Source organism: Blautia sp. HCN-20427, from assembly GCF_037890365.1.
Lineage (GTDB): Bacteria > Bacillota > Clostridia > Lachnospirales > Lachnospiraceae > Blautia.
Genome location: NZ_JBBKBX010000004.1, coordinates 1 through 115,343 on the forward strand (window position 1 = coordinate 1; position 115,343 = coordinate 115,343).

Sequence of the window (115,343 nt, forward strand, 5' to 3'; positions counted from 1 at the left end):
TTCATGAAACAGCACAATCACAGAAAATACCAACAGTGCAATTAAAATTTTCAATCTACCACCTGCTTTCAATTCTATTGTATATTTCTTGTTCGATATTTAAAATCTCTTCTACGGTAGGTGCCGGGATTACTTTATGACTCTCCATAGCATCCTCAATAATCCGGTAAATATCCAGAAAAGCAATTTTTTTCTGAAGGAACAGAGCCACTGCCTTTTCATTTGCAGCGTTAAATACCGTTGGCATAGAACCACCTGTTCGTGATGCCTTCATGGCAAGAGGCAGGCCTTTGAAGGTTTCCATATCTGGATTCTCGAAGGTAATAGAACCAAGTTTTGCAAAATCCAGACGTTCCCCATCCAGATATCTCCTGGTTCCACCATAAAGAGCATATTGAATCGGCAGCCGCATATCCGGTGTTCCAAGCTGTGCCATCACACTGCCATCTGTAAACCGAATCATAGAATGAATCACACTCTGGGGCTGCACCACTACCTGAATCTGATCCAGATCAACACCGAACAGCCATTTCGCTTCCATGACTTCTAAGCCCTTGTTCACCAGGGTCGCTGAGTCAATGGTAATCTTCTGCCCCATAGCCCAATTTGGATGCTTCAGGGCATCTTCCACCTGAATGTCTCTCAGGTCTTCTGTTTTTCTTCCTCTGAAAGGACCTCCGGATGCAGTGATGAGCAATTTGTCAATGGTCTTATGTTCTTCTCCGTTTAATGCCTGGAAAATAGCACTGTGTTCACTGTCCACCGGCAGAATCCGTACCCCATATTGCTCTGCCAGCGGCATGATGATATGTCCCGCTGTGACCAAGGTCTCTTTATTAGCAAGTGCAATATCTTTGCCTGCTTTGATTCCTTCAATAGTAGGACGGATTCCGATCATTCCCACAATAGCTGTGACAAGAATCTGTGTGCCTTCCATAGCCGCCAGTTCCAGAAGTCCATCCATACCTCCCACTACCTTGCAGTCTGTGTCTTTGACCCGTTCTCTGAGTTCTGCCGCTTTTTCTTCATCTCCTACTGCTGCCAGTCTTGGAGAAAATTCCCGGATTTGTTCCTCCAGCATGGAAATATTTCTTCCTGCTGCCAGGCCAAGAACCTGTAAATCTTTATTTTTTCTCACAATATCCAGGGTCTGGGTTCCAATGGAACCTGTAGAACCTAAAATCGCAATTTTTATCATACTTACCTTCTCCTTAAATCAACACGTTTGCCAGAAAATAGATAAACGGTGCTGTAAAAATCACGCTGTCAAACCGATCCAGAATCCCTCCATGTCCCGGTATCAGTTTTCCGTAATCTTTAATCTCTTTGTTTCTCTTAATCGCAGAAGCAGCCAAATCCCCTACCATGGAAATCAATGCTCCTACGGCACAGATGATACCATACACGCATTTTATCATTTCAACAACAAGTCATCGTCTTGACACGTCACCTTTCATTGGTTCCGTATTTAAAGATTTCCTCAGACAAATATACGCATTAGCATCTAATATGGATATTAACTTAATGGGGGTAAAGTAACATGCTTGAAGCTTATGATGATATTTTAACCATTCCAGAGGTTGCGGATATTCTTAAAATAGGCACCTCTCAAACATATAAAATTGTTCGTACTGGGCAATTGAAAGGATTTAAAGAAGGGAAAGACTGGAAAATCCCCAAAAAATGTTTAATCGAATACATCATTAGCAAAGTATCCTACAAATATTAATGATGGTAAAAATGTAGTAGAGGATGCGGTCCACGCATCCTCTACATACTTAGCAATTTTCTCACACCGTTTTCAACAGAAGTTTCATGCAACGGATAGTATTGCTTATATAATTTCTCCGGCGTTAGCTTCTCTACAATTTCCGATGATGAAAGGTCATATTCCCACTGCATATACACATAAATATCTGCCATCCACTCTAATATAAACTCGTCATATTTCTCATCTGTCTCATGGCCGCTTTGAATGCTGACACCCAATTCTTCCATAATTTGCTTCGGAGTCTTATTTAAGTACATCGGATTCCCCATGTCCATATATTTCCTATAATCACATTTCATATACTTCGAAATCATCAAAAAAGGATCCGAACAATTTCTGCCAATCAATTTAAACAGATACCTTGTCTTCGTAATCATACTATCCAAATAACATTCATCATACGCTGGCATTTTCATATCCTCCAATTTCATGATTATAAACTAATGGATTCTGAATTGCATATCTTGCAGTAATTCCTGGCACTGTATATCCATCAATCAAAATTGCTTTCATACGTTCCTTTAAAAATCGATTCACTTCTCTTCTTGCATACATATCTGAGTTTTTATATTCTTCTAGCATGACTACTTCATACGATTCCAACCACTTAATATGTTCAAACGCTTTTTTTGACTTCAAAAAAATCTGATTTCCTAACGATCCCTTATAAAACAGATGCTCTACTTCAAAAATATTAATCTGGTTTAACAAAAATGCTTCCACAACCTGTGTATAACTATCATCTGCACGATATCCTTTTATAATATCGTACCCATCGTGATTCGGTGCGTATAATTCAACAAGCCTTTCTCCAACAATACTTGCAGCTTCTTGATTCGTTCCTCTATTCGATACCACTTCAGCAATCCAAGCTAAAACCCCACGTTCATTCAAATCCAATATGTTTAATCCATCTAAATCAAGCTGATACATATTTACAATTGATTTTTGCGGATTACCGTTGAGTGTTGCCCAACTTCTGGCACGTTCTTCATATTCTGTTGTATAAAATCCATTTCCATAATCATTATCAGTTTTACCGCCCATATAACGGGGTATTTTTATAATATGATCAGAACCGTGAAAAACTTTTATCATATTTACGACAACCTTTCCGTGTATCTTTTACCTATTGTAATTATAAATGGATATTCGAAATTAAACAAGTCTATCTTTCCCCCTTGTTTAACGACTTCTTTACTCTTGTTTCTTCTTTTTTAATCACCAATTCATTGATAATGAGGTTTCTGTAACCCCGAATATGTATTGATTTCGGTGTACCGGAACAAAGGCTACGATTTCACCATCACTTCTTCCACTGCCTTTGACCACAAATGGATGTACGGGCGCAATATTTTTGAAAGCATTTCCCAAATCGTAGACGAACTTTTCGACAACTATCTGTCTCGCCCTGGCGTACGGCAGCCCATTCTCACCCAATACTGTGACGGAGAACGGGTCCAGTGTCCAAATTGGATGGCCTCTCCGTAAATTCCGTCAGCTGTCACGGAAGGAAGGGCAGGGTAAGCTTTGCTGATGGCATTTAGCTGTTCCTGTATCTGGCGTACTTTGCTGCCGGAGGAGCCAATGTCCAGCGGCTGTCCAGGCCAGGAAGCAGGAATACCGGAAATTTCTTCTGCGGTATTGATGTACATGTTGTCACCGTAGAAATTCCGCAGAATTTCAATAGCAGAGTAGCCCTGGTCACCCAAATACTTCGACCCCCACTGTGTCACCCAGAATGCAGTTCGGGAATTTCAGAGAATCTTCGGTCTTCCCGCAACTGGCGTGGTGGATTATCCCACCTGGTACGAAATTCAGGACATTTATGTAGGTGTCACCAGAATTGCTGAACTGGTTTAAAATTCACCTTAAAGACCCAAAACAGGCATACAGAAACTTACTCCCTAAAAAAGTCTGTAACTCTTTCTGTATGCCTGTTTAACCTTTCTTTCCTGCCTTTTACCGCCGTTTTCTTTCCAACAGCAAAACGGCCGCCACTGCCGTCGCAGCACCTACTATTTTCGCTGCCAGCATAGCCCCAACCATGTCCGGTTCCACACTTAAGGTAAATCCGGCATGAGCTGCCAGGGCAGAGGCCGCGCTGACGGCAAAAGCTGTATTTGCCACTTTTCCCAGCGAATCCATGTCCTTCATGGAAGTAAGCTGGGGAATGGGGCTGACCATACCAATCATCAGTCCGGACACACTGGTCTCATTGAGCCCAAAATGGTGTCCCAGCTTTCGGAACGGCTTCCGCATCAGCCGTCTTAAAAATTCGGCCAGAGGAAGACTTCCCAGCATAGTAATACCAATAGAGGCTACCACGGCCAGCGCATCTTCTATGGGGGCCAGCCCCGGTATCAAGTCCCGTTTCAGGAAATACGACAACGCTCCTAAAATCAGCCCCAGAGTAATCAGAAGCTTCATACCTCTGGCAAACACCCGAAACCCTTTCATCATGACTCTTGGCGCGCATTTCAGTCCCAGCCCCAGAAGCAGGGACAGAACAAACACAGGCATGCTCTGCCAGATAACTTCCCCAAAGGAAAGCCCGCACAGCAGTCCTCCTGCCAAAAGCCCGGCAGGAAGCGCTGCCAGTCCGGTCAGAATTCCTTTTGCAAAGGCGCCTCTGTCCTCTTCCTCCACGATTTCCATGCCTACTGGAATGGTAAACACCAACGTACACCCAAAGGTGGAAGCAATCAGAACTCCTGCATAACTTCCCACCTGGGGATTATTTGCCAGTTCCTTTGCCAGCTGATAACCGCCCATATCAATAGCCAGAATACCGCCCAGCACCGAAGGGTCCGCGCCTGTAAGGGTAAAAATGGGAACCACAAAAGTGCGGAATGCCTGAGAAATAAGAGGTATCAGACATAACATGCCTACCATGGAAAGAGCTGTGGGCCCCATAAGCATAAAGCCCTCCTCCAGACATTTTCCATATCCTCTCTTATTTCCCAAAAGCTGGTCAATCCCACCCAGAAGCACACCTGCTGCCAATACATACATCAAAATCTCATTCATAGCTGCTTACAATCTCCTGAAATCATTAAACATCACAAAAACCATAAGCAACATAAGCAATACAAATCCTGCAAAATGCACCATGCCTTCCACATTAGGATTCAGTCTCTTTCTCCGCACAGCCTCAACAAGCAGAAAAACCAGTCTTCCGCCGTCCAGGGCCGGAATAGGCAGCAGGTTCATCACTCCCAGGTTTGCGGACAACAAAATAGCCCAGTACAACATCTGCATGGATACCATAACAGCGCCTTCCGTCTTCGCCGCTTCATAGGAATCACCCATAACATCAATGATACCCACAGGACCGGAAAGGTCATTGACCGAAAACTGTCCTTTAACCAGCATAGCCAGACTCTCTATGGTAGTGGAAATCCAGTACCGCACTTCTGTAGCGCTGTAACGGATAACTCCCAGAAAATTCGTCTTTTCCCGGTAAACATTGTAAACAAATCCGGAATCTATCTGTTTTGTCATCTGAGGCTTTGCGGAAATGGTTTCCAGCTTTCCATTTCTCTCAATTCCCAGCTTTACTTCCGAACCATCCAGAGGGTGCTCCTTTAAATAGTCCTGCAGCTGGGCGCTGTCCTTGACTTCCACGCCGTTAATTTCCCGGATAATATCTCCGGCCTGTACACCTGCTTTCTGCATGGAACTGTTCAACATCACCTGCAGAATCTCCGGTTCCCCTTCTGACGCATAATGAAATCCCAGCATATACTTACTTTCACTATTGGCCCGGAATGTAATATCCTGCTTCTTCCCGTCCCGTTTATAGGTCAGAGAAATCGTTTCATCCTGCAGTCCGTGAAGCGTCATATAAGAATCCAAATCTCTGCCGATAACAATATTCTTTCCCTGAAACTCGGTAATCACATCACCTTCCCTTAAACCTGCTTCCCAGGCCGGAGAACCCTCCGTTACCTGCAGCACCTTCGGAGGGTCATAGCCCATAACACTGGTAATAATCATGGCAAAAACAAAGGCCAGAATAAAGTTAAATACCGGCCCTGCTGCCACTACGGAAATTCTTGCCCACACGGAGGCATTGTTAAAAGAACCCTCACTGGTATCGTCATCATCTTCCCCTGCCATCATACAGGAGCCGCCAATAGGAAACAGCTTAAGAGAATATCGGGTACCGCCCCGCTCTGTTGACAAAAGCCGGGGACCCATACCCAGAGAGAATTCAATCACCGTAATACCATTCTTCTTCGCCAGAAGAAAATGTCCCAGTTCATGAAAAAGGACAATCACGGAAAATACAATCGCTGCAATTAAAATTTTCAACCTACCACCTGCTTTCAATTCTGTCGTATACGTCTTGTTCGATATTCAGTATGTCTTCTACGGCAGGATTGGATATGACCTCATGCCTTTCCATAGCTTCCTCAATAATCGTATAAATATCCAGAAAACGAATTTTTCTCTGTAAAAACAAGGCAACCGCCTTTTCATTTGCCGCATTGAATACCGTAGGCATAGACCCGCCTCTTCCGGAAGCCTCCATAGCCAGAGGCAAACCTTTAAACGTCTCCATGTCCGGGTTTTCAAAAGTTATAGAGCCCAACGCGGCGAAATCCAGCCGTTCTCCGTCCAGATACCTGCGTTCTCCCCCGTACAGGGCATACTGTATGGGCAGGCGCATATCAGGAGTTCCAAGCTGAGCCATAATACTGCCGTCTGTAAACTGTATCATAGAGTGAATCACACTCTGGGGCTGCACCACCACCTGAATCCGGTCTAAATCCACGTCAAAGAGCCATTTCGCCTCCATAACCTCCAAACCTTTATTCACTAAAGTGGCGGAATCAATGGTAATCTTCTGTCCCATAGCCCAGTTGGGGTGTTTCAAAGCGTCTTCCACTCGTATCTGCTCCAGTTCTTCTCTCTTCCTTCCCCGGAAGGGACCGCCGGACGCAGTAATAAGCAGCCTGTCAATGGTTCTTTCCCGTTCTCCGTTCAGACACTGGAAAATAGCGCTGTGCTCACTGTCCACAGGAAGAATTTTCACCCCGCACTGCCGGGCCAGAGGCATAATAAGGTGTCCTGCCGTTACCAGCGTCTCTTTATTGGCCAGGGCAATGTCCTTTCCGGCTTTAATGGCTTCCATAGTTGGCCGGATACCAATCATCCCTACAATAGCTGTAACCAGAATCTCCGATTCCTCCATAGCCGCCAGTTCCAGCAGGCCGTCCATGCCTCCCGCTATTTTGCAGTCCGTATCCTTTACCTTTTCCCGCAGTTCTTTTGCTTTTTCTTCATTTCCCACAGCCGCCAGTTTCGGATGAAATCTGCGAATCTGTTCTTCCAGCATGGAAATATTACTGCCTGCCGCAAGTCCAACCACCTGCAAATCTTCATTTTTATTCACAATATCCAGCGTCTGTGTTCCAATAGAACCCGTAGAGCCTAAAATTGCAATTTTTTTCATACCACTTTCCTCTTTAAATCAGCACACTCGCCAGAAAATAAATAAACGGGGCAGTGAAAATCACACTGTCGAAGCGGTCCAAAATCCCGCCGTGTCCCGGAATGAGTGTTCCGTAATCCTTGATTTCCTTGTTTCTCTTAATAGCCGATGCCGCCAAATCTCCCACCATGGAAATCAGCGCTCCCACAGCACAGATAAGGGCATACATAAGCGGTGTGTGACCTTCTGCCGGATTCAGTCCTGCAATGGCCAAAGCATACAAAGCACCCAGAAGCGCCGCTCCTGCTACACCCCCGATACCGCCTTCCACGGATTTCTTTGGACTTAACACCGGCGCCATTTTGTGTTTGCCAATGAGCATGCCCACACAGTAAGCGCAGGTATCGCTCCCCCAGGAACTTAAGAAAATCAGACCCACAAGCCAGGCGCCGCCTTCCAGATTCCTGGTTTTATAAATGTAGGACAGCATAACTGCCACATAAACCATGCCGAAAAGAGCTGCCATAATCTGTTCTGCCCTGTATCTGGGATAATAAAACACATAGACACACATAATCAGCACCAGAGTAAACAGTATCACCATGGTAGAAAAACTCTCTGATTTTGTCCATAAAAGAGTCAGATAATACAGCACTGTACCGCTATATCCGGCTATTTCCAGAGGTCCAAAGCCCTTCTGGTGTACCCCCATAGCCCGATACAATTCAAAAACCCCAATCAGGGAAATGCCAAGAAGCACCGCAAAAAGCACTGGCCCACCTGCTGCAATAGACAAAACGGCAATGAGAACCAGGATAATACCGCTTAAAAGTCTTGTCTTAAACATCTTACTCCTCCTTTACGCCGCCATATCTGCGTTCTCTGTGATTGTACTTGTCAATGGCTCTTTCAAATTCCTGTTTATTGAAATCCGGCCACGGCACATCGGTAAAATAAAACTCCGTATAAGCCAGCTGCCACATCAGGAAGTTAGAAAGCCGTTCCTCTCCGCTGGTGCGGATTAAAAGGTCCGGATCCGGCAGTCCCCTGGTATCCAGATAGGAAGAAATGGTTTCCTCTGTAATCTCTTCCGGCTGCAGATTTCCTTTCTGCACTTCTTCTGCCATGTGCTGCATGGCTCTTTTCATTTCATCCCGGCTTCCGTAGTTTAAGGCAATCTGAAAGTGAAGTTCATCATACTGGCTGGAATATTCTTCTAATTCCTGTATTTTCTTCTGCAAATCTTCATCAAAGGCCCTGGGGTCTCCGATAACCCTTACCCGCATTTTATTTTCCGCAGAAATCTTAATACATTTCTTCATATAATTGCGGAACAGCTTCATCAGTCCGTCTACCTCTTCCCTGGAGCGTTTCCAGTTTTCCGTGGAAAAGGCATACACAGTGAGATACTTTACTCCCAGTTCCTTGGCTATGCTGCAGATTTTTTCCAGATTTTCACAACCCTTAATATGCCCGTATGTTCTCGGCATTCCTTTTGCTTTTGCCCAGCGTCCGTTGCCGTCTAAAATGATGGCTACATGATTGGGAACTTTCATATTTTTTCCTCCTACGCATAAAAGAGGCACAATACCGCAAGCTGTATGTGCCCCTTCCCACTGTTTTATACAGTCAAAATTTCTTTGGATTTTTCATCTACTGCTTTATCAATTTCTTTTACAAACTTATCTGTAACCTTCTGAATTTTTTCTTCCAGTTCTTTGATTTCATCTTCAGATATGTCCTGCTTTGCCAATTTCTTAAATGCGTCATTGGCGTCTCTGCGGACATTGCGGACAGCTACTTTTGCAGCTTCGCCTTTTTTCTTGACATCTTTTACCAGTTCTTTTCTTCTCTCTTCTGTCAGTTCCGGCAATACCAGACGAATAATTTTACCATCGCTGTTTGGATTTAATCCCAAATCAGATGCCATAATGGCTTTGCTAATTTCTTTAATCAGAGACGCTTCCCATGGCTGAATCTGAATCATGCGAGCTTCCGGAACCGTAATGTTTGCCACCTGCTGAAGCGGTGTAGGTGTTCCGTAATAATCTACGGTCAGCTTATCCAGAATATGCGGATTTGCACGTCCCGCACGGATCGTTGCCAGTTCCTTTGTCAGACCGTCTAAAGTCTTTGTCATCTTGCTTTCATATACCTGTATTCTCTCATCTGCCATTTTAAAATCCTCCTAATCTTTTCTGTCTGCCTGTGCAGCCTTTATACCAGAACCTTCGTTCCTGTAAATTTGCCGTGTGCGGTATTGACAATGCTGTTTTCTTCATTTAAGCCAAATACCAGCATAGGCATTTTGTTTTCCATACATAAAATGGATGCTGTCATATCCACAACTGCCAGTTTTTTGTCAATGACTTCCTGAATACTGACTTCATCGTATTTCTTTGCGTCCGGATTTGTCTTGGGGTCGCTGTCGTATACCCCGTCTACTGCCTTTGCCAGGAAGATAGTCTCTGCCTCAATCTCAATGGCACGAAGTACAGTAGCTGTATCTGTGGAAAAATAAGGATGACCGGTTCCGCCTGCCATGAAAACAACCATGCCTCTTTCAAAATATTTATTTGCGCGGTCTTTGGAAAACAGTTTTGTGAAAGAACCGCACTCAAAAGGTGTCAGCACACTGGTCTTCATGCCTGCCGCTCTGAAAATTTCTGAAACATAAATGCAGTTCATCACAGTAGCCAGCATACCAATCTGGTCTGCTTTTGTCCGGTCCATGTTTTCACTGGTACGTCCTCTCCAGAAGTTTCCTCCTCCGATGACAATACCTACCTGAATCCCTTCTTCTACCAGTACCTTTACCTGCTTTGCAACTTCCATAACCGTTGCTTCGTCAAATCCGGTTTTCTTCGGGCCGGCCAGCGCTTCACCGCTTAATTTCAGTAATATTCTCTTCATTCTTTAAGCTCCTTTATCTCTTGATTCTCCCGTCACGGCACAAAGCGCCGCTTTGCTTTAAGTATACCCATAAAGTCTCATGATTTCAAGAAATTTTTCCAAAACTGCGAAAAAAGAATACTGCAGGAAACAGCTGTCCGAAACATTCATACATTTTCATCCATGTATCTCTATTTCGCAGCCGGGTTTCCCACAGCATTTTTAAGCAAAAACTCTCTTTACAAACTCTTGAACAAACTCCAGTATCCCTGGATAAAGATATAAAATACCACCAGAGGAAGTACAAAAGTCAGATACACTCTCAGTTTTTTAGGGAAAGATATCCCCTCACCTGTATTGGCCTCCTTCAGGAAGTTATCCCAGCCCCAGCCATAGCGGCTGACACAGAACAGCAGATAGACCAAAGAGCCCAGAGGCAGCATATTGTTGCTGACTAAGAAGTCCTCAAAATCCATAATCTGCTTGCCCAGAATCGTAAAATCACTCCAGACAGTCATGCCGAAAATACAAGGCAGAGACAATACGAACACAGCCACCCCATTTACCACCACGGCCTTTTTCAAACTCCAGTTCCACAAATCCTGTGCAAAGGAAATCAGGTTCTGGAACACTGCAATAATGGTAGACAGCGCCGCAAAAGTCATAAACAGGAAAAACAACGCACCCCAGAGTCTTCCGCCGGGCATCTCATTAAACACATTGGGCAGTGTAACAAAGACCAGCCCCGGTCCTTCTCCCGGATTGATGCCGAAAGCAAAACATGCGGGGAAAATAATCATGCCTGCAATCAGGGCCACAGTAGTGTCCAGAATCAGAATGTTGACAGCCTCTCCTGTCAGCTTTCTTTCCTTCCCTATGTAACTTCCAAAAATTCCCAGTGCACCAATGCCCAGACTGAGGGTAAAAAACGCCTGCCCCATAGCAGCAAAGACAGCTTCTGAAATCCCGTTTTCCATCAATTTGCCAAAATCCGGCACCAGATAGAATTTCAATCCTTCTGCCGCCCCCGGCAAAAGACAGGAATTCACTGCCAAAACTCCCATTAAAAGCAGCAGTACAACCATCATAATCTTATTGATTCTCTCCACACCGCTCTGCAGTCCCATAGAACAAACCAGAAAACTAAGGATCACAACCAGGAACATCCAGAAAATCATGGTCGGCGCATCTGCCCGCAGAGAATCAAAGGCCTGGCTGACCCCTTTCGTGTCCAGTCCCTGAAATTCACCTTTTGCCATTTTAAAGAAATAAGCCAGCATCCAGCCGCCGATGGTGGTATAAAACATCATCAGCAAATAATTTCCCGCCATACCGAAATAGCGGTAAATATGCCATTTGCTTCCCTTCTTCTCCAATACGTTAAAGGAGGTGGCAATGCTTCTCTGACTTGCACGTCCCACGGCAAACTCCATAACCATAATGGGCAGACCCAGCACCAGCAGGAAAAACAGATAAATCAGCACAAAGGCCGCGCCGCCGTACTTTCCCGTGATATACGGAAACCGCCATACATTCCCCAGTCCAATGGCACATCCTGCAGAAATCAGGATAAAACCAAGACGGGAGGAAAATTTTTCTCTTTCTTTTTCCATTTTCATTACCTTTCATTACCTCTTCTTTGTTTCTTGCTCCCGTTAAAGCGTTGATGTTAAACGACTTTAAAGAGACAATTCCGGGTAATTATATCATGTTCCTGAAAGAATCTCAACTTCTATTTGCTTTCAATGCTGCCTACATTTTTAATGAGGACAGAAATGGTACCGTCTGCATTGGTGATAAATTCAATCCGGTCTTTGTTGTTATACTCCTCCATGGGAATTTTTAACTCAATTCCCGTATCCGTCATCAAATGCTGCTTGGTAAACTTTTTAGTGGTGGCGGGATTTTGAGGTTCCACAGTAGCCTCTGTGAGATTATATTTCTCCAGCTTTTCCTGCACCTCTTCTTTCATCTGGGGATGCTCCTTGAAAATTTTGTCAATAACCACCGGAACTTCAAAACCGCCCTGCTGCGCAAATTCTTCATTTAAAATGCTTTTGGTTTCCATCTGCACCTCAAACTGCTCAGACTCATTAAAATATTTTTTCTGAACCTGTGTCACCGCTTTGCTGACAATGGCCAACTTACTTTTTGAAGACAGGGAACCTTTGCATTTCAAAAACATTTTAGAAAAATAATTGGTTTTCACTCCGTTTACATCGTATTTCTTTTCCACCAGCCGCACATACCGGGGTGCCATCAAATCAATCAGTGCAGCCTCCGAAAGCTTCTGGGTTTCTCCTGGCAAAATGGCTTTCTGCATAATAATGTCATTGTTATTTCCCCAGGGGTCTGCATTGGTCAGATGGGTATACGAAGTTTTGTAATTCATCTTTAAAAGCGCCAGATACCGGTGTTTCTCCACACTGTACTCCACCACCAGCAAATCCGCTGCCGGAATGTCGATATTCTGGTTCATCAGCGTGTATAACTCCCCTGCTATTTTCTGGGAAATCTCCAAAAATTTCTCCGGGTTCCATTCCTCTAACAATTGAAACACCGATGCCTCTTCCTCAAAGGTACCGTTTTTCACATCATCACTGGTATCAATTCTGAAAATATGGGCTTTCAAAAAATCTGCAAAATCCGAACTACAGTCCAGAAGCGTATCGGACAATACCGGAACTCCCAACGCGGAATCCATAATATGTACCACGGCCTGTTCAATTCGAATCTCTTCTTTCGCTGCTAACATGTTTTCTCTCCTTACTGCTGTTTTTCTGTCGGTTCTTTACAGTTCTCTTCCATTCATCATGCCCTGGCAGGCCACAATCACAAGTGCCGATATCACAAAATTCATTGCCAGAGTTATAACAGAAACCACAATCATAGCGGTCTGTAAATCCTGGAAAAAGAAATAGCACAACACGCCAATCACAGTAGCCGGTACTGCGCAGGCCACAATCAGCAGCATACGCAGAAGATTTTCCAGCATTACGTTGCTCCTGGCCTTTAACATACGCACAGACAGCACGGTTCCCGCTATAAAAATCATGCCGTATCCCAAAAGCATAATCAGATACTGCAAAATGGAAAGAAAATCCATACGGTTAAAGATTCCTGCAAATATCACCGAAACACTGACAATCACCGCCACCTTAATGTAAGCAGGCAAAATGGCATATACCAGTTTTGACAAAGGTTTTTCCGGAATCAGATAAATCTGATAATTTTTCAAATCTCCCAGAAGTTCTGCGTCATTGAGCAGATTAAACAGCCACAAAAGCATCATATAGCAAAACATATAAAAACGCCCCTGAGGCATTACGACATAGCTGATAGCAAAGTAAATCACCAATATGAGCATATCCTGTTTTCGCAGGAAATTTCCCGTTTTCCGCATAATCAGCAGGTTTTTAAAGAATACCGCCCTGGCACCCTCCGGGAAGTCTCCCTTCACTCGTTTGATTTTCCGGTCTGAACTTTGGGCCATGCCGCCGTTTGCCTTGACTCTCCGGACATACTCACTGACTGCTTCGGCATCTGCCACGGCCTGCTCGGCAATGTCTTTTTGAAACCTTAAAAAGAATACCACCATGAGGACATCCGCTGCAAGCAAAAGCCCTGTTCCCAACAGCACCGGCAAATACTCTCTCTCCAAAAAAGCATTCAAAGCCCATTTGGCCCAGCCAAAAAAGGGCACATAACAAAATTCCCGGCTCAGTACAAAATCCAGAAGTCCTGCTTTCATATCATAACCGGTCCGATGGGCAGAAACCCAAAAGACAGCTGCGGTCAAAACGCAGAATACAGCTGCCACAATATAATTCCATTTTCTGTGCTTTCTGTCCACCAAAGACCACATATAAATGTAATCCGCTAAAAGCAGAAAGAAAAACAGCACCAGCCACAAAACTAACAGGGTAATCAGAAAGTACGGAACCGAAAAATACCCGTCTATGGAAAACATAGCCATGACAAAGCAGCCTAAAAGCCCATACAAAAGCCCCTGAAGCATGCTCTGACCCATAATGTAAAAATTTATCTGCGCCCTGGTGTAAGGACCTGCAAAAAGGTAATGCGCATCGGTATCATATACTAAGGCCTTTCTGCTGTTTAACATCACAGTCAGCATGAAAAGCGCTGCCATTCCAATTCCTGACATCAAGGCCAGATTGGCGTTCATGCCCATACTTTCCGGTTTATAGGTACTGGAACTGACAAATACCATAACCACCATAGCGCCGTAAAGAAGCACCATAAAAATCGTCACCAGACCGGAGGTGATACTGCGGAACTGATTTCTCACTGTGCCTTTTAACTTAGAAAATGTCAAATAGAATAAAGAACTCATGCTTTTTCCTCCGCGGTTGTCTCAAAGAATATCTGCTTCAGAGTTTCACTGCCTTCCTCTCCTCTGTGGATTTCCCGGACGATTTCCCCCTGCTGCATAATGTAGGCGCAGTCCCAGATTTCGTTCACCACATCAATAATATGAGTACTGATGAGAATAGACGTTCCCGCCTCTTTCAGTCTCACAAAAAGCTGCAGAACAGCTTCAATACTTGCCGGATCCAGTCCCACCATGGGTTCGTCCACCAGCAGAGCTTTGGGCTGTATAAGAAGCGCCAGAAGCATGCTCAGCTTCTGCCTCATACCCTTACTCAGTTCTTTTGCCAGCTTCTTTCTCTGTTTTGTCAAATCAAAAAGTTCCAGATACTCTTCTGCTGTTTTCCCGTAATTCTGCAAACGGTAAGATTTTCCAATAAAGTGAATGGTTTCATCCACTGTCAGCAAGTCGTAAAGCACAGGCACCTCCGGTACATAGCCAAAACTTTTTTTTGCCTCCAGACTGCTGTTCGGATAGCCGCAGATATTAATCTCCCCCTGATAATTCAGCAGATTTACGATACTTTTAATCGTAGTGGATTTCCCCGCTCCGTTTGGCCCCAGCAAAATGGTAATTTTCCCCTCTTTTGCGCAGAAACTTACGTCCTTTACTGCGGGACTTTCCAAAAGACTGTAGTGTTTTGTCAGATTTTTCACTTCTATCATAAAGTGCCTCCTCCTTCTCCTGTTTTTTCGCAATTTTCCTGAAAATTCTCAGTATTTTCTTAATTTTGATAAATTATAGCATAAAAGTGTAGGGAGGTAAAGAAAATCACTGTCTGTTTTCGCCGGAATCCGGTATTTCATCTTGATAACTAAACTTTCCTTATGTTATACTGTCTCTGGATTAACATTCCCGTTATATGAAAACATATATAAATGGAGGTTCTTTATGCCAAAGAGAAACGATATACACAAAATTCTTATTATTGGTTCCGGTCCTATTATCATCGGACAGGCCTGTGAATTTGACTATTCCGGCACCCAGGCCTGTAAAGCATTAAAAAGCCTGGGTTACGAAATTGTTCTGGTGAATTCCAACCCTGCTACCATTATGACAGACCCTTCCACAGCAGATGTCACTTACATCGAACCTTTAAATGTAGACCGTCTAACAGAAATCATTGAAAAAGAACGACCAGACGCCCTTCTTCCGAACCTGGGCGGACAGTCCGGTCTGAATCTCTGCGAAGAACTTTACCACGCAGGTGTTCTGACCAAGTATAACGTAGAAGTTATCGGTGTTCAGGTGGACGCTATCAGCCGCGGAGAAGACCGTATTGAATTCAAGAAAGCCATGGACGAACTGGGTGTTGAAATGGCCAGAAGCGCTCCTGCTTATTCTGTAGAAGAAGCCGTAAAAATTGCGAAAGATTTGGGCTATCCCTGTGTTATCCGTCCTGCTTATACCATGGGCGGTACCGGCGGCGGTCTTGTTTACAATGAAGAAGAATTAAAGAAAGTTGCCGCAAGAGGCATTGCTGCTTCCATGATTAACCAGGTTCTCGTAGAGGAATCCATCTTAGGCTGGGAAGAACTGGAAGTGGAAGTTGTGCGTGATGCCAAAGGAAATAAGGTATCCGTATGCTTTATCGAAAACATTGACCCGGTAGGCGTTCACACAGGTGACTCCTTCTGTTCCGCACCGATGCTGACCATTTCTCAGGACTTGCAGGATCGTCTGGAAAAACAGGCACATGCCATCGTAGAATCCGTAGGCGTTATCGGCGGTACAAACGTACAGTTCGCCCATGACCCGGTATCAGACCGTGTGGTAATTATTGAAATTAACCCAAGAACTTCCCGTTCTTCCGCACTTGCAAGTAAGGCAACCGGATTCCCGATTGCGTATGTATCCGCCCTTCTTGCTGCCGGACTGACACTGGATGAAATTCCTTACTGGAAAGAGGGAACTCTGGACAAATACAAACCAACCGGTGACTATGTGGTTATAAAATTTGCTCGTTGGGCTTTTGAGAAATTCAAAGGTTCTCAGGACAAATTAGGTACACAGATGAAAGCCGTAGGCGAAGTTATGTCTATCGGTAAAAACTATAAAGAAGCTCTTCAGAAAGCTATCCGCTCTCTGGAAAGAGGCTGCTACGGTATGGGTTTTGTGAAAAATCTGCATGAACTGACTTTAGATGAATTATATCTGAAACTCACTGAGGCAACCAGCGAAAGACAGTTCATTTTATATGAAGCAATTCGCAAAGGAGCATCTTTGGAAAAACTTCATGAAATGACTTATATTAAAATGTGGTTCTTAGAGCAAATGAAAGAACTGGTTGATGAAGAAGAAAAGATTCTCTCTTACAAAGGCCAGGAACTTCCTGACGAATTGCTGATTCAGGCAAAGAAAGACGGATTCTCTGATAAATATCTGGCACAGCTTCTGGAAACAGATGAATGGGAATTATGCAAACGCAGAGAAGCCCTTGGTATGGAAGAACGCTGGGACGCAGTACCGGTAAGCGGTGTAAAAGATCCTACTGCTTATTACTACTCTACCTACAACGGAGAAGACAAAGCGCCTGTTTCTAACGGAAGAAAAATCATGGTATTAGGCGGCGGTCCTAACCGTATCGGACAGGGTATCGAATTCGACTACTGCTGTGTACACGCTGCCTTCACACTGAGAGAGCTGGGCTTTGAAACCATCATGGTAAACTGTAACCCGGAAACGGTTTCCACAGACTATGATACTTCTGATAAACTGTATTTCGAGCCTCTGACTGTAGAAGACGTTATGTCTATTTACAACAAAGAAAAACCTCTTGGTATTATCGTACAGTTCGGCGGCCAGACACCTCTGAACATTGCAGCAGAACTGGAAAAACGCGGTGCACACATTCTGGGTACTTCTCCTGCTGTCATTGATATGGCAGAAGACCGTGACCTCTTTAATGAAATGATGCACAAGTTAGAGATTCCTATGCCGGAATCCGGTATGGCTGTAAACGTAGAGGAAGCCCTGGAAATCGCACACCGCATTGGTTATCCGATGATGGTTCGTCCTTCGTATGTGTTAGGCGGACGTGGTATGGAAGTCGTATACGATGACAACATGTTAAGAAACTACATGGCTGCTGCCATTGACGTCACACCGGAACGCCCGATTCTCATGGATAAATTCCTTCAGAATGCCCTGGAGTGTGAAACGGATGCCATTTCTGACGGAACACATGCCTTCGTTCCTACGGTTATGCAGCACATTGAGCAGGCCGGTATTCACTCCGGAGACTCTGCCTGTGTGATTCCTTCTGTAGAAATTTCAGAAGAAAACAAGGCTTTAATCCGCAAATATACCACTGCCATTGCATGCGAAATGGGAGTGGTAGGTCTGATGAACATGCAGTATGCCATCTGTGAAGGCAAGGTATACGTTCTGGAAGCCAACCCAAGAGCTTCCCGTACCGTTCCGCTGGTATCCAAAGTTTGCAACGTCAACATGGCAAACATTGCCACAAAGCTGATGACCTACGAGCTGACCGGAGAACGTCCTGACGTTACTGCTTTCACAGAAAAAGCACATCCGTACTACGGAGTAAAAGAAGCGGTATTCCCGTTTAATATGTTCCCGGAAGTTGACCCTCTTCTGGGACCGGAAATGCGTTCTACAGGTGAAGTGCTTGGGCTGAGCGAATCCTTTGGCATGGCTTACTATAAAGCACAGGAAGCTGCCGGAGCAAAACTGCCTCTGGGCGGAACAGCTTTAGTCAGCGTAAACAAAAATGACCGTGCAGGCGCTTTAGAAGTAGCAAAACAGTTCCGCGAACTGGGCTTCCATATTGTTTCCACAGAAGGCTGTGCAAAATACTTTATGGAAAATGGTCTGGAATGTGAAATGCTGAAAAAACTTCAGGAAGGACGTCCAAACATCTATGACGCTATGGTAAACGGTAAAATTGACTTAATTGTCAACACACCAGCCGGAAAACAGAGCAAGTATGATGACTCTTACCTGCGTAAAACCGCTATTAACAAAAAGATTCCTTACATCACTACGATTTCCGCTGCTCTTGCAAGCGCAAAAGGAATCAAAGCAGTGCTTACCAAAGAAACTGCTACCTTGAAATCTCTGCAGGAATACCACAAATCACTGGATTAATTTCTGTAAGAATATCAGATTTAAGCAAAAGGGGAGCTGCCGTATTCTTTACGGCAGCCCCTCTATTTTTAAGGAGTAACTCATGTCAGCAAAATATTCAAAAAACTTTATTCTTCTTTTTATCACTGCTGTTATCTGGGGCGTGGCTTTTGTGGCCCAGAGCGCAGGAATGGACTATGTAGGGCCATACACGTTCAACGCGGTCCGCTGTCTTTTAGGTGGAATTGTACTGATTCCCTGTGTCTTTTTTCTGACCCGATCTGCAAAAAAAGAGCAGAAAAAAGACGGTACAGCCTCAAAAATGCCGGTTATGGACCGTCCGAAAGATTTGCTCATCGGAGGACTTATCTGCGGCTTTATGATGTTTGTATCCACCACCTTACAGCAGGTGGGAATTGCCTACACAACTGTGGCAAAAGCAGGTTTCATCACTGCTCTTTACATTATTATTGTACCCATTCTGGGGATTTTTCTGAAAAGAAAAGCAGGTCTGAAAATCTGGATAAGCGTTGTCATTGCTCTGGTTGGTCTGTATCTGCTCTGTATGAAAGGCAGTCTTTCTCTGAGTAAGGGAGATTTCCTGATTCTCATCTGTTCCATCTGCTTTGCCATTCACATTATGGTGGTGGATCATTTTACAGAGAAGGTCAGCGGAACCAAGCTGTCCTGCATCCAGTTCCTGTTTGCAGGCGCTCTGTCCTCGGTTCTTATGTTTCTCTTTGAGGAGCCGCACTGGGCTGATATCGGGGCAGCCTGGCTGCCCATCTGCTATGCGGGTATTCTCTCCTGCGGTGTGGCCTACACCTTTCAGATTATCGGTCAGCGCGGTACAGACCCGACCATTGCCTCTCTGATACTCAGCCTGGAATCGGTAGTTTCCGTTCTGGCGGGATGGATATTGCTTGGAGAGACACTAAGCCCAAGAGAAATCCTGGGATGTGTACTGATGTTTGGAGCCATTATACTGGCACAGATTAATCCGAAAAAACAAGGATAAGTACAGAGAAGACTGCCGTATTTCAACACATACGGCAGCCTTCTATTCTCTGGTTTCCATTCACTGTTTTCTATTTTCCTGCTACAATCAGATAACGGTGAATCGTTCCTTCTATCTCCCCTTTTTCCTCAATAATATTCTGCATTTTCCATAATGCTTTGAAGCATTTATCCACGGAAAAACCGGGAAATTCCCATTCAATAATGCGGGCAAACCACACAAATGCACCCACATCGTAAAACTTGATTGGACGATACGCTTCTTCTGCACGAAGAATATGAAATCCGGCCTCTTCAAACACTTTTCTCTGCTCTTTCAGATTCAAATGAGGAAAAGGAGGTTCGCTTCCGGGAAGAACCATCTCCACTAAATCTCTGTCATTTTCCCCTCCAACCTGTTGGGTAATAAAGATTCCGTCCTGCTTCAAAAGACGATATAATTCCTTTGCATTAAAATCCCCATGTCGATTCAAAATAATGTCAAAAGTTTCACTGTCATAGGGAATCGCAGAAGGATTGGCACACTCTTTGATTAGCAAATTAAGGGAAAATCGTATGGAAGATTACTCCATGGAAAGCAGCACGGGCCTCACCGGAGAACCGTCTATCCCTTCCCATTTCAGAGGCTGTGCTGCAAGAAAATAGTTTCCCGGCAATACTTCGCGCAGCACAAGCCCTTCCAGTATAACAACCTCTGCCGAAAGCAGAATTTTGTGTACTACAGGCTGAGTATCTCCTTTCCCCACAGTCTGGCTTTCCACACCAATCAGATCCGTTTTTGCCTCTGCCAATACGCTGGCTGCCTCAGGGGTCAGCAGAATATCCCCTTTTAAAAGCAACTTTCCCGTCCCGTCTTCCAATAGCTTTTTCATACATTCTTCCGTGATTTCTCCGGAGACTTCAGCTACCTTACAAGCTCCCATACACTTGGCAAGAGGAATGGTATCCACCCCGCCTTTGTCCGGGCAAAAATGCTTCGGCGCGTCCAAATGTGTGCCGTTATGACTGCCCATAGTAATCACGGTAAGATTGCAGACATCTCCTTTTTTGATTTCCAGAAAAGGAGTTTTACAAGGCACCGGGTCACCGGGATAAGCCGGTGTAGAAAACAATTCTTTTCCTATATCATATATCTGAAACGCATCTTTCATGCTCTTTAAACCTCCAATATCCGTCCTAGTTCCTCTACTGTTTCTGCAATTTCCAGGGCGCCTTCCTGCTGCAATTCCTTCCGGTTTCCATATCCGTAAGTGACACCAATACAGGAAAGCCCGGCCTCTCTTGCCCCGCAGACATCATAGAACCGATCCCCAATCATCACAGCTTCTTCTCTTGTGTTTTCCAGTCCCAATTCCCCTAAAACCGCTTCAATTACCTGTGCTTTTGTCATCTTCGGACGTGCAATATCACTGCCTTGCATAACCTGAAAATATCCGTCCAGATGAAAATGTTCCAGTACAATTTTCACCATGGAATCCGGTTTTGAAGACGCCACGGCCAGCAGATATCCCTTCGCCTGCAGCTTTCCCAATAATTCTGCAATTCCTTCATACGGCCTGTTTTCAAAGATTCCGGTCACCGTATACCGTTCCCGGTAATACTTCACCGCCTCTTTGGCCTCTTCCTCTGAAAACCCTGCATAGACCATAAACTGGCTCAAAAGCGGCGGTCCTACAAAGACCTCCAGCGCTTCCAAATGCTCTCCCAGTGCTCCTTTTCCCATTTTCTGCAGGGCATATTGTACGGATTTTGTAATTCCTTCTCCTGAAGCTGTCAGGGTTCCATCTAAATCAAATAATAACGCCTTGTATCTCATCATGTTTTCCTTTTCCTATTTTAATGTTCTTATCAGTCCCAAAACCTTTTCTTCTGTCAGTCCTGTATACAGTTTCCCATCTATTTTCATATTAGGAGAAGTTCGGCATTGTTTCATACAGTTCTGAGTTGTCAGGTGCACTTTTTTATCTGCTGAAAGTCCATCTTTGGCAATTTTTAATTCCTTTTTCACGGTTTCTAAAAGCACCATACTGTTTTTATTTTGGCAGCGTTCTCCCGTGCAGAGAACCAGTTCATGGCTGTAATTTGCTTCTTTCAAATCAGGAATCCTTTTCATAATACAGCTAAATATTACACGCTTTACTCCCAGTTTTTCAGCCGCCATTTCCTGTGCATCTACCGGAATATATCCCTCCACTTCCTGTATTTCCCGCAGCATGGACACAATATTTTCCTGTTCTGCCGCATTACGCTGTGATGCATAATACTCTATAATTTCTCGGATTTCATTTTCATTCTTCACTTCTGCAAACCCTCCTTTTCTTTGATAAATACCATTTCCGAGGCAGTGGAATGAACCGGTTCATATCGGTATCCCAACCCTTGGAATTCTTTGACTTTTTCTACTTCTTCTATCTGGTTTTCCGACAGCCAGCGCACCATTTCGCCTCTGGCTATCTTCGCCTGTGTTCCTTTTACTTTTACTCTTCCTTCTGCCCATTCTCCGAAAATACAGGTAATATACCGGACGTCTTCTCTCACATAAGGTGCTACTGTTTTGCTGTATTCCTTGGATGCCAGATTTAAAATTATCCGTTCTTCCTTTACCAGTTCCCGGTAAATATCTTCTTCCCAAAAATCATACAAATCCCGCTTTTTCCGTGAATTTGAAACCGTTTCCAGTCTTGTCTGCATTTCCAACCGATAGGGAATCACTCCGTCCATAGGTCTTAAAATCCCGTAAAGCCCAGATAAAATCCGCAGGTTCTTTTGTGCATATTCCCACTGGTTTTCTGTAAATACAGAAGGTGCCATATACTGATATTGAATCCCTTCATAAGCCAGTACCGCAGGAGTCAGTCTGGAAGAAAAATTTTGATTTTGCAGTCTGTACCAATTCTGCCGGGCAATTTTCTCATTACATTTCCACAGTTTCTGCAGCGTTTGAAAATCCTTTTCTTTCAGAGTATTCCATAAACATTCTGCCTTTTTTAGATACACCGGCTCTGTAAACTCTACGGGTTCATCTGTCCGAATATTCATCTTCTTTGCCGGAGAAATGATAATCTTCATCTTTTGCAAAACCTCCTGTATATTTGTAAACTGCACATCGTACCATCATTATACCACGTCCCATTTTCAAATCCAACGCTTTTCTGCCCTTGCACCTATTCCTGGATTCTGCTATTCTGAAAGAGAAATAAAATATACCAAAATACCGTTTTTAGAAAGGGGGATTTTTATGATACAGGCTGTCATTTTTGACATGGACGGTGTTTTATTTGACACGGAACAGGTTATGAAAGAAGGATGGCTAAAAGCCGGAAAGGAACTGAATTTTCAACTTACGGAAAAACATCTTGGACAAATGCGGGGCGGTTCCAGCGAACAAAATGCAGCGCTTTTTCAGAAATGGTTTGAAGGAAAAATTGATTACCACCGGGCCAGGAGTATACGTTCCCAATACTTATCCGATTACATAGAAAAGCATTCTGTCCCCGAAAAGAAGGGACTACAGGAAATTGTGACTTATCTGACACAGGAACAGATTCCGTGGGCAGTAGCCACCTCCACCCCCAGAAAGCGTGCCTCTCACTACTGGGAGCTGGCCGATATTGCAAAATTTATGACCGCCTCCGTCTGCGGTGATGAGGTACAGCACAGCAAGCCCAACCCGGAAATTTTTCTGGAAGCTGCCCAAAAACTGCGTATACCGCCTCAAAACTGCCTTATTGTAGAGGACAGCATAAACGGATTGAAAGCGGGCAAAGCTGCAAATGGAGTGACCTGCATGGTGCCTGATTTGACTCCTTACACAGCTGCTTTAGAACCTTTCTGCGATTATGTATGCAAAGATTTGACACAGGTTATTGCTCTAATCTCCTCTCAGAAATTTATAAAATTTTGACAACTACCTCTCTTGCGAATCCGGCAGACTCTAATATGTTAGCCAAACGCCCTTTTATCCGGCAAATGTAAGCGTGCCGGACAAAAGGACGTTTCCCTGTCTGTTATTTATTTTTTTTCGCCAGTTCCATAATCTCGTTATATTTGCTCATAATATACCCGTAATTTTTCCTCTTATGAGGCAGAAGACAGGCGCTGCAATCCTTTATGCCATTGTCCGTATATTTGAAGTTTCCGCCGCATTTACTGCCAAGGGCGTACAGCGGGCAATAGCAGAACAGACAGTTAAAATTTTCCAAATCTTTTGTTTCATGGCAAGGAAAATACTCACAGTTTTTGTGAGCAAAAAAAGAATATTCCTTTCCCTCCCAGTATGGTTTTTCCTGTTTTTTTTCTTCACTCATGGTCTGATACTCCTCTCTTTTTATTTTTTTCTATGCGATATCCGCCATATGCCTGGGACTGTACTGCCCGTTTTCATGGAAAATTTCTTCCAGAAGATTCAAATTTTCATCGGAGTGTTCAATTTCTCTTGCATATTCATAAGCTGTCTGAACAATTTCAGAAAAGGTCAGTCGTTCCTGATTCTGCAGCCATTTTGCGAAACAAAGTTCATCTATCCAGAAGACGCTGAACACAGCCAGAACCATTTTGGTATACACCATATCGTCATAAACAGCGCCGCAGAAATAAGTATAGACAAAAAATATAAGAATCTGTTCCTGATAAATTTCCCAGTTTTCCCTTTCCTTTTCTTCTATGTACTGCAGAAATTTTCCACGCTTTTTCTCATAAGAAGACCTTCCTTCTCCGTATAATTCAGCTTCCAGACAGGACAGGTTTCCCTCCCATTCCGTGCGCAGCACTTCCAGTCTGCGCAAGTCTTTCAGCATAAACTGCATACTCTCAAAACGAATTTCTGAACGTTTTTCAGGTTTTCTATCTTTTATTTTCTTATCTGCTTTCTGCAGTTCTTCCGCAAAATCCACTTCAAAAAGTATGCCTTCTTCCAAAGCATTCTGGAAGAGCTGTGTTATGTGCAGACATAGGAAAACTCGCTTTCTGATACTGTATTTCCGATTTTGAAGGATTTGAAAAAGATACGTTCGCACCTCTTCCAGCTTTCCGAAAAGCAGAAAATCAAAGTCTTCATAATCTTCCTCTATTTCTTCCAAATCGTCCTCTTCTTCCAGAAATTCCACTCTGGATTTGCAGCCCAGAATCATTTCTGCTGCCACAGGACAGGAAAGAGACAGGGACAGCTCCCGCAGGTTTTCAAATTCCTCTGTGTGCCTTGGATACTGCCTGCAGGTTTCGCACAGTGAGGAGGGGCCCAGTTTCCTATAGATATCGCACAAATTCTTTTCATTTAAAAAGCTGCAGCGCTTTTCATACTGCTCAAAGGCTCCCACAGACCAATCAATAGAGTTCAGAAGACGGATACCGAAATCTCCCTTCACCCGACTGTAGGTTTCCAGAGATTCCTCATCTATGAATATCTGCCAGCCTGCACAGCAGGTATCCGGACATTTGTCAGCCGTGCAGACAAAATCCTGATAATAGTGGGGTTTTCTGTAATACATAGTGAAAATGTTCCTTTCTGCTTTTCTCGTAGTATTCTCAAAAAAGAATACCACTGCCCCACCCCTTTTTCAAGTTTCCTTCATGTATTTCTCAAAAATATTTTCCACATTTTCTTTTCTCAACGCATACATATGATTCAGCGGCCCGCTGCCGTTTCCCAGGTTCAACTGTGCCCGCAAGGCTCCGGTAATGTATGCTTTTGCCCTTCTGACGCTCTCCGGCACATCATAACCTTTTGCCAGATTACAGGCTATGGCAGAAGACAGCGTGCAGCCAGTGCCGTGTGTATTGGGATTTTCCACTTTTTCTCCTGGATACCAGATAAATTTTCCTTCAAAATACAACAAATCATCTGCCGTCTCCTTTAAATGTCCGCCCTTTAAGAGCACAGCTCCCTCCATGCCCTCTCCAATGATTTGCGCCGCTTTTTCCATATCTTTTCCTGTATGAATGTTCATTCCTGTCAGAATTTCCGCCTCTAAGAGATTGGGGGTCACCACATCAGCCAGCGGAAACAGTTCTGCCTTTATTGCCTTCTCTGCCTCTTTCTGCATAAGAGTTCCCCCACTGGTAGCTGACATGACCGGATCCGCCACAATATTTTCGGCTTCATATTCCCGCAGTTTTTCTGCAATGGCATGGATAATCTGGCTGTCTGAAACCATACCGATTTTCACAGCATCCGGACAGATATCCTGGAAAATACAGTCCAGCTGCTTTGCCACAAATTCCGGCGGTACGTTCTGAACCCCGTAAACTCCGGTAGTGTTTTGTGCAGTCAGGGCAGTAATGGCTGTCATGGCATACAGACCGTGTGCAGTAATGGTTTTTATATCGGCCTGGATACCTGCTCCGCCGCTGGAATCTGAACCTGCAATGCTCAGAACTTTTTTCATACTCCTTGCCGTCATTTCTTCTGAAAGTTCCCGCAGCCGCCTGCAGGCCTCTTTTATATTTTTCTGTCCGTAAATCCCGGAAACCACAGCAACACCGGAAACGCCGCTGCCTTTTAATTCCATCAGATTACTTTCTTTCACGCCTCCGATAGCTACCACCGGAATGGAAACGGCCCGGCAAATGGCCTGCAGCTCTTCTCTTGCAACAGGCTTTGCGTCCTTCTTGGTAGAAGTTCCAAATACAGCTCCCACGCCCAGATAGTCTGCACCCAGAGCTTCTGCTTTTCTGGCATCCTCCACAGTCCGGCAGGACACACCAATGAGTTTATCCGGCCCCAGTATTTCTCTGGCTTCCAAAAGCCCCATGTCCTTCTGCCCCAGATGAACACCGTCCGCCTGCACCTTCCTGGCAATTTCCACGTTATCATTAATCACAAAGGGAACTTTGTATTTTGCTGCTAACTGCCGGATTTTTACGGCTTCTTTGAAAAATTCTTCTTCTGCTAAATGTTTTTCCCTCAGCTGCAAAAAGGTAACTCCTCCTTCCAGAGATTCTTCCACCTGTTCTTCAAAAGACTTTTCTCCCACCCAGGTTCTGTCTGTCACTGCATAAAGCTGCATATCTTCTTTTTTACATTTCATGTCTTTTCCTTTCTTTCGGAGACGTAAAAACCGGGAAACGTCAGCACGTCTCCCGGTTTTCACATCTCCCTACGCTGGCATTACCCATATCAGGTTAAAGGGTCGAAGTTTGAGCACTTCCTCTCAGCCCGCCTACGGGCTCCCCTGACTGCATATGAAATTGTTTTTATGCATTTTCCAGCTTTTCTGTCCATTCTTTCTCCTTAAAGCCGGGAAGTGCAAAATCTTCGCCCACCAGAATCGGACGCTTCACCAGCATCCCATCTGTGGACAGAAGTTCCAACTGCTCTTCTTCTGTCATGGAAGGCAGTTTGTCTTTTAAATGAAGTTCTTTGTACTTATTCCCGCTGGTATTAAAAAATCTCTTTAAAGGAAGTCCGCTTTTTTCATACCATTCTCTTAATTCTTCCTTGGAAGGTCTGTCCTCCACAATATGGCGCTCTGAAAATTCCGGATTTCTCTCTTTCAGCCATTTTTTTGCTTTCTGGCAGGTGGTACATTTTGGATATTCCACAAATAATAACATAATTTTGATCCTTATAATCTCTCTGCATTCGATGCCATGAATTTGTACTCCGCTACAGAACGGTCAAAGCCTTTGATGTGGTCAAAGAGCCAGTCCACAACATTTTTCTGTACCTGTGCAACAAAAGCTTCTGTAGGACCTTCTTCCTCTTCCAGCATTTCCTGTAATTCTTTTACTGCTTTTTTGAATTCCGCATGTTTTTCCTTATGTTCTTTGATACCCGGATATTCCATTTCTTCCTGCAGTTTCTCCTCTGCACTAAAGTGAAATTCTGTATAGTCCAACAGGTAATCCAGCATTTTTACTGCTTTAATTTTACCCTGTCCGTCTTCACAGCTTTCCAGAAGCTGGTTAATTCTGCCAATCAGTTCTTTATGCTGAGAATCTATCATCTCATTTCCTGTTACTAATGTTTCATCAAATTCTGCTCTCATAGTCTTAAACCTCCTCTGTGATTAGCTATAGTGTACCACATTTTTTCCGGTTTTCCAATCTAAATTTCCTTTTCCAGAATCACTTTCTGACACCGAAGTCCATAATTTCTGTAAAATTCCAATACCGATTGATTGAAATTCCACGCTGTCAGTTCCAGTTTAAAAATATTCCTGCGTCTGGCTTCCGCTTCTGCCTCTATAAGCAGCAGTTTTCCGATACCCCGGTTTCTATATTTTTCGTCCACGCAAATTGCCTCCACATAGGCTCTCTGCCTTTTTCTGGTAATACTGCCTCCTCCGGCTGTATGATACTTTATCTCACACATGCCCACCATTTTTCCGCTTACGCTGGCTGCCAAAAACAGGATTTCCGGGTTAGCCATGTCTTCTGCAAACTGCTCCAATGTATAAAAATGCTGCACATCTTTATAAATATCCGGTCTGGCCTGGCTGTGCAAATCATGCACCTGCTACATAAATCCCGCGATTTCTCTGTAGTCCTCTTTCTCCGCCTTACGAATCTTTGGCTGTTCCTTCGTATCCTCCATATCTCTCCTGCTCCTTCCTCCTGCAAATTTCACCCCACTGGCAATGCCCACAGATTCCCTCCCGTCTGCCTGGCTTCAGAATACTCTTCTCCACCAAATGAAAAAACTCTTCCCAGGAAATGACACAATTTTCTTCCAGTCCACATGCAAGCAGCACCTTTCGGTCATATTCTTCCACTTTATCCTGGCTAATGCAGATATCTTCCCTTAAATTTGGACATTTCTTACATAGAATATCCCCTGTTGTCACAATTTGCAAGATTGGATTCTGCTCCATGCCTGCCAGAACGTTTTCCATATGCGCTGTAAATCCGTCACTATACCCTTTTCCCTCAAAAAAAGCAAGGCACATACCATGATGTGCCCGCAATCTGAGAAGCCTTTCTTCTCTCATCTTCTGATAACGCCTCCCAGTCTCTTTGTCAAAACCATTGCCAACAAAATTTTCAGCAAATCCGGAATAATAAAAGGAATGACACACCAGCCTAATACTGCGCCGATTCCCACTGGACCTGTCTGGCTGGTATACACGACCAGAAACCACAGAGTTCCTACGGTATAGCAGGCCAACAGTCCTGCAAGCATGGAAAAGAACAGCGCTGCCTTTCCTCTTCCGAAGAATTTTTCCATCCCCCACATCACCAGTGCAGAAACCAGAAATCCCACAATATATCCTCCGGTAGTTCCTGCCAGAACTCCAATTCCTCCTGTAAATCCTGCAAACACCGGAATTCCTATGATGCCAAGCAATATGTAAATCAAAACCGCCATGCTGCCTCTTCTTCCGCCTAAAATTCCCACAGCAGTAAAAACTCCCATAGTCTGCAGTGTAAATGGCACCGCCGCCGGAATGGAAATCCAGGAGCATACTGCAATTAATACTGCAAAAATACTCACATAAACCAAATCTTGTGTCTTATTTCGTTCCCCTGCTATTGTTGTCATATTCTTTTTCCTTTCCTGTTGCTGTTTTTCAATTTTTCTTCCTACACTTTACCATAGGGTAGCAATAATTGTCAACCTTATTATACTTTTAAGTTTACAATATACTTTTTGTTTACAATAAATGTGGCACAAAACAGCTATGGAAAAGAAAATAGGAAAAGCATTTTCATTCTCCATATGGTTTCGTGCCACATCTTCCTCTTGTATTTCTTAGTAGTTCTCTTCGCTCCACTTCAGGAAGGAACCTGTATTCGCGTCAATTTCAAACTCATACTCTGTCTGCTGGTAAACAATATCTCCCTCGTAGATATATTGCCCGTCATCCAAATCCAGTTCCATGCGCAAATCTTTTTCCTCTGCTCCGGGAACACGTTCTAAAGCCGCTTTTTTCGCGTCTTCCTGGCTGACAGCTACCTGAACGTTCTGTGCATCTCCCTGGGAACTGCTTTCTGCTGTGTTCTGCTGGTTTGCTGTATCCTGTCCCTCTGTTGTCTGTGTACCGGAGGGTGTCTGTGTCTCATAAGAATCACGGACGTCTGTTTCCTCACTTAAAACGGCTCCGTCACTGGCCCCGATGTCATAACTGTACTCCTTCTCTCCTGCATCAAACTCCACTTCGTAAATACTTCTTCCGTCATCTCTGTCCTTGCTGACTTTTAATCTGGAAACCTCATCTTCCGTAACCCCTGCCTTCTCAAATGCAATACTTTTGGCAGATTCCTGTCCAATATCCTTTCCTTCTGCTGCTCCGCATCCTGCCAGCAAACCTCCTAAAACCAAAACAGCTGTTATCCTTGTATATTTCTTCATAAATAAAATCTCCTCTCTGTATTTGATGAAGTCAGTATACCCAGGAAAGATTAAAGAAACATTAAAACCAGAAAATATTTTACTTTTTTTCTCCACTTTCTTCTGTGGGCAGCCAAAAGGTAAACACACTGCCCTTGCCAAGAGTACTTTCCACCTGGATTTCTCCCTGGTGGGCCTGCACAATCCATTTCACCATAGGCAGCCCCAGCCCGGAATGACTGTCCTGTATTCTGGCCTTATCGACCCGGTAAAACCGCTCCCAGATATGAGGAAGGTCTTCCGGGGAAATTCCCTTTCCATCATCCTCTATACTTCCCCAAATTTGATTTTCCATACCCTGCAGACGGATTTTCACATAGCCCGGTCCTCCGTGATAAGCAATGGCATTGGAAACCAGGTTCACCACCATACGGAGGTAAAGACTCTCGTCCACTTCCGCAAAAAGATTTTCCTCTATCTGCATTTCCAGCCGGATATTTTCTTTCTCTGCCAACAGTTCCATCTCCAAAGCAGCCATTTCCGTCAATTCACTGAGGTTTACCCGCTCTTTTTGAATTTCCTGCCGTCCCTGGTCTGCCCTGGACAAAAACAGGAGGCGCGAAATCATGTCTGACATTTCAAAAGCTTTTTTCTGAATCCTTTGCAGCTGCGTTTTCTGCTCCCTCGTCAGATTTTCGTCTTCCAGCAACTCCTCACACTGCGCCAGAATCACTGCCGCCGGCATACGAAGTTCATGAGAGACATCCGAGGTAAACTGCTTTTCCCTCTGAAATCCCTCCTCTATCTGCGCCAACATTTTATCAAATGTTTCTGCCATCACATAGACTTCATCTGTGCCGCGGCCAAGACCTACTCTTCTGGACAAATCCCTGTCTTTCTGTATCTCCTGTACGGTTTCTGTAATCTGCCTTACCGGGCGCAGCGTCCTTCTAATGAAAAAATACCCCGCTGTTCCTGTAAGCGCTACCAGCAGAGGCAACAAAATCAGAGCCAGACGCTGAACGGTTTTCATACTGTTTTCTGCACGATTAATGGAACAGACACCCCGGATATACACGTCCTGAAATTCTCCCGGCCGATACTTGATATCAAAAACATACCACCGCGCGGCGCCTGTTCCCACAGTCTGCATACTCCCATCTGCAAACACCGTCTTTTCCTGAAAACCATAAGGCACTCTCCCAAAGAGAAAGGTTCCCGTTTCATCATATAAAGCCAGGTAAATGCCATCCTCCAAATCATAAAAATCCTGTTCCATATCCAGTTTACCATTTTGCACACTTACTTCATCCATACTTTCATATACCCGCTTTTCCAGTTGAGCCTGTACAGAACCTAAAATTTCCTGGCTACTGAGGGAAAACAACAGCCCCAGGGAAATGCAGGTTAAAAGCGTCATGAAAAAAGTAAACATAAGCGTCACTTTTATTTTCAAAGATATTTTTTTCATGCTTTCTCCTTCAGCACATATCCGGCGCCCCGTACAGTGTGAATCAGCTTAGAAGTAAAGCCCTCATCAATCTTTTTCCGCAGGTAGCGGATGTACACGTCAATCACATTCGAGCCTCCTGTATAGTCATAATTCCAGATATGCTGCTCCAGCTTTTCTCTGGACAGCACGATTCCCTGGTTCTGTATCATATAGCGAAGGAGGGAAAATTCCTTTCCGGAAAGTGTAATCTCCTTCCCGCCCCGCAGAACTTCATGGGTATCCAGGTGTACTTCCAAATCCGCCACACGGCACACGTTTTCCTTCTCTCCTGTTCCCCGGCGCAAAAGCACCCGGATACGCGCCAGCAGCTCTTCCAAAGCAAAAGGCTTCACCAGATAATCATTGGCCCCCGAATCCAGTCCCTTCACCCGGTCTTCAATGCTGTCTCTGGCTGTCAGAAGCAACACCGGAACCTGATTTCCCTCTTTTCTGATTTTTGTCAGCACGCTCAGACCGTCCAGCACCGGCATCATAATATCCAGAATCACTACATCATATTCTGCACCGGCCAGATAGTCCAGCGCCTCTTCTCCCTGAAAACAGGTATCTACACTGTAATGCTCTTTTTTTAGCCTGGATACTAAAATCGCATTCATATCTCTGTCATCTTCGGCTACCAGAATTCTCATAAAATCACGTCCTCCCTGTACTTTCTAAATGCCTTTTTTCATCTAAATGCACATTTTTCATAGCAACAATGAGCCATACAACAAACATATTTCTCTGCTCTTTACTCATTTTTTCTGTATCATAAAATTGTCTTTCGCGAAACAGTTCAGATTCATTTTCAATTAAATCTTCTGCAAGATAGTTTTATCAATGGATTATCTCCCCTTCCATATCATATAGTTCTGTTCTTCACTTTGATTATATCAAATATTTTTATTTCGTACATAAATTTCCGTTCAAATTTATCGATAAAAAATATGTTCTGAATACTATTGAATGGCAATCTAAAAATTTATTGGAAATAACTTATAGGGAGGGATAAGTTAATGAAGTACGCAAAAGGTATAAAATATTCTTTGTCATTTGTAGCACTTTTGTATATTTTAGGTATTTGCTTTGTTCCTTTTGTGAAGCCACTAAAATATAATTGGACTGCATGGTTAGTTTTTGGAATATATTTATTAAATCTTGTTTTTTTGTGGGCTATTGATGGAAAGAAAACAACTATAATGGATGACAAGGAAGAAGCAACAAAAGAGGCGAAAATATCTCAAGAATTATTAAGAGACAGAAATAAATGGATTGTATAATGTTACGTCTTGATAGTTCTATACTAAAAGTAAAGTGGAAACGGGGCGTTGCAAAATAGGTGAGTGAGTATCTATGGAGCAACCCCCTTTTTTTGATAAAGCATCAACCAGTTCCATTCAAAAATTCTCGAAATTTCTCGCTATGTTCAAAAACGGCATTATAACTGCCTGCCATTTCAATTCCACCATCTACAAGAAAGATAATTTCATCATATTCTTTTAAAAGCGGAGAATGAATATCATGCGTAATCGACAGTAATGTCACATTCTTCCTACTAAGAAGCCGTTTCTCTATATCATAAGCACTTTTCTTATCAATCGCCGACATTCCCTCATCAAGAATCAATATCGGCTTTTCATGATAAACAGCCCGTGCCAATGCTATTTTTTGCTTTTGCCCTCCTGACAAGTTTGCTCCATTCTCTTGTATTACCTGCTCCAGCCTACATTTCTGATCTTGTATCAATTCCAAGACTCCACTGATTGTGCAGGCATCCACCAAACGTTTTGCATCTTCCTTTTCCGTAAGTGTAATATTCTCTTGTACGGTTGAATGAAACAAAAAAGTATTTTGACCAACTGTTGCAAACAAATTGATATATTGACGATATTTGTTTTCAATACCGCATCCGTCTACCAGAATATTTCCTGCGTTCTGCTTATAAATACCGTTAATAAGATTGATTAATGTTGTCTTTCCTGCACCGCTGCCTCCTACTACTGCATATTTCTTACCTTTTCGTATTTTCAAATAAATTTCATGTAATATTTCCTTCTGCCCTTCATAAGAAAAACTGATATTACACAGTTCAATGTCTTTTTCAAAAAGAAGTAATGCAGATTCTTCTTTTTGGTTTCCCCTATCATTTTCATCTACAGTCAATATGCTTAAAAATCGTTCCTCTATTGCCCGGCCACCAGAAATCTTTGGCAAATTTGTCATAATGAGTATCAACGGCTGAACAAATGCACCTGTCAGCTGCATCACCGCAACCATTTCCCCGACATTTAATATATTCATAAACACAAATTGAGCCGACACAAACAGTACCAGCAATTCTGTCGCAACGGACAGAACGGAGGAAAATGTCTCACTTTTGGATAGATTTTTATCCAGTGAATTCTTTTTTTCATAATATTTTTCATTCGCAGAATCAAATTTTTCTCCTGCTTTTTCCTGATAATTGTATGTACTAATCACATAAAATCCTTCCAAATAATCTGACGCAGTCCCAGTTATAAGAGCAAGTCGTTTTGAAACCTTTTCCTGTGCCAGAGAAATCTTCTTATTAAAAAGACGTGGCAAAAAATAAATAATTACTGTACATGTAATAATCAGAAAAGTGATACTTATGTTTGTGCCCAATAGAGCCAGCAGTACAATTGTTGCTGATATGACATTTTGTACTACACAGAGTTTACTTCTCACTATTCCTTCCTGATAAATCTGAATATCATTTGTGAGAAGTGACAAATAATCTGATGTTGAAGATTTCCGAAAACCAACAAACGAATATGACATTATTTTTCGAAACAAAAGACTACGTAATTGTCCTATATAACGATTAATCATTCTCTGCATGTAAAAATTCCTTAGATAGTTAAATCCAAAATATAGCACTATAAAAATCAACGCACCAAAAACAATCCTCCTAAAGTCATCCATCTGCTCAGTACTTACTATATTAATTGTCAGTTCAATAATCAGTGCGATTGCCACGGATAAAACAGCTGTTATAATATTTAATACCATGTAAATAAACAAGGAGTTTTTAGAATGTCTGCAGTATTTATTCATCTAACTCCTCCTTCTCTTTCTCATTAACAGGAGCGGAAATGATTGAAATATTTCTGAGTTTTGCTCCCGGACTGTTTTTCCTATAATATTTCTGGCATAATTTTTCATGCTCTTGGATGAACTGCTGATATTCAGCATCCGTAAGCAATAAGTAATCTCTCCCTGCAAACAACATATCTTTTGTGGGATCAGGTTCCTTTTCGTAATACTTCTGGAAATCTGAAAGCAAAGATAATAAGAAAGTCAATATTGCATTAAAGTCATTGTTTTTAGCCACTTTTTTCAGCGAATATATCTTTTCTATGGTCCCTCGGATTCTATTTTCCTGCACCACTTCTATAATCTGATTCTGCTCAAGTAATCTAATATGATTATAAATGGATGCCTTTGAAACGGCTGGTAATGAAGATATAATCTCACTTGTGGTAGCTTTTTTGTGTATGCACAAATACTGCAAAATGCTTAATCTTACCGGATGTATTAATACTTCTGTTTTATTCATCCCTTCCCCTCCAGTCTACTTATTTTTTTTATTATATTTATTTTTATTATTCTATTTATTTATAATATTACACTTGATTTATTCGTTTGTCAATAGATTTATGAAATCAGGAAATACAAACGGAAAAAGGAGACTGCCGCCAATACAGTCTCCTCTCACAAAAGGGCCTCTTCTGTTAGTTTCTTCTAGATTCCCAGTGCTGCTCTCTTCTCTTCAATCCGGGCAATCATGGCATCTCCCAGTTTTTCAATATCCTTTTCCACCGTGTAGGAAGCCTCTACCCAGTCCCGTACGCCTTCCGTCAGCCAGTAAACCATTTCCGAAGAACCGCTGACCTGAGGGTCTACGCCCAGAAAGGTATCAATACCGGTTGCCACAACATAGTTGCCAATGGACACTGCCTTTTCAGACATCCATTCCGGCGCGCAGCCTACCAGAGGCAGCTTGGAAACAGGAAGTCCGGAGTCTATGGACAGCTTAGAAGCCAGTACCATCATACGGCTGATATCCACACAGGAACCCATGTGCAGCACCGGCGGAATATCTGCCAGTTCACAGACTCTCTTCAACCCGTCTCCGCATAAGTCCTTGGCTCTTTTATCCATCAGGCCTGCTCTGGCTGCTGCCTGAGCAGAACAACCGGAAAGAATAACGAGAATATCGTTTTTAATCAGTTTTTTCATTAATTTTATATGCGCAGAATCCGGACGTACTCTGGGGTTATTACAGCCTACCATAGCTACTGCGCCTCTCAATACACCTGAGGTAATGCAATCCAGCAAAGGTTTGGTAGTGCCCAGCGCTTCTCCCTGTCCTGCTGCCACACCATCCAGTGCATGGATAATAGCCTCTACAGAATAACCGACTGTGGCTTTCTGCTTCATCTGGGGAATATGTACCAAATCCTGCTTTCTGTTGACAAAGTTTTCTACTGCCATGCGTACAATCTGCTTTGCATTTTCCCCTGCTGTCTTGGCATTAAAACGGATAAAATCAGAATCCGGCATCTGTGCGATGGGAGAAGTGGTGATAAATTTCGTATGGAAACATTTGCTCAATGGACCCAGGGCCGGAAAAATACACTGCACATCTACCACAATGGCTTCGCAGGCCCCCGTCAGTACCACGTTCTCCTGCTGCAGGAAATTTCCTGCCATAGGAACACCTCTTCGCATAGCGACTTCATTGGATGTACAACAGACACCTGCCACTTGAATACCCGTCGCTCCCAAAGATTTTGCAAGGGCAATCATTTCCGGGTCTTCTGCATATTCGCAAATCATTTCTGACAGACTTGGATCATGTCCATGAATAATGATATTGACCTGGTCTTCTTTCATAACCCCAAGATTTGCTTCCGTGTCCACTGCTTTTGGCGTGCCGAACAGCACATCGGAAAATTCCGTCCCGCACATAGAACCACCCCAGCCATCCGACATACCTGCACGCAGAGCCTGTCTTACCAGTGCTTCCGGTTTGGAGGAACAGCCCATATGGGTCATGTGCATAGCGGTAGAAACTTCCCGGTCAATGGCTCTCGGCTCCAGCTCTGCGGCCTGCCACAGTTTCCGGGTGTGTTCCGGCGCTCTGCTTAACCAGCGCTGTACGCCAAATGGCTTTCCGTACTCCAAAAGAGCCAGTTCGGACATCTCATGTGCCAAATCATAAATGTCTTTTCCCTCTGTTTCCACGCCCCATTCTTTTGCAATGCGCATAAGTTTTTCCGGATCTTTTACCTGGTAATTGCCATCCGGGGAAGCTGCGTGAAGGGTATGGCAGATTTCTCTTCCGTGATCTGAATGAGTTGCTGCGCCTCCGGCTGTAAAACGCAGAAAATTTCGTCCTGCAATACCGTGGGCATCACAGCCGCAGATACCTCTCGGTGCCTTTTTGGTAATACGGCATGGGCCCATGGTGCAGATACGGCAGCAGATACCCTCTTCTCCAAACTTACAGTGGGGCGTCTGGTTCTTCACTCTGGCCTGCCAGGAATCCGCCCCTACCTTCTGTCCTGTTTCCAGAAGTCTTTCCGTGGCCTGTTCAAATTCTTCAATGGTTGTCAATCTGAATATACTCATCTCTACCTCCAACTATTTTTGTTTGTCTATATTATAACAATCTCCGTCAAAGTTTCCTATCAACGGTTTATTGAAGGTATCAACCAATGATTGATACAAAAGTATTTGACTTTTTTCCGCTATACAGCCAACTGTCCCTTATGGTACAATAAGATATAAAAAGTTCAGGAAAAATAACTGCTTCGAGGAGGATTCAAAAACTATGCGATTGACCAATTATGTTGCGGCCATGGACTGCTGGAAAGGCCGGGTGGACAGCACCACAGATTACGATGCTTTCCGCTGGCATCAGTGGGTACAGCCATTAGATTTAAACGAAGTTACAGAAATAGAAAACGGGAAACTTGGATTTGCGTTTATAGGCTTTTGCAGTGAGCAGGGGGTAAAACGAAATAAAGGCCGTATAGGAACCGCTCTTGCACCGGATTTTATCCGGACACAAATGTCAAATTTCCCTTGTACATTTTCCCAGGAAGTAAAGTTCTACGATGCCGGAAACATTCTCTGTGAGGAGATTTGCATGGAGGAGGGACAGCGTCTTTTGGGACTTGCTGTGGAGAAAATTCTGGATATGAACCTGTTTCCCATTGTTCTGGGCGGCGGCCACGAAACCACTTTCGGGCACTTTCAGGGACAGTTCGCCGATTTGAAGAAAAAAAAGGAATCCCTGGATATGGGCATTATCAATTTTGACGCGCATTTTGATTTAAGACCTTATGAGCATGGCCCGTCTTCAGGCTCCATGTTCCGTCAGATTGCAGATATTTATAAAAAAGAACAAGCTGCTTATCACTATCTGCCTCTGGGAATCCAGGAACACAGCAACACGGTCAGCCTGTTCAAATACGCGAAGGAAATCGGAGCGGATTATATTCTGGCAAAGGAAATTCAAACCTCCAATTATTCGGTCGTTTTGGAGAAAATCGACACTTTCCTGTATGAATGTGATTCTGCTTATATTACCATCTGCACGGATGTATTTTCTTCTGCATTTGCGCCAGGCGTAAGTGCCACACAGACCCTGGGACTGGATCCGGAAGCGGTGCTTCCTCTGCTGAAACATATCCTGAGAACCCGCCAGGTCAGAGGCTTTGACATCTGCGAAATTTCCCCTCGGTTTGACCAGGATAATACTACGGCCAAGCTGGGGGCTGTGCTGATTTTTGCCGTGGTAAACACGCTGTGCAAGCTGAATAATCTGGCAATTGATGTACTTACCCATTAAGTATTTGTCCATACAGACACGGCAGGTTCTTAGAGGACTTATACAAAAAAGGAGAAGCTATTTCACTATAACAGTTTCTCCTTTTTCTTCATAATTTCAAGTGTACTACTATATTTTATTGTTTCACAATAAACCAGGCAAAGTCTGCATAATCCTGGCTTTCTTTTCCATAAGCGGAAGCATACATTCCCATTGTACACCCCACAAAACCGCCTGCGTATTCAGTACTATAAGGCCGTAAGTCCACTGCTTCCGCAACAGGCCGTGTCTCCCCGTTTTGTACTATGTAAATCCTTCCCACTTGTTCCTCTGCCTGAAACAGGATTTCTATCAGTCCTTCACAGATAGATGCAGTACCCAATACCCGTTCCTGCCCATCTATAGTTTCTATTACACTGATGGTACGCTCTTCATTCTCATTCCGTATTTCTGCCCTCAAAAAGTTCCGATGATTTTGGAACAATAAAACTCCGGCTCCACTATGGCTGTCCTTGGGTATAAATTCCAATCCTGCAGATACTGTGAAGGTATAGCCCATTTGCCGCACACCCAGATAAGTGCTTCTGGCTTTTTCCCCTACGTGATGTCTTCCTGCCTGTAAGCGCAGAAAACCTGGCCTTGCATGTAATGAATACATATGAGAATCTCTTCCGTAAATACTCACCAGTTCTTTCGGCAGTTGGTTTCCGTAAAATTGAAAAAACAGATTCTCTCCCGCCTCTCTTGGGAAACGCACAGGTTCTTGTGGCAGTTCCAACCACTCTTCCAATTTTCCAATACCTGGATTGATTACCGGCCAGCCATCTTCCCACTGGACTTTCGCCAGAAAAGTTTCCCTGCCCATGCTGCTGCATCCCTTGCATCTTCTGCAGGCCAGCATTACTATATACCAATTGCCCTTTCCATCATCTACTAAATCCCCATGTCCCGCACATGTTACAGGATAATTCCGTCCTAAATGCCGGTGGGTAAACACTGGGTTGCGGGGACATCCTTCAAAGGGCTTCTCAAGACTTTTAGTTCGTGCAACGCAAATACAGTGCTCCTCTGCTGTTCCTCCCTCAGCATGGAACAAATAATAATATTCCCCCATTTTATACAAATGAGGACCTTCTGGCCAAATAGCATTTTGCATGGCACCCTTCCAAATAGTTCTGCTTTCCCCTATAAGGCGCATATTTTCCAAATCTAATTCCTGAAGCCAGATTTCCCAGTCTCCGTTATATTGAACCCCATTGCTGTTTGGTCGTGTTCCCACATAATAACAGGTTCCATCTTCGTCAAAAAACAAACTGGGATCAATTCCTTTGGCGTTCTCTCCCAAATAAAAAGGATCAGACCATGGACCCTGTGGTGTCTTAGATGTAACCACAAAAGTTCCCCCCTGATCCACATTTGTAGTAATCATATAAAAAGTTCCATTATTCCAACGAATTACCGGGGCAAAAATGCCTCTGGAAATTTCTCCCCCGTCTAAGGATAATTGCTCCGGTCTGTCCAGAATATTTCCTATTTGTTCCCAGTGAGCCAAATCTCGGCTGTGAAATAAAGGAACTCCAGGAAAATAAGAAAAGCTGGAGTTTACTAAATAATAATCTTTCCCTACCCTACATATGGATGGGTCGGGATAAAAACCTTTTAAAATGGGATTATTGGTTTTCAGCATATGTACCTCCTAAATATTGACGCTTTATTTTACATAGCCGAACCCAAGAATGGTAAAATTCTTTCTTTCCTCTCCCTGTGCCGGCCGTATAGTTATGTTATGTGTTTTTGTCTCTTTCCCTTTAAAAAGAATGACTGCATTACAATGTGTCCAACCATTTTCGAGGGGATTTGCTGTGAGAATCTGTTTGTGATCCACATAAACCTCTGCCTTACCTGCATTGGTTTCCCCAGAATCTTTAAACACCAGAAGAAGGCTTTTACAGGTAATCTCCATGGTAAATGGAATCATCTCCCGTATAAGTTCTTCTCCTCTGTACTGCCAGTTATAGGGAAACTGGGGTGTGGGTGTAAGATCCAAATCCATTTCTACACACTGCAAATCACAGTCTGTACCATCAAAACTGCCACAGCAGATAACAGCATCCTGGCATAAGCTTTTCCGGTCTAAAAGTTGTACATCCTGAAAGTCGCAGCCTAAAACAGGAGTACATTTTTCCTGTAAGATACTGCTGTCTTCGCTTCCAGCCAAACTGTTATCTGCTGCTTCAAACAGATAATCCAGGCATTTTGCCATAATTAGGTGTCCCAGATTCGATGGATGAAACATATCATAGAAAAATTGATTTCTGGAAATCACCCCACCCTGCTCCTTTGGCAATCCAAATTGGGGAGATACTGCATCCCGGACACTGACCATAGGCAAATGATAATAATATCCCACCGGACTTAACCGCTCCTGCAGGTTCCAGTCATTTGCAAATACGGAAAACAACAAGATAACTGCCGGATTCCAGGGAAGCTGCAAAACCTTTCGTACCAGACTTTCATAGCATACACCCTTTGTCTCATCCCCTTCATCGTTCACGGCAAACTCTATGACAATCAAATCCGGCTTCTCCTGTTTCCTTAGCACATCTCTTTCAAACCGTATCATTCCCAGTTCCGAAGGAGTCCCCCCTACTCCTGCTTTCAGATAATGTACATTTTCCCCGACGCCAAATCTATCTTTGAAAGCACAGCAGGTCTTCCATGCATAGCATTCCCGGTGAATAGGCACCGCACCGGCCCCCTGAGTAATCGAGCCTCCTATAAAAGCCAGGGTGACATCCTCTCCCTGTTTTGCTTTTTCTATGACTTTTTTCATACGAAAAGGATTTCCCAGTGACAAAAGAGATCTGGCAATCATAGATTCTGCTGCTTCTCCTGTCAGATTCGGTGTAACTTCCTCACCTTGTTCTGGAACCTGGAATCCATTCTGTACATAAAGCATCACACTTACTTTCGCCTTTTGGCCTGGTTTTGGGAATCGAAACCGAATCTGCCCAGGTTCCTTGTCATCCTCAGACCATTTAATTTGCTCCAGTAAAATCTTCTGCTCTATGCCATTTCCCTTTAAAGATAGTTTTATAGCAGTCCCGCCGCCGTAAAGATTCTGTTTTCCATACATTTGAAATACAAATTCAATATCCTCTTCCGGTGTTTCGGCGTCTATGCTTACCCCAATACTATGCACCAGACTCCGAAATCCTTCTACACTTTTTAAACAGCTCAGCATTTCTTCGTCCTGTATATTTCCCACAATCCTGGCACTGTTTACTAATCTCCCATCTGATTCATATAAAAACTGGACGCCGCTTCCGTCTTCCTGAGGTGCGCCGAAAACTTCTTTTTCTCTCATAATATAAAAACCCGCCCGCTTTTTTTCCGGATTTTTTGGTGCCACAGGTCCTCTCATATTCCCATTCCTCATTTCCAAATACGATAATTTCCACTTAGTGCCATTAGTGCGAACAGATACAGGAAATTGTCATAATATCTCCTGTCTCCTGTTCGAAGGGGTGTGTTCCAGAATTTTTCCACACATTCCCTGGAATATGCCCCATCTGCTGCAAGAGATGCCTGAGCATTTACTGCAACTACAGCTACCGGATGCAGAGCTTTTTCTTCTAATCTTGTTCCATCGATAAGAAACACACCATCCCAGTGGCCTTTTTGCTTGACACAGTAAAATTCCTGGAAAGTCTGAGCAATTTCCTTCTGCCATGGGTCTTTCCCAAACCATAAGGTATCTAAACCAATGTTTGCTATCGTACGATAAGCATCACTATAGTACCAGTCGTGGCGCCCAAACTGTTCTACATGTCCGGTATGAGGTTCTCCATTGTATTCACCATATTCTGGTGACAATCCTGTATCCGGATGACAGGCACAATGAAGATATGTTCTGCTGGCCTGTGCTGCCTGTCTCCAAAACTCCCTGTCTTCTTTGTTTGCCCATAATGCAAATAATTCATAAAAATGTGGAAGATGGTAAGAGGGGTCTGTAAAGTCTACCCCTGGAATAAATTTAATCAATTTGTTTTCTCTATCCCACATAGGTTCTCCCAAATTTCCATTTTCTCCTTTGTGTACACATTCTTTTAAAATGTTTTTCGCTTCCTGGCTATAGTTAAAAATTCCTGTACCGTCACCCCAGCGGTGAGAAGCAAAAAATAATGACATAGCAAAGAATTCTTCTCCATCCGGAGCCGGGCCATCAGAATTCGGACTTCCCTCTGTGCTGCAGGACCAGCGGAAATAATAGCGTCCTGCGCCTTCGCTCATCCACATATAAGTTTTTACCCATTTCCAGATACGGTCAAATTCCTCTTTTTTATTTAACTGAACACAAACCATCATTCCATAAGACATTCCCTCTGTGCGGACATCATGATTTCCTGTATCTTCCAGATAGCCCATATCCTCCCCGACCTCATGATAAAACCGCTCTGCCTCCGTTCCATAAAAAACAGTTTCAAAAGCATCCTTCAATTTTTTCTCAATTTTTTCTTCCGGATAGCCATACTCTTTGAATAAATTTCTATAATTTTCTGTTTCAAACGCTCCTGACATCTTCCTGATTCCTTCCTACTCTGTAATCTGATGTTTATGTATAGATAAAATTGGTAAATCCAGCACTTCCCCCAGTAACACGTGTAGAATACATGAAAAGTGCAAACCGGCATCCGCAGAAGTGGTCCATTTTAAAATACAGCTTCTGTGTTCTTCCAATTTTCTTCCATCCTTTTGCTGTCTCATAAAAAAATTCTGCTTCATCTTTCTTATATTCAAAATCAATTGCTACCTTTAATCTCACATAATCTGACGGTATTCGTATTTTTTCATACTCTGTGCCTGCATCCCAGTTTTTCTTTCCATTCAGGGATTCATCCTCTTCCTGCTTTCCTACCATAACCAGAGACATATGATCTTCTTCTTTTTTCAATGCCACAAATCCGAAACATCCTAAAAATGCACTAATTCCGGCATAATCTCCCACATTCATGTCGCTTCCATTTATCGTCACTTCTGCTTCACACTTAGGATATCGTGTTCTCTGAGTAAGTGTGTTGACTGCCTCTTCCAGTTTTGTACAGAGTTTATCAGACTGGATTCGAAATTCCCCATCTGCAATTGACCAGTGCAAGGAGTCCGGCTGATGGTTAAATTCCCACACTTCCTTTAATGAAATTTTTCCATTTTTGTCTGGAAGATACTGAAAATCATCACTGGAAAATAAAGGAGTATATTGATATTCGGGCCTGCTACTTTTTGTTTCAATTCGTTCCGGTACTCTGCCATGTTTACCAAACACAGGAAAGTCATTTTCCCATTTCACAGGAACCAGTACCGGAATTCTTCCCACTGCACCTCTGTCCTGAAACAGAACCCCATACCATTCTCCATCCGGCGTATCCACAATTCCTCCTTGTGCAATACCCTGATGGCAATAGTTTAAATCATCTGCCAGAACATCTCCTCCGGTAAAGGTTCCTTCGATACTGTCCGATACAAAACAGGCCTCCCGTCTGAACCATTCTTCACCAGATGAATGTATGAGGAACACATAATATTTTCCATGAATCTTATAAAAATGCGCTCCTTCATACCCTAATCTATAGGTTCCCTGTTCTTTCACAATGATTCTGTCTATCCCATTCTCTTTCGGCCCTTTTAGATTTCTATCCAGTTCTGTTAAATGAATCTCTGTATTGCCGTATACAAGATACACTCTGTCATCATCATCAAACAACAGAGAACAGTCATGATAAAAACCTTCTATTTCTTGTTTTTTCCAATTACCGGAAATGGTGTGCGAGTGGTACAGATAGGTTTTCCCTGTGTCATTTGCCGCAAAACATACATAAAATTTATTTTTATGATACCGTATAGAAGCAGCCCACATACCTTTCCCATAAATACCTCTCTTATCTTGCAGACGCTGTCCTTTCGTACCATCCAGACTGTCATAAATATGGCCGGCAATCTCCCAGTTTCTTAAATCATAAGACCTGAGAATCACACATCCTGGCATAAAATGCATGGTGGTACTTACCATATAATAGGTATCCTCTACCCGAATCACATCCGGGTCTGGAAAATCCATGTTCAAAATAGGATTTATACTCATTATTTACTCCTTTACCCCGCCAATGGTAAGTCCTGTTACAAAATATCTCTGCAAAAACGGATACAGACAGATAATCGGTAGCATGGTTAAAATAGTAGCTGCCGCACGGACGGAAGTAGGAGTTACGGTTCCAATAGCATTTTTCATGGCTTCTGCTGAACTTCCTTGATTGGTTACAGAAGACAGCAGTTTCATTAACTCATACTGAAGTGTAGTAAATTCCGGACTCATTCTGTTATAGAGCATGGCATCAAACCAGGAATTCCATTGGCCTACTGCTACAAACAATGCCACGGTTGCATAAACCGGTTTGCATAATGGTGATATAATCTTCAGAAAAATAGTAGTATATCCTGCTCCGTCAAGTTGTGCCGATTCTTCCAGACTATCCGGTATGCCATTCATATATGTACGGATTACCAGCATATTAAATGCACTGAGCATTCCCGGGATTACATAAACCATAAAGCTGTTGGTCAAACCTAAATTCTTATACAGCAAGAAAACAGGAATCATTCCTCCATTAACATACATGGTAATAACCCAAAATAAAGAAAGGGAACGCTTAAACAAAAAGCGCTTTCTGCTAACAATAAAGGCCAGAATTGCATTACTAAACAGCGCCAGCATAGTACCAATAATAGTTCGCAGCACTGTAATATAAGCTCCTGTAATCAGATTATCTTTCTGCAAAATCGTAATGTAGTTTTTCAGCGTCCATTTTCTTGGCAATAAGTAGATACCTCCCCTAAGGGCGTCTGTTCCGTCATTGAGTGAAATTGCCAGTGTATTTAATACCGGATATAATGTTATGGTTACAAAGACAATCATAAAAATCGTATTCAAGACAACAAATACCTTATCCGCTGTCGATTTTTTCTTCATTTATTTATCCACCTCTTTCTGTCAGAATAATCGTTCTTCCCCGTGCCTTTTAGCAATTTGGTTGGCGATAACAATAAGAACAATACTTACAAGGCTCTTGAAAATACCTGCTGCCGTACCAAGTGCATAATTTCCCTGGCTGATACCCCATTTCAATACATAGATATCAATGGTCTGAGATACACTTTGTACTAATCCGTTTCCTAACAGATACTGGATTTCAAAACCTGCATTTAAAACATTTCCAACGTTCATGAGAAGCAAAATCATAATCGTTGGCTTAATGCCAGGCAGTGTTACATGCTTGATTTTTGCCCAACGTCCTGCACCATCCATACTGGCAGCTTCATACAAAGATGGATCAATGGCGGTAATAGCAGACAAGTAAATAATGGCGTTCCACCCTGTCTCTTTCCAGACATTTGCAAATGCTACAATAGGCCAGAAAAATTTAGGATGAGCGAAAAAGTTTAAAGGCTGATCCAAAATATTCAATCTCATAAGGATTTCATTTACAATTCCAGTCCCTGATAACACATCATGAAGGATACCAGTTACTACAATCCATGACAAAAAGTGAGGCAGGTAGGAAATGGTCTGCACTACTTTTTTGCCACCTTTTGCCTTTACCTCATTTAGCAAAATAGCAAATACAATCGCCATCACAAAGGTAGATGCCAAGTTAATGACTCCCATGGCCAGTGTATTCCGGATAACTCTCAAAAACGTTGCATCTGAAAACAAAAATTTAAAATTTTCCAGTCCTATAAACGCAGAATGAAACAGCCCGTCTTTTGGTTTATAATCCTGAAAAGCCATAATCCATCCGCCTAAAGGCAGATAGCAGAAAATAATTCCATATATTACAATCACCACTGACCATAAAAGCAGCACTTTTTGTCTCTTTATTTCTTTCCACGTAATCTTCGGAACCGGATCCATCACGTTTTCTTTTTTTCTACGTTTTGCCGCCGATGTCATAATGTCACTCCTTTTCTTTAAAGGTAAGGCTGTCACATTAAAGCGACAGCCTCTATGTTCTGTTTTCTATTTTTTATTCGTATTTTTCATGTTCTTCTATTCTACGTTCCAGTTCCGCCTGCATTTCATCTAAAAATGCCTGTGGATTGCAGTCTTCATAAACCTTCATATAATCATCCCATGCCTGATCGAAGTCTTCTGCCATCACAACTTTAGGTAAATACTCATGTTTGACCTCTCCCATCTTGGTCCATGCTATACCTCCCGGTGTGCTGGTTGTCAATGTACCACTAAAGGAATACAATGGATACCATGGTCCGGGAGCTTCGCTTGTTCCCAACATATCTACATAAGTTTCCGCTCCATATGCTTCAAAGCATTTTTTAACGTCATCATTTAATCCGTCAAAAAATTCTCTTGGCTGATTCTGTGGTGACATGGCATTGATGCCATCTCTGCTGGTTCCTGAATATTGTGGAAAATATGAATACGTGCACAAATGAGAGGCTTTATAAGCCGTATCAGAGGCCTGAGTCCTCATTTCTTCTGTGCGATAATATTCTCCATTCTCGTCTACATCATAATCTACACCTTCAACGCCCCAGTAACGTAAATCATGAACTTCCTGTCCTAAAAGGTCGTTAATAAACTGAAGCGCGCCTTCTACATCGTCACAGTCTGTTGTAATAGCCAGTCCGCTTGCCACATTGAGAACGCCTCCTGAGTTGTGCCACTGGTTTTTCATTCCTTCTTCAATGGTAATTGGAAGCGGTATGTAATCACAGCCCTGATCATTTAATCCCTGCTGCTTCAAAGAATCATTTACAGAGTATGCAAAATCCCACCACTGATCAATCATTCCCAGAACACGTCCCGTAGATAATTTTGCAATATATTCATCATAAGTCTGTGTAAAGGATTCCGGGTCTATAATTCCTTTTTTGTACTCTTCATTTAATTTCTGGAAATATTTTACAGCTGTGGGAGACGTATTATAATCCATAACCTGAAGTTTGTCTGTATCTACCATAACGCATCCATCATTTGGATAACCATCCAGGAACATTGGTGCATTTTCCAGGCAGAAATATCTCCAATCATCACAAAGAATGGTATATGGAATATTCTCCGTTCCATCTTCCATAGTAGGATTTGCTTCCTGGTATGCCTCAATTAAGTCAAAATACTGATCCATAGTTTTTACTTCTGGGTATCCTGCCCATTCCAGCACACGAGCCTGAATCCAGAATGCTTCATCATTATGGGTAGTTGCTTTTTCCTCTCCATAGATATGTCCGAACTGCTGAATCCAATAAATATGCCCATCATCTTTGCGAAGTTTGTCCCACTCCTCTTCTGTATAATATTCTTTGATATTAGGATAATCGTCTATGTAATCATCCAGTGGAACTAATGCTCCTGCTTCATATAACTGTTCCATGGCATCGCCACCGTCAATAAAGTCCGGATATTCCCCACCTGCAATCATGGTTCCAACTGCTTCTTCTGCTGTCTGTCCGGTAAGCCAGGTTTCTTTACATTTCGCCCCGGTAATCTCTGCGATTTTTTCCTGGATTTCATTATCATCATTGATTTCTGTACCAGGTACAGCGAAAAACGCTGTAAACTCTTTTATTCCTCCTTCTTCCTTTTCCTTGTCCTTTTTTTCTCCTCCACATCCAGCGAGAAGTGATGCTGCCATAGCAATTGTAAGTCCAAAGGCTAACATCTGTTTTCTTTTCATATTACGTTCCTCCTGTTTTTTGATACTCTAATTTTAACAGTTTTGTTTCTCCTTACAACCCGACAAACAACAGCAAAAAGCAGGACAAATTTCAGTTCTTTATAGAATCATGAAAATTTATCCTGCTTTTCACATACTTATACCCCACATTTTGCCTTTTTTCTATAGTTGGTAGGGGTACATCCCTTCACTGCAATAAATTTATTAATAAAATAATCTAAATCTCGGTAGCCTACCTTATCTGCAATCTGATAAATCTTATCATCCGTATGCAACAGACAGTCTGCTGCTTTTTCAATTCTATAATGATTCAGATATTCTTTAAAGGAGACCCCATATTGCTTGCGAAACATCTGCCCCAAATAAGCACTGTTGACAAAATATTTTTTACTGAATTCTTTTAAGGTAAGGTTCTCCTGATAACGTTCCCGTATTTCCTTTTCTACACATCCCAAAACTCCTCGTGAAGTGTTTTTTCGCAGTTCTCCTAAATATTCTCCATATTCCTGCATAAACCTCTGGAAATTTTCTTTCCCGCCTCTAAGTACACTGTTTTCAAATACATTTTTCTGGATATATTGTATAATTTCATCCTGATTCAGACTGTCATCCTGCCCCAATCCTAAATGAACCAAATTTACCAGCAGATAATTCATATTCATCTGGGTCATTTCTAAATTCATATTCTGCTGATTTAGTTCTTCATATACAATCCTGGCTTTTTTCTCAATCTTCAAAGCATCATTTTCTTCTACTGCTTTTAATAATTCTTCAATACTAGCCTTATTAATAATCTTTCCACCAGCTTCTGTTTTTTCTTCTGAATAATACAGAATATTTTTATCCACTTGAAATACATGAAAGCTTCTGGCCAGAATAGCAGTCCGGAAAGATTCAGAAATGTCTTTCACCGAACTTACTGTATCCCCCACATAACTCCGAACCTGAATAGGCAAATCCTGGCTAATGTTCCCGAGAAAACTCCTTAAATATTCCTCTTCTTCCATTCCAAACTCATGAGCAATGCTTACGTCATATAAGAACCCAATATCCAGCCATTCCTTACGCCCTACAATATCCATAAACACCAAATCTTCTTTTTCTGGCCCCAGATAAGCTTTGCAATTCTGATACACTGCTTTTTGATAAGTCCTCATTTTCTGAAATTCCAGACTGTGTTCCTCATCTTCTAACTCCATGTGAATATACCGAATCCGGTCAGAAAAAGAGAGTTTTTTATTCACATAAACCAATGCCTCCTCATCTCCACGGCCCAACAGTAATGCCTGAATATATCTTACAAAATAGGCTCGGCCCATTTTTTTCTGCTCTATTTCTTTTCGTTTCTGTTTTTTATATAAAGTGCTCACTTTCTCCAAAAGCGAATATAGCTGTTGTCTCTGGATAGGTTTTAAAATATAGTCTGTACATTTATACTTAATAGCCTGCTGTGCATAAGCAAAATCTCCATACCCACTTAAAATAACAAAAAATGCCTCTGAAATTTCTTCCTCCCGGATTCTTTTCAAAAGCGTAATTCCATCCATAACCGGCATCTTAATATCAGACAAAATCAAATCCACCTGAGTATCCTGCAAAAAATCAATTGCATCCTGTCCATTATAAACAGTACCTGCAATTTCATATCCACAGCTTTCCCAGTCAATTAACATGGAAAGTCCTTGTGCAATATATTGCTCATCCTCAACAATCAGAACTTTTAGCATCTTTCTCTGCCTCCCTATTTAGAAATTGCACCGGAACGGAAATGGTCACTATGGTTCCCACATTTTCTTCACTTTCCAGCGTAAATTTTACATTTCCATCTGTAAACATTTTTAATCTGAGACATGCATTCACTACGCCCACTCTTCCGCTTTGCTTCAGCATTTCAATACTTGCATGTTCCATCCTGTCTCTGAGTGTGGAGAGGTATGCCTCTGAAATTCCACTTCCTGTATCTTCGATTTCCATATATAAATACTCTTGTTTTGTAAATACTTTTACAAAAATCCAACAATGCGCCGCCTTATCTTCAATTCCGTGGACACAGGCATTTTCTACAAACGTTACCAACGATAGTTTGGGAATCTTATATCCGCTGCATTCCTGCTGAATTTCAATAGAATAAGACAAACGGCTTCCAAATCGGTATTTTTGCAATTTTAAATACGATTCCACAAACTGACTTTCCTCTTGAATTGTCAGTAAATCGGTTCCCCACTCTACATACTGGCGCTCCATAATAGAAAGCTGCTCAATCATCTCTGCTGTTTCGTATTCCTGTTTTAATACACTTCTCATTCTTATATTTTCTAACACATTGAAAAGAAAATGAGGATTAATTTGACCATGAAGAGCTAAAAGTTCTGCCTTCTGTCTGGCAATATTAATTTCCTGCTGTTTCAAACGGCTTTTATATACGGTTTCTATAAGGTGATTATTTTCCTGCACCATACTGTTATAATTACGCATAAGAAATGCAATTTCATCTGTACCCTGAATCCCCTGAATTTCTTCTAATTTTCCTTGATTCCTATAGCTCAGGGTTTTGTTTAAAATTTCCAACCTGTCTGTAAAGGTTCTTCTAAGAGGCCGTAGCATAGCATAAGGTATAAGTATATTTAAAGAAATCAAAAGAGCAATCGCCGGCCAATGTCTATAAATCCCACGGAAAAAACTATCCTCCTGGGGTACTGCATAAATCTCTAATTCTTGTCCAAACAGAGAAAATTCTTCCACATACTCTTCTTCTTTTCTACGGACATCTGTGATTTTCTCAAAATCCTGCTGTGTGTTCATATCGTAACGATTAGAGAAAATAATCTTCTCACCATCACATACATATACCTCATCCTCATAATTTGACTGCACCAGATTTTCATTGATTCCTACATAGTCCAGGTCAATTTTAAGCAATTTCTCATACGGATCTCGTTTATAGCGGTTCAGTTTTCGTACAAAAGAAACCTTCCGAATAGACGCAAACTTTGTAATTTGAGAATTGTCATAGTAAAAATACATCTGCATTTCCTGCTGCGACTGTGTAAATTCCTGATACCAAGATTCATTCGTAATGCTTTCCATTTTCCAGAACTTCCCTCCGTTTACTACAGTCGGATTATCTGTATACATAGTAATCACAACATTGCTGATTCCCAGGGAACTTTCAAACAAAGAATCTTTTAAAAGTTCCTGGTATTGATTATAATAATCCAGCCCTGATGAAAATTCTTGATTCAGGAATTCGTTAATATATTTATTGAAATATATGTTTTCAGATAAGGCTGCTGCCTTATCTGCATCACCGCTTAACATATATTCCACGGATTTCACCATATTTTTCAGTCTGGTTTTTCTCCCCTCTTCTTCATCATGAATAAACATCCCGCAAATAACGGTGTCTGTAACAACTAGGGGAATCATTATACAATAGAAATAGAGGAGAAAAATCTTTTTCTTTATTTTTATGTTATTTAAGTACACATCTAATTTCTCTATTATCTTTTTCATCAAAACCCTTCTTTTTTATCTCAGTTAGGACATACAAAAACTCCTGCGTTTATTATTTCTCACCCCGTATAAGCCTCTTCCACAGTATTTTTAAAGTTTTGTTTTTCAAGCCACGCGCTCTCTTCCTCTGTTTCAGGAATATCAATTCTTTCAATTTTGAAAATAACCGGTCTGGTGCCATCATTACAGCAGGCAATCATCATTCGCTCATCGTTTGTCCATTTATGCATGATTGAACCACCCTGCAAAGCTGTGTACACATATCTGCTGATGGCATCCCATGCCTCGCCACAGAATTTCCCATTCATCAAATGATAAAAATCATCACGTTCACTGGTTCTTTTTAAGACAAAGGTATCTCCCTCTTTAAAGCAGGGACACGGGCCTGACCGGGGATTCGCCAGATATTTTTCCTGGTAATCTGTAAATACTTTTGTCTCTAATACTGTTATTTTACATTCATGCTGCATCTATAAGTACCTCCGTAAATTGAAAATTTTATCTCTTCTCCATAACAAAATTTGTAAGGAAAATCCCCTGTCTCTCTACCTGCTGCTCACGAACCACCTGAAAACCTCTTTTCTCGAAAAAAGGTTTTGCTGTAATCGAAGCATGGGTAACAATTTTTCCTGAAACGGCCTGCTCCAACTCCCGGCAAAGAGCCGCAGCAATCCCTTTTCTCTGATAGTCTGCGTGGACATATAAGTGGTCAAGATATCCCGTTTCATCGATATCTCCAAAACCTGTCTGAACTCCATTTCCCTCTGCAACCACGCTGTAATGCTCTTGAAATCTCTGATTCCATTCTTCTAAGTTTACCTGTCCTGTAGCCCATACGTCTAACTGTTCTTTTGTATAATCTTTCGCATTGATTGTGTGAACCGTATGATAGAATAACTCTGTCAGTTCTTTGCAGTCAGAGGGCTGATATTTCCGAATCACCATTTTCTTTTTCCTGCCATAATCTAACTTTTATCACTTGTTCGTGTATTGTATTATTGTTCTGATTATACCACACAGCCGCAGGATTTTGTAGCTATTCTTTCCGCAAATCGGCCACAATGACATCGCAGGATTCTTCGTTTTCGACGCATAAAGAAACCGCCGCCAATCCCGGCGGCAGTTCCTTTTAAGAAGTATATTATTTGTGAATTCCTCTTTATCCTATCATAGCCTTCCCTTTTTGATAAGCAACAAAGGGTTGTACCCCCTAAACAAATTCGTGATACCCCTTCTGCAAATTCCTGCGGCTATCGTATCAGTTTCTTCTCAGCTATCATTTTCAGCCAGCGCATGACATGATTGTGAAAGAGCAAAATATCAGGATTTGGCACACTTCCTTTCCGGGTGAGCATATAAGTAGACCAGAAATACTCCCCGTCTGAAAAGGGCAGCATGACTAAGGAATCCTGTTTCATGTCCTCAAAAATAAAATCTACGGTTACGGAAATCCCCTTGTTTTGCTGCACCATCTTATGGCACAGGCTGAAACCGCTGGTTTCAAACACAAGGTTCGGTTCAAACCCCGCCTCCCGGCATTTGTCCACAATCAGATGATGAATACTGAATTCCGGGCTTTCAAGATACAGACGCTCTCCCTTTAAATCCGCAATGCTCACAGATTCCTTTTTTGCAAGAGCATGCTCACGGTTTACCAGCAGCTTAATCTCAAACTTTTCCATAAAAGTAGCATCCATATATCCGGTGCTGGAATCTCCCACCGTAAACGCCACATTGCCCTCTCCCTGCAGGAAGCGCTGCTCAATGCAGCGGATTTCACTGCAGATATGATGGTAAGGTACAAGAAAATCTTCCAGATGTTCATACAGATATTCCCCGGATTTTGTCAGTGTAATACCGGAAGAAGTTCGATTTAAAAGCGTGGCCTCCAGTTCATTTTCAATATTTTTAATAATCTTGCTCAGTCCCTGGGGCGTCATATACAGGGCATGGGCTGCTTTGGTAATGCTTTTCTGCTGACACACCATTTTGTAGTATTCCAATTCCCGAATATTCATGATTCCTTTTCCTCCTTTACTGCCGTTCTGGCCTTCTGGGTAATCTCTTTTCCTCCTGCCGCATACCACTCTTTCACGAAAGTATCAAAATAGCCCACCGGTTTTTCTCCACATATAATCTGAATAAAAGTCTGCTGTTCCAGCTTCAGAAGGTCTTCCTCCGGTCCGGGATTTTCCCCTTGTAACGGCAGAGACTGAGCCGTTTCAAAACCGGAATCCGCCAAAAGCCCTACTGCTGTAATGCGTGAAGTATACGCCGCCCAGGCATTGGCTGTAGTCAGGCTGCCGTCCAGATAGGCTTTGCAGGTGGTGTAATAAGACTTTTCCAATCCGGACAACGCCTCCGGCTTTTTCTCTCCCTCAAGAGCTTCTCTGATATGCCTGGTGGTACGATACAAGGCATCTTTGTAATCCACATTGATATTCATGGGTCTTGCCGTAGGGTCTACGTTTAAGGAAAAATATTCGTTGACTTCATTTGCATTTCCATCATCATACCGGGAGTAATCAAAAATCACGCTGATATATTTTGCAGGAATCTCCGGATGTTCGTAGCCTTTTCGCACAGCTACATACAAAGTGTCATCATAAGTTTCGTATTCCTGCACCTGATTTTCGTCTTCCTCCGTGAGAAAATAAGGTTTCCACACGGCTTCCTTATCTCTGTCGTAGGACTGCATCAAAGGATTGTTAGGCGCCCACCACTTACCGAAAAAAGCGCCGCATTTTCCTTCGGCAATGAGTTCCGTCAGGTTGTCTTCTGTGCGCAGGAGAAACTTGCTGTCCAAAATTCCTTTTGTGTACAGACTGTTCATATAAGCCAGTGCACACTTGGTCTCTTCTGTAACAGAGCCATAGGTAATCTCTCCGCTCTCTCCTGCTATCCATTTCCTCGGCTTTGCGTGAAACATGGTGAAAATCCCATCTGCCGAATATTTGGCATTACTGCCGGTTACCAGCTGGGTGTTGCATGCCAGCCCGATGGTTTCCCCGTTTCCCGCCAGGTCTTTTTCTACAAATTTCCCAATACAGGCCATGGCGTCCTCCATGCTCTCCGGTTCCTGAAGTCCCAGCTTATCCAGCCAGTCTTTCCGCATCCATAACAACGTGGGACCATGGTCAATAACCGTGTCCGGAAAACCATACAAACGGCCTTCAAAGCGGGCAGAATCCAAAAGCCCATGGGAATAGCTTTCATACATTTCTTTGATTCTGGGAGTCGTACACGTCTCATACACAGCCGTCAGATCTTCAATCCGCCCTTCCCTGGCTAACTTCTGTAAGGTATCCCTGCCTTTTACCACCAGAATATCCGGCATGTTTTTGTCCTTAACTGCCATTTCCACAGCTTCCTCATACTGGCTGCCTTCCTCCAGTTCAAAAACATCTTCATTCTGAATATTCAGCATTTTTCTCAAATACCGGGTATAGCCATTGTCCTCATAGGTATCCCCTGCCGGAAGATTAGAATTATCCCGTCCCGAAATTTTTCCCAGGGTATAGTATACGGTTTCCGGATAAGCCCCATAAGGTGTGTGTGCAGCTTCTTCCCAGGATTTCTCCCTATCTTTTTCTGAAATTTCTGTTTCTTTCCCCTCTGCCTTTTCCTTTTTTAAGGAATCTTTCCAAAAGAAAAAACTGAAAAATCCAAGACACAACACGCCTGCGCCAAGTATCAAAAATTCACGAATTTTTCTGTTTTTATTCATACGTATGCTCCTCCCGGTCTGCCGGAAACCGGATTTCTACTCGGGTTCCTTCTCCTTTTTTGCTGTAAATCTTCAGCCCGGATTCTTCTCCATAGAGCAGCCGGATTCTGTCATGGACATTGCGCATGCCATAGCCTTTGGACTGATACGTCAGCATGGACTCCGCCTGTTCTTCTTCCATTCCTGCACCATTGTCTTCCACAAAAAACACCAAATCTCCCCCTTCTAAAAGCGCAGAAATTTTCAGCTTTTTCTCTTCTTTTTCCGAAACATCCAATCCATGTTCAATGGCATTTTCCACAAGAGGCTGCAGAATCAATTTGGGCACAGAACAGCTTAAAATCTTTTCCTCTACCTGCTTTTCCACCTGAAAACTGTCGTCATGCATGACCAGCTGAATGTGTAGATACGCCTCAATATTCCGCAGTTCATTGGCCGCAATGGTCATCGTTTCCCCTTTGTTCAGACTGGTACGGTAATAAGTGGATAAGGCCAGCGTTACCTGGCTGATTTCATCATTTCCCGCTTCAATGGCCTTCCAATTAATAATAGACAGGGAGTTATAGAGAAAATGGGGATTTATCTGTGCCTGCAAAGCCTGCATTTCTGTTTTCTGCAGATGGATTTTTGCCTCATACACCTGGGAAATCAGTTTATTAATCTCGTTCATCATTCTCCGGAATGTACGGATAAGCACGCCGATTTCATCTTTGGAATCGCTGACCACCGTTACCTGCCGAAGTCCCAGGTTAATCTGGTTCATATTCTCTGTCAACTGCTCCAGCCGTGCCACCATACCTCTGGAAAAGAAATATCCCAGCAGGAAAATCAGTACCAGACATCCGGCCAGTACAGGTACATTTCCCCACATTAAATTTGCCACTGCAGCATCTATCACCTGTTGGGACTGATAAAAGCAAAAGTTCCAGCCTGTAGTCTCCGCCCTTGCTTCGGTACACACATAATGTTCCTTCAGATAAATCAGAGAGGTTTCTTTTTCCGGCGTCAATGACGGTTCCATATCACGGCCGGAAAAAATCACATTTCCCTCTTCGTCTGTAATCAGTCCGCCCTGGTTATTTTCCAGCACAGAGGCAAAGGGTTCTAAAAGTTTGTCATAATCCAGGGTAATGACTAACAGTGCATGGATTTCTTCCTGCTTATAAAACTTCCGCACTGCCAGAATTTCTTTTGGATTTCCCTGGCGCACAATCCACTGTATGGTATCCTGAGGATATATCTGTGCATACCACTGCTGGCTTTGGGCGGTGGACAAAGGAGCCAGCGTAGAACCATGTTCTACCTGAATATTGGAGGCATACAGCGTAATTCCCCGGATTTCCTCATGATAGAGCTGAGGCATCGTAAGAAGAGGGTCTGCTGTTTCCGTATACTCCAGATAAGCCTCATAATCAGACTCGTACTGTTTCTCCATAATTCTGCGTAAATCTGAGGAATAGGCCAGATAATGCAGCAGATTCCCATAAATCTCTGCCTTATTTTCAATGCTCTCCATGGACTGGTTTACCACCTGCTGCAGGGTATCTTTCTCCTTTTCCCGCATCATATCCACCGTGCGCAACAGCGTATAAGCACTGATAACAGCAGCCGGTATCAGGCTGCATAAAATCATAATTACAGTAAGTTTATAGCGGTATTTTAAATTTTTATATTTCTGCAGCAGCTTCCTCATCTTTTCCCAATCCCTTCCTGCATGCTTCCGGAGTCATGCCAAAATGCTCCCGGAAACTTCTGCAGAAATAGGAGTTATTGGAAAATCCCACCTCTCTGGCTATCTGAGAAATCTTCTTCGGGCTGTATTCCAGCAGTTCTCTGGCCTTGTCCATACGGTAGCCTTTGATAAACCGGTTCAGGTTCATACCTGTCTCCTGTTTAAAGATACTGCTTAAATATCCGGGAGACAGATATACCTTTTCTGCCAGCATATCAATGCTTAAATCTTCCTGATAATTCTCATAAATATAATTTTTCACCTTGGTGACTTCGCTGCGGGTTCCTTTTGTATTTTCTGCCAGAAATCCCTCCAAATCTCCCACTGCTTTCTCTGTAATATCCAGCACATCTTTTAAGTGACGGCAGCGGTAAAGACGGTCAATTTCCCGGCTTAGCTTTTTCTCATCCGGCAAATCCATCACTTCATAAATCCCCTTCACAATACTGGAAAAGAGAAATTTCACATACATTTCCGAATAGGATTTTTCCGGATGATAGACTTCCCGAAGGGTTCGAAAATGCTTCTTCAAGTGCAGCATATCTTTGTTATGAATGTCTTCCAGAATCTTTTTCAGAAGTTCTGAATCCTGCAAAGAAGAGATGTCCTGCTGCTCTTTTTCCTGTGCTTCTAAAGAGAATATATGCTTTCCGGGCTGGTAAAACTGTTCTTCCAAAAGCTGCTCCAGGCCTGCAAACACCTGAGGAAACTCCTGAAAATTCTGGATTTCTTTACTTACAGCAAAGCAGCACTGCGCTTCATAATTCTGCCAAAAAAACTGATACAGCTGCCTGCACAGCAATTCATAATCACTGGATTTTTCCCGGAAAAAGAAGAGAGATTCCCCTGCATTTAGATTCAGATAATAAAAATTCCGATGAATTTCCGCTTTTAATTTTTCCCGAAAAATCTCTTCCTCCACCTCAAAAAAGCTGCTGGAGGTTTCTGCCAGTACCATGTAATGATACGGCTCCCATTCTTCTGTATTCCACTGTCCCTCGCCCTCAATTTTCCCGGTATACAGATAATTCTGAAGAAAAAAACGCTGCAGATAATCCTGTTGTCTGGTCTGTATCATCTGTTCCTTTCTCTGTCCGTTAATTTCTCCCACTGCCTTTTGTATGGTTCGGGAAAATTCCCCCGGATCTACCGGTTTTAAAATATAGTCAGACACCCCGTAGCGAATGGCGCTCTGTGCATAGGAAAAATCGCTGTAGCCGCTGAACATAATCATTTTCATGGCCGGGTGTTTCTCAGACACCTGCCGGGCCAGTTCCAGCCCACTCATATAAGGCATTTTAATATCTGTCAGAAGAATATCCGCCTTTTGTTTTTCTAAAATTCCCAGAGCCTCTCTGCCGTTGGATGCCTCCAGTATCTGAAATTCTTCTGCTTCTCTTTTCAAAAGAAATTTCATTCCGTTTCTCTCTATCTTTTCATCATCTACAATCAAAATCGTGTACATGGTTCTTTCCTTCCTTTTCTTTTCGCTAACGGAAAATACAGACAGAACCGACACAGAAAGTTGCGTCAGTCCTGTCTGTTTTATTGTAACATGATTTCCATTTCTGTCAACGCGTCAGCCCTTTACGGCTCCTGCCACCACACCCTCAATAATGTATCTCTGACAGAACAGATAAAATACAATAATCGGGATAATGGAGAGTACCAGCACGCCCATCATAGCTCCCATATCAATAGAACCGTATCCGCCTTTTAAGTACTGAATGGCAATGGAAATGGTCTTATATTTCTTCGTATCCAGTACCAGCACCGGCAGCAGATAATCGTTCCAAATCCACATGGCATCCAGAATGGCTATGGTAATGCAGGTTGGCTTCATCACCGGAAGCACGACCCTGAAAAAGCATTGCAGAGGCGTACAGCCGTCAATCATACTGGCTTCTTCAATTTCCAGGGGAATGGACTTCACAAATCCCGTAAACATAAAGACAGCCAGCCCGGCTCCAAAGCCCAGATAAATCATCACCAGCCCCCAGGGATTGTCTAGTTTCAGCATATTGGCGATTTTGGACAACGTATACATTTCCATCTGGAAAGGCACAACCATGGCAAAAAGGCACAGCGTATAAATGATTTTTGTCCCCCGTGTCTTCACCCGACTGATATACCAGGCACACATGGAGCAGCACAGAATAATCAGCGCCACAGAACACACCGTAATGAGCACAGTCCAGCCAAAGGCCGGCAGAAATCCTGTTTTTTCCAGTCCTCTTACGTAGTTTTCCAGCCCCACAAACATCCTATCTCTGGGAATCCGGAAAGGATACCGACTGATATAGGCTTTTTTCTTAAAGGAGTTTATCACAACCAGCACAATGGGATACAGATACAAAACACTGACAATGGAGAAAAACAGGGTAAGAATCCAGCCATGTTTCGCTTTTCTTGCATGGTTCATTACTGCTGCACCTCCTTTTTCCGGCTGATTCTGTTCTGTACCAGCGCAATGACGGCAACCAGTACAAAGAATACAACGGCCTTGGCCTGACCCACGCCTTCATAGCCTGTTCTGCCATAGAAAGTTCTGTAAATATTCAGAGCCAGCAGTTCCGACATATTGGAAGGCGCGCCGTTGGTCAGCGCCAGGTTCTGATCAAAAAGCTTAAAGCCATTGGTCAGCGTCAGAAAGGTACAAATTGTTACAGAAGGCATGACCATGGGAATGGTTACATGGCGCAGAAGCTGTCTCTTGTTTGCCCCGTCGATTTTTGCCGCTTCTATGAGTTCTCCGGGAATATTCTGAATGCCCGAAATGTAAATAATCATCATATAGCCCACCTGCTGCCAGCACACCAGAATCACCAGACCCCAGAATCCATACACGGAAGAATAGGTCAAGGTCTTTCCATACTGTGCCAGAATACCGTTTAGCAAAAGCTGCCAGATATAGCCCAGGATAATGCCGCCAATAAGGTTTGGCATGAAAAATACGGTACGGAACAGGTTGGTTCCCCGAATCCCCTTCGTAAGCAGCATGGCCACAGTAAAGGCCAGTACATTAATGAGAATCACGGATACAACGGTAAACAGTACCGTGTACCACAGTGCATGTATAAATTCTTTATCATTGCATATTTTCAGGTAATTGCTGATACCCACCCATCTGGCGTCTGTGACTGTGGTAAACTTGCAGAAGGAAAGATAAATTCCCAGTGCAAAGGGTGCCACAAATCCCAGAACAAAGGCCAGCATGGTAGGCAGTACAAAAACCGGAAAATATTTTTTAATGGTTTTTTCCACGATTTCTTCCCCCTTTTTCTAAGAAGGGCTTATTCTGCATGGGCTGCAGCGTATTCAGAAGCCCAGCCGTCTACAAAGGCCGTCCGAACTGCGTCCCAGTCACCGGTTCCCTGTGCGTATTCCAGCATAGCGGAGCCCACTTTGTTTTTCCATTCTTCAGAAGGCATAGTGGTAAAGTTCCAGCTTACCGGAGTTTTGCCTGCTTTCGTGTATTCATCGTTGGCTTTTACCAGAGGATTTTCCGGCAGATATTCATCAAAAGTAGTAAACGGTGTGATGAATCCCATTTCGTTTGCCAGCATGTCTCTTCCTTCATCGCTTTCCACAACCCAGGTCAGGAAGTCCAGAGTAGCCTGAATATCTTCTTCGGACGCTTTTTTATTTACACACCAGTAGTTTTCAGAACCGGTGCAAAGTCCCTGATTTTCCTCACCTTCGGCACCGATGTAGATGGGCAGCATACCCATGTCTTCGTCTGCCACCTCCATATCTTTGATATCGTTGTAAGCCCAGGTTCCGTTCTGATAGAATACAGCTTCCCCAAGAGCAAATTCGGAAGAGGCGTCCTCACCTGTTTTAGAGGAAATCATAGACGGTTCACAGGTGGAATCTTTCAGATACATATCCCAGACATTTTTGAAATTGTCCAGATAGGTTCCCTTTATTGCTTCTGATGAGGTCACGCCTTCGTCCTTGTATTCATAGTATACCGGCAGATTTGCCAGATGCGTTTTGAATCTCCAGTCAGAGGAAGAATCCATACCTGCGGAGGTAAAGGCTCCCATAACTCCTAAATCCTCTTTATGCTTCTGAATACCATCTGCTACTTTTTTCAAGGCGTCGAAACTATTTAGTTCCTCTATGGATTTGATTTCTGCATCCGGCAGTTCAAAATATTTTTTTAACAGTGCCTTGTTGTAAATAATGCCATACGTTTCAATGACATAGGCAATACCCTGTACTGCGTCTCCGTCTTTCAATACATAGTCATCACTGCTGACGTCTTTGTAAATCTGGGAATCGGATAGGTCATAGCAGTAGTCTTTCCAGGAAGCCAGCCCCACCGGACCGTTTACCTGAAACAGAGTCGGGGGCTCGTCCTTTGCCATTTCGGACTTCAAGGTAGACTCGTAGGTTCCGGAAGCGGCTGTCTGGACTTCCACGTCCACCCCTGTCTCATCTGTATACTGCTCCGCCAGTTCTGTCCACTGGTCTGCCTGTTCCGGTTTAAAGTTCAGATAATACACCTTACCGTCTCCGCCCTTTTTCGCTGTATTGCTGTCTTTTTCCGAAGACTTGTCCTCGCTTTTGGTTTCGGAGCTCTGGTCTGTGCCGCTTCCTCCGCAGCCGGCCAGCATGGATGTCATCATAGCAGCTGTCAGCAGCATTGCAAATACTTTTTTAAATTTCATATGTTTTACCTCCCTTATTGTAAAGCTCTCTTTTGTTTGTCTATATTATATCTATTCCTCTTTTCAAAAAATATGATAAAAAACCCGGAAACATGTTCAATTTCCATGTTTTCGGGTTTTTGTGTTTTCTTTTATTGGGAGAACTGCTTATACAATAATCAGATTCTGATAATTTGCATAGGTTTCGTCCGGCATACAGTCTGTAATAATCTGAGCTGCATGGAACTCACCGAAGCTCACCGGGCTGACCTGGTGAAATTTCCTGCTGTCACACAGCACATAAGGCCGCTGAGTGTGTTTCATGGCACACTCTTTTATCATGGCCTCATTGATGTCCGGGGTCGTAAATCCGGCCATGGGATTGACTCCATTGGCGCCCCAGAAGCCTTTTGTAAAATTGTATTTTTTCAGATTGACATAGGCTTCATTTCCCACAATCGCCTCCGTGGCTGCTTTTAATTCTCCGCCGATTAATATCACCCGGAAGCCGTTCTCTGCCAGCATCAGCGCATGGGAAACGGCATTTGTAACAAACATGGCCGTGCGTTCCGTCAAATAGGGAATCATGTAGCCCGTGGTGGTTCCCGCATCCAGATAGATAAAATCATCCGGCTCAATCAAAGATGCCGCATAGCGGGCAATCCGCAGCTTTTCTTCTCTGCTCTGCTCTTTTCTGAGAGCCACTTCCTCTTCCCTGGTGTTGATTCTGGATTCTGTCTGCACCGCACCGCCGAAAACTTTAATCAGAGCTCCCTTTTTATGGAGTACATTCAAGTCTCTGCGAATCGTGGATTCCGATGCCCCAAAGACATCTTTTAATTCCTGTACGGTCACACTGCCTTTCTGCTCCAACATCCGCAGTATTTCTTCCTGTCTTGTTTCTGTCAGCATTTTCTTTTCCCTCTGGAATTTCCATTCCTTCCTTTCCCCATCCTGCTAAAAGCATTGCTGCCCCTTTCCCTATATTCTACACAGAAAAAGGGATTGGGGCAACCGATATATTTTATAAAAATGTTTGTAAAAGCTTTTCTCTGTCTTCTTCCACTCTGGTTTCTCTGATAATCTTTCTAAGGGGCAGAACCTTGCCCGGAGATACGGACAGTTCATCTACGCCCATAGCCAGAAACAGACGGGTAAGTTCTGTATCGCCGCCCAGTTCACCGCAGATACCGCACCAGATGTTTTCCTTGTGCGCATTCTGCACCGTCTGGTAAATCATGCGGAGCACAGCCGTATGGTGCGCGTCATAAAAGCTGTCCAGTTCTTCATTCTGGCGGTCAATAGCCAGCAGATACTGGGTCAAATCATTGGTTCCGATACTGAAGAAGTCCACTTCCTTTGCCAGCAAATCGCTGATAATGGCCGCTGCAGGAGTTTCTATCATGATTCCCTGCTCGATTTCTCCAAAGGCCAGATTTTCCTGCTGCAATTCTCTTTTGACTTCTTCCACGATTTCTTTGATTCTGCGGACTTCCGCTACAGAGGTAATCATGGGATACATCACAGCCAGTCTGCCGTATGCGCTTGCCCGGAAAATAGCCCGCAGCTGGGTTTTGAAAATCTCCGGTCTGGTCAGGCAGATACGGATAGCCCGCAGTCCCATGGCTGGATTTTCTTCTTTCGCAAGCTGGAAGTAATCCGCCTGTTTGTCTGCCCCGATATCCAGGGTACGAATAATCACTCTCTTGCCTGCCATGGTCTCGGCAACCGTCTTGTAAATCTTAAACTGTTCTTCCTCTGTAGGGTAGGTATCGCTTTCCAGATAGATAAATTCACTTCTGAAAAGTCCGATTCCCTCTGCGTCATTTTGCAGCACCATAGCCAGATCCCGGCTGTTTCCGATATTTGCATAAGTCAGCACCTTCTGGTTATCCAGCGTAACGCTTTCCTTTCCCTTCAGGGTCAGAAGAAGTTCTCTTTTTTCCTTTTCCTCTGCCAGTTTGCCTTCCATAAGTTTCATGGTTTCTTCATCCGGCTCCACATAGATACAGCCCTGATTGCCGTCTACCACCGCCATTTTTCCGTCTATGGTGTCATCCAGGGGCAAATCTGTACCGATAAGTGCCGGAATACTCATGGTTCTGGCCAGAATAGCGGTATGAGAATTTACAGAGCCATGTACGGTAACAAAGGACAGCACCTTGTCCTTATCCAGCTGTACCGTCTGGCTGGGAGCCAGGTCGTCTGCCACAATAATCACCGGCTCCTCTGTCAGAATTTTACTCTTGTCCTCTCCCTTTAAGGCAGCCAGGACACGTTCGGAAATGTCTTTTACGTCTGCGGCTCTTTCCCGCATATAATCGTCATCCATAGCGGCAAACATAGCAGAAAAGTTATCGCTGGTAGCCGCCACTGCATACTCCGCATTGACCTCCTGGGTACGGATAATATTCTCAATGGATTCCAGATAATCCTCGTCCTCCAGCATCATCTGATGAATTTCAAAAATTGCCGCATTGGCTTCCCCTACTTCGGTGAGCGCCTTCTCATACAGTCCCTGAAGCTGCTCTATGGCCGTTTCACGGGCCTTGTGAAAACGTTGGATTTCTCCCTCTACGTCCATGATTTTGCTGCGCTTTACCTGTTGCTCATCTTTTTTGTAAACGCAGATTTTTCCTATGGCAATGCCGTTAAATACACTTTTTCCCTTGTATGTTTTCATGATTTTTCAGCCGCCCTCTGCTCTTATAAATTCTCTTTCAGGAAAGTTTCCAGTGCTGCTGCAGCAGCTTCTTCGTCTTCACCTTCCACATCAATTGTCACTTCTTCACCCTGTTTTACGCCAAGTCCCATAAGGCCGAAAATCTTCTTAGCGTCTACGGTTTTGCCGCCCTTTGTGATTTTTACAGAAGAAGCAAAGCCTTTTGCTGCTTTTACAAAGTCTCCTGCCGGACGTGCGTGGATTCCTTCTGCGTCTGTGATTACATACTGAAATGATTTCATAATTTTTTCCTCCTGAATGTACTTTTATATTTGTTTTATTCTGTTACTTTCTTTTTCAAAATGCCCAGAAGCAATGCTCCTGCTGCCGTACCTGCTGCCAAAGCTGCCAGGTAGAACAAAGCATGGTCTACAACCGGGAACACGAAAATTCCACCGTGAGGCGCCATCAGGGTACAGCCAAAAGCCATGGACAGCGCTCCCGCCAGTGCAGAGCCTATCATACAGGAAGGCAGTACACGAACCGGGTCAGAAGCTGCAAAAGGAATGGCTCCCTCGGTAATAAAGGCCAGTCCCATAATAAAGTTTACCGGACCGGATTCTCTTTCTTCTTTTGTAAATTTATTCTTAAACAACAAGGTAGAAAGTGCAATGGCACAAGGCGGAACCATACCGCCAATCATAACGGCTGCCATAATATCATAATTTCCTGCAGCAATGGAAGCTGTTCCAAATACGTAGGCGGCTTTGTTGAACGGGCCACCCATATCAATGGCCATCATGCCCGCAACAATAATTCCAAGTAATATTTTACTGGAACCGTTCATATTGGTCAATGCTGTATTTAACGCTGTGTTCAATGCGCCCACCGGAGGCTCAATGATAAAGTTCATAATCAGTCCCATAAGCAGGATTCCCACAAAGGGATACAAAAGCACAGGGGCGATTTTTTCAATGGCCTGAGGCAGTTTGTCAAACACCTTTCTCAAAAGCAGAATCAGATAACCTGCCAGAAATCCGGCTGCCAGCGCACCCAGAAATCCGGATTTGCCGTTTGCTGCCATCATACCGCCTACAAATCCCAAAGCCAGCGCCGGACGGTCTCCAATACTCATGGCAATAAAACCTGCCAGTACCGGAAGCATAAGTCCGAATGCAATGCCGCCGATTTCTTTCAGCATGGCAGCTACAGGAGTAATGGTACCGAAGTTTGCTCTCGCTTCTGCGGAAAGACTGTTCATATCCACACTTAAACCATCAATCAGAAAGGCCAGAGCAATGAGGATACCGCCGCCTACTACGAAAGGCAGCATATGGGAAACGCCGTTCATCAGCTGCATGTAAATCTTGTGTCCGGTTCCGCCGGAAGTCTTTACCGTTTCTGCCTTTCCTGCTGTTCCTGCCTGATAAACCGGCGCGTCTCCTTTGATAGCCCTTTCCACTAAAGCATCAGCCTTGCTGATACCATCTGAAACCTGACATTCAATCAGTTTCTTTCCGTGGAAACGTTCCATAGGCACTTTGGCATCTGCTGCTACAATGATACAGTCCGCCTCCTGAATTTCCTTTTCTGTCAGCACATTTTTTGCGCCGCCGGAACCTCTGGTTTCTACTTTGATAAAGCAGTTAGCTGCTTTGGCTGCTTTCTCCAGACCCTCTGCTGCCATATAAGTATGGGCAATTCCCGTAGGGCAGGAAGTAACGGCCAGTATTTTACACACCTTTTCGTCCTGAGCCGTTTCGCTCTGGGCTGCAAGCTGTTCGTTCAGATCCGGTTTTTCATCGTCTGCCTCATCCACCACCTGCAGAAATTCTTCCACATCTTTTGCATTTTTCAGTTTTTCCACAAATTCCTCATCCATCAGAAGCACGGACAGCTTGCTCAGTACGTCCAGGTGAATGTTGTCTTTTGTATTGGGCGCTGCAATGAGGAACAGCAGATGTACCGGCTCTCCATCCAGAGAATCAAAATCCACGCCGTCTTTGATGACCATGGCTGCCAGACCCGGTTTCTCCACGGCATCACATTTTCCATGGGGAATCGCAATGCCTTCACCGATTCCCGTAGTGCTCTCTTCTTCTCTTAAATAAACCTGCTTACGGTAAGCTTCCTCGTCCCGGATTTTACCGCTTTTTACCATTAATGCCACCGCTTCGTCCAGGGCTTCGCTCTTAGAATGTGGGCAGCTGTTTAACGAAATACTTCTTTTATCCAGCAAATCTGTAATTCGCATATTTTTTCTCCCTCTTTCCTGTTATTCTTCTTCCAGACGGTTATAAACCGCTTCTACTTCTTCTCTTGTGGCCAGAAACTCTGAAAAAGCACTGGCGCTTCCTGCGGAAACCCCCATTTTAAATGCATGTCCGTAATCTTTTTTCTCCAGCCATCCTGCCAGAAATCCGGCTACCATGGAATCTCCGGCGCCTACGGCATTGACCAGTGTTCCCCTAGGTGCAGGCAGCGCGTAAACCTGTCCATCCTCTGCTGCCAGCACAGCGCCTTGTCCTGCCATGGACACCAGTACGTTTCTGGCTCCTTTTTCCTGCATTTTTCTGGCATAAGGCACAGCCTCTTCTCTGGTACGGATTTCAACTCCAAAGATTTCTCCCAGTTCATGATTGTTGGGCTTAATGAGGAACGGTCTATATTGCAGAACATTTAACAGCAGCTCCCCTGTAGCATCTACTGCAAAGTGGATACCTTTTCCCTGCAGTTTTGCCATAATGTCACGGTAAATGGAATTGGGCAGGCTTTCCGGTATGCTGCCGGCCAAAACCAGAACATCTCCCGCTTTCAGCTTTTCCAGTTTTTCCAAAAACTGCTCCATATCTTCTCTGCAAATCCCCGGTCCTTTCCCGTTAATCTCCGTTCCGTCAAAATCCTTCAATTTCACGTTGATTCTGGAAAATCCTTCTTCTGCTTCAATAAAGTCACAGCAAAATCCCAGCTTCTCTACTCTGCGCTGAATCTCTGCTCCTGTAAACCCTGCGGTAAATCCCAGTGCAGTGTTTTCTATGCCCAGATTAGCCAGAACTGTGGATACGTTGATTCCTTTTCCTCCGGGAAGCATCTGTTCTGTCTGGGTACGATTGGTCATTCCCATCTGAAAATCTTTTACTGAAACAATATAGTCCAGAGAAGGATTAAAAGTAACTGTGTAAACCATTGTTTCTTTCCTCCTGCGTCCTTTGTTTTATAGCCCTATTATATAGTCATATTCCGTCAATTTCAATCATATTAATTTACAATTTTTTTCCTGTTTTCTTATGCAATTTTCACAATCAGTCATACTTATTCACTTTTTTATCCCCTTTCTTTCATATTCCGTCATTTATACTGTCTACCCTTTTCTCCTCTTTTTCCTTCCACAAAAAAAAGACACTCCTCCTTTTGAGAAATGTCTTTTGTGTCTAGTGTACAGTCTGCCCTTGATCTGCTTTTTTATACGCGTCAGACATGGAAGGCATCGATATCGATTTCCTCTTTTTGTTTGATTTCATCCAACACCCACCGTTCATTCCGGTACACAAACTTCCAATATTCAAAAAAAGCCTCGGGCCGGTTTTTTCCCCGGATAATTTCCCTGGTATTTTTATTTATGTAAAAACCCGTCATCTTTCCATGAATCAGATACCAGATAACATCCTGATCCTCTCCCTCTTCATCCTGCACGCCTACCGGGATGGCACTAAGAAGCTTCACTTTTTTCTGCACGACCTCTTCCCCACGCATATGCATCCACTGCAGTTTTACATTAAAATCCTTTTGCAGCCGTTCACTCATATAAGGCACGCCGTAAGTAACATCCATTCTTCTCCAGCATTCCTGAATCTGAAAATAGGATTCCTCCACCTGTTTCTGAACCTCTCGGTAATCCCAGTTTCTTCCGCTTTCGGAAAATACCGCCATGGCCCGGTGGGTACGGCGCCTTGCCCTGCGGGCTTTCAAAAGCAGCACTGCTGCACCGGCTCCTCCGCTTGCCACGAAAACTCCCAGTCCAAACTGCGCCGCAGACACAATATCAGAGGTTCCACCGCCGGAACTTCTACCGGAGTGATAGGAACTGCCTCCTGCACTTCCACCTCCTCCGCCTGAGCTTCCGCCTCCGCCGGCTCTTGCCCACACCGGCACGGCACAGAGGCAAAGAAGTATACACAAGATTCCCAATATCATTCCCTTTTTCTTCATACTAAAACCCTCATTGTGTTTCTGAAAACCCTGTTTTAAAGTACTCTGCAGGGGTGCGAAACTTCCATGGTTTCCACCTCCAAATCCGGTGTCATCTTCCGCAGCTCCTGTTTCATGTATTCCATAAAAATGTATTCGGTACCATAGTGACCTGCGTCGATGACCGCCACTCCCTGCGCCACCGCATCTATGGAGGAATGGTAATCCATATCTGCTGTCACATAAACCTGTGCCTTCTGTCGGAGTACCTCTTGCATCAGGCTCTTACCGGAACCGGTACAGACTGCCGCTTTGCGCACTTTCTGTTCCGGATTGCCATACAGCTTTACAAAAGGCAGGTCGTACTGCTCTTTCACAAATCTGCCGCATGCTTCCAAAGTCATCTCTTCGGGCAGCATTCCCACTCTTCCAATGCCTTCCCGGCGGTTCTCTTCTTCAAACGTAACCTCCAGTACCTGCCGCTTTGTGAGCTTCAGCAAATCTGCGCTGAGGTCTGCCATTCCCAGCACATCAAAATTCGTGTGCATGGCATAGTAACAAATGTGATTTTCTATGAGTTTCAAAATGCGTCGTCCGATAAAATCTCCGGCTGTTACCTGCTTCATTCCTGAAAAAATCAGAGGATGGTGGGTAATCATCATATCCGCCCCTGCTGCAATGGCTCTGTTTAAGGTTTCATCCGTCACATCCAGCGCCAGAAAGATTTTCTTTACCTCCCACTCTCTATCCCCTACAAGAAAGCCGGAATTATCCCAGTTTTCTGCAAAAGACACGGGATATTTTTCTTCTATTTTCTCTATAATTTCATTCGCCTTCATAATAAGCCAGCGCCTCTTTTCTCTGTGCAATTTCCTGCTGAAGTTCTGCAGTCCTCTTTTTTGCAGATTCTGTTTCTGATTTCTGCAGGCTTTCTAAAAGCTTTTCTGCCTTTTGCTGCTGCCCCTTCAGATACTGCTTCAAAACAGGGTGCTTCTGTCTTAGAAGTTCTCCGCCGTATACATATTCCACCTCTGTCTTCCAGGACATTTTCCCATGTACGGCTTTCATCATGGGATAATATTTTCCCTCTTCTTCTATCATGTCCTCCTGCACGATCCGGTATCCCTGCTGTGCCAGAAACTTGCGGAAATGGGCAATTTCGGACTGGGGCTGCAAAATCAGTTCCGAAATCTCCAAAAGAACCTCCCGTCCCTCCAAAAGAATCTTTTCCATTAAAGGACCGCCCATGCCAGCAATCACCACACTTTGGACTTCTCCTCTTTTCAGAGCCTGCACACCATCTGAAAGACGGGTTTCTATGTAATTTTCCAATCCCCATTCCCGAATATGAGCTTTTGCCCGCAGCAGAGGACCCTCGTTTACGTCCATGGCAATGGCCTTCGGAATCTGTTCCTTCTGCAGCAGATAAATGGGGATATAACCGTGGTCACAGCCTACGTCTGCCAGCACACAGCCCTTCCCCACAAATCCGGCAACGGCTTTCAGCCTTCTGGAAATTTGTAGTTCTCTCATACGATTCTTCCTTAATCCAGATAATCTTTCAGCTTGCGGCTGCGGCTCGGATGGCGGAGTTTTCTAAGAGCCTTTGCCTCAATCTGACGGATACGCTCTCTGGTAACGTTAAATTCTTTTCCTACTTCTTCCAGGGTTCTGGCTCTTCCGTCATCCAGACCGAAACGCAGACGCAGCACCTTCTGCTCTCTCTCTGTCAGGGTTCCCAGAACCTCTACCAACTGTTCTTTCAAAAGAGTAAAGGCGGCGGCATCTGCAGGAACCGGCACATTGTCGTCCTGAATAAAATCTCCCAGATGACTGTCTTCCTCTTCACCGATAGGGGTTTCCAGAGAAACCGGCTCCTGGGAAATTTTCAGAATTTCCCTTACACGGTCTACGGACATATTCATTTCCTTTGCAATTTCCTCAGGCTGAGGCTCTCTTCCCAGTTCCTGCAAAAGCTGGCGGGAAACACGAATCAGCTTGTTGATAGTCTCTACCATATGCACCGGAATACGAATGGTTCTGGCCTGGTCTGCAATTGCTCTGGTAATGGCCTGACGAATCCACCAGGTTGCATAAGTGGAAAACTTATATCCCTTACGGTAATCAAATTTTTCCACCGCTTTGATAAGACCCAGATTTCCCTCCTGAATCAAATCCAGGAACAGCATACCGCGTCCCACATAACGCTTTGCAATGCTGACTACCAGACGAAGGTTGGCTTCTGCCAGACGTTTTTTCGCACTTTCATCTCCGTTTTCCATTCTCTTGGCCAGAGTGATTTCTTCCTCTGCACTTAAAAGAGGCACTTTTCCGATTTCCTTTAAATACATACGAACCGGGTCTTCAATGCTGACGCCTTCCGGAACGGAAAGGTCAATGTTTTCCATATCTACTTCGTCTTCTTCGCTGAGATTCAAATCATCGTCATCCCCGATAATCAAATCGTCCATATCGTTGTCCTGAATCCGCAGCACGTCAATGCCGTTTGCTTCCAGGAAATCAAAGACCTTGTCCAAATGTTCCGGGTCCAAAGGAAAATCCTTAAAGAAATCATTGATTTCCTGATACTCCAGTACATTTTTCTTCTTTTTAGCCAGTTCCATGAGTTCTCCCAGTTTCTCACTGAATTTCGCCATGTTCATTTCCATAAATGTTCCATCCTCTCAATTCTTTACTCTATAAGTTTTTCCATGTGTTCTTACTTTTATCTGATTTTCTTCTATATGGTTTCCTCAATCAAAGGAAATATGCAGGGTAACTCTGCCCCGCTCCAAATCCTCCAGCCTTTTTCTGGCCTCTACGATTTGCTGCAGCCCTGCCAGGTCTGTCGGGGCCAGATGTTCATTCTTCCATGTAATGCTGTCCCTCTTTAAACGGCACACAGTTTCCAATACAGCCTTTCTGGCCTCTTCCTCCCCTTCCAAATGCAGGGTTGCATGAAAAAGGGCGGTGACTTCCTTCTGCTCCTCCGGGTCTGAAAACTGGTTCAGCAGTCTGGCGGGATTTACCTCTCCCTCCTCATGCTGCGCAAAGACCAGTTCGGCTGCCCGGTGATACAGAGGCGTGACAAAATCCTCCGGTGTGATGTAACCTGCAATGGTGTCAAACATAGAAGGATAAGAGGTCAGACAGGTCAGCATCAGCCGCTGGGCTTTGCGTCCGCCGTCCTCCCTGCTGTCCTTTTTCCCGCCTGTTTCCCGGATACGGGGTGTACGGGGCTGGGAAGACACAGCCGAAAGAGCCATATTGTTCACCATTTTTCGCAAGTCTTCAAATTTAATCTGATAAATACCGGAAAGACTTTCTATATAATTATTTCTCTCCAGTTCCTCCGGAAATTCCAGCAGCTTTCTGGCTATCTCCCGGAAAAATGCCGTTTTGCTCTCCGGGTCAGATAAATCATATTGTTTTTCTAAAACCCGTATTTCAAACAAAAACGCATTTTCTGCTTCCTCCAGGCGTTTCTCAAAGGTCTCTCTTCCCTCTGCTTTGATAAATTCATCCGGATCTTTATAAGGGGTCAGATTGACCACTCTCGGCCGGATTCCTGCTGCCTTTAAAATCGGAATCCCCCGAAGGGCCGCCTTCTGTCCCGCCTCATCGCTGTCATAAGTCAGAAGCACCTCTTTTGTATACCGGCTCATGAGGCTGGCATGCCCCGAAGTCAGGGCCGTTCCCAGAGACGCCACTGCATTGTTGAAGCCAGCCTGATGCATGGCAATGACATCCATATATCCCTCACAGATGATGAGATAGGGTTTTCTGGAGGTTCTGGCAATATTCAGCCCATACAGATTCCGGCTTTTATCAAAAACCTTTGTCTCCGGAGAATTCAAATACTTTGGCTTGGCGTCTCCCATAACACGGCCCCCAAAGCCAATTACCCGGTTGTTCACATCCATAATGGGAAACATGACACGATTCCAGAACTTATCCTGCATGCCTCTTCGTTCCTCGATATGAAACAGCCCTGACTCCTTTAAAAGCTCGTCCGTATAGCCCTTGCTCTTTAAATATTTGTAAAGCGTACCGGAATACTTGGGGGAATAGCCCAGCCCGAACTTTTTAATGGTTTCATCGGAAAGCTGACGGTTTTTCAGATAATCCAGTCCCTGCCTGCCACTTTCCTGCCAAAGCTGATAATAATAAAAAGAAGCCGCCCGCTTCTGTATCTCCAAAAGCCGGGACTTCAAATCTGCAGACGCCCTGGCCTCTTTGGAAAATTCCTCTTCCGGAAGCCTCACTCCGGCCCGCTCTGCCAGATATTTTAATGCCTCTACAAAATTGTAGTTTTCATATTCCATAATGAAGGTGAAAACATTTCCTCCTGCCCCGCAGCCAAAGCAGTAATACATCTGCTTGTCCGGGCTGACGGAAAAGGAAGGGGATTTCTCATTGTGAAAAGGACACAGTCCGAAATACGAACTGCCCTTTCGCTGCAATTTCACATATCCGGAAATCACATCCACAATGTCATTTTTCATACGGACTTCCTCTATGATTTCATCGGAATAATACATACTGCTCCCTCATTTCTACTGCCCTTTTCCAGGAACGCTCCAGCCTCTGGGAATAAAGATATCCCGAAATTTTTCTAAAGAATACTGGTCTGTCATTCCTGATATATAATCACATACTACTCGCTCTTTCGGTTCCTCCTCATACAGAAGTTTCCGATATTCCTCCGACATTTTCTCCGGATATCTGCTGTAGTACAGATACAATTCTTCCACTACATGCTCTGCCTTTTCTTCCTCTCCCTTTGCCACAGGGTTCAGATACACATCCTGAAACATCAGGGCACGGATATCCCGAAGCCCCTCCTCGATTTCCGGTGACATGGAAATCCGGTCTTTTCCCTGACTGTGTTCCACAATGTCATGGACAAAGGTATTCAGCCGTTCCCTGGTGGTATATCCCAGCAGCATGCGAAGGGTAATAGGAATATCATCTTCCGTAATAATCCCCGCTCTCTGGGCATCGTCCATATCATGGTGAATATAGGAAATCTTGTCACAGTAGCGCACCACCTGTCCCTCCAGGGTGTGAGGCGTACCGCTGGTTCTGTGATTTAACATCCCGTCCCGGACTTCCCGGGTCAGATTTAACCCTCTGCCGTCCTTTTCCAGACGCTCCACCACCCGGACACTCTGTTTATAGTGGGCAAATCCCAGAGGGCATACCCGGTTCAGTGCCCGCTCTCCTGCATGCCCAAAAGGCGTATGACCCAAATCATGGCCCAGGGCAATGGCCTCTACCAAATCTTCATTTAAGCACAGCGCCTTTGCCACGGTTCTGGCTGTCTGAGAAACTTCCAGGGTATGGGTCAGACGGTTCCGGTAATGATCCCCCTGGGGCGCTAAAAACACCTGGGTCTTGTCTTTCATTCTGCGAAAAGACTTGCAGTGGACAATCCGGTCCCTGTCCCGCTGGTATACAGTTCGTATATCACATTCCGTCTCCTGCCGGTCCCTTCCCTTAGAACGGATACTGCAGGACGCATAGGGATTTAAAAACTGCAGTTCCCTTTGTTCCATTTGCTCGCGGATATTCATAGGCAGTCACCTGTCTTTCTTCAAAAGAATCTTTCACAATAATTATTTCCGATTCCTTGGCGATTTCCTTTTTTTCTTTTCAAAAAACCCATTATTCTTTATAAGCTTCCCGCAAAAGTGCAATTTCTCTGGCATATCCCTCTAAATCATTGGGCGTTTCCAGATAAAAAGGCAGATGCGAAAGGGCCGGATGGTTGATGACACGGACAATGGCTTCCAGCCCGATTTTCCCTTCCCCGATTCTGGCATGGCGGTCCTTGTGGCTGCTCAGGCCAAACATACTGTCATTTAAGTGAACAGCCCTTAGCCGGTTCAGTCCGATAACCTTATCAAATTCTGTCAGAACACCGTCCAAATCCGTTACAATATCATAACCGGCGTCATACACATGGCAGGTGTCCAGGCACACGCCCATTTTTTCCTGCAGTTCTACCCTGTCCAGAATTTCCCGCAGTTCTTCAAAATTTCTTCCCACTTCGCTGCCCTTCCCCGCCATGGTTTCCAAAAGTACCGTGGTACTCTGATCCTTTTTCAGCAGTTCATTGAGCATTTGGGCAATATAGGCAATGCCCGTCTCTGGCCCCTGTTTTACATGACTGCCCGGGTGAAAGTTATAGCAGTTTCCCGGCGTGTATTCCATTCTCTGCAAATCGTCCCGCATGATGTTTACTGCAAATTCCCGCACACTCTCATCTGCGGAGCAGGCATTTAAGGTATAAGGCGCGTGGGCCAGAATCTGCGCAATCCCCTGCTCTTTTGCTTTTTTATGGAAAATTTTTACATCTTCGGGATTGATTTCCTTTGCTCTGGCGCCCCTGGGGTTTCTGGTAAAAAACTGAAAGGTATTGGCATGGATTTTCTCCGCCTCCTTTGCCATGGCGGTATAGCCCTTTGCTGATGATAAATGACAACCAATAGTCAGCATCTGATTCCTCCTTGTGTTGTTCGTTTTGTATTTACAGTTTCAGAAAGAAACAGAGCTTGCTGCAAAATGCAGCAGCTCTGTTTAGCTGCAGGGATTTACCCCCCCCGCACATATTTATCTCGAAATCGGGAAAGACAAACGTATCCGCCCAGGTTTCAAACTCTTTTAAGGGCAGGGGTCTGGAAAAATAAAAACCCTGTATCACATCACAGTGCATGGAGTTCACATACGCCAGCTGCTCCTGTGTTTCAATCCCCTCTGCTACGGTTTTTATATGCAGGCTCTCTGCCAGTTCCTGAATACATGCGATGATACTTCTTGCCTTTTCGCTATGCAAATCCAAGAAAAACGAACGATCCAGCTTCAGTACATCAATGTCAAAATCCTTCAACATAGTGAAAGACGAATAGCCTGATCCAAAATCATCCAGAGAACAAAGAAATCCCTGCTCATGCATAATCCGGATTCCCTCCTCCACCCTGGACAAATGAGCATGCTCCAGAAACAGCGTCTCTGTGACTTCAAATTCCAAAAGTGATTTATCCACCCTATAATCATCTGCAATACGGATAAAATCTTCCATAAAATCTTCTCTTGCAAAATGACTTCTGGAAAGGTTTACGGAAACCGGATATAATTTTTTCTTCTCCCCTTCCCTCTGCTTCAGCCATCTGCAAACTCTTTCAAAAATATACTTTTCCAATGCCTGGATTTTTCCGCTGTTCTCCAAAAGAGGAATAAATTCCGAAGGCGGCAAAATCCCTCTTCCCGGATAATCCCATCTGACCAGTGCTTCAGCTCCCTTAATTTTTCTTTGCTGCAAGCTGACTTTGGGCTGCAGATATACCTGAAACTCTTCATCAGCCAGCGCTTGGACAAAGCGGTTATTCATTTCTCTTTCCCTCTGCTGCTTCTGTGCCACCTCACAATTATAAAAAGCGCACTTTCCCGCCTCTTTTGCGGTCTGGCTCTTTAATGCAGCTCTTGTCTGGTCCTGAATCACAGTGATATCTGTCCCGTTATCTTTCACAAAGCTGGCGCCCAGACGAAATTTCACTCTATACCTGGGCAAATCCGTATATTGAAAAGAATTGATTTCCCTTATAATTTTCTCCATCTGTTTCTGGAGCTTCTGTGGTTCTCTTTCCTTCAGGCAGAGAAAAAAATGATCCATTTCTGTACGGGCGGCAAACTCATATTCCTCTTTGTCCAGAAATTTTTCGATTACCGTGTAGAAATATCGCAGCATTTTGTCTCCATTCTGCTTTCCCAGGGTTTCATTAATCTGTTTAAAATCCACAGAATCCATGAAAACCAACGCATACTGATCAGCCTTTTGTTTTCTGCACAGTTCCTGATAGCGCATGGCAAACTCCATTTTATTAATGCCTCCGGTAATTTCATCTGAAAACGCCAGCTGCTCCAGTCTTTTTCCGCTTTCGTTATAACTCTTAAAAAGCAGAAAAAAGAGGATTCCAAAAACCAAAAAACTAATAGCCAGTACCCCTGTCATTTTCCCTATACAGGCCTCCTGCTTTCTCATATACAGCATACCGTATAAGCCATACCCTATAATTCCCAGCGCAAGAATACCCAGAACCCAGAGGTAGTACTTTATTTTCTTTCTTGCCCGGGAAAGTCTGTCCACATATCCCTTCCGCTGCTTTCTGTAAGATTTTATCTTTCTTCTGTCCTCTCCCGTCCATTTTGTGCGGAGCCTACTTTTTCAGGTTTTCTCCCAGACCGCTCTCTACTGCCTGCACAGCAGCCCGAAGGGCTTCCTTCTCGTCTTTTCCCTCACAGGTTATTTCAATCTCCTGTCCCTGGCGAACGCCGGCCGCCACAATACTCAACAGGCTTTTCAGATTCACCGTACCCTTTACATTATTTTTTTCATATTGAAACTGCACAAGCGCATCATATTTCAAAATACTGTTTGACAAAACCGTAGCTGTTTTCAAGTGCAGTCCTGACGGATTCAGGATTTTCACTTTCTGACTTACCATATGCCATCCCTCCTTTTCTTTTTCTTTCACAACCCTTTACCTGATGCCAAGGGCTGCCTTTGCCAGAGCATCCACTGCCTCGTTCAGTTCCACTCCGCTGTGTCCCTTTACCTTGTGGAAGACAACCTGCACGTTTTTTAAACTGTCGAAGTACGCTTTATAGCGGATGGTTCCCGGTCTATTGCGTTTCCACTCTCCCGTGGCCCAGGACTCAATGCCCTGATAATCGTAATACAGGTGCAGAAGGGGAATTTTGTGTTCCTCACAATATGCCATGGCTGCCATAGCCCCCTCCAGCTCTCCTGCCACATTTCTCATACTGATATCCTCAGTTCCATAAAAAGCCTTGCTCATTTCTATCTTTTTTCCCTGCCAGAGCAGAATACAGCCATAAGAATATCCCTTCTTTGCCGCATCAAAGCTGCCGTCCACATAAGCCGTACAGCCCTCGGATTCTTCCTGCTCTGCAGGGGAAACCTTTCCCGTCCCCTGCGTAAGATACTGCTCTGCTTCCTGCAAAGTGGGAAAACTTTTATACTGCGCTCCCGGAAATCCATTCACATTTTTTCTGCACTCCTCCCAGGTGAGAAAAATTCCCGTTGTCTTTCCTTTTTTTACTGCATAAACTTTTTTTGCCATGTGTCCTACTCCCGTCCATTCTCCGGCCGGAACCCTTCAAAAATCCAGGCGTCAAACTGTCCTCTGCAGCGTTCCAGCTGATTTTTGCTCTTTACGGTCCAGGCATAAGCCGGACACCGAAAGAGATGTCTGCATATCCATAAGGATACTGCATGCGGACTTCTGCAGTCATAAGCAATAAAGTCCGGTTTCGTAAGGAAATTTAAGAGCAAATGCCGCAGGATGTAATACTGCGGCTTGCGCCACCCTTCTTCCTTCTGGTAATTCATGGAAAGCTGTCCCCTGCACACCTGGGGCCTGTGTTTCCGATACCACAAAAGCACCTGGGGATGAAAGGATTCTATACAGTACGCTCCATGATACTGTTTCAATATTTCATCGGTCTTTTCACAGATTTTGCTCTTTTCTTTGTATTTCAGTTCAATAATCAGAGGTACTTTTCCATCTACCACCTTCAGCACCTCTGTCAAAAGAGGAATCCTCTCTTTTGAAAAAAAGATAGGGTACTGCTGCAGTTCTTCGTAAGTGCATGCGTCCACTTCTTTCTGCACATTGCAGTTTCTCCGCAGATGAAAGTCGTGGGTCACCACGACCTGGTTATCCCTGGTAAGCTGCACATCCAGTTCAATCCCATACCCTGCTTTCACTGCTTTTTCAAAAGCCGCAAGGGAATTTTCCGGCGCATTTCCGGCATTGTTGTGCAGCCCTCTGTGGGCATAATATGTCTCCCGGCTCTTCTGCGGTCTGTGAAATATTCTGGGCATAACAAGCGCCAGATAACCCAGTCCTGTATACCCCATAATCTTCTTTTTGTTCATATGCTAATCCTCCACATCAAAATGCTCTAAAACACTTTTCTTTTCCTGTGGTCTGCTGTCCCCGTGGTGTACCATACTCATGGTCACCATGGCCATGCAGGTGAAAATGCAGGCATAAGGGAAAAGTACACGGTAAGATATATGCTGCATGAAAAACCCCGAAAAAACAGGGGTAAATATCTGGGCAGCCATGGAAAAGGTGTAGTAGACACCTGTGTATTTCCCCACATCTCCCAGAGAGCAGATTTCCACTACCATAGGAAGGGAATTGACACTGACAGAAGCCCAGCCCATGCCAATCAGCACAAAGCCTATATTAATAGCAGGATGATACACCGGGAAAAAAGCTGCCCCCAGATAGCTGAGGAGCAAAAGCACCAGACCTCCCTGGATACACTTTTTCCTTCCGAATTCTTCCGACAGAAAGCCAATGGGAATATAGCTGACAATGGCTGCTGCGGTGGCTATCATCAGGCAGTCCGCAAACCCGCCGCCCTCCAGCTTCCACACCTTTACCGCATATCTGGAAAAGGCAGTCGTCACGGCATTATAAGCAGTAAACCAGAAAAAGATGGAAAGCAATATCATATACAGACTTTTCTTCACTGGTTTTGGAAGTTCGCTGGTATGGGCTGCAACAGCTTCTCCCTGTTCTTTTTCTTCCTGTATCTCTTCTGCTGCAATCTGTGCCGCCAGCTTTTTCTCTCTCACCGTAAGCAGCAAGAGCAAAACGGCCGCTGTCATAATAAAGGCTACGCCTGCAAAAACTCCCGTATAGTCCGGACGGCTGCCGTCTTTTACCAGAAAACGAATCAGCAGCAGCGTATACACACCCCCTACCGCTCCCATAAGATTAATCACTGCATTGGCCTTGCTTCGCAAATGCTTAGGTGTCAAATCCGGCATCAAAGCCACTGCCGGAGAGCGGTAAAGTCCCATGGAAACCAGCAGTACGGCCAGACAAACCACAAACACAAGAAAATTTTCTGTCCGGTCTGCCCCCGGCAGTATCATCAGAAAAACAATCGAGATACCCGTTCCTGCCAGTATAAAAGGCGTCCTCTTTCCCAGAGGCGTATCCGCCTTGTCCGAAAGAGTGCCGAAAAAAGGAAGCAGAAACACAGCCAGCACATTATCCGCGGCCATAATCATTCCCGTGAAAGTTTCATTCAAATGAAACGTATTCTGCAATATCAGCGGAATGATATTGTCGTACATCTGCCAGAAAGCACAGATGGAAAGAAAGGCCAACCCGATAAAAAAGGTGCGGCGGTAATTCAGTTTTTCCATAGTATTCCTCCCCCATAAATTCCCGAAAACAGGAATCCTTTTCTGTAATACGTTTATTTTATCATAGCAGGGCGAAAAAGCATAGAAATTTTTCTTTGCACAGCAGAAAAAGTGCAGCCTCTGTAAAAAGCTGCACTCTTTTGGTTACTTTCTGTATTCTGTTTTCTGTCTTATCAGATTCTTGCCACACCTGTTTTTTTAGCAGCTTCTGCTACAGCCTTTGCTACAGCCGGAGCTACTCTCTTGTCAAACGGATTCGGAATGATGTAATCCGGAGACAGTTTATCCTCTTCTACCAGCTCAGCGATGGCATAAGCAGCTGCCACTTTCATTTCATCGTTAATGTCTTTAGCACGCACATCTAAAGCGCCGCGGAAGATACCCGGGAATGCCAGTACGTTGTTAATCTGGTTCGGGAAGTCGCTTCTTCCGGTTCCCACAACAGCTGCACCTGCATTTTTCGCCAAATCCGGCATGATTTCCGGTGTCGGATTTGCCATTGGGAAGAGGATTGGTTTTTCTGCCATGTTTCTTACCATTTCTTCCGTTACTGTTCCCGGAGCGGATACACCGATGAAGACATCCGCGCCTTTTAATACTTCCTCCAGAGTTCCTTTTTCCATGTTCTGGTTGCAGATTTCTGCCATTTCCTGTTTCTCAGCGTTTAAGTTTTCACGACCTTTGTAGATAGCGCCCTGTCTGTCGCACATCACCACGTTTTTCAGTCCCAGGCTTACCAAAAGTTTGATAATGGCAATACCGGCTGCACCTGCCCCGGAGGTTACCACTTTAATTTCATCCAATTTTTTGCCTGTTAATTTCAATGCATTGATCAGCGCTGCTGCAGTTACCACAGCAGTACCGTGCTGGTCATCGTGGAAAATCGGAATATCACAGCATTCTTTTAATTTTCTTTCGATTTCAAAACATCTCGGTGCAGAAATATCTTCCAGGTTTACACCGCCAAAGCTGCCAGCCAGAAGACTTACGGTTTTTACAATGTCGTCTACATCTTTGGAACGTACACACAGCGGAAAAGCGTCTACATCGCCAAAAGTTTTAAACAGCGCGCATTTTCCTTCCATAACCGGCATACCTGCTTCCGGTCCGATATCACCCAGTCCCAGAACGGCGGTTCCGTCTGTGACAACGGCTACCATGTTGCCGCGGCGTGTGTATTTGTAAGACAAATCCACATCTTCTGAAATTTTCAGACATGGCTCTGCAACGCCCGGTGTATAAGCAACGGACAGTTCTTCCGGTGTCTCGATTTTTGCTCTGCTGATAACTTCAATTTTTCCCTGCCAGTCTTCGTGCTGTTTTAATGCAAATTCTTTTTTATCCATGGTTTTAATCTCCTTTTCTGATGTTTTACTGTTCTTTTACCTGTGCCCAGAAATCTTTCAAAAGCTCTACGGAACGGTTCATAGCTGCTTCTTCTTCCTCATTCATAGGAATTTTGAAAGCTGCTTCAATGCCTTCCCAGCCCACACGGCATGGAAGGGATACGGCAACGCCTGCCCACTTGCCAAAGCTTTCGTCCAGCATATGTGCTACCGGAAGAATTGCGCTGTTGTCCTTCATAATGGTTTCTACAATGGTGGAAACCGCCATGGCCACACCATAGAAGGTTGCGCCCTTTAAGCCAATAATTTCTGCACCGCCGTTTTTGGTATGTTCTGCCAGTTCCTCTTTGTCAAGAGTAATTCCAACCTGCCTTGCGTACTCTTCCAGAGGAAAGCCTCCTACCGTTGCAGAGCTTAACACAGCCACCTGGCTGTCTCCGTGCTCTCCTGTAATATAAGCCTTTATATCCTCTACATTTACATGCAGTCTGGAACTTAAATTATAGCGAAGTCTTGCGGTATCCAAAGAGGTTCCGCTTCCGATAACCCGGTTTGCCGGAAGTCCTGATGTTTCCAGAACCGCCATGGTAGTAATGTCTGCAGGATTGGATACCACCAGAATCAACGGATTTTCCGCACATTTCATAATGTTCTCTGTAATGCTCTTTACAATGGATACATTGGTTTTTGCCAGTTCCAGACGTGTCTGTCCCGGTTTTCTGGCAATTCCTGCTGTGATAATGATAATCTGTGCATCCCGGCATTCCTCATAACCGCCCTGTCTAACCCAGACCTGCTTGTGGAAACTGGTTCCATGGGCAATGTCAATGGCCGCTCCTTTTGCCCGGTCTTCATTGACATCAATCAGTACAATGTCGTTGGCCTGTGCTCTTACCATCAGGGTGTAGGCAATGGCCTCACCTACATTCCCTGCACCTACTACTACAATTTTGTCTCTATGCGTATTTTTCATTTTTCTCATGCGCTCCTTTTTCTTTTTATGCCCTGCCCTTTTCGCTGTGCTGCAAAAAAGGCGGCGCTCTTAAAGCGCTCCGTATAGTGCTGGTTTCCCTTGGCCGAATCCATCCGCAGTTCTGCTTACTATAGCTGCAGACCTCCTCTGGCTTCTTCCGTCCCCCCGCTTGCTGCCATACAGCCTGCTGCCCAAACGTAGCTTTCCCTTTTTTCACTCCGTAGAGGAGATGTTTTACATCTCGATGTACCAGAGCATGTCCTACAGGTCTCGTCCGTCGTTCCAATCCTTCTTCTGCGCTTTCCTGCTCTTTCGGCTGTACCGCACTGTCCTGTATACAAAAAATGGTGGTCTGTGCCAACAGAAACACAGAAAGAAATGTCCACGTCAGTACCTGTTTTCTGCCCTTCATGTGTCCACCCCTTTCTCTGCTTTTATGCACAACCACCAAATTCCTCTTTGTTAAAAAATTCACTTTTTAGGAAATTCTAACATAAAGTCTTGAGAGTGTCAATTCTTCTTTTTATTTATTTTACCCTTTATCTGCTCTCCAAATCTTTCTGTATTCCCTCCAAAAAAGGAACCATAATACTGCCTGTCCTCTGCAGAAACCACCGGGGCGAAAGTTCGCTGTATTTGAAGTGTTTCCTTCCCCCATTCTGCCCCCGTTCCCAAAAGGCATACATCTCTTGAAAAGGCATGTAATAGATTTCATCTCTGTGAGAAAAATAGAGAATCAAAAAAGCAATCCCCTGCTGCTTCTCAAAGTCTTTCATAAACTCCACCTGATGAGCATGAATATTCTGCAGGGGAAAATTATCTGTGCAGCACTCCTTTGCGTCAAAACACACTGGAATTCCCTGGACAGCCCCAATATAGTCCACCGTACTTTTCTGGTCAAAATAGGCCAGGGTAATGTGACGGCTGTTCTGGTCAATGCGCACCGGCGTAATGGGGGTGGGCACTTTCTGAATCAGCGCCAGCTTTTTCTCCCTGTACTGCTGACAGGTTCGGTTAATCAATTCCTCTAAGGTAGAGCCGCGAAGCCCTCTGGAACTCCATGTAGCCATAATGCCGCCTTTCTATTTCAGAACCTCAATGCCCGGAAAATACCGCAGCACTGCCTTTCCCAATATCTTTTCTTTCTTCACATAGGGATTGTCCCACATACGGGAATCCCTGGAATTATTCCGGTTGTCCCCCAGCATGAAATAACAACCCTCCGGTACAGTGTATGGTCCAAAGTTTCCCACAGGGGTTTCAGGGGTAAAGCTGTCATCCAAAGGCGTATCCGAACCATTGATATACACCTTTCCTTCCCGGATTTCCACGGTTTCCCCTGGCAGACCGATAACCCTTTTGATAAATCTCTGACTTTCATCATCCGGATACTTAAAGATTACAATATCAAATCTCTCCGGATCGTCAAACAAATAGGCCAGACGGTTTCCGAAAATCCGGTCCCCGGTCATAATGGTGTTCTCCATGGATTCTGAGGGAATCACCGCATTAATCAGCAGGAAATTGTCCACCACCAAAACCACAATGACAACAAAAAGTATCATTTTCACATACTCCCACAGTTCCTTCCACAAAGATTTTTTCTTAAATGGTTTGCTCATAGCTTCATCTCCCTTATGTTTATCCCTTTTAGCACCTGCTGAAACAAGTCGGGTACCGGTGCCGTCACTTCTTTTCCCGCCAGATTTTCCAATCTCTTTTCGGACTTTGGAAATTCCAGCTTCCAGGCATGCAAAAGCTGATACTGCACCCCATATTTTTGGCAATACTTCTCATTCACCCTGGCGTCCCCGTATTTAAAGTCTCCGATAACCGGATGCCCCGTACCTGCCAGATGGCTTCGGATTTGGTGGGAACGTCCGGTTAAAAGCTGCACCTTCAAAAGCGTATCCCCATTATCCCCCACAGCCAGCGGCTCGTATTTTGTCTCAATGGGCAGACTTCCCTCTCTTTTCCGGCTGCACAGGGTCACTTTGTTCCGCTTCTCATCTTTCCACAGATACCCCTTAATATGGGCTGCTTCCCGGATTTCTCCTTTTACCAGAGTCAGATAATATTTGTGCATACTTCTCTCCTGAAAACACCGGGACAATTCCTGCAGACCCTGTACGGTTTTCCCGGCCGCCACCAGACCGCTGGTATTTCTGTCCAGACGGTTGCACACACCGGGACGGAAAGTCCGCAAATCCTCTTTGGTAAGGCTTCCCGTCTCCAGCAGATATCCGGTGAGATATTCCACCAGAGAAACATCCTCCTTTTCTGCTTTCTGAGACAGCATACCCGCCGGCTTGTTCACAAAAAGTACCTGTTCATCTTCATAAACAATATCCAAAGCCGTTTTTTCTCCCTGTTTTACCTGTCCGCAAAATTTTTCCAGCGTTTCCTCGGAAAAAAACAGCTTCACCACATCTTCTGTTTTCAGTTTTTCGCTTCCGTCTGCCTTCTTTCCGTTTAAGGTAATATTTTTCTTGCGGAGCATTTTATAAATAAAACTTTTTGGAGCTTCCTTTAAATACTTACCCAGAAATTTATCCAGCCTCTGTCCGCTTTCCATTTCTTTTATGATTAACTGCTTCATACTTTCTCCTACAGGGAAATTGCGTGAATCACCCGCATGATTTTCCCGTTTCTCGTCAGATTGGGTTCTGCCGGGTCCGGACGGAATTTTATGTCTTTTTCCAGCGATTCCCTGTGTTCCCACATGGAATCCAGACGGGACGTGTAATCCCCAAGTCTGGTGAAAATTTTCACGCTGACATAAAAACCGTTCTGCCGCAGAATGTCCTGTATATGTTTTTCTGTAAAAGCCGTATCCGTCTTTGCTCTGCTGGTGTATCCCACAACCGTATTGCCGCACACAGCAATGGAATCCACGAAAGACTGTTTCTCATAGGCGGAAATCACCAGTTCATAGGAACAGGTCAGTCCCTTTTTATGCTTTTCTATCTGTTCGTAGTCTTCCCGTTTCATGGGCTTCTGCATATACATCATAATCATGCCCACAGCAAATTTGCACGCAGGAAGACAGGCAACTACAGCTACAACAGTAAAAACGGTATTTCTCGTTCTGTGAATATATAAACCTGTAAAAAATACCAGAAGGGGGGCAAGAAGCGCCAGTATCGTATACAGGGTCCTCTTTTTCTGCTGGCTTTTGATATAACCGTAATCGCCCTTCTGTATTTTCTGTTTTGTTTTACTCATGTTTTCTATGCTCCTCTTTTGTCTCCATACATACACCTCATAATCATCCTGTGCGGAACTATTTTGCAGAAAATTCTGGTAGCCTTCATGGAAATGCCGTACACGGAAAGTTCTCTGCCTCTTTCAGCATCCTTTAAAGCTTTTTTTACCACCTTTTTTGCAGAAGCAATAAAGGGTTTCTTGTATGCAGGCATCTGCTCTTTTCCGCCCATCTTATCCAGAAACGGCGTATCCACCGGTCCGGAACACACTGCCGTTACTCTGGCGCTTCTCTTTAGTTCCACGTTCAGAGCCCTGGCAAAGCTGAGTACATAAGCTTTTGAAGCCGCATAAACCGCAAAACCCGGCTGCGGCACAAAAGCCGCGCCGCTGGCCAGTAAAAGAAGGTGCCCCTTTTTGCAGTAGGGAAGACAGAGTTTTGTCACCGCAGTAAGCGCCGTGCAGTTTAACTCAATCATGTTTTGCAAATCAGACAAACCGGTTTCTTCCACGGTTTTCTGCACTCCTGCTCCGGCGCTGCACACCAGCCAGGCTATCCTGGGACGTTCCTGTCTCAGAGCTGCTGCCAAAGTATCTAAATCCTTTGGACTGGTAATATCCAATGCAAAAACCCTCACCTTGGAAACCTCTCTTTGCAGTTTCTCCAGTGCTTCCCGATTTCTGGCTATTGCCCACACTTCTTCTATGAAAGGCTTCTGTTCTCCTATCTGCCGGACAAATTCCGTTCCCATGCCACAAGAGGCTCCGGTCACCACCGCAATGGTTTTTCCTGTTTCCATTTTCTCACCTTCCACCTGATTTTTTCTTATGCACATTTCGTATGGATTTTTTCTTTCTGCCGTTTTCCCTGCTGTTTACCTGTTTCTTCTGAAAATCCCGGACATGTTCTTTCTCCGGTTTGCCTTTTCCGCCTCTTGGCCGAATCAGACATTTTTTATCAAAACCAATCAAATCGCTTCTGCCGCTCTTTAAAAGGGCTTCTTTTACCAGTTCATAGTTTTCCGGATTTTTGTACTGGAGAAGGGCTCTCTGCATGGCCTTTTCCCTGGCGCTTTTCGGTACATAGACCTTTTCCCCGGTTCTGGGGTCCAGCCCGGTGTAATACATACAGGTAGACATGGTAGACGGTGTGGGATAGAAATCCTGCACCTGCTCCGGCATAAAGCCCATATCCCGCACATACTCTGCCAGCTTCACAGCCTCCTTTATGGTACAGCCCGGATGAGAGGACATGAGATACGGCACTACAAACTGTCTTTTCCCGGATTTCTCATTGGCCCGCTGGAATTTTTTCAGAAACTCTTCGTACACCTTATGTTCCGGTTTTCCCATATAGTACAACACCTGGTCGGATACATGTTCCGGCGCTACTCTTAACTGTCCGCTGACATGATAAGCAGCCAGTTCGTTTAAAAATTCCGGCGAAGGATCTGCATTGACATAGTCGAAGCGAATACCGGAGCGGATAAACACTTTCTTAATTCCCGGCAGATGGCGCAGCTTCCGAAGAAGTTCCAGGTAATCCCTGTGGTCTGCCTCCAGATTTTTGCAGGGCTTTGGAAACAGACACTGCCGGTTGGTACAAATCCCCTTTGTCATCTGCTTTTTGCAGGAAGGGTGACGAAAATCTGCTGTAGGGCCGCCCACATCGTGAATATACCCCTTAAAGTCCGGCTTCTCTCTATAACTTTCGGCTTCCCGCAAAATGGACCCGTGACTTCTGGTCTGGACAATCCTTCCCTGATGAAAAGCCAGAGCGCAGAAATTACAGCCGCCAAAGCAGCCCCGGTTGCTGGTGATACTGAACTGAATCTCTTCAATAGCCGGAATTTTCCCCTGCTTTTCATACATGGGATGATATGTTCCCATATACGGCAACTCATAGACCTCATCCATTTCCTTCTGTGTCAATGGTTTTGCAGGGGGATTCTGTACCACAAACCCTTTCGTTCCATAGGATTCTGCCATCACCTTTCCGGTAAAGGGGTCTGTATTCTCATACTGAATCCGAAAACTCCCGGCATAGGCTTCTTTTTTTGCAGATAACGCTTCAAAAGAGGGCAGCAAAATCCCCTCCGGCGCTTTTTTTGCCTTATACACCGTCCCCGGCACAAAAGTAATAGAACTTACAGGAATTCCCTTATCCAGAGCCTCGGCAATTTCCAGAATACTGTGTTCTCCCATACCGTAAGAAATCAAATCCGCTCCGGAATCCATAAGCACAGAACGTTTCATGCTGTCTGACCAGTAATCGTAATGGGCCAGTCTGCGAAGAGAAGCCTCAATGCCCCCCAGAATCACCGGCGTGTCCTTATACGTCTGACGAATCAGATTGCCGTAAACCGTCACCGCCCGGTCCGGGCGCAGCCCCATCTGTCCGCCCGGAGAATAGGAATCCTGCCTTCGGTGCTTTTTCGCCACGGTATAGTGGTTCACCATAGAATCCATATTTCCTGCAGAAACCAGAAAGGCCAGCCTGGGCTCTCCAAAAACGGAAATGCTCTCTTTTTTCCGCCAGTCGGGCTGGGAAATAATACCTACGGAATACCCCCGGCTCTCCAGAAGACGGGTAATAATGGCCGCTCCAAAGGAGGGATGGTCTACATAAGCGTCTCCGCTGATATAGACAAAATCCGGCTGCCAGATGCCTCTCTCTTCCATTTCCGCTCTGGTGACAGGCAAAAATTCTCTGCTCATACACACGCTCCTTTTTGTGCTTCATTTTCCAGAACTTCCAGATAATCCTGCACATACCAGTCCGCCAGTTCCCGCTTCTGTCTCTCCTGCTTTTTACTGTAAGCGTCTTCTATGGCACAGACTTTCATGCCCGCCCGCTTTCCGGCCAGGATTCCCATGGGAACATCTTCAAACACCAGACAGTCTTCAGGCGCTGCTCCCAATCCCTGAGCAGTTTTCAGGTATACATCCGGCGCAGGCTTGCTCTTTGGCACCTCGCAGCAGGTGGTAATACAGTCGAAATACGCTTCTATATTATGTGCTTTTAAAACCTCTGCAATCAGTTCCCGGCTGTTGCTGGAACTGATTCCCACAGAAATTTTCCGCTTCTTTAATTCTTTCAGAAATTCCAGAGCCCCCGGTTTTAGGGGAACCTCATGACAATATTTTTCCCTGGACATCAAAAGCCAGGTCTCCTTAATTTCTTCCAGGGAATCTTCTATCTGAAACCGCTCTTTGAAAAACTTTGCAGTTTCTGTAAATCCCATGCCTTCCAGTTCATCCTGAAAAGCCTCTAAATCTTCCGGTATGGAAACTTTTTTTGCCGCCAGATATTCCATGTCAATGGACTTCCACATCCACATGGAATCCACCAGTGTGCCGTCCAAATCAAAAATAACGGCCTTTATGTTCTCAAGCATGTTCCTTCAACCTCTCTATTTCTTCCTGAGTTAATTCCCGGTACTCTCCCGGCTGCAGCTTTTCGTCCAACTGCAGGCTGCCCATGGACAGCCGCTTCAAATACACCACTTCATTGTCCACAGCCTGAAACATTCGTTTCACCTGATGAAATTTCCCCTCCCGGATGGTCAGCAGTACCTGGTCTTTTTCTCCCTGATACCAGTTAGCTGCGGCAGGCAGAGTTTTCTCTTTTTCTCCAATATCCACGCCGCTTTCCAGCTGTTTTAATTCTTCTTCAGACACCGAATACCGCAGCTTTACCAAATAGGTTTTATCTACATGTTTTTTCGGCGCCAGCAGATTGTGAGCCAGTTCCCCGTCGTTGGTAATCAGCAGTAAACCTTCCGTATCCTTATCCAGCCGCCCTACCGGAAACAAATCCTTCCGTTTTTTGGAGACAAGCAAATCCAGCACGGTTTTGTCCCGCTTATCCTCTGTGGCAGACACCACGCCCTGAGGTTTGTGCAGCATATAGTAAGAAAACGTTTCATAAGCCAGACACTTACCGCCGGCCGCCACCCGGTCTTCTTCGATGTCAATTTTATAGTCCGGAGTCTTTACAATTTCCCCGTTTACCGTCACGCTTCCCTTGCGAATTTGCTGCTTTACCTGGGAGCGGGTGCCAAGACCCATATCTGCCAGATATTTATCCAGTCTTATTTTTCCCATTACTGTAATCTCCAACCTGCATAATACTTGTTCTTCAAAATGCCCCTGTCCAGCTTGCCAAAGCCCAGCGGAAAGCCGTCCACACACACTAACTGCCAGCCTTTTGCCTGTGCCGGCTCCTGCTCGGATACTTCTATGGTCTCTCCCTTTAAATACTTTACAGTACGTACATCGTCTCCGGAAAGCCAAATGCAGGAAGCAAAGGTTTCCGGAGAGAGAGCCATAGCCAGAGCCTGGCTGGGTTCAAAACGATTTTTCTTGATATCCCCCAGATACAGCCCGGTGCGCAGATAGCGAAGTCTGGGCATCTGCACCTCTTCTGGCAGGAAATACAGCCGGTCTTTTTCTATCTGAAAACGGCCCTTGTTAAAATCCAGAGATACCAGTTTTAAAAATTCCTCCACACAGGCAGGCAAGTCTGTTTTTTTCTTCTCACCTGCTGCCTTTGCACCATTCCTGTCCTCCTCTTTGAGTCCTTTTTTCCGCAAAAGCGCAGCAAAATGTCCTTCTCCCGGCATTCTATGAGGAAAAATACGGATACAGGAAGCCAACTGCCGATTCACTTCCTCCGAAACCTCTTCCAGAGGAAATCCATGGACAAAGCCTTCATACCATACCGGAGTAACCACCTCCATATCCTCTCTTCTGCTCAAAAGATGGGCAATCACTTCCTCATTTTCCTTTTTGGAAAATGTACAGGTGGAATACAGCAGCATACCGCCGGGACGCAGCATTTGGGCCCCCTGCTCCAGAAGTTTCTTCTGAATCTCAGCATAGTAAGCGGGCGGTTTTTCCTCCCAGTATTCTGCCATTTTAGGCTCTTTATGAAACATGCCTTCCCCGGAACAGGGGGCATCAATTAAAATCTTGTGAAAAAATTCCGGAAACTGCCTGGTAAGCTTTTCCGGGTCTTCGCTGGTAACGTAAATATTCGGAATTCCTGCCAGTTCCAGATTTTTAAGCAGCGCCTTGGCACGGCTGTTGCTGATATCATTGGCAAGCAAAAATCCTGTTCCCTTCAGCTTCGCTCCCAGTTCCGTGGCCTTTCCCCCCGGCGCGGCACACAAATCCAGCACATAGTCCCCAACTTCTACGGGTAGACGGCTGGCCGGTGTCATGGCGCTGGGCTCCTGCAGATAGTAAAGCCCTGCAAAGTAATAAGGATGGCGGGAGGGCGGCTGACTGCTCTCCCTGTCTATGTAGTATCCGTTCTCTATCCAGGGTACCTGCTCCTTTCCAAAAGGAGTCATACTCTCCCACTTTTCCTTTGTCAGCTTATAAGTGTTCACTCGCATTCCCTGCCTGAGAGGCTGTTCATAAGTCTTCAGATACGCCTCAAATTCCTGCCCCAAAAGGCCTCGCATTTCTTCTTCGTAATCTTTCGGCAACTTTATCATTTTATTGCATTTCCTCTATTTCCTCGTATGTAAGCGCCTGAGCCCGGTACCCTTCCGCCAGAATATCCAGCTCCCTGTGGAACCGCTCCAGCTGCTCCAGCTCTCCGTTTTTGTAAATCCGGTAAAATTCATCCTGTATTTTCGCCACTTCCCGCTGATTCGAATAGTGGTACAGATTTTCTATGTTATTCAGAATATCCGCCACCAGATTGGACTGGTGCAGCATGGAATTCTGGGCGTCCATAACCTCGTTTCGCACGGAAGACATTTCCGCATCCAGCTGCAGAATGGAATCTGCAGCCCGGCTCAGCCTCTTCGCCAGATGAGGCGGCATATTGCCCTTGTATTTGTACTGCAAAGAGTGCTCAATGGTGGCCCAAAAATTCATGGCCAGCGTTCTTATCTGGATTTCCGCCCGGATTTCCTTACGTCCGTTTAAAGTTTCTGTGGCGTAGAGGATAATCATATGGTAACTGCGATAGCCGCTTTCTTTCATGTGAGTCACATAATCTTTTTCCTCCAGCACCTGCATATCACTGCGCCTGCGGATTAATTCAGCTACCTTCTCAATATCCTCATAAAACTGGCAGATAATACGGACGCCTGCAATATCCTCCACCTTTTCCTCCAATTCATCCCAGGAAATGTTTTTTTTCTGCATTTTCTCCAGAATGCTGTTAATGGACTTTACCCGTCCGGTCACCTGCTCAATAGGGGAATACAGGTCTTTTTCTTTGTGTTCTTTTTTCAGCTGATTAAATTTCATGACCAGTTCCTTCACTGCAAGCTCATAAGGAATCAGCAGTTCGCGCCATAAACGTATTTCCATAAAACATTACTCCTTAACTATATCCATAAAGTATAGCATATTTTTTTTCTTTTTAATAGAAAAAATTTTTCTGCCTTTTCTGTAAAAACTGCAGCACCGGATATGGATTCAACGCATGGTCTTCCTCTGTCTGTGTCCGCACATAAATACCCAGGTGCAAATGCGGTACAAATTTTCCTGCAGTTCCTTCTTCCCCGTATCCCGTATCACCCAGAAACCCCAGGACTTCTCCCGCCTTTATCTGCTCCCCTGTCTGAAATTCCCGCGCATAAGAAGACAGATGAGCGTAGTAGAAATAACCGCCTCCGGGACTTCGGATGCCGATTCTGTATCCGCCCAGAGGCAACCATCCCACCTTTTCCACGATTCCGTCAGTCATACTGAGAATGGGATAATATCCGCTTTTTTCCTCTCTGCCGAAAATATCACAGCCTTCGTGCAGCCGTTCTCCCTGAAATGTCCGCCTGGCATGCCAGGAATTTTCAAAGAAAAACTGCTGTCCCTGCACCTCTTTTCGCCCGGCTGCGGGAAAATACTGCAAATCTTCCCAGAAAATACCATAGAGCCTGATTTCTTCTGCCGGAATTTCCAGCCGCTCCAACATTCTCGTAGGAATCCCTCTGTCTCTCAAATCCTGCAAAGACGTTTTTTCTCTCAGATGCCCTGCCGTCTGCGTGTCCAGAAACAAAAGCAGGCACAGCCCCAGCAGCCATTTTCGCACAAAAATTCCTCCGTCTGCCCACAGTTTTACCTTACATATCATTCTATGTGCCTACGGAGGAATTTATGACTTTTTAAGCCCTTATTCTTTTTAATACTTCCAGAAGATACTTCCAGACCCTTTCCACTGAGGAAATGGACAGCTTCTCTTCTGTGGTGTGAATGTTCTGCATATCAGGTCCCAAAGACACGCAGTCCAGACCCGGAATTTTTTCATAAAAGAGACCACACTCTAAGCCTGCATGAATAACCTTGACCTCCGGCTCTTTTCCATACATTTCCCTGAATACCTCTGTCATAACAGGACGCAGGCTGGAATCCTGACGGTATTCCCAGGCCGGATAATCTCCTTCGATATCAAAGCTGCCGCCCAGAAATTCTGTAAGATATGCAATTTTATCTGCCAGAGCCTGTTTTGCGCTTCCCACGGAGCTGCGCACACTGGCAGTTCCGCACAACGCTTCCGGTGTCAGACTGGTGATTCCCAAATTACAGGAGGTTTCTACCAAATCCTCGATAAAACCGCACATTTTCTGGATACCGTTTGGATAATGCAGCAGAAAGAACAGCACCTTTTCCTGACTCACCGGGTGCAGAACCGGCTCTGTGCCTTCACCCAGAGCTTCCACGGTTACCGTAATACCTTCGTCACTTCCGGTGTATTCTCTGCGGAGTGTTTCCGTAAAGGTTTCCGCATAAGCACCCAGCGCTTTTCCGTCTTCTGCATCCGCCAATACCAGCGCCTCTGCCTTCCGGGGAATAGCATTGTCTTTCTGTCCGCCTGTAAGTTCCGCCAGGGCATACTCTGCCCCGCCTTCTGCCTCATGAAGAAATCTGGCCAGAAGAATGGTTGCATTTGCCCGGTTTTTATCAATTTCCGCACCGGAGTGCCCGCCTTTTAAACCGGATACGGTAACCTTCCACTTCTCATTTGTATACTCCTGATACCGTACGGGAAGTTTGGATACTGCTGTCATGCCGCCTGCACAGCCGGCCCACAGATATCCTTCCTCCTCCGAATCCAGATTCAGCAGATACTTTGCCTTAAGAGGCGCAGTATCCAGCGCTGCCGCGCCTAAAAGTCCGATTTCCTCATCCACAGTAATCACTACTTCCAGAGCCGGGTGCTGCAGTGTGTCATCCTCTAAAATTGCCAGGACATAGGCCACGGCAATACCATCATCCCCTCCTAAAGTAGTATCTTTGGCATAGATAAAATCGCCGTCAATTCCCAGCCGCAGCGCATCTTTGGCAAAATCATGACTGCTTTCCAGTTTTTTCTCACATACCATGTCCATATGTCCCTGCAGCATAACCACAGGCGCTTTTTCATAACCTTCTGACGCGTCCTTAAAAATTACCACATTGTTGCTTTCGTCCTGTATATAGCGAAGTCCCCGCTTTTTCGCAAATTCCACCAGATAATCACTGATTTCCTTTGTATTTCCCGAACCATGAGGAATTTTTGTCAGTTCCTCAAAATAATAAAAAACTCTCTTTGGCTCTAAATTTTCTAAAACTGCCATTTCTGTTACCTCCTGCTGTTTTTCTATGATTCATTTTTACACATTCTGGGACAAATAGCAAGTCCCATTCCCATTTCGGACATAGCCGGATTTTCTGGTTCATATAGTAAGACAAAGAAGCATCCCAACTTTTTCGGGGGATTTTTATGAAACGTGCCTTTTCTTTTCTTCCTTTTATTCTTTTTTTCTGTCTGCTCCTGTTCTTTCCCAGGCAGTCCCTTCTGGGGGCAAAGACCGGGCTGATGTTGTGGTTCTTCACACTCCTGCCCTCCATGCTGCCCTTTCTTATCCTGTCCTCTCTGTTTGTGCACCTGGAGGTTTTGGAGAAACTCTTTGGCCGGGGCGCTTCTTTCTGGCGCAGGGCATTCGGACTTTCTCCCCAGGGAACTTACGCCCTCTTTATGGGGATTTTCTGCGGTTATCCCATGGGAGCCAAAGTCACGGCTGATTTGTACCGAGGCCAGCGTATTACCAGACAGGAGGCTGATTATCTGCTGACCTTTTCCTGTCATCCGGGCCCCTCCTTTCTCTCTGCCTATCTCTGTGTGGAAATTCTCGGAAGGGAAGACGTGACCGGATGGACTTATCTGGTGATTTACCTGTCCTCTTTTCTGTGTTCCCTGATGTTTCGCCCTTCCCGCAGGCGACAGTCTGTACCGGAAACCCCGGCTGTTTCTGCACCTTTCCGGGAAAACTTAAAAAAAGAGACATCCGCCTCCCTGTCTCTGGGAGAAGCCCTGGATGCCTCTATCTTAAATGCATTCCTATCCATCACCAAGCTGGGAGGATATATGATTTTGTTTTCAGTTTTACAAAGTTTCCTGAAGACATGGCTTCCAGCAGTTCCCTGTATCCGTTATCCGGTACTGGGACTTATGGAAATCACCACCGGGCTTTCTGCTCTTTCCCAAAGCCGGCTGCCCTTTTCCCTGCTCTACATTCTCACCGTATCCTTTACTTCATTTGGCGGTCTATGCGTAGCAGCCCAGACAAAATCCATGCTGGCCGATACAGATTTGTCTCTTATCCCTTATCTGAAAGGAAAGCTTTGCTGTCTTACCATTACTCTGGCTCTGACCTTTTTCTTAGTCGAAGTCGTCAAAGTCATCGTCTAAATCATCATCGTAATCATCCGGTTCATAGGAATCCGCCTGTGCAGGGGACGGTGCTGCAGCCTCTTCCTGTACAGGCGCACTGCCGCCCTGTGTAAGCTGCGGAGAAAGCTCTGCACGGTTCTGTTTGATAACATCTACAGAAGCCTGCAGGGTACGGACAAATTCATTGTACTTAGCAGCCGCATCCTCTAACATAGAAGAAGCAATCTGTCCCATATTTGCCATCATTTCATCCGTATAGGAAACTGCGCTGAGCCGCAGATTGTTTGCGTCATTGGTTGCTGCATCAATGATAGCCTGTGCCTGCTGGTTTGCACTGTTTACAGTCTCATTGGCCTGTGCATACGCCTGCTGCATGACTTCAGATTCTTTTACCATTTCCTGTACCTGTTTCTTGGTATCTTCAATGATATTATCTGCCTTTGCCTGGGCGTCCTGCAGAATTGCATCCTTGTTGCTGATGATTTTCTGGTATCGTTTAATTTCATCAGGAGTTTTCAGACGCAGTTCTCTTAAAAGTTCTTCGATTTCTTCTTTATTCACAATGATTTTCGTTGTGGATAAAGGCTGATATTTACAACTCTCTACATATTCTTCAATTTCTTCAATAATCTGTTCAATTCTGCTGCTCATTTCTTAATTCTCCTTATCGTATCTCATTCTGTTTTTTCCGAATGTCTGTTTCTGTATTTTTCTTCCACCCTCTGCACCACATATTCCGGCACAAATTTGGAAATATCCGCCCCAAAAGAAGCTGCTTCCTTTACCGTGGTGGAACTTAAATAGGCATACTGGAGACTGGTAGTCAAAAACATGGTGTCGATATCCATTGCCAGTACCCGGTTTGTCTGCGCCATCTGCAGTTCATATTCAAAATCTGTAATTGCCCGCAGACCGCGGATAATAACCTTTGCTTCGCAGCTCCGTGCAAAATTCACGGACAAACCGTCGAAAGACTGCACCTTTACATTTGGTATGTCTTTTGTTATATACTCTAATATATTAACACGTTCCGCAACAGAAAACAACGGACTTTTTGCAGAATTATTCAAAACTGCCACGATTACCTCGTCGAAAAGCTCTGCCGCCCTTTTTATAATATCTAAATGTCCATAGGTCGCCGGGTCAAAGCTTCCCGGATAAATTGCTCTTGTCATTTTGGTGCCTTTCTTATGAAAACATGCTGATTTGTCTTATACTGTTTCACTTTTTCCGTGAAAAATCCGTACTCTTCCAGATAATCGAATTTTGTAGAAAGAGAAGCTTCCACAATAATCCGTGTGTTCTCATCCACACAGGCTGCCCCGCGCAGCTGCTCCAGTACCTGCTTCTCCAGTTCCCTGTCATAAGGAGGGTCCATAAAAATACAGTCAAAAGGCTCTGCCTCCTGCAGAGAAGACAGAACACCAAAAACGTCCTGGCTGTATACCTGGGCTTTGGACGCAAGTCTGGTAAATTTCAGATTCTCCTCTATAACAGCGGCTGCTCTTCTGTTTTTTTCAATAAAGGCACAAAAGTCTGCCCCTCTGCTTAAAGCTTCAATCCCAATGCCCCCGCTGCCTGCAAAAATATCCAGAAATCTGCACTGGCAAAGATAGGGCTGCAGCATATTAAACAGCGTCTCTTTAATACGGTCTGTGGTGGGGCGGGTCTCCAGCCCCGGAATGGTTTTAAGCGGCATACTTTTTGCACTGCCTGCAATTACTCTCATATCTTCTGTCCTTTTTTCAAAGTATCACATTTAACGATTCAGGCGATAATCCAAATCGCCCTGGTCCAGTCCCAGAATCAGGGACTCTGCGGTTGCAATATTGGTCGCAATGGGAATGTTGTACTGGTCGCAGCATCTGGAAATCTGATACACGTCCGGCTCTTTTGCATCTATCATAGCCGGATTGTAGAAAAAGATTACCATATCAATATCGCCGCGCTCAATCATTTCCGTAAACTGCTTATCTCCGCCCATGCTTCCCGGAAGGAATTTGTGAACCCGAAGATTTGCAGCTTCTTCGATACGCCTTCCTGTGGTTCCCGTAGCATAGATTTCATGTTTTGCCAGTATATTTTTATAGGCAATACAAAAATCCTCAATCAGGGCTTTCTTACTGTTATGTGCTATAATTCCAACGTTCATCTACATCAATCCTTATTTTTTATAATAGCAACAATGCCGGGTTCTGTACCACCTGGTATTGTAGTCCAGAGTCATTATAGCAAAAACACCAAGTTTTTGCAATTATTTTTTGTCCATTTATACACTTTTTACAAAAAGTCTAATGCTTTCACCTCATAAATGCTCTGATTATGAAACTCGATTTCATATTGTAATACAATTCACAAAATTTGTCAAAACTTGAAAGAACTTCTAGGCTAAAATCTTTTCAAATTCACATAATAGCATTGTAACACAAAATCATATTTCAAAGGAGGAACAAAAAATGTCTAACAACAATTCTTCTTCAAACAGAGCAGCTGTACCAGAAGCAAAAGGAGCCTTAAACCGTTTTAAATATGAAGTAGCCAACGAATTAGGTGTACCTCTTACAGACGGATACAACGGAAACCTGACTTCCAAACAGAACGGTTCCGTAGGCGGTTATATGGTCAAAAAAATGATTGAAGCACAGGAAAGACAGATGAGCGGAAGCGGCTCTACACAGCAGTTCTAAAAGAACCATTCCTGCTTTCACGGAAAAGAGGGCTTTTTACAGGTCCTCTTTTCTTTGTGCAAATTTCCAATATTTTCCTCTGGACATTTCTTTTTCAGGGGTGTATGATAGGAAATACAAAAACATACGTTTCCCTTTCAAATGTCTGTTGCTTCCCGGTATGCAACGAAAAGATACCCGGGCTCAAATGTCCGTTGCTTCCTGGTATGCAACCCAAAGATAACCAGGCTCAAATACAGCCCCTTCTTAAAGCATATCCAAAATCATATCAGTCCAATCAAATCTTAGGAGAATCTATGACAAATCATCATTTTTATTTCATTTCAGACGAGTATTTTCAAAAATTTCACGACCGATACCTAATGCAAAACAAAGAATCCACAAAAGAAAAGAGCCACAACCGCCCCTGCTACTGTGCTTTTCAGGACAGACAGCACCCGGAGCTCTACTGGTTCATTCCTTTTTCTTCCCAGGTGTCCAAATTCCGAAAAGTATACAAAAGCAAACTGGCCCGGTACCAGCGGTGCAATACCATTGTATTCGGCCAGGTGCTGGGACATGAAAAGGCTTTCCTGATTCAAAATATGTGTCCGGTCACCAGACGCTACATCACCATGGAATACATGGATTCCGCCTCCCAAAACCCTGTACAGATTTCCCACAAAACCCAGCGGCAGCTTCTGAAATACGCCCGTGAAGTTATCGAACAACTTCGCCGGGGCAACACTTCTCTTATTTTTCCCGACGTACTCTCCATCGAAAAGCAGCTTCTGAAAGAAGTGCAGCAGGAAGTCCAGAAAAAAAGAACCTCTTTTACAACAAATCATAAAAGAAGTTCTCTCCCTGTTTCAAAAAAGCCTGTCTTATAAGTCTATTTTTCTTCCACCTTCTACGAATTCACCATTTACTACATAGTAAGCAGCGTTTTCTTCCGGTTTTACATAAATCTGTACGTCTTTAATGTCACTTTCTTTTTTACCTGTCTCTGCTACCCATGCTTTTCTCACATTTGCCTTGATGATTTCCGTATCCAGTTCTTTTCCCGCAAACTGTAAAAATACGCTTTCCTTTGCAGCAGCCGGTGTTGTCTTTGCAGTTCTCGTCTTTGTGGCAGTTGCTTTTTTTGCAGCCGCTTCCTTCTTTGCCGCCCCTCTTTTTACCGGCGCTTTCTTTGCAGCTGTTTCGGTTTTTGTTTCTTCTGTCTTCGCTGGAGTCGTCTTTACAGCGGCAGCCTCTGCTGCAGCCTTTGTGGTTGTCTTTCTAACTGACATTTCTATCTCCTCCTTCGTCACTTGCAACTTTAAATGTCCTGTTTATGATACCTCTTTTGCTAAAAACTTTCAAGTTTTTTTCATTGAAAAAGCAGTCAAGCCACCCTTCTACACCATAGTCTCCCATTTTTATGTTTTATAGTTTATTTCGAATCCCCTGCATTTTCAGGTCCAATTCCGCACTTTGATTTGCACAGTACAATAATTCCTCTGCCAACTCCCTCTGCAAGTCATCTGAAAGATTTTTCTTATATCTGATTTTATGCTCCAGACTTGCCCAAAAATCCATAGCGATTGTCCGAAGCTGTACTTCTACTTTCATATCCCGCTTCTCATCTTTAAGAAAAATCGGCACCGAAATAATTAAATGTAAAGAACGATATCCGTTTGGTTTCGGATTTTTAATATAGTCTTTCATTTCTATAAGCGTAATGTCGTCCTGCTTGAGCAAACAATCTGCCAACATATAAATATCTTCACAAAACGAACATATGACTCTTACTCCTGCAATGTCATTGATGTTTTCCTCAATCGCATCTATAGACAGCGGAATATTCTTATCCCTAATTTTGTCTCAACTTCCATAATCGCGCAGCGATAATACGCCATTATAGTGTCTCTTGGTTGCATATTTTTATGAATCAAATCCATAACTTCATCTGACATAAGATGTTTCATCGCAACTTGCGGTGCTCTGTTTTGTAGTATTTTCTTAATCTCCATATTGTAATTCTCCCACTCTCTTCAAACATTTTGAAGATGTTTGAATGGATACTTATAATGATTCAAAACTCTTTTTAGGCACATACGTAGCAATCTCTCCCTTTTCGTTTTGCCTGATATAATAGTTCATCTGCTTTTTCTATCAGTTCAAAGATATCTTCCCCATTATAATAAACCGTATATATTCCCATACTGACCGTCAATCGGTCAGACACTTTCGACTTCTCATGAGAAATATGTTTATCTGCCAGATTCTTTCTGACTCGCTCTGCCATATCCTTGGCACAGTCTGCTGTTGTTTCCTGAAGTATCACAAGCATCTCTTCCCCGCCGTATCGTATCACCAAATCTTTTTTCCGAACAGATTCCGCCAGAATCTCTGCAAGTGCTTTAATCCCATTGTCTCCTTGCACATGTCCATAATAATCATTGTACTGTTTGAAATAATCAATATCCATCATAAGCAGGGTCAAGGGCTTGCCCGCCAGTTTCTTTTTATTTTTTCTCATGTACCTTGTCAAATACTCACGGTTATGCAATTTGCTCATAGGGTCGGTATAGCTCTTTTTTCGCCATTTTATCAGCCAAAATACAATATCCGCTAATATCATAATTCCTATGACGCTTATAACTGCAATGATGATTTTTCTGATTTGATGCTGTTCCGTCAAAGAATAATACTGATGAACTTTTTCCGAATATTCCATATAATCCGTACCTAACTGCTGATTTTTGAGTTCAATCACCTCCACATATTGTTCACGGGTTTCGATATATGCATTCATATTATTTTCCTGCATATAAATATCTGCCATATCAGAATAAGCATTTTTTTCGAGTCCGAGCCCCGCATCTGCTGAACGTGTGACAATCTGCCGATATAACTCCAATGCTTCATCAAATTTTCCCTGTTCCTTATACAATCTTGCATAGGAATAATCCAAATACACATCCTTATTCAACGAATATTCCACATCATCTGTGTTCAGCAACTCCTTTGCAGCCTCCAGTTCATACTCTGCCTGTTCAAGATTGCCCTCATTCATATACAGCTGTGCTCTCAGATTTCCCCACAGAATTTGGATATCATCTTTCTGGGATTCCGGTATTTTAGGTATCAGTTCCCCCAATTCATCCAACACAGAAAGCACTTTTTTATGCTGTCCCAGTTCAAGATATGCGGCTCCTTCATTGACCAAAGCAAGACTGGCATCCGCCAACAAATCATCATCCTCTCTCTTTTGGAAAATCTCCAAAGACTGCTCATAATATTCGATTGCTGTTTGATACTGTTCCAACCCATAAGCATTGTCTCCAAGCACTGCCAAAAATTTTGACATATATTTGGAACGATTGGGAATCAGAGGAGAGGATTCCAATAACTCAAGTCCACGCCAACAATATTGTAAAGCAACAGAATAATCCCCGTCTATCGAATATAATTGTCCAATATTTCCATACAGCCTAACCTTGCTTTCCGCTTTCAGTCCCTTCACATTTGTCACATACTCTTCTAAAAGTCTGGCACCTTGCTTGTTATTCTCTTGGTTTTCCAAAAATATGGATGCAATCCTCCAGCATAAATCAACATTATTTCTATACTCTTTTGATTGCGCCATATAATTCAACGCTTTTTGACTGTTTTCTGCGAAATCTTCTGTTTCTCTTTCATCATATTGAAGCGATTCATTCAGTAGAACGTATGTATATATTTTGATAAAATCATCGTCTTGTTCTTGAATCCTTTCCGCTGCTGACATAAACTCTTTCGCCGCCGTTCCATAATCCCCCTGTGCATAAGCAGTTACTCCTGCCAAAAAATCATGCTGACTGTTTTCTTCTGAAGACTGAAGATATGTTTTTATCTCATTATATTGTTTTGTTTTTATTTCTTGCCCTTCTACCATAATCTTTGCATAAGCCAAAAGAGATTCTGTTTCACTCTCATGCGGTTTCCTGATAAGCAGAACAATTACCAACAACATTACTATTCCTACTATCAAAAATCTAATTTTCTTTACCATTCGTATCTCCTGGCAATTTTTCATTCATTTTGTATACTCCCTCCATTTGTCACAAGCCCGGTGTTTCTATTCGATTTTTCGTATAGGACTGCAGACAGTCCCTAAGACGGGCGTTCTGCGGAAGAGACAAATCCCTGTCCAGTGCCAGAATAGAACCTGCAGCTTCACTGGCCTCTTTCAAAATCTCTGCGTCCTGAAAGATGTCTGCAAGCCGGAATTCCAAAAGACCGCTTTGCCGTATTCCAAACAAGTCTCCCGGTCCTCTCAGCCTTAAATCTTCCCCTGCAATATAGAAGCCATCATTGGACTTTACCAGAATCTCCAATCGCTCCTTCGTCTCTGCGTCCTGTCCTCCCTGTACAAAAATACAGTAGGACTGGTGTTCGCCCCGCCCTACCCGGCCGCGGAGCTGATGAAGCTGTGCAAGCCCAAAGCGTTCTGCATTTTCCACCATCATCACAGTAGCATTGGGCACATTGACTCCTACTTCAATAACCGTGGTAGATACCAGCACCTGGATTTCATTGGCTGCAAACTGTTCCATGATTCTGTTTTTTTCTGCTGCTTTCATTCTCCCATGGAGATAAGCCACCTGAATATTTCCGGGAAGCGCTTCCTTTAATTTCTGGCTGTAATCCAGTACATTTTCCGCTTCCAGCCCCTCACTCTCTTCTACCATGGGACAGATAACATAGACCTGCCGCCCCTCCTGTACCTGTTTTTGAATAAAGCTGTATGCTTTTGGCCGATAGGATGTATCCACTACGCAGTTTTTAATGGGAAGTCTTTTTGCGGGAAGTTCGTCCATAACAGAGATATCCAGGTCTCCGTAAAGAATAATCGCCAACGTTCTGGGAATGGGCGTAGCACTCATAACCAGCACATGGGGCTTTGTTCCTTTTTTCGACAAATTCTCTCTCTGTCCGACCCCAAAACGGTGCTGTTCATCTGTAATTACAAGGGCCAGATTTTCATAAATAACCTTTTCCTGAATCAAAGCATGCGTTCCTACAACAAGACGTGCTGTTCCGGATACAATTTTTTCATATCGTTCCCTTTTTTCCCTGGCTGTATTAGAACCTGTAAGCAGCACAGCTTCAAAAGGCATCCCCTGCTTTTCCAGCAGTTTACACAACTCCTCATAATGCTGTCTGGCCAGCACTTCCGTAGGCACCATAAGCGCTGCCTGATACCCGTTTGCCGCTGTCAGTATCATAGAAAGAAACGCAATGATCGTCTTTCCGCTTCCCACGTCTCCCTGTACCAGTCTGGACATCCGTGTGTGTCCAGTCATATTGGTTTCAATCTCGTTCCAAACACGCTTCTGTGCATTGGTCAAAGGATATGGCAGATTTTCTATCACATTTTCAGTCTCCCACACTGGTTTCATGGCAAAGGCATTCCGGGAATCCATATTTTTTTCTTTCATCATGCGGACAGACAGAATAAAAAACAGAAATTCATCAAAAACCAGCCTTTTGCGCCCTATGACCAAATCTTTCTTATCTTTTGGAAAATGCGTATGGGACAAGGCATAATTGTATTCTGCCAGCTGATAATGATTCCTATATTCCTCCGGCAGATATTCTGCTGTAATTTCCCGGCTGTCCAGAATCTGATGCATGGTCTTGACCATGAGTTTGTTCGTCAGACCCTTTGTCAGACTGTATACCGGATACAGGGTATGAAGCCTAGCCTCATAATCCTCTCTGCCAAAGATTTCCGGCTGTTCCATGGTGAGCCGCCCACCCTTTTTCACAACGATTCCACGAAAAATATAAAGTCCCCCTGACCGCAGAGTATTCCTAAGGAACGGCATATTATACCAGGTTAGTTGCAGACTGCTTCTCTCATCCCGCAGGGAAACCGTCACTACAGTTCTTTTTCCGGTATTGCTCATACCTACTCTTCCTGCAATCCGCCCCAGAACGGCTGTTTTCTTTCCCTCTTCTGCCTCCGATACAGATACCGGTTCTTTATATTCATCATAATCTCTGGGATAATACCGCAAAAAATCTCCCACTGTGGCAATCCCCAGTTTTGTGAAAAGCTTTTCTGTTTTTTCCCCAATTCCTTTTATGCTTCGTATGCTGTCCTGCTCTCTCATATTCCTCTGCTCCTACTGCCTTTTCTCTCTGTGTTCTGTCCGGCTTTGTCTTGCCGTACAGGAAAAGGCTGCGGCACACACGGTATGAAACACACCGCTCTGTGCCGCAGCCCCGTTTTCTTACAGGGGTTTCCAAAAGTTTATTCCACGGAAACAATATAGTAGTAAATTGGCTGTCCGCCGTTATGAATTTCAATATCAAAATCAGGATACTGCTCTTCCAGACGTTCTGCCAGATGTTCTGCATCTTCTTCGCTTACATCCTGTCCATAGTATACACTGATAATTTCTGAATCTTCATCTGTCATTTCCTGCAGGGCCGCTACAGTAATATCTTCAATACCGGTTCCCACTGCCAGAAGGCCATGATCGCCGATTCCCATAATATCCCCCTGACGGATTTCCTTGTCATCAATCTTTGTATCACGGACAGCATAAGTAATCTGACCAGTCTTTACATTTCCCACTGCTTCCATCATTTCCTCTGTATTCTGTTCTACCGCCTTATCCGGTACATAGGAAATCAAGGCGGTAATTCCCTGAGGAATGGTCTTGGTCGGAATGACAATGATATTTTTGTCCTCAGTCAAATCTCTGGCCTGATTTGCTGCCAGAATAATGTTCTTATTGTTTGGGAAAATGAAAATATTCTTTGCATTGACCCGTTCAATAGCCTGCAGCACGTCTTCGGTACTGGGGTTCATGGTCTGTCCGCCCTCAATCAGGTAATCCGCACCCAGTTCTTTAAAGATTTCTCCCATACCGGCTCCAACGGATACGGAAATAAAACCAACCTCTTTTTCCGGTTCTGCCGCCGCCTGCTGTGCAGCCATTTTTTCTGCTTCTTTGATAACCTTTTCGTGATGTTCCAGACGCATATTGTCAATCTTCATGTTGGATAACTGTCCATACGTCAGAGCCCGCTGGATTGCCTCACCAGGATCGTTGGTATGTACATGGACTTTGACAATCTCATCGTCCGCTACCACAACCAGAGAATCTCCAATAGACATCAGATATTCTTTAAACTCGTGCTCGTCTTTTTCCGTAAACTGCTTTTCCAGCATAATGATAAACTCTGTGCAGTATCCGAATTTGATATTGCTTTCTTCTGCAGAAACCGGCTTGCCTGACACGGCTGTTTTGGGTTTTTCAAAATTTAAGTCAATTTCTTTGCCCATATATCCGTCAAAAGCGCCCTTCAATACTTCCAAAAGACCCTGTCCGCCGGAATCCACTACGCCTGCTTCCTTCAGCACGGGAAGCATGTCCGGAGTTCTGGAAAGCACCAACTCTGCCTCTGCAATTACATCGGTAAAGAAGGTTTCCAGACTGTCACTTTCTCCGGCAATTTCCAGGGCTTTTTCTGCCGCCCCTCTTGCCACAGTCAGAATGGTTCCTTCTTTTGGCTTCATAACCGCTTTATACGCAGTCTCCACACCTTTTTCAAACGCTCTGGCAAAAATAACAGCGTCTACGGTATCGTAATGTTCGATGACTTTTGTAAATCCTCTTAAAAGCTGAGAAAGAATAACACCGGAGTTTCCTCTTGCACCTCTTAAAGAACCGGAAGAAATAGCCTTTGCCAAAGCTTTCATACTGGAATCAGACAGCGCGCTCACTTCGGAGGCTGCTGACATAATCGTCAGAGTCATATTGGTTCCGGTATCTCCATCAGGAACCGGAAAGACGTTCAATTCATTAATCCACTCTTTTTTCGCTTCCAGATTTTTTGCCCCGGAAAGGAACATTCTGCCAAGCATCTTCGCATCAACGGTATTGGTATTCAAAACAAGTTTCCTCCTTATTAATCAATTACTCTTACGCCTTCTACGAGGATATTGATTTTCTCTATAGTCAGGCCTGTAAATTCTTCTACTTTGTACTTCACGTTGCTGATTAAGTTGTCAGAAACGGCTGAAATACTAACTCCATAGGCAACAATCACATGAAAGTCCAGAGTAATTTTGTTATCGGCAATGGTGACATTGATTCCATGCTTCAGGCTGTCTCTTTTTAATAATTTTACAAGTCCGTCTTTCATGCTCACGGCAGCCATACCTACAATCCCAAAACATTCTACTGCTACACTGCCCGCATAAGTGGCAATCACATCGGTATCAATCATAATTTTTCCTAATCCTGTATCAACAAATCCATTCATGCACGGATACCTCCATACTTTTTTATAATATGTATTCTACCATATCTTTTCCAAAAACGAAATAATAATTTAAATTTTTTATAATTTTACTTGCAAAAGTGTATATCATCTGCTAAAATAGTCAGTGTTGTGAGTTTGTTACACGGACTTATTATATATTTAAGGAGGTGCTACCATGGCAAAGTGCGCAATTTGTGAAAAAGGTGCTCATTTTGGAATCAGCGTGAGCCATTCTCATAGAAGGTCAAACAAAATGTGGAAATCCAACATCAAATCTGTAAAAGTTAAAACAGACAACGGAAACGCAAAGAAAATGTATGTTTGTACTTCCTGTTTAAGAAGTGGTAAAGTGGAAAGAGCTTAATACTGATTGACACATTGACAGACCTTGTCGAAAAGACAAGGTCTGTTTTTTGTTTGTTTTAAAAATGGCAGCTGCAGAACAGATTGTACCCTATCAGCAGGCACAAAGCTGCCACAACCACCATGAAGAGCGTCTTGGGAAAAATCAAAGCAATAAACAGTCCCATTCCGAATGCAAACAGAAACAATCCACATACACGGCTCATGCTCTGCTCTCCTTTGCCTTTTCCCTATTAGTATATGCAAAGCCGCTTCCTTTCTATTCTGTTTTCCCTGTTTCCTGGGCTTTGTCTTCTGTTTTTTCCTCTTTTTTTTCTTCGGTATGAATCACAACTTCAGATTCTTTCTTACCCTCTGTAAATTTATTCAGGAAATCCGGCACCATATCCAAAACCTTAGTAAGACCGTCCTGATTCTTGATATTCACCAGTTTTGTCACACCGCCGGAAATGACCAGCACCGCACTGGGAGAAATCTTTCCTCCCATAGCGCCGCCGCCGTTGTTTTTCTTTTCTTCGGCAAAAGCACCTGCCCCTACGCCAAAAGAAACATCCACCAAAGGCAGAATAATGGTATCTCCCACGGTAATCGCTTCTCCTACCACTGTTTTTGTAGTAATAAAGCTGTCCATTCCCTTAAACAAAGATTCTACTGTAGTCCGAAAATTATTCTCTGCAGCCATGTCTGCTTCCTCCTTAAAAATATGTTCTTATTTTTTTCACCAGATACCGGATATCCCGGCTCCAAAACAGGTTCCATGCCAGAAGCACAAAGTGAATTCCGTAAATCCGCCCCTTAATACCGATTCTTCCCTGGAAAAGATTTCGGTCAAAATAAGGTTCTATGGTAAAGTGTTTCCCATAAAGAGGGTAAAATATGCCCGCCGCGCCCAAAAGTTCACCGGCCAGACACGGATCTTCCAGTCCAAATTTCACATGTCCCTCCACTTTGCCGGGACGTATGCGGCGAAGAAACTTCTTTACTTCTGCAAAAAGCAGTGACTTTCCATTTTGAAACTGTTCTGATTTCAAAAGTTTTTTGATGGATTCCATTTTAGCACAGATTTTCTTCCATGTTAACCGGAAATTTTTCAGTGCTTTGAAAAATCTGCTTGGCAGCTCCCACATTTTTTTCAGAAAGTTCCATGCTTTTTTTAACCATGACTCCCTTGGGGGAGTGTGCTTCTGCTTTTTTTGTTTGTTCTCCTCTGTTGTTTCCGGCTTAGGTTCTGTTTCCTGCGCCTTCGCTTCCGTCCTTGGAGGTTGTTCCTGCGCCTGTTCTTTTGATGCTTCTGCGAGAAAAGAAACAGTGTTTTTGCTGTTTTTCCTGCGCTCCCGTCTTTTTTCCAGGGGAATTCCAAACAGTCTCACCGTACATTGCATTTCCCCGGTGCTTCCGCTGTAGGTTCCCTTCACAGATACCAGATGAAAAAGCCAGGATATCTTTGCCGTTCCTCTGCATCCTGCCTCATCTTTTTCCCCTTGTATCCCATAGCCTACCGGACAGAACAGCAGAGAGAATATGAGCAGCAGAAGCAGTCCCAGAAGTATCAGCAGAAGGATACCCACTGCTTTTAAAATTCCCAGTAAGATATGTAGCACAATCATAATGTCACCTGCTGCTCTCCTCTCCAATCTGATGTTCCAGCCACTGCCGCACCTGGGCTGTACCGGTCTGTTCGTATGTTTTTCGCACCAGCATTTCTGTCATCTCCAGGGCTTCCCCATAACCTCGGCAGAGTCCTATAATCAAGGGACAATGTTTTCTTCTGGCTCTTTGCTTCAGTTCATTGGCCGAAAAAATATCCAGCTGGTTCCTTGGATTGGATGCCAGGGTAATGAGATAAACATCCACCACCCCTGCGCCCATACTGATTTTCCGTATCAGCTGTTTTTTCTTCTTTCTTGCATTATCACCAACATACAGTTTCTTATACCAATTCAACATAACGATTCCTTTTTTTCCTTTTTCAAACGCTCCTCTAAAGCCTCTGCCACGGTTTCCAGAACCTTGATTCTGGCATAGTATTTTTGATTTCCTTCCACAATTATCCATGGCGCCTGTGAGGTAGATGTACGGATAATCATTTCATTGACGGCCTCCTCATAGAGATCCCATTTTTCCCTGTTCCGCCAGTCTTCCTCCGTAATTTTCCACTGTTTCTTCGGATTTTCCATTCTGGCATCAAAGCGCCGCTTCTGTTCTTCCTTGTCAATCTGCAGCCAGAATTTCAGCACAATGGCACCCCCATGAACCAAAGACTCCTCCATTTCGTTGATTTCCCGGTAAGCCCTCTGCCATTCTTCTTTTGTACAAAAACCTTCAATTCGCTCTACCATAACTCTGCCGTACCAGGTTCTGTCAAAAATAGCAATATGTCCGGCTTTGGGCATATTTCTCCAAAATCGCCAGAGATAGTGATGGCTTTTCTCCAAATCACTGGGAGCAGCCGTAGGGTTCACCACATACCCTCGGGGGTCCATAGGTTCTGTCAGACGTTTAATGGCTCCGCCTTTCCCAGCCGCATCCCAACCTTCAAACCCCAGTACTACCGGAATCCTCCTGCGATAAATTTCACTGTGAAGAAGTTCTATGCGGCTCTGCAGTTTTTTCAATTTTTGTTTGTATTCCTTTTCTGTATAAGAAAGAGATAAATCCACCTTACTCAAAACCGAAGACACCAACGAACATTCCGGCAGCACACTTGGCGCTCCATCGTCTGTCTTTGTATTTTTTTCTTCTTCCTTTTTCTTAGCCCGCACCGCCTCTTCCAGACGGCGGATAACCTCTGTGTAAATCTTTACAGTAGCAAATCTCCGGTTCTCTGCCTCCACAATAACCCAGGGCGCACAGGCTGTTTCTGTCTTTTCCAGCATTTCTTCATTTATACTTTTATATCTGCGGTAATTCCTGTTTCTCTTTTCGTCCTGCCTGCTGACCTTCCAGGCGGTTTCTTTTGAACCCAGCATTTTATCAAACCGTTTTCTCTGCTCTTTCTGGCTGATATAGAGAAAAAACTTGATAAGCACATTGCCGTCGTCTGTCAGAGTTCGCTCAAAACTATTAATTTCCTCGCAGGTATGCAAAAACTCTTTTTCCGGAAAGTTTTTTTCAAACCGTTCTGTGGAAAGCCGCCTATACCAGCTGGTATCAAAAATAGCAATTCTTCCCTTCTCCGGAATCTTTGTCCAGAATCGCCAGAGAAAGGGGTGCAGTCTTTCCTCTTCGTTTGCCTCCTTAATGGCAAAAACCTGAAACCCTCTGGGGTCTAACGGGTGAATCAGATGATTAATCTGTACCCCTTTTCCAGAGGCATCCAGTCCTTCAAAAACAAGTATGACCGGAATCCCCAGGCTTCTGCACTCTCTCTGCAGGCCGGCCAGCCGCTCTTTTAGACTATCTATGCCTTCCTGATAAGCTTCCTTTGTCATTTTCTTTGTAAGGTCAATCTGTTCCAGCATATTTCTTCCTCCTTTTGCACCTTTGCCAAAAAGGCTGCCGCACGAAGCATGCACTCCCGAATGTGCCGCTCATGGGACAGCCCTGATTAGAAATACTTCCGATTTCCCCACAGATTTGCTTTTTTCAAATCCAGGTATTCACTATAAGCCTTTTCCAATATCTGCTTTTCATTTGAAAAACGTAAAAGATGGTAAGCTTCATGGAATTTGTAAAAACCGGAGTCCACAAAATACTCTTCCCTCTGAGGCCTGCTGTAATAGCTTCCGGCAGACATCAGATACCAGTAGACATCCTTTTCTACAGTATCCTCCGGTATGCAAAAACTATACTGACTTTTTCCTACATATTTAATAATATTGGCATTTACTCCGGCTTCTTCCCTGACTTCCCTCAGCGCCGTATCCTTATAGTCTTCGCCCTCCTCTACGGTTCCCTTGGGCAGTACCCAGCCTTCGTATTTATGCTTGTAGGACTTGTACAAGGTCAGTATTTTTCCTCGATATATTACCACCCCGCCACAGCTTGTTGCTTCAATCATTTTGCACAATCCTCCTGCTTAAAGCACCTACGGTGCCTGCGTTGTGTTTCTTTATTGGTAGTATACCTCTTTTTTCGGACAAGTGCAATAAATTTAACAAACTATAGCGGTAAAATTTGTGGACTTTGTTAAGTTTTCCCTGTTTTTAGCCATAATAGAAGGCATTAAAAATTTCATGAGCCACCGGAACTGCTACCGAGCTTCCGGTTCCTGCGCCTTCTGCAATGACAGCCACCACCAAATCCGGGTCTTCCACATTGGAAAATCCAATAAACCAGGAGTGAGTCTTAATGCTTCCGTCTGCACCGTAGTATTCCGCAGAACCTGTCTTTCCTGCCGCAGAATAACTCTCCCCGGAAAGCTGAGTTCCGGTTCCCCGGTTCACCACCTCTGCCATAAGGTTTGTCAGAGTAGCTGCTTCGCTTGCTGTCATCAGTTCCTTATAAACCGTTGGCTTTGTACTTTTTACCTTTGTGCCGTTAATTGTTTCCACCCGGTCAATGTAATACGGCTGCATCAGTTTTCCATCATTAGCTATTGCACTGGTAATCAGCGCCATATGCATAGGAGATACCAGGGTATTCCCCTGTCCGATGGAAGTCTGCATCAAAAGCGGATTGCCCGGTGTACTGCCCAGGTCGAATTTGCTCTTGGTATAATCAATGGGAATGGGCAATTTCTTATTAAACAGCAAATCTTCCGCCGTCTTCTGCAGATTGCTGCCTCCCAAATCCAATCCTATCTGGGTAAAAGCCGTATTGCAGGATTCTGCAAAAGCAGTTGTGAAATCTTCACTGCCATGCACTTCCCCGCCAAAGCAGGGAATGGTATGGTTATCCACTGTAATACTGCCTGTGCAGTTATAGGAGAAATTGTCAATGGTTCCGTTTTTCCGCATATATGCCAATGCATCTACTACCTTAAAAATGGAGCCCGGCGGATATGCACCCTGCGTAGCCCGGTTCAAAAGACTGCTGTTGCTGGAATCGCTGACCAGATAGTCCCAGTCTGCGCTTAAAGTGTTGGGATTAAAGTCCGGTTTGCTCACAGAGGCCAGCACCGCCCCTGTTTTAGGATCCATAACCACAACTGCACCATTATATCCGCCCAGGGCATTGTAAGCCCTTTCCTGCAGCTTGGTATTCAGTGTAGTCACCACATTGTCCCCCGGATTCTTGTTTTCCAGAATCTCATTTTTCACCTGATCAATATAGTCACTGTGTGAAGTCATAAGAGAATAGTTAGCCAAAGCCTCCACACCATTCTTCCCATGACTGTCATATCCCACCACATGGGCAAACATATTTCCATACGGATAAACTCTCGTCTCGTTTCCCGCTTCATCTGTCTCTGTTCTGGCCAGTACCTGTCCGTCTGCGGAAAGAATACTTCCTCTTAAAATCCGCTCTTCCATCTGATTCTGGCGGGTATTATAAGGGCTGCTGATAACCGCCTCCCGCTTTGCCACATTAAAATAGACCATATAGCCAATCAGGGAGAGAAAAATCACTACAAAAAAATAACTGATAATGGTATACTCCCTGTTCCGGGCCCGTTTTGCTTTTTTTCTTTTTTTATTTTTATTTTTGCTTTTCAAGTTCCTCGTCCTCGTCTTCTCTTAAAATATACAAGCCCTGAATAATGGCCAGCATAATAATGGTACTCAGTGCAGAACTTCCTCCGTAGCTGACCAGGGGAAGGGTAATTCCCGTCATGGGAATAAACTTGCTGACACCTCCAATGGTAAGAAAAACCTGAAAGGCGTATTCTGTCCCAAGCCCCAGGGCAATGAGTTTATAGAAACGTTTTTTAATGCGCAGAGAAATGTTCACTACCAAAAGGAACATACTCATGCAAATGAGAATCATACATATGGCAAACAGGCCGCCCAGCTCCTCGCAGATAGCTGCAAACATGTAGTCCTGTTTCACAAAAGGAATCATTTCCGGGGAACCCTGGCAAAGCCCCATGCCAAACCAGCCTCCTGCCCCAATGGCAAACAGACCTTGAACAATCTGGTAGCCAGAACTCTCATACACAGAAAAGGGCGCTTTCCAGGCTATAACCCTCTGCTGCACATGAGAAAAGAGAAAATAGGCAACTATAGCCGCCAGAGCGCCGCTTCCCAGGCCGGCCACAAGATATACAGGCTTTTTAGTCGCCACATACAGCATCACCACATAAGTGATGAAAAATACCACGGCGCTTCCCAAATCCCTGGATAGCACCAGCACCAGTACATGTACCGCCGCCACAATGGTAGTAATCACATGATCTTTAAACTGCGCACTTTTCTTATACAGCCTGCTGGCCACAAAAAACACAAAAATAATCTTTACAAATTCTGAAGGCTGAAAAACGAAAGAACCCAGGTTGATGTTGATTTTTGCCCCGTTGACATTGGCCCCAAAAATCAGTACCACCAGCAAAAGCCCCAATCCCGCGGCTGCATAAAACCATGTCCACATCTTCAGAAAATACATTTTTTTAATGAGAATCGGCACAATCATGGCAATGACCGTAGCCGCTGCCACAATGATGAACTGCCGCTTAGCCGAATCCGGAGACAGCCTTGCCAGCATAATAAAACCAATGGACAAAAGCATACACATATGATTTAGAAGAAGGATGGACGCCTTCTTATAACATAGCCGGTACAGCCCCTGCACAACCACCAGATACAACAACAGCGCACCGAACAGATACACTATTTCCAGCTTTTCTTCCTTCAGAAAGATTACCAGAAAAGCCGTAAAATCCATAAATACAATCAGCAAAAGCTGTTTTCTTAAAATATACCGTTTGTCGTAATCGTCCTCATACTTAAAAACTGTAAAGCTCTCTAAGGTATAGAGTGCAATCAGTATCAGTATGAGGTATTTTGAAAGTTCAATAATGATATTAAGCACTTTTTCACCTACTCCACTCCACGTTTAAAATGTCCTTTCGTAACACCGGATATTTGAAACGCGTCTTTCTTTTTCCCTTTGTTTTCCTCTGCCAGATAAGCCGCCGCAAATGCATTTAACAATTCTTTCATCCTTTCCGGCCCTTCGGATGTGAAATTCATCCGCAGCGCCAAAAATCCCATGTCTCTTATCTGTTCTGCCTCCTCCAAAAGCCCGGTGGGCACACTGTTGTAAATCACATTATAACAGAAATCGCAGAAGCATTTTGTCGTAAACTGCTGACCATACCGGTCTTTTATCTGTAGTTCCCCTGACTTATGGTCGCAGCAGCCGCAGGTCTTTTTCACGCACTGGGCAGAAACCATCATGGGATAAAAGCCGTATACAATCATCTCGCTGTTTTCATGACGTCTGTGCCGGATTTCACTGCTATTTAATTCCAGCGGAACCGTGGTTCTCTTCACCTGCAGATTTTCCAGAAATTCTTCCGCAAGGTCATTAAAACTGTACACGGAATAGTCTGTGACTGCTTTAAAGAGCAGCCCCAATTTTTTCAGATATCCCAGTTCTTCCAGATTTCTCACCAGAAATCCCTCGGTCTTTTCTGCGATTTGGGTTATTTCCCGCTCCATGCCGTCCATTCTTCCCTCTCGCAGCATATAAGGCAGCGCCAGATAAAATTCTTTGCCCGCCCTGTGGGTTTCCTCTGCAGCCCAAAGCACCTCTTTTAGAAATTCCTTTCGTTTAAACATGGACATGCTGCAAAAAATTCCAGTGACCTCCCTCTGCTTTAAAGCAGTCTCCCACTGTTCTCTCTTTTCTACAGACACATAGAATTTCACCGCTTCTGCCTGCGCCCTTTTCTCTTTTGCCAAAGACGGTTTCTGTTCTGTTTCCGGCTTTCGAAGCGTTCTTCGATACCCGGCCAGATACTGCTGCTGCAGTTCTTCCAGTCCCCGCCGCCGCAGTTCATTAAGACTCTGCATAGGGAGAAAGCCTGCCTCATCTGTGAGAATTTCCAGAGAATCAAAGACAAAGGGCGTCTGTCCCGTCTTCTCCATCTGCTGCCTTACACGTTCTGCCAGAAGGGGTCTTTTCTGGGCTCTTTCTACCAGGTCTCCCTGTACCTGCACATGGATGTCCTGAAAGTCTAAATCCAGTATAGCAGGTGTATCGGCAAACAGGATTAAATTTCCATTAATTTTTTCTTGTTTTTTTGTGTCTAAATATTGCTTTTTCAGTCTGGCAAAAAGCGCCTCATTTCGCTTTCCAACCGTCCCCTGCTTCCGGCTCTGCTCCTTTTCATTGACCGTGGCCATCATTTCCGGGCCATTGTGCATATAATAATAGCCCTTGTGAAAACCGTCTCTCTGATACAAATCCAAAAGCTCCTGCCGGTCCGCCTTTTCCACCTCATAAGCCTGTCCTGTACGCAGGTACAAATCCAGATATTTCCTATATATGGCGGTCACTCCGGCTGCATACTCCGGTTTCTTCATTCTTCCCTCGATTTTCAGAGAGTAAACTCCTGCCTGCAGAATTTCCGGCAGAATGTCCACTGTGCACATATCCTTGGGGCTAAGCAGATAGGACGGCTCTGTACTGCTTACGGCTTTTCCCTTTTCCAATGCTGTGTATGGCAGACGGCAGGGCTGGGCGCACCGTCCCCGATTGCCGCTTCTTCCCCCCAGCATACTGCTGAAAAGACACATGCCGGAGTAGCAATAGCAAAGAGCCCCATGGACAAAACTCTCTATCTCCACCCCTGTTTCCTGATAAATCCGGTGGATTTCTTCCAGAGAAAGTTCTCTTGCCGTCACAATTCTGGACGCACCTGCTTCCTTTAAAAGCCCGGCGCTTTTTGGTCCTGTAATGGCCATCTGGGTGCTGGCGTGAATGGCAAGCTCCGGAAATTCCTTTTTCAAAAAGGACAGCACACCCAAATCCTGTACAATCACTGCGTCCACGCCCTGCTCATAATAAGGCGCCAGAAACTCGTATAACTGCCGATATAGTTCCTGATTTTTTAAAAGTGTATTTACCGTCAGATATATCTGTTTCCCATGTATGTGGGCATAATCAATGGCTTCCAGCATTTCCTCCTTCCGGGGATTTTTGGCATAGGCCCTGGCGCCAAACATGCTTCCGCCAATATATACTGCGTCTGCCCCTGCCTTAACCACAGCCTGCAGTCCC

At 44.2% G+C, this 115,343-nt stretch carries 113 protein-coding genes, 4 pseudogenes and 1 riboswitch (1 of these 118 running past the window's edge); of the genes and pseudogenes, 12 read left to right on the forward strand and 105 right to left on the reverse strand.

What is annotated here, in order from left to right; all coding sequences use genetic code 11:
- Positions 1–55: 55 nt before the first annotated feature.
- Both dxr (WKT17_RS03100) and WKT17_RS03105 read right to left on the reverse strand, forming a co-directional pair.
- On the reverse strand, positions 56–1,198 hold the full coding sequence (gene dxr, locus WKT17_RS03100; RefSeq protein ID WP_173749902.1) for a 1-deoxy-D-xylulose-5-phosphate reductoisomerase: 1,143 nt from the start codon (positions 1,196–1,198) through the stop codon (positions 56–58).
- A gap of 13 nt (positions 1,199–1,211) precedes the next feature.
- Positions 1,212–1,403: pseudogene (locus tag WKT17_RS03105) on the reverse strand (phosphatidate cytidylyltransferase); the annotation flags it as partial.
- A gap of 137 nt (positions 1,404–1,540) precedes the next feature.
- On the opposite strand from WKT17_RS03105, the gene WKT17_RS03110 reads away from it, so the two are divergent.
- Positions 1,541–1,729 (forward strand): helix-turn-helix domain-containing protein, encoded by a 189-nt coding sequence (locus tag WKT17_RS03110; RefSeq protein ID WP_173749901.1) that lies wholly within the window; start codon positions 1,541–1,543, stop codon positions 1,727–1,729.
- A 41-nt stretch (positions 1,730–1,770) separates the two neighbouring features.
- Here WKT17_RS03110 and WKT17_RS03115 read toward each other — a convergent pair whose 3' ends face one another.
- Together WKT17_RS03115 and WKT17_RS03120 are read right to left on the reverse strand one after the other, a co-directional pair.
- On the reverse strand, positions 1,771–2,181 hold the full coding sequence (locus tag WKT17_RS03115) for a hypothetical protein (protein WP_173749900.1): 411 nt from the start codon (positions 2,179–2,181) through the stop codon (positions 1,771–1,773).
- On the reverse strand, positions 2,168–2,869 hold the full coding sequence (locus tag WKT17_RS03120; RefSeq protein WP_173749899.1) for a DUF3990 domain-containing protein: 702 nt from the start codon (positions 2,867–2,869) through the stop codon (positions 2,168–2,170). Before WKT17_RS03120 ends, WKT17_RS03115 begins: the two co-directional genes overlap by 14 nt.
- Before the next feature lie 180 nt (positions 2,870–3,049).
- On the opposite strand from WKT17_RS03120, the pseudogene WKT17_RS16300 reads away from it, so the two are divergent.
- Positions 3,050–3,262, forward strand: a pseudogene (locus tag WKT17_RS16300) (carboxypeptidase regulatory-like domain-containing protein); the annotation flags it as partial.
- On the opposite strand, the pseudogene WKT17_RS03125 reads toward WKT17_RS16300, so the two are convergent.
- Positions 3,253–3,510: pseudogene (locus tag WKT17_RS03125) on the reverse strand (peptidoglycan-binding protein); the annotation flags it as partial. The pseudogenes WKT17_RS16300 and WKT17_RS03125 overlap by 10 nt on opposite strands.
- Here WKT17_RS03125 and WKT17_RS03130 point away from each other — a divergent pair.
- Positions 3,506–3,634: pseudogene (locus WKT17_RS03130) on the forward strand (peptidoglycan-binding domain-containing protein); the annotation flags it as partial. The pseudogenes WKT17_RS03125 and WKT17_RS03130 sit on opposite strands and share 5 nt — an antisense overlap.
- 99 nt (positions 3,635–3,733) lie before the next feature.
- Here the strand turns inward: WKT17_RS03130 and eutH are convergent.
- From eutH to WKT17_RS03185, 11 genes are all read right to left on the reverse strand, one after another.
- Positions 3,734–4,801, reverse strand: a complete 1,068-nt coding sequence (eutH, locus tag WKT17_RS03135; RefSeq protein WP_173749898.1) for an ethanolamine utilization protein EutH — start codon at positions 4,799–4,801, stop codon at positions 3,734–3,736.
- A gap of 6 nt (positions 4,802–4,807) precedes the next feature.
- The gene (gene rseP, locus WKT17_RS03140) at positions 4,808–6,088 is read right to left on the reverse strand and encodes an RIP metalloprotease RseP (protein WP_173749897.1); all 1,281 of its coding nucleotides are present in this window, start codon (positions 6,086–6,088) and stop codon (positions 4,808–4,810) included.
- 1 nt (position 6,089) lies between these two features.
- Complete coding sequence (dxr, locus tag WKT17_RS03145) at positions 6,090–7,232, reverse strand: 1-deoxy-D-xylulose-5-phosphate reductoisomerase (protein ID WP_173749896.1); 1,143 nt, start codon at positions 7,230–7,232, stop codon at positions 6,090–6,092.
- Between the two features lie 13 nt (positions 7,233–7,245).
- A complete protein-coding gene (locus WKT17_RS03150) occupies positions 7,246–8,058 on the reverse strand; it encodes a phosphatidate cytidylyltransferase (protein WP_173749895.1) in 813 nt (270 codons plus the stop codon).
- Position 8,059: 1 nt separating this feature from the next.
- Entirely contained in the window at positions 8,060–8,767 is a 708-nt protein-coding gene (locus WKT17_RS03155; RefSeq protein WP_173749894.1) for an isoprenyl transferase, read from the reverse strand.
- A 65-nt stretch (positions 8,768–8,832) separates the two neighbouring features.
- Positions 8,833–9,387, reverse strand: coding sequence for a ribosome recycling factor (gene frr, locus WKT17_RS03160; RefSeq protein WP_173749893.1), 555 nt, complete (start codon positions 9,385–9,387; stop codon positions 8,833–8,835).
- Between the two features lie 41 nt (positions 9,388–9,428).
- Positions 9,429–10,124, reverse strand: a complete 696-nt coding sequence (gene pyrH / locus WKT17_RS03165) for a UMP kinase (RefSeq protein WP_173749892.1) — start codon at positions 10,122–10,124, stop codon at positions 9,429–9,431.
- 218 nt (positions 10,125–10,342) lie between these two features.
- The gene (locus WKT17_RS03170; RefSeq protein WP_173749891.1) at positions 10,343–11,716 is read right to left on the reverse strand and encodes a sodium-dependent transporter; all 1,374 of its coding nucleotides are present in this window, start codon (positions 11,714–11,716) and stop codon (positions 10,343–10,345) included.
- A gap of 119 nt (positions 11,717–11,835) precedes the next feature.
- Positions 11,836–12,858, reverse strand: a complete 1,023-nt coding sequence (locus WKT17_RS03175) for a nucleoid-associated protein (protein WP_173749890.1) — start codon at positions 12,856–12,858, stop codon at positions 11,836–11,838.
- 36 nt (positions 12,859–12,894) lie between these two features.
- A complete protein-coding gene (locus tag WKT17_RS03180; RefSeq protein ID WP_173749889.1) occupies positions 12,895–14,457 on the reverse strand; it encodes a putative ABC exporter domain-containing protein in 1,563 nt (520 codons plus the stop codon).
- On the reverse strand, positions 14,454–15,158 hold the full coding sequence (locus WKT17_RS03185; RefSeq protein ID WP_173749888.1) for an ABC transporter ATP-binding protein: 705 nt from the start codon (positions 15,156–15,158) through the stop codon (positions 14,454–14,456). Before WKT17_RS03185 ends, WKT17_RS03180 begins: the two co-directional genes overlap by 4 nt.
- A gap of 226 nt (positions 15,159–15,384) precedes the next feature.
- Here WKT17_RS03185 and carB point away from each other — a divergent pair, with 226 nt between their 5' ends.
- Both carB and WKT17_RS03195 read left to right on the forward strand, forming a co-directional pair.
- Entirely contained in the window at positions 15,385–18,603 is a 3,219-nt protein-coding gene (gene carB, locus WKT17_RS03190) for a carbamoyl-phosphate synthase large subunit (protein ID WP_173749887.1), read from the forward strand.
- A gap of 82 nt (positions 18,604–18,685) precedes the next feature.
- A complete protein-coding gene (locus WKT17_RS03195; RefSeq protein WP_291682107.1) occupies positions 18,686–19,600 on the forward strand; it encodes a DMT family transporter in 915 nt (304 codons plus the stop codon).
- Positions 19,601–19,670: 70 nt separating this feature from the next.
- On the opposite strand, the gene WKT17_RS03200 is transcribed toward WKT17_RS03195, so the two are convergent.
- Genes WKT17_RS03200 through yaaA form a run of 5 tightly spaced genes read right to left on the reverse strand, consistent with a single transcriptional unit; the run spans position 19,671 to position 22,668 of the window.
- Positions 19,671–20,138: a class I SAM-dependent methyltransferase gene (locus WKT17_RS03200; RefSeq protein ID WP_226853691.1), complete on the reverse strand. Its 468-nt coding sequence runs from the start codon at positions 20,136–20,138 to the stop codon at positions 19,671–19,673.
- A 24-nt stretch (positions 20,139–20,162) separates the two neighbouring features.
- Positions 20,163–20,750: a cyclase family protein gene (locus tag WKT17_RS03205; protein ID WP_173749885.1), complete on the reverse strand. Its 588-nt coding sequence runs from the start codon at positions 20,748–20,750 to the stop codon at positions 20,163–20,165.
- 5 nt (positions 20,751–20,755) lie between these two features.
- Positions 20,756–21,418: an HAD hydrolase-like protein gene (locus WKT17_RS03210; protein WP_308781667.1), complete on the reverse strand. Its 663-nt coding sequence runs from the start codon at positions 21,416–21,418 to the stop codon at positions 20,756–20,758.
- Positions 21,419–21,430: 12 nt separating this feature from the next.
- Positions 21,431–21,898, reverse strand: coding sequence for an NADH-quinone oxidoreductase subunit NuoE family protein (locus WKT17_RS03215; RefSeq protein ID WP_173749884.1), 468 nt, complete (start codon positions 21,896–21,898; stop codon positions 21,431–21,433).
- Positions 21,895–22,668, reverse strand: a complete 774-nt coding sequence (gene yaaA, locus WKT17_RS03220; protein ID WP_173749883.1) for a peroxide stress protein YaaA — start codon at positions 22,666–22,668, stop codon at positions 21,895–21,897. The genes WKT17_RS03215 and yaaA overlap by 4 nt, the downstream gene beginning before the upstream one ends.
- 169 nt (positions 22,669–22,837) lie before the next feature.
- On the opposite strand from yaaA, the gene WKT17_RS03225 reads away from it, so the two are divergent.
- Positions 22,838–23,503 (forward strand): HAD family hydrolase, encoded by a 666-nt coding sequence (locus WKT17_RS03225; RefSeq protein ID WP_173749882.1) that lies wholly within the window; start codon positions 22,838–22,840, stop codon positions 23,501–23,503.
- A gap of 103 nt (positions 23,504–23,606) precedes the next feature.
- Here the strand turns inward: WKT17_RS03225 and WKT17_RS03230 are convergent, their stop codons facing one another.
- From WKT17_RS03230 to WKT17_RS03280, 11 genes are all read right to left on the reverse strand, one after another.
- Complete coding sequence (locus WKT17_RS03230) at positions 23,607–23,906, reverse strand: cysteine-rich small domain-containing protein (RefSeq protein WP_173749881.1); 300 nt, start codon at positions 23,904–23,906, stop codon at positions 23,607–23,609.
- Between the two features lie 30 nt (positions 23,907–23,936).
- Complete coding sequence (gene fliB / locus WKT17_RS03235) at positions 23,937–25,085, reverse strand: flagellin lysine-N-methylase (protein WP_173749880.1); 1,149 nt, start codon at positions 25,083–25,085, stop codon at positions 23,937–23,939.
- 69 nt (positions 25,086–25,154) lie between these two features.
- Entirely contained in the window at positions 25,155–26,624 is a 1,470-nt protein-coding gene (gene thiD, locus WKT17_RS03240; protein ID WP_173749879.1) for a bifunctional hydroxymethylpyrimidine kinase/phosphomethylpyrimidine kinase, read from the reverse strand.
- A 49-nt stretch (positions 26,625–26,673) separates the two neighbouring features.
- A riboswitch (TPP riboswitch) is annotated at positions 26,674–26,780 on the reverse strand.
- Positions 26,781–26,790: 10 nt separating this feature from the next.
- Entirely contained in the window at positions 26,791–27,150 is a 360-nt protein-coding gene (locus WKT17_RS03245; protein ID WP_173749878.1) for an arsenate reductase family protein, read from the reverse strand.
- Between the two features lie 11 nt (positions 27,151–27,161).
- Positions 27,162–27,584 carry a bacteriohemerythrin gene (locus tag WKT17_RS03250; RefSeq protein ID WP_173749877.1) on the reverse strand — a complete coding sequence of 141 codons (423 nt, stop codon included), beginning with the start codon at positions 27,582–27,584 and terminating at the stop codon, positions 27,162–27,164.
- 59 nt (positions 27,585–27,643) lie between these two features.
- Positions 27,644–28,051, reverse strand: a complete 408-nt coding sequence (locus WKT17_RS03255; protein WP_173749876.1) for a GNAT family N-acetyltransferase — start codon at positions 28,049–28,051, stop codon at positions 27,644–27,646.
- Between the two features lie 46 nt (positions 28,052–28,097).
- Complete coding sequence (locus WKT17_RS03260; RefSeq protein WP_173749875.1) at positions 28,098–28,526, reverse strand: DUF1284 domain-containing protein; 429 nt, start codon at positions 28,524–28,526, stop codon at positions 28,098–28,100.
- Complete coding sequence (locus WKT17_RS03265; RefSeq protein ID WP_173749874.1) at positions 28,523–29,077, reverse strand: biotin transporter BioY; 555 nt, start codon at positions 29,075–29,077, stop codon at positions 28,523–28,525. Before WKT17_RS03265 ends, WKT17_RS03260 begins: the two co-directional genes overlap by 4 nt.
- A gap of 210 nt (positions 29,078–29,287) precedes the next feature.
- Positions 29,288–29,887: a PepSY domain-containing protein gene (locus WKT17_RS03270; protein WP_173749873.1), complete on the reverse strand. Its 600-nt coding sequence runs from the start codon at positions 29,885–29,887 to the stop codon at positions 29,288–29,290.
- Positions 29,888–29,966: 79 nt separating this feature from the next.
- The gene (locus tag WKT17_RS03275) at positions 29,967–31,337 is read right to left on the reverse strand and encodes a sensor histidine kinase (protein WP_173749872.1); all 1,371 of its coding nucleotides are present in this window, start codon (positions 31,335–31,337) and stop codon (positions 29,967–29,969) included.
- On the reverse strand, positions 31,334–32,008 hold the full coding sequence (locus WKT17_RS03280) for a response regulator transcription factor (RefSeq protein ID WP_173749871.1): 675 nt from the start codon (positions 32,006–32,008) through the stop codon (positions 31,334–31,336). Before WKT17_RS03280 ends, WKT17_RS03275 begins: the two co-directional genes overlap by 4 nt.
- 366 nt (positions 32,009–32,374) lie before the next feature.
- On the opposite strand from WKT17_RS03280, the gene WKT17_RS03285 reads away from it, so the two are divergent.
- On the forward strand, positions 32,375–32,638 hold the full coding sequence (locus WKT17_RS03285; protein ID WP_173749870.1) for a hypothetical protein: 264 nt from the start codon (positions 32,375–32,377) through the stop codon (positions 32,636–32,638).
- Between the two features lie 103 nt (positions 32,639–32,741).
- On the opposite strand, the gene WKT17_RS03290 is transcribed toward WKT17_RS03285, so the two are convergent.
- The 3 genes from WKT17_RS03290 to cooS all read right to left on the reverse strand — a co-directional run bounded on the left by WKT17_RS03290 (position 32,742) and on the right by cooS (position 37,016).
- The gene (locus tag WKT17_RS03290; protein WP_173749869.1) at positions 32,742–34,436 is read right to left on the reverse strand and encodes an ABC transporter ATP-binding protein; all 1,695 of its coding nucleotides are present in this window, start codon (positions 34,434–34,436) and stop codon (positions 32,742–32,744) included.
- Positions 34,429–34,938, reverse strand: a complete 510-nt coding sequence (locus WKT17_RS03295) for a helix-turn-helix domain-containing protein (RefSeq protein WP_173749868.1) — start codon at positions 34,936–34,938, stop codon at positions 34,429–34,431. Before WKT17_RS03295 ends, WKT17_RS03290 begins: the two co-directional genes overlap by 8 nt.
- 185 nt (positions 34,939–35,123) lie before the next feature.
- Entirely contained in the window at positions 35,124–37,016 is a 1,893-nt protein-coding gene (gene cooS, locus WKT17_RS03300) for an anaerobic carbon-monoxide dehydrogenase catalytic subunit (protein ID WP_291682117.1), read from the reverse strand.
- Between the two features lie 202 nt (positions 37,017–37,218).
- On the opposite strand from cooS, the gene hutG reads away from it, so the two are divergent.
- Positions 37,219–38,241 carry a formimidoylglutamase gene (gene hutG, locus WKT17_RS03305; RefSeq protein WP_173749866.1) on the forward strand — a complete coding sequence of 341 codons (1,023 nt, stop codon included), beginning with the start codon at positions 37,219–37,221 and terminating at the stop codon, positions 38,239–38,241.
- Between the two features lie 115 nt (positions 38,242–38,356).
- Here the strand turns inward: hutG and WKT17_RS03310 are convergent, their stop codons facing one another.
- The 50 genes from WKT17_RS03310 to WKT17_RS03555 form a co-directional block, all read right to left on the reverse strand.
- Complete coding sequence (locus WKT17_RS03310) at positions 38,357–39,907, reverse strand: glycoside hydrolase family 43 protein (RefSeq protein ID WP_291682119.1); 1,551 nt, start codon at positions 39,905–39,907, stop codon at positions 38,357–38,359.
- 24 nt (positions 39,908–39,931) lie between these two features.
- Positions 39,932–41,644 (reverse strand): SGNH/GDSL hydrolase family protein, encoded by a 1,713-nt coding sequence (locus WKT17_RS03315; RefSeq protein WP_291682121.1) that lies wholly within the window; start codon positions 41,642–41,644, stop codon positions 39,932–39,934.
- Between the two features lie 11 nt (positions 41,645–41,655).
- Positions 41,656–42,801 (reverse strand): glycosyl hydrolase family 8, encoded by a 1,146-nt coding sequence (locus WKT17_RS03320; protein WP_173749863.1) that lies wholly within the window; start codon positions 42,799–42,801, stop codon positions 41,656–41,658.
- Positions 42,802–42,835: 34 nt separating this feature from the next.
- Positions 42,836–44,359: a glycoside hydrolase family 43 protein gene (locus tag WKT17_RS03325; protein ID WP_173749862.1), complete on the reverse strand. Its 1,524-nt coding sequence runs from the start codon at positions 44,357–44,359 to the stop codon at positions 42,836–42,838.
- A gap of 3 nt (positions 44,360–44,362) precedes the next feature.
- Positions 44,363–45,244: a carbohydrate ABC transporter permease gene (locus WKT17_RS03330; protein WP_173749861.1), complete on the reverse strand. Its 882-nt coding sequence runs from the start codon at positions 45,242–45,244 to the stop codon at positions 44,363–44,365.
- Positions 45,245–45,265: 21 nt separating this feature from the next.
- A complete protein-coding gene (locus WKT17_RS03335; RefSeq protein WP_173749860.1) occupies positions 45,266–46,225 on the reverse strand; it encodes an ABC transporter permease in 960 nt (319 codons plus the stop codon).
- Between the two features lie 73 nt (positions 46,226–46,298).
- Positions 46,299–47,969, reverse strand: a complete 1,671-nt coding sequence (locus WKT17_RS03340; protein WP_294460929.1) for an extracellular solute-binding protein — start codon at positions 47,967–47,969, stop codon at positions 46,299–46,301.
- A 137-nt stretch (positions 47,970–48,106) separates the two neighbouring features.
- The gene (locus WKT17_RS03345; RefSeq protein WP_340271843.1) at positions 48,107–49,696 is read right to left on the reverse strand and encodes a response regulator transcription factor; all 1,590 of its coding nucleotides are present in this window, start codon (positions 49,694–49,696) and stop codon (positions 48,107–48,109) included.
- Positions 49,674–51,482, reverse strand: a complete 1,809-nt coding sequence (locus tag WKT17_RS03350; protein ID WP_294460937.1) for a sensor histidine kinase — start codon at positions 51,480–51,482, stop codon at positions 49,674–49,676. Before WKT17_RS03350 ends, WKT17_RS03345 begins: the two co-directional genes overlap by 23 nt.
- A gap of 59 nt (positions 51,483–51,541) precedes the next feature.
- Positions 51,542–51,952, reverse strand: a complete 411-nt coding sequence (locus WKT17_RS03355) for a TIGR04076 family protein (RefSeq protein WP_173749091.1) — start codon at positions 51,950–51,952, stop codon at positions 51,542–51,544.
- 28 nt (positions 51,953–51,980) lie between these two features.
- Positions 51,981–52,427 (reverse strand): GNAT family N-acetyltransferase, encoded by a 447-nt coding sequence (locus WKT17_RS03360; RefSeq protein ID WP_173749092.1) that lies wholly within the window; start codon positions 52,425–52,427, stop codon positions 51,981–51,983.
- A gap of 305 nt (positions 52,428–52,732) precedes the next feature.
- Positions 52,733–53,500, reverse strand: coding sequence for a LysR family transcriptional regulator (locus tag WKT17_RS03365; protein WP_173749093.1), 768 nt, complete (start codon positions 53,498–53,500; stop codon positions 52,733–52,735).
- Complete coding sequence (locus WKT17_RS03370; protein ID WP_291682131.1) at positions 53,497–55,209, reverse strand: extracellular solute-binding protein; 1,713 nt, start codon at positions 55,207–55,209, stop codon at positions 53,497–53,499. The genes WKT17_RS03365 and WKT17_RS03370 overlap by 4 nt, the downstream gene beginning before the upstream one ends.
- Entirely contained in the window at positions 55,202–56,902 is a 1,701-nt protein-coding gene (locus WKT17_RS03375) for a sensor histidine kinase (protein WP_173749095.1), read from the reverse strand. The genes WKT17_RS03370 and WKT17_RS03375 overlap by 8 nt, the downstream gene beginning before the upstream one ends.
- Positions 56,877–58,406, reverse strand: coding sequence for a response regulator transcription factor (locus WKT17_RS03380; protein ID WP_173749096.1), 1,530 nt, complete (start codon positions 58,404–58,406; stop codon positions 56,877–56,879). Before WKT17_RS03380 ends, WKT17_RS03375 begins: the two co-directional genes overlap by 26 nt.
- 114 nt (positions 58,407–58,520) lie before the next feature.
- Entirely contained in the window at positions 58,521–59,363 is an 843-nt protein-coding gene (locus tag WKT17_RS03385) for a carbohydrate ABC transporter permease (protein ID WP_173749097.1), read from the reverse strand.
- Positions 59,363–60,205: a carbohydrate ABC transporter permease gene (locus tag WKT17_RS03390; RefSeq protein WP_173749098.1), complete on the reverse strand. Its 843-nt coding sequence runs from the start codon at positions 60,203–60,205 to the stop codon at positions 59,363–59,365. Before WKT17_RS03390 ends, WKT17_RS03385 begins: the two co-directional genes overlap by 1 nt.
- Before the next feature lie 29 nt (positions 60,206–60,234).
- Entirely contained in the window at positions 60,235–61,617 is a 1,383-nt protein-coding gene (locus WKT17_RS03395; protein ID WP_291682133.1) for an ABC transporter substrate-binding protein, read from the reverse strand.
- Between the two features lie 147 nt (positions 61,618–61,764).
- A complete protein-coding gene (locus tag WKT17_RS03400; RefSeq protein WP_173749100.1) occupies positions 61,765–62,508 on the reverse strand; it encodes a DeoR/GlpR family DNA-binding transcription regulator in 744 nt (247 codons plus the stop codon).
- Positions 62,509–62,620: 112 nt separating this feature from the next.
- The gene (ptsP, locus tag WKT17_RS03405; RefSeq protein WP_173749101.1) at positions 62,621–64,279 is read right to left on the reverse strand and encodes a phosphoenolpyruvate--protein phosphotransferase; all 1,659 of its coding nucleotides are present in this window, start codon (positions 64,277–64,279) and stop codon (positions 62,621–62,623) included.
- Between the two features lie 23 nt (positions 64,280–64,302).
- Entirely contained in the window at positions 64,303–64,560 is a 258-nt protein-coding gene (locus tag WKT17_RS03410) for an HPr family phosphocarrier protein (RefSeq protein WP_173749102.1), read from the reverse strand.
- A 35-nt stretch (positions 64,561–64,595) separates the two neighbouring features.
- The gene (locus WKT17_RS03415; protein ID WP_173749103.1) at positions 64,596–66,512 is read right to left on the reverse strand and encodes a PTS fructose transporter subunit IIABC; all 1,917 of its coding nucleotides are present in this window, start codon (positions 66,510–66,512) and stop codon (positions 64,596–64,598) included.
- 21 nt (positions 66,513–66,533) lie between these two features.
- Positions 66,534–67,445, reverse strand: coding sequence for a 1-phosphofructokinase (pfkB, locus tag WKT17_RS03420; RefSeq protein WP_173749104.1), 912 nt, complete (start codon positions 67,443–67,445; stop codon positions 66,534–66,536).
- Between the two features lie 284 nt (positions 67,446–67,729).
- On the reverse strand, positions 67,730–68,467 hold the full coding sequence (locus WKT17_RS03425; RefSeq protein ID WP_173749105.1) for a TIM44-like domain-containing protein: 738 nt from the start codon (positions 68,465–68,467) through the stop codon (positions 67,730–67,732).
- Positions 68,468–68,502: 35 nt separating this feature from the next.
- Complete coding sequence (locus WKT17_RS03430) at positions 68,503–69,285, reverse strand: Nif3-like dinuclear metal center hexameric protein (RefSeq protein ID WP_173749106.1); 783 nt, start codon at positions 69,283–69,285, stop codon at positions 68,503–68,505.
- The gene (locus WKT17_RS03435) at positions 69,272–69,979 is read right to left on the reverse strand and encodes a tRNA (adenine(22)-N(1))-methyltransferase (protein ID WP_173749107.1); all 708 of its coding nucleotides are present in this window, start codon (positions 69,977–69,979) and stop codon (positions 69,272–69,274) included. Before WKT17_RS03435 ends, WKT17_RS03430 begins: the two co-directional genes overlap by 14 nt.
- Before the next feature lie 11 nt (positions 69,980–69,990).
- On the reverse strand, positions 69,991–71,115 hold the full coding sequence (gene rpoD, locus WKT17_RS03440) for an RNA polymerase sigma factor RpoD (RefSeq protein WP_173749108.1): 1,125 nt from the start codon (positions 71,113–71,115) through the stop codon (positions 69,991–69,993).
- Positions 71,116–71,199: 84 nt separating this feature from the next.
- Positions 71,200–72,987, reverse strand: coding sequence for a DNA primase (gene dnaG / locus WKT17_RS03445; protein ID WP_173749109.1), 1,788 nt, complete (start codon positions 72,985–72,987; stop codon positions 71,200–71,202).
- A gap of 15 nt (positions 72,988–73,002) precedes the next feature.
- Entirely contained in the window at positions 73,003–74,022 is a 1,020-nt protein-coding gene (locus WKT17_RS03450) for a deoxyguanosinetriphosphate triphosphohydrolase (RefSeq protein ID WP_173749110.1), read from the reverse strand.
- A gap of 91 nt (positions 74,023–74,113) precedes the next feature.
- The gene (locus WKT17_RS03455; protein ID WP_291682141.1) at positions 74,114–74,947 is read right to left on the reverse strand and encodes a deoxyribonuclease IV; all 834 of its coding nucleotides are present in this window, start codon (positions 74,945–74,947) and stop codon (positions 74,114–74,116) included.
- Between the two features lie 31 nt (positions 74,948–74,978).
- Positions 74,979–76,595 (reverse strand): putative bifunctional diguanylate cyclase/phosphodiesterase, encoded by a 1,617-nt coding sequence (locus tag WKT17_RS03460; protein WP_340271844.1) that lies wholly within the window; start codon positions 76,593–76,595, stop codon positions 74,979–74,981.
- 70 nt (positions 76,596–76,665) lie between these two features.
- On the reverse strand, positions 76,666–76,953 hold the full coding sequence (locus WKT17_RS03465) for an HPr family phosphocarrier protein (RefSeq protein WP_173749113.1): 288 nt from the start codon (positions 76,951–76,953) through the stop codon (positions 76,666–76,668).
- 36 nt (positions 76,954–76,989) lie between these two features.
- Entirely contained in the window at positions 76,990–77,592 is a 603-nt protein-coding gene (locus WKT17_RS03470) for a ribonuclease H family protein (protein ID WP_291682145.1), read from the reverse strand.
- 5 nt (positions 77,593–77,597) lie between these two features.
- Positions 77,598–78,410, reverse strand: a complete 813-nt coding sequence (locus WKT17_RS03475; protein WP_173749115.1) for a glycerophosphodiester phosphodiesterase family protein — start codon at positions 78,408–78,410, stop codon at positions 77,598–77,600.
- Between the two features lie 3 nt (positions 78,411–78,413).
- Positions 78,414–79,700 (reverse strand): MFS transporter, encoded by a 1,287-nt coding sequence (locus tag WKT17_RS03480; RefSeq protein WP_173749116.1) that lies wholly within the window; start codon positions 79,698–79,700, stop codon positions 78,414–78,416.
- Between the two features lie 173 nt (positions 79,701–79,873).
- Entirely contained in the window at positions 79,874–81,046 is a 1,173-nt protein-coding gene (locus WKT17_RS03485; protein WP_173749117.1) for an NAD(P)-dependent malic enzyme, read from the reverse strand.
- A 25-nt stretch (positions 81,047–81,071) separates the two neighbouring features.
- The gene (locus WKT17_RS03490; protein WP_294461560.1) at positions 81,072–82,019 is read right to left on the reverse strand and encodes an L-lactate dehydrogenase; all 948 of its coding nucleotides are present in this window, start codon (positions 82,017–82,019) and stop codon (positions 81,072–81,074) included.
- 25 nt (positions 82,020–82,044) lie between these two features.
- On the reverse strand, positions 82,045–82,431 hold the full coding sequence (locus tag WKT17_RS03495; protein ID WP_291682151.1) for a hypothetical protein: 387 nt from the start codon (positions 82,429–82,431) through the stop codon (positions 82,045–82,047).
- Between the two features lie 127 nt (positions 82,432–82,558).
- Positions 82,559–83,089: a Holliday junction resolvase RecU gene (locus WKT17_RS03500; RefSeq protein WP_173749120.1), complete on the reverse strand. Its 531-nt coding sequence runs from the start codon at positions 83,087–83,089 to the stop codon at positions 82,559–82,561.
- 12 nt (positions 83,090–83,101) lie between these two features.
- Positions 83,102–83,641: a signal peptidase I gene (gene lepB / locus WKT17_RS03505; protein ID WP_291682152.1), complete on the reverse strand. Its 540-nt coding sequence runs from the start codon at positions 83,639–83,641 to the stop codon at positions 83,102–83,104.
- A complete protein-coding gene (locus tag WKT17_RS03510) occupies positions 83,638–84,618 on the reverse strand; it encodes an RluA family pseudouridine synthase (RefSeq protein WP_173749122.1) in 981 nt (326 codons plus the stop codon). Before WKT17_RS03510 ends, lepB begins: the two co-directional genes overlap by 4 nt.
- An 8-nt stretch (positions 84,619–84,626) precedes the next feature.
- Positions 84,627–85,244: a hypothetical protein gene (locus WKT17_RS03515; protein ID WP_173749123.1), complete on the reverse strand. Its 618-nt coding sequence runs from the start codon at positions 85,242–85,244 to the stop codon at positions 84,627–84,629.
- 5 nt (positions 85,245–85,249) lie between these two features.
- The gene (locus WKT17_RS03520; protein ID WP_340271846.1) at positions 85,250–86,023 is read right to left on the reverse strand and encodes an SDR family NAD(P)-dependent oxidoreductase; all 774 of its coding nucleotides are present in this window, start codon (positions 86,021–86,023) and stop codon (positions 85,250–85,252) included.
- Positions 86,024–86,027: 4 nt separating this feature from the next.
- Positions 86,028–87,941, reverse strand: coding sequence for a YgiQ family radical SAM protein (locus WKT17_RS03525; RefSeq protein WP_291682155.1), 1,914 nt, complete (start codon positions 87,939–87,941; stop codon positions 86,028–86,030).
- Positions 87,938–88,621, reverse strand: coding sequence for an HAD family hydrolase (locus WKT17_RS03530; RefSeq protein ID WP_173749126.1), 684 nt, complete (start codon positions 88,619–88,621; stop codon positions 87,938–87,940). Before WKT17_RS03530 ends, WKT17_RS03525 begins: the two co-directional genes overlap by 4 nt.
- Positions 88,614–89,330 carry a pseudouridine synthase gene (locus tag WKT17_RS03535; protein WP_173749127.1) on the reverse strand — a complete coding sequence of 239 codons (717 nt, stop codon included), beginning with the start codon at positions 89,328–89,330 and terminating at the stop codon, positions 88,614–88,616. Before WKT17_RS03535 ends, WKT17_RS03530 begins: the two co-directional genes overlap by 8 nt.
- On the reverse strand, positions 89,330–90,724 hold the full coding sequence (locus WKT17_RS03540) for an RsmF rRNA methyltransferase first C-terminal domain-containing protein (protein ID WP_445291963.1): 1,395 nt from the start codon (positions 90,722–90,724) through the stop codon (positions 89,330–89,332). Before WKT17_RS03540 ends, WKT17_RS03535 begins: the two co-directional genes overlap by 1 nt.
- Before the next feature lie 4 nt (positions 90,725–90,728).
- Positions 90,729–91,556 (reverse strand): GTP pyrophosphokinase, encoded by an 828-nt coding sequence (locus WKT17_RS03545; RefSeq protein WP_173749129.1) that lies wholly within the window; start codon positions 91,554–91,556, stop codon positions 90,729–90,731.
- A 52-nt stretch (positions 91,557–91,608) separates the two neighbouring features.
- Positions 91,609–92,319 (reverse strand): M23 family metallopeptidase, encoded by a 711-nt coding sequence (locus WKT17_RS03550; RefSeq protein ID WP_173749130.1) that lies wholly within the window; start codon positions 92,317–92,319, stop codon positions 91,609–91,611.
- Positions 92,320–92,350: 31 nt separating this feature from the next.
- Entirely contained in the window at positions 92,351–93,802 is a 1,452-nt protein-coding gene (locus WKT17_RS03555) for an aminoacyl-histidine dipeptidase (protein WP_173749131.1), read from the reverse strand.
- 146 nt (positions 93,803–93,948) lie between these two features.
- On the opposite strand from WKT17_RS03555, the gene WKT17_RS03560 reads away from it, so the two are divergent.
- A complete protein-coding gene (locus WKT17_RS03560) occupies positions 93,949–94,917 on the forward strand; it encodes a sporulation protein (protein WP_173749132.1) in 969 nt (322 codons plus the stop codon).
- Here the strand turns inward: WKT17_RS03560 and WKT17_RS03565 are convergent.
- The 4 genes from WKT17_RS03565 to WKT17_RS03580 are packed head-to-tail and all read right to left on the reverse strand — an operon-like array spanning position 94,888 to position 97,051.
- Positions 94,888–95,550 (reverse strand): ATPase, encoded by a 663-nt coding sequence (locus WKT17_RS03565; protein ID WP_173749133.1) that lies wholly within the window; start codon positions 95,548–95,550, stop codon positions 94,888–94,890. The two genes, WKT17_RS03560 and WKT17_RS03565, sit on opposite strands and share 30 nt — an antisense overlap.
- A gap of 23 nt (positions 95,551–95,573) precedes the next feature.
- Positions 95,574–96,074: a pantetheine-phosphate adenylyltransferase gene (coaD, locus tag WKT17_RS03570; protein WP_173749134.1), complete on the reverse strand. Its 501-nt coding sequence runs from the start codon at positions 96,072–96,074 to the stop codon at positions 95,574–95,576.
- Positions 96,071–96,628 carry a 16S rRNA (guanine(966)-N(2))-methyltransferase RsmD gene (gene rsmD / locus WKT17_RS03575; protein WP_173749135.1) on the reverse strand — a complete coding sequence of 186 codons (558 nt, stop codon included), beginning with the start codon at positions 96,626–96,628 and terminating at the stop codon, positions 96,071–96,073. The genes coaD and rsmD overlap by 4 nt, the downstream gene beginning before the upstream one ends.
- 30 nt (positions 96,629–96,658) lie before the next feature.
- On the reverse strand, positions 96,659–97,051 hold the full coding sequence (locus tag WKT17_RS03580) for a methylglyoxal synthase (protein WP_173749136.1): 393 nt from the start codon (positions 97,049–97,051) through the stop codon (positions 96,659–96,661).
- A gap of 304 nt (positions 97,052–97,355) precedes the next feature.
- Between WKT17_RS03580 and WKT17_RS03585 the strand changes: the two genes are divergently transcribed.
- Entirely contained in the window at positions 97,356–97,586 is a 231-nt protein-coding gene (locus WKT17_RS03585) for an alpha/beta-type small acid-soluble spore protein (RefSeq protein ID WP_173749137.1), read from the forward strand.
- A 296-nt stretch (positions 97,587–97,882) separates the two neighbouring features.
- Complete coding sequence (cptIN, locus tag WKT17_RS03590; RefSeq protein ID WP_173749138.1) at positions 97,883–98,455, forward strand: type III toxin-antitoxin system CptIN family toxin; 573 nt, start codon at positions 97,883–97,885, stop codon at positions 98,453–98,455.
- Here the strand turns inward: cptIN and WKT17_RS03595 are convergent.
- From WKT17_RS03595 to WKT17_RS03620, 7 genes are all read right to left on the reverse strand, one after another.
- The gene (locus WKT17_RS03595; RefSeq protein ID WP_294541744.1) at positions 98,450–98,857 is read right to left on the reverse strand and encodes a DUF6465 family protein; all 408 of its coding nucleotides are present in this window, start codon (positions 98,855–98,857) and stop codon (positions 98,450–98,452) included. The genes cptIN and WKT17_RS03595 overlap by 6 nt on opposite strands.
- A 136-nt stretch (positions 98,858–98,993) precedes the next feature.
- The gene (locus WKT17_RS03600; RefSeq protein ID WP_330678953.1) at positions 98,994–99,425 is read right to left on the reverse strand and encodes a hypothetical protein; all 432 of its coding nucleotides are present in this window, start codon (positions 99,423–99,425) and stop codon (positions 98,994–98,996) included.
- On the reverse strand, positions 99,395–99,580 hold the full coding sequence (locus WKT17_RS16305) for a hypothetical protein (RefSeq protein ID WP_330593655.1): 186 nt from the start codon (positions 99,578–99,580) through the stop codon (positions 99,395–99,397). Before WKT17_RS16305 ends, WKT17_RS03600 begins: the two co-directional genes overlap by 31 nt.
- A gap of 74 nt (positions 99,581–99,654) precedes the next feature.
- Positions 99,655–101,604 (reverse strand): diguanylate cyclase, encoded by a 1,950-nt coding sequence (locus tag WKT17_RS03605; protein ID WP_340271848.1) that lies wholly within the window; start codon positions 101,602–101,604, stop codon positions 99,655–99,657.
- Positions 101,605–101,653: 49 nt separating this feature from the next.
- A complete protein-coding gene (recG, locus tag WKT17_RS03610) occupies positions 101,654–103,711 on the reverse strand; it encodes an ATP-dependent DNA helicase RecG (RefSeq protein WP_294541739.1) in 2,058 nt (685 codons plus the stop codon).
- Positions 103,712–103,851: 140 nt separating this feature from the next.
- Entirely contained in the window at positions 103,852–105,501 is a 1,650-nt protein-coding gene (locus WKT17_RS03615; RefSeq protein ID WP_294541737.1) for a DAK2 domain-containing protein, read from the reverse strand.
- 17 nt (positions 105,502–105,518) lie between these two features.
- Positions 105,519–105,875 (reverse strand): Asp23/Gls24 family envelope stress response protein, encoded by a 357-nt coding sequence (locus WKT17_RS03620; RefSeq protein WP_173749144.1) that lies wholly within the window; start codon positions 105,873–105,875, stop codon positions 105,519–105,521.
- A gap of 175 nt (positions 105,876–106,050) precedes the next feature.
- Here WKT17_RS03620 and rpmB point away from each other — a divergent pair, with 175 nt between their 5' ends.
- The gene (gene rpmB / locus WKT17_RS03625; protein ID WP_173749145.1) at positions 106,051–106,239 is read left to right on the forward strand and encodes a 50S ribosomal protein L28; all 189 of its coding nucleotides are present in this window, start codon (positions 106,051–106,053) and stop codon (positions 106,237–106,239) included.
- Positions 106,240–106,297: 58 nt separating this feature from the next.
- Here the strand turns inward: rpmB and WKT17_RS03630 are convergent, their stop codons facing one another.
- The 9 genes from WKT17_RS03630 to WKT17_RS03670 form a co-directional block, all read right to left on the reverse strand.
- Positions 106,298–106,444: a hypothetical protein gene (locus WKT17_RS03630; protein ID WP_173749146.1), complete on the reverse strand. Its 147-nt coding sequence runs from the start codon at positions 106,442–106,444 to the stop codon at positions 106,298–106,300.
- A gap of 53 nt (positions 106,445–106,497) precedes the next feature.
- Entirely contained in the window at positions 106,498–106,920 is a 423-nt protein-coding gene (locus WKT17_RS03635) for a GerW family sporulation protein (protein WP_173749147.1), read from the reverse strand.
- Positions 106,921–106,933: 13 nt separating this feature from the next.
- Positions 106,934–107,845 carry a DUF2953 domain-containing protein gene (locus WKT17_RS03640; RefSeq protein ID WP_226853566.1) on the reverse strand — a complete coding sequence of 304 codons (912 nt, stop codon included), beginning with the start codon at positions 107,843–107,845 and terminating at the stop codon, positions 106,934–106,936.
- A 4-nt stretch (positions 107,846–107,849) separates the two neighbouring features.
- A complete protein-coding gene (locus WKT17_RS03645; RefSeq protein WP_173749148.1) occupies positions 107,850–108,185 on the reverse strand; it encodes a hypothetical protein in 336 nt (111 codons plus the stop codon).
- A complete protein-coding gene (gene pap, locus WKT17_RS03650; protein ID WP_173749149.1) occupies positions 108,179–109,699 on the reverse strand; it encodes a polyphosphate:AMP phosphotransferase in 1,521 nt (506 codons plus the stop codon). The genes WKT17_RS03645 and pap overlap by 7 nt, the downstream gene beginning before the upstream one ends.
- 86 nt (positions 109,700–109,785) lie before the next feature.
- On the reverse strand, positions 109,786–110,238 hold the full coding sequence (locus tag WKT17_RS03655) for an NUDIX hydrolase (RefSeq protein ID WP_173749150.1): 453 nt from the start codon (positions 110,236–110,238) through the stop codon (positions 109,786–109,788).
- Positions 110,239–110,383: 145 nt separating this feature from the next.
- Positions 110,384–111,721, reverse strand: a complete 1,338-nt coding sequence (locus WKT17_RS03660) for a peptidoglycan D,D-transpeptidase FtsI family protein (RefSeq protein WP_294541793.1) — start codon at positions 111,719–111,721, stop codon at positions 110,384–110,386.
- 97 nt (positions 111,722–111,818) lie between these two features.
- The gene (locus WKT17_RS03665; protein WP_173749152.1) at positions 111,819–113,147 is read right to left on the reverse strand and encodes an FtsW/RodA/SpoVE family cell cycle protein; all 1,329 of its coding nucleotides are present in this window, start codon (positions 113,145–113,147) and stop codon (positions 111,819–111,821) included.
- 8 nt (positions 113,148–113,155) lie between these two features.
- A protein-coding gene (locus tag WKT17_RS03670; RefSeq protein ID WP_294541732.1) for a U32 family peptidase crosses the window boundary here: on the reverse strand, positions 113,156–115,343 show its 3' portion. The gene runs 38 nt beyond the window's last position; only the last 2,188 of its 2,226 coding nucleotides appear in the window; the start codon falls outside the window, past its right edge; the stop codon is at positions 113,156–113,158.

Coding starts and splice junctions, on each gene's coding strand:
- WKT17_RS03550 (WP_173749130.1), bottom strand. CDS start 92,319: ATGATATGTAAGGTAAAACTGTGGGCAGACGGAGGAATTTTTGTGCGA.
- WKT17_RS03535 (WP_173749127.1), bottom strand. CDS start 89,330: ATGGGAAAAATAAGACTGGATAAATATCTGGCAGATATGGGTCTTGGC.
- WKT17_RS03380 (WP_173749096.1), bottom strand. CDS start 58,406: ATGTACACGATTTTGATTGTAGATGATGAAAAGATAGAGAGAAACGGA.
- WKT17_RS03365 (WP_173749093.1), bottom strand. CDS start 53,500: ATGAATATTCGGGAATTGGAATACTACAAAATGGTGTGTCAGCAGAAA.
- WKT17_RS03180 (WP_173749889.1), bottom strand. CDS start 14,457: ATGAGTTCTTTATTCTATTTGACATTTTCTAAGTTAAAAGGCACAGTG.
- WKT17_RS03280 (WP_173749871.1), bottom strand. CDS start 32,008: ATGAGAATTCTGGTAGCCGAAGATGACAGAGATATGAATGCGATTTTA.
- WKT17_RS03275 (WP_173749872.1), bottom strand. CDS start 31,337: ATGAAAAAAATATCTTTGAAAATAAAAGTGACGCTTATGTTTACTTTT.
- recG (WP_294541739.1), bottom strand. CDS start 103,711: ATGAGAGAGCAGGACAGCATACGAAGCATAAAAGGAATTGGGGAAAAA.
- WKT17_RS03350 (WP_294460937.1), bottom strand. CDS start 51,482: ATGAAAAAGATAATAGAGAAATTAGATGTGTACTTAAATAACATAAAA.
- WKT17_RS03325 (WP_173749862.1), bottom strand. CDS start 44,359: ATGAGTATAAATCCTATTTTGAACATGGATTTTCCAGACCCGGATGTG.
- WKT17_RS03430 (WP_173749106.1), bottom strand. CDS start 69,285: ATGAAGGCGAATGAAATTATAGAGAAAATAGAAGAAAAATATCCCGTG.
- WKT17_RS03485 (WP_173749117.1), bottom strand. CDS start 81,046: ATGGATAAAAAAGAATTTGCATTAAAACAGCACGAAGACTGGCAGGGA.
- pfkB (WP_173749104.1), bottom strand. CDS start 67,445: ATGGTTTACACAGTTACTTTTAATCCTTCTCTGGACTATATTGTTTCA.
- WKT17_RS03370 (WP_291682131.1), bottom strand. CDS start 55,209: ATGAATAAAAACAGAAAAATTCGTGAATTTTTGATACTTGGCGCAGGC.
- cooS (WP_291682117.1), bottom strand. CDS start 37,016: ATGAGTATATTCAGATTGACAACCATTGAAGAATTTGAACAGGCCACG.
- WKT17_RS16305 (WP_330593655.1), bottom strand. CDS start 99,580: ATGGAGATTAAGAAAATACTACAAAACAGAGCACCGCAAGTTGCGATG.
- WKT17_RS03115 (WP_173749900.1), bottom strand. CDS start 2,181: ATGCCAGCGTATGATGAATGTTATTTGGATAGTATGATTACGAAGACA.
- WKT17_RS03265 (WP_173749874.1), bottom strand. CDS start 29,077: ATGACAACAATAGCAGGGGAACGAAATAAGACACAAGATTTGGTTTAT.
- WKT17_RS03635 (WP_173749147.1), bottom strand. CDS start 106,920: ATGGCTGCAGAGAATAATTTTCGGACTACAGTAGAATCTTTGTTTAAG.
- hutG (WP_173749866.1), top strand. CDS start 37,219: ATGCGATTGACCAATTATGTTGCGGCCATGGACTGCTGGAAAGGCCGG.
- WKT17_RS03205 (WP_173749885.1), bottom strand. CDS start 20,750: ATGAAAGATGCGTTTCAGATATATGATATAGGAAAAGAATTGTTTTCT.
- WKT17_RS03250 (WP_173749877.1), bottom strand. CDS start 27,584: ATGAGAGCAGAATTTGATGAAACATTAGTAACAGGAAATGAGATGATA.
- pyrH (WP_173749892.1), bottom strand. CDS start 10,124: ATGAAGAGAATATTACTGAAATTAAGCGGTGAAGCGCTGGCCGGCCCG.
- coaD (WP_173749134.1), bottom strand. CDS start 96,074: ATGACAAGAGCAATTTATCCGGGAAGCTTTGACCCGGCGACCTATGGA.
- WKT17_RS03295 (WP_173749868.1), bottom strand. CDS start 34,938: ATGAATAAAACAGAAGTATTAATACATCCGGTAAGATTAAGCATTTTG.
- WKT17_RS03500 (WP_173749120.1), bottom strand. CDS start 83,089: ATGGCTACATGGAGTTCCAGAGGGCTTCGCGGCTCTACCTTAGAGGAA.
- WKT17_RS03655 (WP_173749150.1), bottom strand. CDS start 110,238: ATGATTGAAGCAACAAGCTGTGGCGGGGTGGTAATATATCGAGGAAAA.
- WKT17_RS03170 (WP_173749891.1), bottom strand. CDS start 11,716: ATGGAAAAAGAAAGAGAAAAATTTTCCTCCCGTCTTGGTTTTATCCTG.
- ptsP (WP_173749101.1), bottom strand. CDS start 64,279: ATGAAAACATACAAGGGAAAAAGTGTATTTAACGGCATTGCCATAGGA.
- rsmD (WP_173749135.1), bottom strand. CDS start 96,628: ATGAGAGTAATTGCAGGCAGTGCAAAAAGTATGCCGCTTAAAACCATT.
- yaaA (WP_173749883.1), bottom strand. CDS start 22,668: ATGAAGATTATCATTTCTCCGGCAAAGAAGATGAATATTCGGACAGAT.
- WKT17_RS03425 (WP_173749105.1), bottom strand. CDS start 68,467: ATGAAGAAAAAGGGAATGATATTGGGAATCTTGTGTATACTTCTTTGC.
- WKT17_RS03310 (WP_291682119.1), bottom strand. CDS start 39,907: ATGCTGAAAACCAATAATCCCATTTTAAAAGGTTTTTATCCCGACCCA.
- WKT17_RS03245 (WP_173749878.1), bottom strand. CDS start 27,150: ATGTTATTATTTGTGGAATATCCAAAATGTACCACCTGCCAGAAAGCA.
- WKT17_RS03465 (WP_173749113.1), bottom strand. CDS start 76,953: ATGGTAAGTCAGAAAGTGAAAATCCTGAATCCGTCAGGACTGCACTTG.
- frr (WP_173749893.1), bottom strand. CDS start 9,387: ATGGCAGATGAGAGAATACAGGTATATGAAAGCAAGATGACAAAGACT.
- WKT17_RS03515 (WP_173749123.1), bottom strand. CDS start 85,244: ATGAGTAAAACAAAACAGAAAATACAGAAGGGCGATTACGGTTATATC.
- WKT17_RS03555 (WP_173749131.1), bottom strand. CDS start 93,802: ATGGCAGTTTTAGAAAATTTAGAGCCAAAGAGAGTTTTTTATTATTTT.
- WKT17_RS03395 (WP_291682133.1), bottom strand. CDS start 61,617: ATGAAATTTAAAAAAGTATTTGCAATGCTGCTGACAGCTGCTATGATG.
- WKT17_RS03285 (WP_173749870.1), top strand. CDS start 32,375: ATGAAGTACGCAAAAGGTATAAAATATTCTTTGTCATTTGTAGCACTT.
- WKT17_RS03560 (WP_173749132.1), top strand. CDS start 93,949: ATGAAACGTGCCTTTTCTTTTCTTCCTTTTATTCTTTTTTTCTGTCTG.
- WKT17_RS03345 (WP_340271843.1), bottom strand. CDS start 49,696: ATGCTAAAAGTTCTGATTGTTGAGGATGAGCAATATATTGCACAAGGA.
- WKT17_RS03495 (WP_291682151.1), bottom strand. CDS start 82,431: ATGAAGGGCAGAAAACAGGTACTGACGTGGACATTTCTTTCTGTGTTT.
- WKT17_RS03330 (WP_173749861.1), bottom strand. CDS start 45,244: ATGAAGAAAAAATCGACAGCGGATAAGGTATTTGTTGTCTTGAATACG.
- WKT17_RS03320 (WP_173749863.1), bottom strand. CDS start 42,801: ATGTCAGGAGCGTTTGAAACAGAAAATTATAGAAATTTATTCAAAGAG.
- WKT17_RS03645 (WP_173749148.1), bottom strand. CDS start 108,185: ATGTTGAATTGGTATAAGAAACTGTATGTTGGTGATAATGCAAGAAAG.
- WKT17_RS03340 (WP_294460929.1), bottom strand. CDS start 47,969: ATGAAAAGAAAACAGATGTTAGCCTTTGGACTTACAATTGCTATGGCA.
- WKT17_RS03585 (WP_173749137.1), top strand. CDS start 97,356: ATGTCTAACAACAATTCTTCTTCAAACAGAGCAGCTGTACCAGAAGCA.
- WKT17_RS03475 (WP_173749115.1), bottom strand. CDS start 78,410: ATGAACAAAAAGAAGATTATGGGGTATACAGGACTGGGTTATCTGGCG.
- rpmB (WP_173749145.1), top strand. CDS start 106,051: ATGGCAAAGTGCGCAATTTGTGAAAAAGGTGCTCATTTTGGAATCAGC.
- WKT17_RS03415 (WP_173749103.1), bottom strand. CDS start 66,512: ATGCGAATTACAGATTTGCTGGATAAAAGAAGTATTTCGTTAAACAGC.
- WKT17_RS03120 (WP_173749899.1), bottom strand. CDS start 2,869: ATGATAAAAGTTTTTCACGGTTCTGATCATATTATAAAAATACCCCGT.
- WKT17_RS03530 (WP_173749126.1), bottom strand. CDS start 88,621: ATGCTTGAGAACATAAAGGCCGTTATTTTTGATTTGGACGGCACACTG.
- WKT17_RS03270 (WP_173749873.1), bottom strand. CDS start 29,887: ATGAAGAAATATACAAGGATAACAGCTGTTTTGGTTTTAGGAGGTTTG.
- WKT17_RS03315 (WP_291682121.1), bottom strand. CDS start 41,644: ATGAGAGGACCTGTGGCACCAAAAAATCCGGAAAAAAAGCGGGCGGGT.
- WKT17_RS03225 (WP_173749882.1), top strand. CDS start 22,838: ATGATACAGGCTGTCATTTTTGACATGGACGGTGTTTTATTTGACACG.
- pap (WP_173749149.1), bottom strand. CDS start 109,699: ATGCTGGAACAGATTGACCTTACAAAGAAAATGACAAAGGAAGCTTAT.
- WKT17_RS03410 (WP_173749102.1), bottom strand. CDS start 64,560: ATGAAATCATTTCAGTATGTAATCACAGACGCAGAAGGAATCCACGCA.
- WKT17_RS03290 (WP_173749869.1), bottom strand. CDS start 34,436: ATGAATAAATACTGCAGACATTCTAAAAACTCCTTGTTTATTTACATG.
- WKT17_RS03620 (WP_173749144.1), bottom strand. CDS start 105,875: ATGAATGGATTTGTTGATACAGGATTAGGAAAAATTATGATTGATACC.
- dxr (WP_173749902.1), bottom strand. CDS start 1,198: ATGATAAAAATTGCGATTTTAGGTTCTACAGGTTCCATTGGAACCCAG.
- WKT17_RS03525 (WP_291682155.1), bottom strand. CDS start 87,941: ATGAGCAGAGAATTTTTGCCTGTCACCAGAGCGGAAATGGAAGAGAGA.
- WKT17_RS03640 (WP_226853566.1), bottom strand. CDS start 107,845: ATGATTGTGCTACATATCTTACTGGGAATTTTAAAAGCAGTGGGTATC.
- WKT17_RS03510 (WP_173749122.1), bottom strand. CDS start 84,618: ATGAAGCAGTTAATCATAAAAGAAATGGAAAGCGGACAGAGGCTGGAT.
- WKT17_RS03400 (WP_173749100.1), bottom strand. CDS start 62,508: ATGCTGACAGAAACAAGACAGGAAGAAATACTGCGGATGTTGGAGCAG.
- WKT17_RS03385 (WP_173749097.1), bottom strand. CDS start 59,363: ATGAACCATGCAAGAAAAGCGAAACATGGCTGGATTCTTACCCTGTTT.
- WKT17_RS03195 (WP_291682107.1), top strand. CDS start 18,686: ATGTCAGCAAAATATTCAAAAAACTTTATTCTTCTTTTTATCACTGCT.
- WKT17_RS03455 (WP_291682141.1), bottom strand. CDS start 74,947: ATGCTGACTATTGGTTGTCATTTATCATCAGCAAAGGGCTATACCGCC.
- lepB (WP_291682152.1), bottom strand. CDS start 83,641: ATGAGCAAACCATTTAAGAAAAAATCTTTGTGGAAGGAACTGTGGGAG.
- WKT17_RS03520 (WP_340271846.1), bottom strand. CDS start 86,023: ATGGAAACAGGAAAAACCATTGCGGTGGTGACCGGAGCCTCTTGTGGC.
- WKT17_RS03450 (WP_173749110.1), bottom strand. CDS start 74,022: ATGAATATCCGCGAGCAAATGGAACAAAGGGAACTGCAGTTTTTAAAT.
- WKT17_RS03260 (WP_173749875.1), bottom strand. CDS start 28,526: ATGAGAGAAGAAAGGCTTCTCAGATTGCGGGCACATCATGGTATGTGC.
- rpoD (WP_173749108.1), bottom strand. CDS start 71,115: ATGGAAATGAACATGGCGAAATTCAGTGAGAAACTGGGAGAACTCATG.
- WKT17_RS03565 (WP_173749133.1), bottom strand. CDS start 95,550: ATGAGCAGCAGAATTGAACAGATTATTGAAGAAATTGAAGAATATGTA.
- WKT17_RS03660 (WP_294541793.1), bottom strand. CDS start 111,721: ATGGTCTATTTTAATGTGGCAAAGCGGGAGGCGGTTATCAGCAGCCCT.
- WKT17_RS03355 (WP_173749091.1), bottom strand. CDS start 51,952: ATGCAGCATGAATGTAAAATAACAGTATTAGAGACAAAAGTATTTACA.
- WKT17_RS03210 (WP_308781667.1), bottom strand. CDS start 21,418: ATGATGAGATACAAGGCGTTATTATTTGATTTAGATGGAACCCTGACA.
- carB (WP_173749887.1), top strand. CDS start 15,385: ATGCCAAAGAGAAACGATATACACAAAATTCTTATTATTGGTTCCGGT.
- WKT17_RS03360 (WP_173749092.1), bottom strand. CDS start 52,427: ATGGTGATTCGGAAATATCAGCCCTCTGACTGCAAAGAACTGACAGAG.
- thiD (WP_173749879.1), bottom strand. CDS start 26,624: ATGAAATGTAAAAAAGAAGATATGCAGCTTTATGCAGTGACAGACAGA.
- WKT17_RS03375 (WP_173749095.1), bottom strand. CDS start 56,902: ATGAGGAAGCTGCTGCAGAAATATAAAAATTTAAAATACCGCTATAAA.
- fliB (WP_173749880.1), bottom strand. CDS start 25,085: ATGTATTACAGAAAACCCCACTATTATCAGGATTTTGTCTGCACGGCT.
- cptIN (WP_173749138.1), top strand. CDS start 97,883: ATGACAAATCATCATTTTTATTTCATTTCAGACGAGTATTTTCAAAAA.
- WKT17_RS03230 (WP_173749881.1), bottom strand. CDS start 23,906: ATGAGTGAAGAAAAAAAACAGGAAAAACCATACTGGGAGGGAAAGGAA.
- WKT17_RS03490 (WP_294461560.1), bottom strand. CDS start 82,019: ATGAAAAATACGCATAGAGACAAAATTGTAGTAGTAGGTGCAGGGAAT.
- WKT17_RS03480 (WP_173749116.1), bottom strand. CDS start 79,700: ATGGAAAAACTGAATTACCGCCGCACCTTTTTTATCGGGTTGGCCTTT.
- WKT17_RS03110 (WP_173749901.1), top strand. CDS start 1,541: ATGCTTGAAGCTTATGATGATATTTTAACCATTCCAGAGGTTGCGGAT.
- WKT17_RS03580 (WP_173749136.1), bottom strand. CDS start 97,051: ATGAACGTTGGAATTATAGCACATAACAGTAAGAAAGCCCTGATTGAG.
- dnaG (WP_173749109.1), bottom strand. CDS start 72,987: ATGTATTATTCCGATGAAATCATAGAGGAAGTCCGTATGAAAAATGAC.
- eutH (WP_173749898.1), bottom strand. CDS start 4,801: ATGAATGAGATTTTGATGTATGTATTGGCAGCAGGTGTGCTTCTGGGT.
- WKT17_RS03605 (WP_340271848.1), bottom strand. CDS start 101,604: ATGGTAAAGAAAATTAGATTTTTGATAGTAGGAATAGTAATGTTGTTG.
- WKT17_RS03335 (WP_173749860.1), bottom strand. CDS start 46,225: ATGACATCGGCGGCAAAACGTAGAAAAAAAGAAAACGTGATGGATCCG.
- WKT17_RS03630 (WP_173749146.1), bottom strand. CDS start 106,444: ATGAGCCGTGTATGTGGATTGTTTCTGTTTGCATTCGGAATGGGACTG.
- WKT17_RS03185 (WP_173749888.1), bottom strand. CDS start 15,158: ATGATAGAAGTGAAAAATCTGACAAAACACTACAGTCTTTTGGAAAGT.
- WKT17_RS03435 (WP_173749107.1), bottom strand. CDS start 69,979: ATGAGAGAACTACAAATTTCCAGAAGGCTGAAAGCCGTTGCCGGATTT.
- WKT17_RS03155 (WP_173749894.1), bottom strand. CDS start 8,767: ATGAAAGTTCCCAATCATGTAGCCATCATTTTAGACGGCAACGGACGC.
- WKT17_RS03175 (WP_173749890.1), bottom strand. CDS start 12,858: ATGTTAGCAGCGAAAGAAGAGATTCGAATTGAACAGGCCGTGGTACAT.
- dxr (WP_173749896.1), bottom strand. CDS start 7,232: ATGAAAAAAATTGCAATTTTAGGCTCTACGGGTTCTATTGGAACACAG.
- WKT17_RS03545 (WP_173749129.1), bottom strand. CDS start 91,556: ATGGAAATACGTTTATGGCGCGAACTGCTGATTCCTTATGAGCTTGCA.
- WKT17_RS03470 (WP_291682145.1), bottom strand. CDS start 77,592: ATGGCAAAAAAAGTTTATGCAGTAAAAAAAGGAAAGACAACGGGAATT.
- WKT17_RS03595 (WP_294541744.1), bottom strand. CDS start 98,857: ATGTCAGTTAGAAAGACAACCACAAAGGCTGCAGCAGAGGCTGCCGCT.
- WKT17_RS03150 (WP_173749895.1), bottom strand. CDS start 8,058: ATGTTTAAGACAAGACTTTTAAGCGGTATTATCCTGGTTCTCATTGCC.